Genomic DNA, 114,557 nt, shown 5'->3' on the forward strand with positions numbered 1-114,557 from the left:
CCCGCACCTGCTCCTCGGTGCCGTGGATGTGGCCGCGCAGAGCCGACTCGTACCACTCCCGCTGCTTGGCCGTCATCGTCAGCCCCTCGATCCGCTCCGGCGGCGCGAGCGGCGGGACGACGGCGCGGCCGGCAGATGCGCCATCGGCGGGTTCGGCACCGGCATGTCGTGCTGCAGGATGGCCTGCATCCGCGCCTGGAGCACCGGAGAGGGGTCGAGCCCCAGCTCCGTGCGGAGCACGGTGTGCAGCCGCCGGTACGCGTCGAGCGCCTCGGCCGTTCTCCCCGCCCGGTACAGCGCGATCATCAACTGTTCGGAGAATCGTTCATGCAAGGGGTGGAGGATGGTCATCCGGCACAGTTCGGCCACGGCCATCTGGTATCGCCCGCCCTGGATCTCCAGATTGAACTTCTCCTCCAGCGTCAGCAGACGCACCTCGTCCAGCCGGGTGGCCGCGGAGCGGCACAGCAGCCCGCCCGCGACCCCCTGGAGGGCCGGCCCCCGCCACAGCGCCAATGCCTCGTCCAGCTTGGCCGACGCCGCCGCGTGGTCCACCTGGCCGAGTCGGCGCGCCTCGGAGCACAGCGCCTCGAAACACAACAGGTCGAGTTCGTCCTCGGCGAGGTGCAGCCGGTAACCGGACTGCTCAGTGCCCAGGCGCTCCTTGGCACACCCGGGGCCGTACCAGGAATCGAGAGAGCGGCGCAACCGGGTGGCCACCGCCTGGAGGGCGTTGTCCACCTGCGCCGGTGGCCGTTCCCCCCATATCTCATCAATCAGCTGCTCCTTGCTCACCGTGACGTTGGCGTTGAGTAAGAGCATGACCAGAAGAGTCCGCTGTCGCCCCCCTCGCACATACATCCGTCGGTCGCAGGCCTGCACCTCAAGAGGTCCGAGCAGATTGAACCGCACCGCATCCACCTTCCCCATGGGCGAACGGCTTTGAGCCCCGCCCGGTACAGGACCGGTGGCTCTGCACCCGGAGTCCCCGCCCCCTGCTGCCCCCGGTGTGACTGACGTGATGTGCGGTACGCCAGTTCACTGATTAAAAAATCCGGCCATCCGGTTTGTCAATGAAATATGGACTACCGATGTGGAGGGCCACACAGGGTCAACACCCTTTGTCCACATGCCAGTTGACATGGCCGAAAAACAGGACGGCCGCCATCACCACGGAGTGACGGCGGCCGACCGGGCTTTTCGGTCAGAAGCCGGGCGGTTCGGTGTACGTGCCCCATTCCTCCCGCAACGCGTCGCAGATCTCACCGAGCGTGGCCTCCGCCCGTACCGCGTCCAGCATGGGTTCGATCATGTTGGCGCCGTCGCGCGCGGCGGCCAGCATCGCGTCCAGCGAGGCCCGCACCCGTGCGTCGTCCCGGCGCGCCTTGCGCTCGCCGAGCACGCGCACCTGCTCCCGCTCCACCTCGTGGCTGACCCGCAGGATCTCCAGGTCGCCGGTGACCGAGCCGGTGTGGCAGTTGACGCCGACGACCTTCTTGTCGCCCTTCTCCAGGGCCTGCTGGTAGCGGAAGGCGGACTCGGCGATCTCGCCGGTGAACCAGCCGTCCTCGATGCCGCGCAGGATGCCGGAGGTCATGGGCCCGATGGGGTGCTGCCCGTCGGGGTGCGCGCGCAGGCCCCGCTCCCTGATCTGGTCGAAGATCTTCTCGGCGTCGGCCTCGATGCGGTCGGTGAGCTGCTCGACGTACCAGGAACCGCCCAGCGGGTCGGCGACGTTGGCGACGCCGGTCTCCTCCATCAGCACCTGCTGCGTCCGCAGGGCGATCTCGGCGGCCTGCTCGGACGGCAGGGCCAGGGTCTCGTCGAGGGCGTTGGTGTGCAGCGAGTTGGTGCCGCCGAGGACCGCGGCGAGGGCCTCGACGGCGGTGCGTACGACGTTGTTGTACGGCTGCTGGGCGGTGAGCGAGACACCCGCGGTCTGGGTGTGGAACCGCAGCCACTGCGCCTTGTCGCTCCGCGCGCCGTACACCTCGCGCAGCCAGCGGGCCCAGATGCGGCGCGCGGCGCGGAACTTGGCGATCTCCTCGAAGAAGTCGACGTGCGCGTCGAAGAAGAAGGACAGGCCGGGCGCGAAGACGTCGACGTCCAGGCCTCGGGACAGGCCCAGTTCCACGTACCCGAAGCCGTCGGCGAGCGTGTAGGCGAGCTCCTGGGCGGCCGTCGCGCCCGCCTCGCGGATGTGGTAGCCCGAGACGGAGAGCGGCTTGTACGCGGGGATGCGGGCCGCGCAGTGCTCCATCAGGTCGCCGATCAGGCGCAGATGGGGCTCGGGCTGGAACAGCCACTCCTTCTGGGCGATGTACTCCTTGAAGATGTCCGTCTGGAGGGTGCCGTTGAGGACCCCCGGGTCGACGCCCTGGCGCTCGGCGGCGACGAGGTACATGCAGAAGACGGGGACGGCCGGGCCGGAGATGGTCATCGAGGTCGTGACGTCCCCGAGCGGGATGTCCTTGAAGAGGACCTCCATGTCGGCGGCGGAGTCGATGGCGACACCGCAGTGGCCGACCTCGCCGAGCGAGCGCGGGTCGTCGGAGTCCCGGCCCATGAGGGTGGGCATGTCGAAGGCGACGGACAGGCCGCCGCCGCCGTTGGCCAGGATCATCTTGTAGCGCTCGTTGGTCTGCTCGGCGTTGCCGAAGCCGGCGAACTGGCGGATGGTCCAGGTGCGGCCGCGGTAGCCGGTCGGGTACAGGCCGCGGGTGAAGGGGTACTCACCCGGCCAGCCGATCCGCTCGAAGCCGTCGTAGGTGTCACCGGGCCGGGGCCCGTACACGGGCTCCACGGGGTCGCCGGAGAGCGTGGTGAAGTCGGCGTCGCGCTTGTGGGCGGCGTCGTAGCGGGCCTGCCAGCGTCGGCGGCCTTCCTCGATGGCGTCAGCGTCCATACCTTCGAATTTACTAGGACGTCCTAGTAAATGTCGATGGGTGGCCGCCGTACGCGTGGCGCACGGCGGTCGGGGTCAGGCCTTGGCGGCGACCGGCGAGGCGTCCGCGAGCAGCGGCTCGACGTCGCGGGTGACCTTGCGCTCGACGAAGAACGCGGCGAAGGGGATGGTCCCGGAGAGCAGGATCCACAGCAGCTTGCCGAACGGCCACTTCGCCTTGGACCCCAGGTCGAAGGCGAAGACCAGGTAGATGATGTAGAGGACGCCGTGGGTCTGGGAGACCATGAAGGTCACGTCCTCGCCCGTGTCGAACCCGTACTTGAACACCATGCACGTGCAGAGCACAAGCAGCATGACGGCGGTCACATAGGCCATGACCCGGTAGCGGGTCAGCACGCTCCTCTTCATGGCATTGAGCGTAACGGCACGTTCCGGGCGATCTTCCGGCGGGACCCCCGGGGCTACTTCTCGTCGAAGTCGCCCGCGGCCACCCGCAAGGGCCTGAGCATCGCGAAGATCTCCGCGCACTCCTCGTCGTCGTACACGCCCAGCCCGAAGTCCATCGCCATCAGGTCCGCCGTCGCCGCCTCGACGACCTCGCGGCCCTTGTCGGTGATGGAGGCGAGCGTGCCGCGTCCGTCGTTGGGGTTGGGGCGCTTGGCGACCAGGCCCGACTTCACCAGCCGGTCGACGGTGTTCGTCACCGAGGTCGGGTGGACCATCAGCCGCTCGCCGATCTTGGACATCGGCAGCTCGCCCTCCTTGGAGAAGGTGAGCAGCACCAGCGCCTCGTACCGGGCGAAGGTCAGCCCGTAGGGCTTGACCACCGCGTCGACCTCCGCGAGCAGGATCTGGTGCGCGCGCATGATCGACGTGATGGCGGCCATGGAGGGGACGGGCCCCCAGCGGCGCTGCCAGAGCTCGTCGGCACGGGCGATGGGGTCGAACGGGAGACTGAGCGGCTTGGGCACGTCACCGACCTTACCGACTGGTCACATGCTGGTCAGCCCCGTCTCGCGGATCGGTCCGGGGGTGGTCCGCCGCCGCCGTCGCGCGGTGTCGCACCCCGACTCTCCGTGACCGCTATGTCACGATTGACCGGTCCGCTGTCCGTCCGTAGCTCACAGCCATACGAGGGGGCTGGATGTCCGGCCACAGAGCATTCCGCGTACTCACCGCCCTTCTGCTGGCTGCCGGGCTCGGCGCCGGCGCCGGCTGCGCGCCCGGCGGCGGCACGGGCCCCGCCCCGGGCGAGCAGGGCCCCGCCCAGGAACCCGTGGGCAGGAGCGAGCCCGCGAACGGCTCGCCGTTCTGGGTGGACCCGAACAGCGACGCGGCCCGCCAGGTCACGGCGTACCAGGCGCAGGGCCGCACCGAGGACGCCAAGGTGCTGCGGCGGATCTCCGAGCGCCCGGCCGCCGTGTGGCCGGCCTGGAACAACCACGTGGCGGACATCCACCGGGCCGTGCGGGGCGCCGCGTCCGCCAAGCGCACGGTCGTCCTCGTCGCGTACAACATCCCCCACCGGGACTGCGGCATGTACTCCAAGGGCGGCGCCGAGAGCGCGGAGGCGTACCGCACGTGGATCGGCTCGTTCGCCGAGGCCATCGGGGACGCGCCCGCGATCGTGGTGCTGGAGCCGGACGCCGTGCCGCACCTGGTGGACGGCTGCACGCCCGCGCAGCACCACGACGAGCGCTACCAGCTGCTCGCCGAGGCGGTGGACCGGCTCAAGCGGCAGCCACGCACCAAGGTGTACCTGGACGCGGGCAACCCGGCGTGGCTCAAGGACCCGGGCAAGCTGGTGGAACCGCTCCGGCGGGCCGGTGCCGCCAGGGCCGACGGCTTCTCGCTGAACGTCTCGAACTTCCAGACCACCGAGTCGGTCACCGCGTTCGGCACGGAGCTGTCCGCGCTGCTGGGCGGCGCCCACTTCGTCATCGACACCAGCCGCAACGGCGCGGGCCCGCTCGCGGGCGACGGCGAGGAGGCCTGGTGCAACCCGCCCGGCCGGGCGCTCGGCACGCCGCCGACCGAGGACACGGGCGACGAGCGGCTGGACGCGTACCTGTGGGTGAAGCGGCCCGGCGAGTCGGACGGCACGTGCCGGGGCGGCCCCGCCGCCGGTACGTGGTGGCCGGAGTACGCGCTGGGCCTGGCCCGCCGCGCGAAGGCCTGACCACCCGCCGTACGGGCGTGCGCGCGCCGCCCGTACGGCTCGGTCCCCATACGGCTGACTCCGCCCCCGTACGACCCGGGCCCGTAGGGACGTTCACTCCGCCCCGTACCGCTCAGTCCACCTGGATCCACTTGGCCACCGACGGCCGCCCCTTCCCGTCGACCACGAACAGCATGTACCAGCCCGGCGGGACCAGCGTCTTGTCCAGCGGCGCCTGCACCGTCACCGCGCCCTTGCCCTTCGTCAGCCCGAGCGCGATCGAGCGCTGCTCCACGTCCGTCGTGTGCGTCACCGCGCTCGGCCGCACCAGGCGGGCCTTGGCGATGCGGGCGGCGTCCTTCGTGCGGAAGGTCGCCCGGCCGTTCTGGTCCAGCTCCCGCGGGCCCTCGGCCAGCACCGGCCGGCCGGCCGCGCCCCCGCCGTGCAGGTAGGGCGGCGTGAAGATCTCCACGCGCTGCTCGAAGGTCCCCAGCTTGGTGTTGTCCTTGTCGCTGAACAGCGGGTCGGAGCCGAACGTCGCCACCCGCCCGTCCGGCAGCAGCAGCGCCTCGGAGTGGTAGTTGCGGCCGACGGTCGGTTCGGCCGCCGCGCGGAAGGAGTCCTTCCCCGGCTCGTAGAACTGGGCCTTGAGGATGTCGCTGCCGCTGCGGCCCCGGTACTGCTTGGAGCCGCCGGTGGTGAAGACCGTGTCGTCGGGCAGGAGCACGCTGTTCAGGTAGCGGGTGCCCTGGGGCAGTGAGGGGCCGTTGCGGAAGGCGGGGGTGGCGGCCTTGAGGTCGATGATCGCGGTCCGGCCGGTCGACAGCTCCGACTCGCCGACGCCGCCGCCGCCCAGCACCATCAGTTTCTGGTCCTGCGCGGGCGGCAGGATCAGGGAGGCGGAGGTCTCCAGCTGGTCGGGGTCGGTGATGCCCCTGATCTGCTGGAAGGTGTTCTTCTTCAGGTCCCACAGGCCCGGGACACGGCCCTTCTCGGCGGGCCCGTAGCCGGCGTTGGAGCCGGTGTAGAACAGCTTGCCGCCCTGGGTGAGGAAGAGCGCGGGGTACGTGGGGAAGTAGCGGAAGGGGCCCTTGGTCCACTTCTTCGTCTTCGGGTCGTAGATCTCGTTGTCGCCGGGGACGACGTCACCGACGTCGTTGAGGCCCGAGACGGCGAGCACCTTGCCGTCCTGGAGGGTCACCAGCGTGGGGTACCAGCGGGCGTCCTTCATGGGGGCGACGGGGATGTACTTCTCGGCCTTGGGGTCGAACTCGTACGCCGCCTTGATGCCCTGGAAGTCCTGTTTCTCCGTGGTGAGTTTCTGGGCGATGCCGTAGACGTTCGCGGCGTCCTTGCCCTTGAGGCCGAGGACCTTGTACTGGGCGGCCTCGGTGGTCAGGGCCTTGGGGCCCTCCTTCCGGGCCTCGACGAAGACCCGCGCCTCGGCCGCGGTGACCTTGGTCTCCCAGGGCTTCATACGGCCGCTGCTGAAGTACGAGATCTTGAACTCGCGCTTGGCCTTGGGGACCGTCACGTCGAACTTCGACACGTACTCGACGCCGGACGGCGAGCGGAAGACGGTGCCCTTCTTGAGGGTGATGGCCTTGTCCGGGCTCTCGTTCTTGACCCGCATGCCGCCGCCGGCGCGCTTGACCTCGCCGTCGAGGACCTCGTAGCGGGCGGTGCCGCCGGCCACCAGCAGCCGGCCGTCGGGAAGCTGGGAGTGCCCGGCGCAGAAGAAGTCCTCGGGGGTCGGGATCTTCTTGAAGGTGTTCTTCACCGGGTCCCACAGGATGGTGTCGAAGGTGCCCGCGTCGAACTTCTTCTGGTTGTTGCCGGAGCCCGCGATGAGCAGCACTTTGCCGGTGTGGAGGAGAGCGGCGTGGATGGCGTTGAGCCGGAACTCCTCGGGCACGGCGAGATGCTGCCATGAGCCGTACTTCGCCTTGTAGCCGGGCTGGGAGATCTTGTACGCGTGGTACTTCTCCTCGGCGAACGAGATCGCCGCCGGCGCGTTGAGGCCCGCGAGGATGACCACCGCTCCGCCCCCCAGCAGTGTCTTCTTCAGCTTCTTCGACGGCCGGTAGGCCATGGTTCAGTTCCCTCCTGTCGTCGTGGCGAACGCGGGCTCGGGCTCGTCGCCCCGCTTCGGGTTCGGCGTCGGCTTGGGCTTCGGTGCCGGCGCCGGCTTCGCCTTGCGGGCCGGGGCGAGTGTGGTCTTCAGGGAGCGGACCCGGACGCGCGCCCGGCGCTCCTGGAGCAGGCCCCAGCTCCAGACGCCGATGGGGGCGAGCGCGATGGCGAGGGCGAGCACGGCCCAGGTCCGCATGGCGGCGTGCGTGTGGTCGAGGGGCACGGACGCGATGAGTGAGGCGGCCAGCACGGCCGCCCAGTAGAGGTGGATACGGAAGGTGGGCAGCCGGTCGGGGCTGGCCTCGCCACCCTTGGGGGTGACCACGAACCGGCCGTTGGTGCGCAGCAGCGCCGAGGTCAGGGACTTGAGGTAGATGGGCGCGGAGAGCGCGGACATCGCCATGCCGGCGAGGCCACCGGAGCCTTCCGGTTCGTGGGGCGAGACGTTGTGGCGCCGGTTCCACAGGTAGAGGGCGATCTGGAGGGCGGCCGCGTCGCTGTAGAGCATCAGCCAGACGGAGGACGACACCTGGGTGCCGGACGCCCCGAGCCAGAGGAACAGGACGCAGGAGAGGATGCCGAGGAACCAGTTGACGGCCGTCATCGGGTAGTAGACGAGCATCAGCGTGTAGTTGAGCAGCCGTCCGGGCGGCACGCGGAAGAGCGCCTTCCCGTACTGCTTGAAGAGCGTCTCGTAGGTGCCGCGCGACCAGCGGAGCTGCTGAGTGAAGAAGTCGGTCCAGGAGGCCGGGCCCTCCCCCACCGCCAGGACGTCGGGGGTGTAGACGGACCGCCAGTAGCGGCCGGTGCGGGGGTTCTTGCGCCGGTGGAGTTCGAAGCCGGTGGCCATGTCCTCGGTGATCGAGTCGTACAGCCCGCCGACCTGTTTGACGGCGGAGACGCGTACGACGTTGTTGGTGCCCACGAACATGGGCGCGTGGTAGCGGTTCCCGGCGCGCTGGATGAGCGCGTGGAAGAGGAACTGCTGGGATTCGGCGGCCTTGGTGACGGGTGAGGTGTAGTTGCCGTACACCTGGGGGCCGACGACGAAGGCGACGTCGGGGTCGCGGAAGTAGCCGAGCATCCGTTCCAGGAAGTTGGGCAGCGGTACGTGGTCGGTGTCGACGGAGGCGAAGAAGTCGTAGTCGTCGCCGTGCATGGCGATCCAGGCGTTGTAGTTGCCGTGCTTGGTCTTCGCCTTGTGCACGCCGGTGCGGCGGTTCCAGGCGGGGACGCCGGCCCGGGTGAAGTGGCGTACGCCGAGCTCCGCGCACAGGGCCTTGGCGAGGGGGTCGTCGCCCTCGTCGAGCAGCCACACGTCGAGCTTTCCGTCATGGGTGACGCGTACGGCCGCTTCGAGAGTGGCGCGGACCATGGAGAGCGGCTCTTTGCCCGGTACGTAGGTGGTGAGGAAGGCCACGCGGGTGCCCTTCTCGGGGACGACGGGTACCGGGTCGCGGGCGACCATCGTGGCGTGGGCGATGGAGACCACGTTGATGAGCATGAACAGGCAGATGAGCCCGATGGACCCGAGCATCACGGCGTCGAACCTGATCAGCCACCGGTCGCCGCCCTCGCGGGTGGTCCAGTGGGTGGGCCAGACGAGGTAGACGAGCAGGCTCGCCGACAGCAGCGGGGCGAGGCTCATCAGCAGGACGGCTCGTATTCGGTGCGGTTCCTGGGAGAGCAGACTGCGGTACTGGACCTGGTAGGCCGTCGGGCCCGGTTCCGTCAGGGGACCGGCGAGACGGCTGTAGGTGTCGTAGTCGTAGCCCTCCGGCCGCACGGTGCCTCCAGCTGTCGAGCGGGTCGCTATACCCCCACAAAAAGGGAGATTAGGGAGCGTGTCGACCGGAGACGTCCGAGCGGGCGTTTCTGTGGTGCGCGAGGTTTGGCGGGGTTTCAGCCGACTCCGGTACGGGGTCCGGGCAGCGGAAAACCCCGGCCCGCGCGGACCGGGGTGCGATGAGCCGGGCTCAGGCGGACAGGTGGCGCTCCACCGTGTCGACCTTGGCGGTCAGGCCGTCGGTCACGCCGGGGCGGATGTCGGCCTTGAGGACGAGGGAGACGCGCGGCGCGCGCGCCTCGACGGCGGCGACGGCGCGCTTCACGACGTCCATCACCTCGTCCCACTCGCCCTCGATGGAGGTGAACATGGCGTCGGTACGGTTGGGCAGGCCCGACTCGCGGACCACGCGGACCGCGTCCGCGACGTACTCGCCGACGTCCTCGCCGACGCCGAGTGGGGTGACGGAGAAGGCGACGATCACGCGGGGTTCACCGTGCCCTCGCGGCGGGCGCGGGAGGCGATGACCGCGTCGTCGGCGGCGCGCTTGAGCTTGCGCTCGGCGACGAAGCCGCCGAAGGGCAGGACGGACAGCACGAAGTAGAGGGCGGCGGTCTTCAGGTCCCACTTGGTGCGGCTCCAGGCGTCCAGCCAGAACAGCACGTACAGGATGAAGAGAACACCGTGGATCATGCCCATGACCGGAACCGCGTTGAACTCCGTTGTGCGCTTGAGCACCGAGCAGACGAGCAGCAGCAGGAACGACACGGCCTCCGGGGCGGAGACCAGTCGGAGGCGGTGGAGGGAGGAGGCGGTCTTGATGTCCACGGGGCAGCACCTTCGGCGTTCGGATCGATGTGAATCGACGCACAAGCGGTCCGTTCCATTCTGACAGGCGACTTTGCGCACCCTTTATCAGGGTCCGGATCCTCCCCAGGGCCCTGTCTGCGCCCGGCGGCCACCGGTTACCGTCGTCGCGTGGCAACGTTCCGACTCCAAGGCAGCAAAGTGCTCGCCGTCGACATGACCGGCGACGCCGTCAAAGCGAAGAACGGCTCGATGGTCGCGTACGACGGCCAGATGGCGTTCAAGAAGATGTCCGGCGGCGGTGAGGGCATCCGGGGGATGGTCACCCGCCGCCTCACCGGTGAGCAGATGGAGCTGATGGAGGTGACGGGGCAGGGCACCTGCTACTTCGCCGACCGCGCCTCCGAGATCAACCTCGTCTCCCTGCGCGGCGACACGCTCTACGTCGAGGCCAGCAACCTGCTCTGCACCGACGGCGGCCTGCGCACCGGCACCAGCTTCACCGGCCTGCGCGGCGGAGCGAGTGGGACCGGCCTGTTCACCACCACCGTCGAGGGCACCGGCCAGGCCGCGATCATGTCCGACGGGCCGGCCGTGGTGCTGCGCGTGACGCCGCAGTACCCGCTGTCCGTGGACCCCGGGGCGTACATCGCCCATCAGGGCAGCCTCCGGCAGAACTTCCAGTCCGGTGTGACGTTCCGCACACTCATGGGCGAGGGTGGCGGCGAGGCGTTCCAGATCCGCTTCGAGGGCGACGGGCTCGTGTACGTACAGCCCAGCGAGCGCAACACGATCGGAGGGGACGTCTGATGCCGTTCCGCGAGGTCAACTCGAAGATGGTGGAGGCCACGGTCTTCCCCGGGCAGAAGATGTTCAGCCAGCGTGGCGCGATGCTCGCGTACCGAGGGGACGTCACTTTCACGCCGAACACGGCGGGTGGCCAGGGCGGGGTGATGTCGATGATCGGCCGCCGCGTGGCCGACGAGGCGACACCGCTCATGACCGTGGAGGGCAGCGGCACGGTGATGTTCGGGCACGGCGGCCACCACATCCAGGTCATCCACCTGACCGGCGAGACGCTGTACGTCGAGGCCGACCGCCTGCTCGCCTTCGACGGCACGCTCCAGCAGGGCACGATGTTCATGGGTTCCCAGGGCGGCGTCATGGGCATGGTGCGCGGCCAGGTCACCGGGCAGGGCCTGTTCACCACCACCCTCAAGGGTCACGGCGCGGTGGCGGTCATGGCGCACGGCGGAGTGATCGAACTGCCCATCACACCCCACCGCCCCGTCCATGTCGACCCGCAGGCGTACGTCGCGCACCACGGCGACGTACGCAACAAGCTCTCCACCGCGCTCGGCTGGCGCGACATGGTGGGGCGCGGCTCGGGCGAGGCGTTCCAGCTGGAGCTGAGCGGCAGTGGCGCGGTGTACGTCCAGGCGTCGGAGGAGAAGCTGTGAGCACGCCCGTCATCCACGACCCCACCACCCTCCCCAGCGACGACAACGTCAATCCGTACACCTTCTGCGTGGAGCTGAAGGGCTCCCAGTGGTTCCTGCAGAAGGGCAAGATGATCGCCTACTACGGGCGCATCGAATTCAACGGCATCGGCCACGGCCGCCTGGACCGCCTGGTCCGTACGAGCTTCCACTCGCCCCTGCACGCGAGCGACTGGGTGGTGGCGGAGGGCAGCGGCAAGATGCTGCTCGCGGACCGCGCGTTCGATGTGAACTCGTACGACCTGGACGACGGCAACCTCACCATCCGGGCCGGGAACCTCCTCGCCTACCAGCCTTCCCTCGCCCTGAAGCAGTCGATCGTGCCGGGCTTCCTCACCCTGATCGGCACGGGCAAGTTCGTGGCCGCGTCCAACGGCCCGGTGGTCTTCATGGAGCCGCCGCTCCGCGTCGACCCGCAGGCCCTGGTCGGCTGGGCCGACTGCCCCTCCCCCTGCCACCACTACGACCATGGCTATATGACGGGCGTGATGGGCGGTCTGCGGGCGCTGACGGGGCTCGGCGGGGCGTCGGGCGAGGAGCACCAGTTCGAGTTCTCGGGGGCCGGGACGGTGCTGCTCCAGTCCTCGGAGGCCCTGATGCCCGAACAGGCGACGGGGGCGGTACCGCACGAGGCGGGGGTTCCGGGGACGGGATCCGGCCAAGGTCAGCACGGTTCCGCACCACGCCTTCCCGGTCAGCTGGGGGACCTCCAGCGTCGCTTCGGGCTGTGAGCGGTAGTCTGCGGAGTGTGACGCCCTCGAACGTCTGCACCCGTGACCGGGTACGGGCGGGAGGACCGGGGGGCCGGCGTGCCCGGCGTCACTGACCCTCATTTCGTCCAGAATTCAACTTCTTAGGTAGAATCCATATATGGAGACCGAGACGGCCACCCCCTGGCTGACCGATGCCGAGCAGTGCGCCTGGCGCACCTATCTGGACGTCAACAGGCTGCTGACGTACCAGCTGGAAAAGGACCTCCAGCCGTTCGGCCTGACCAACAACGACTACGAGATCCTGGTCAACCTCTCGGAGGCGCCCGACCGACGCCTGCGGATGAGTGACCTGGCCACGGCGACGCTCCAGTCCAAGAGCCGGCTCTCCCACCAGATCACCCGTATGGAGAACGCGGGCCTGGTACGCCGTGAGAACTGCGAGTCCGACCGGCGCGGGCTGTACGCGGTGCTGACCGAACAGGGCATGGAAACCATGCAGAAGGTCGCCCCGCACCACGTGGAATCGGTGCGCAAGCACTTCATCGACCTGCTGAGCCCGGACGCACTGGCCGGCCTGCGCAAGTCGCTCACGCCCATCGCGGAACAGCTCCGGGGCCTGCGCGGCAAACCGTAGGTCAGTCCGCCACCGGCAGGCGCAGCTCGAACAGCGCCCCGCCGGACGCGGCACGCCGCACCCGGAGCGTGCCGCCGTGGCGGGCCGCGACATCGCGGGCGATGGCGAGGCCGAGACCGGCTCCGCCCTCGTCGCGGCTGCGGGCGTCGTCCAGCCGGACGAACCGCTCGAAGATCCGCTCCCGCTCGGCCTCCGGCACACCGGCCCCGTCGTCCGCGACGGTGAGCACGGCCTGCCGCCCCTCGCGCCGTACGGCCACGGTCACGGCCGACTCCGCGTGCCGCTGGGCGTTGTCCAGCAGGTTGCCCAGCACCCTCGCGAGCTGCCCGCGCGACCCGGCGACCTCGGCGCCGTCCTCGGCGTCCACGGCCACCGCCACCCGGTCGCCGGACCGCTGCCCGACCTCGTCGCGCACCAGCGCGGCGAGGTCGACGCGCGTCCGCCCCGGCCGCTCCCCCGCGTCCAGGCGGGCCAGCAGCAGCAGGTCGGCGGCGAGCCGCTGAAGCCGTACGGTGTCGGCGACCGCCCCTGGCACGTCCAGCAACCCGGGGTGGGCGGCGCCGACCTCCAGCTGGGTGCGCAGGCTGGCGATGGGGCTGCGCAGCTCGTGCGAGGCGTCCGCGACGAACCTCCGCTGCCGCTCCACGGAAGCCTCCAGCGCGGCCAGCGTCTCATTGGTCGTCCGCGCCAGCCGGGCCACCTCGTCGTGCGTCGCCGGCTCCGGGACCCGCCGCGACAGGTCCTCCGACGCCGTGATCGCGGCCATCTCGCGCCGGATGCCCTCGACGGGCTTCAGCGCCCGCCGGGTCACCAGCCACGTCACGCCCGCGACGACCAGCAGCAGCGGCGGCAGGGCGGCGAGCATCGCGTCACGTACGCCCGTGAGCGTGGCGGTGGACAACGGCGCGCCCGCGTAGACGGTGGCCTCGCCGCGCGGCCCCTCCGCCTTGACGGCGGCGAAGCGGTACGTGGCCCGGTCGCCGTCCACGGTGACATCACCGGTCGAGTACGTGACGTCGTCGGACACCTCACCGCCGCCGTCCCCCTCCCCGGCGCCGGCCGCCACGGCCCTCACCGCGGTGCTCCCGGTCCCCTCGATGGCCTCGATGTCCTCGCCGATGGCCACCACCCGCCCCTCCCCGTCCACCACCTGCACCGGGTGCTCCTCGGTGTCGTCGGGCAGGTCCAGCCCGGCGAACGGCGTGCCCTCGGCGATCTGCACGGCGACCGACCGGGCGGAGATGTTCGCCTGGAGCCCGGCCTGGTCGACCAGGTTGCCCCGCAGCACCATGAGCAGCGCGGCCCCGGCCGCCACCAGGGCGAGCGCCACCACAAGGGTGGCCCCGAGCGCCGTACGGGCGCGTACGGACCTCACCGGTCCTCCAGCCGGTACCCGGCGCCGCGCACCGTCGTGATGACCTCGGGCCCCAACTTCCGCCGGAGCGCGCTCACATACACCTCGACGATGTTCGGATCGCCCTCGTAGGCGAAGTCCCAGACGTGCTCCAGGATCTCGGCCTTCGACACCACGTCACCCGCCCGGGTGACGAGCTGCTCCAGCACGGCGAACTCCTTGGCCGTCAGGGTCACCTCCTCCTCCCCCAGCCGCACGCGCCGCGCCGCCGTGTCCACGGTCAGCTCCCCCGCCCGCAGCACGGGCGACGCGGTACGCCCACGCCGCCGCAGCAGCGCCTTGACCCGGGCGACGAGCACGACGTACGAGAAAGGCTTGGTCAGGTAGTCGTCGGCACCCGTATCGAGGCCCTCGGCCTCGTCGTACTCGCCGTCCTTCGCGGTGAGCATCAGGATCGGCACGTCGTGCCCGGCGGCCCGCAGCGCCCCGCACACGCGGTAGCCGTTCATGCCGGGCAGCATGATGTCGAGCACGACCAGGTCATAGGACCCGTCACCCGCGCGATGCAGCCCCTCCAGCCCGTCATGGACCACATCCACGGCGAACCCTTCGGCCCGCAGCCCGGCGGCCAGGGACAGGGCGAGCCGCTTCTCGTCCTCCACGATCAACAGGCGCATGGTCCCAGCGTCCCAAACGAAAGCTGAAGAACGCTTCAGCCCACTTCAGGCTGCGTTCAGCGACGCCGCGCCACCGTGGTTGCCGTACCGAACGAACCCCCTCACGGAGGATTACCCATGAAGCGCAACCTGATCATCGCCACTGTCACCACGGCGGCCCTGCTCACGGGCGGCACGGCGGCGGCGTTCGCGTCGTCGGGGGACGACGAGGCCCCCCAGGCCGTCAAGACCACGACCGTGACGGCCGAGCAGGCGCTGAAGGCGGTCTCGCCGCACGGCACGGTGGTCTCGCTGGACCTGGAGGACAAGGCCTGGGACGTCGAGGTCGTGACGAAGGACGGCAAGATCCAGGAGTGGAACGTCGACGCCAAGACGGCGAAGGCCACCCAGGACACGGACCAGGACGACTCGGACGACTGACGGCCGCACCCGGCGTACGGCTGGGGCGGGGCTCGCCCCCTCCGGGGTTCACGTGACCACCGCCCCGCACCCGGCGTACGGCCGGGGCGGGGCCGTGCAGAGCGCGCCCCTCCGCCTTGTGACCACCGCCCCCACCCGGCGCACGACCAGGGCAGGGCCGTACAAAGCGCACCCCCTCCGGGGTTCACGTGACCACCGCCCCGCACCCGGCGTACGGCCGGGGCGGGGCCGTGCAGGGTCGTCCCCGCAGGGGATGGGGGTCCCCCCTGCTCGAGCGAAGCCGAGAGCTTGGGGGAGGCGAAGCAGGGGCTCCCATCCACGAGACCCAAGGCCGCCGACCCCGAGGAGACGAGCCCGGAGGGGCCCCGCCCCACCCCCACCGGCCCACGCCGCCGCCCACCGGGCCGCGCCCACGAACAAGCGCACCACCCCCACGCGGCACCACCCCCACGCGGCACCGCGCCACGCGGCGACACCGCCCCCGGGCGGCGCCTGCGGCTACTGCCCCGTCCGCGCGGTTACTGCCCCGTCAGCCCCTCCACCAGCGAGTCCGCCGCCGCGTACGGGTCCAGCTCGCCCGCGACGATGCGCTCCGCCAGCGCGTCCAGGCGCCGGTCGCCGTGCAGGTCGCCGATCCGCTCCCGCAACGCGGTCACCGCGATGGTCTCGACCTCGTGCGCGGCCCGCGCGCGGCGGCGTTCCGCGAGGACGCCCCGCTCCTCCATCCACGCGCGGTGCTTCTCCAGCGCCTCGACGACCTCGTCGATGCCTTCTCCCCGCGCCGCCACGGTCTTGACGATCGGCGGCCGCCAGTCGCCCGGCCCGCGCGCCTCCCCCAGCCCCAGCATGTGGTTGAGCTCGCGCGCGGTGGCGTCGGCGCCGTCCCGGTCGGCCTTGTTGACGACGTACACGTCACCGATCTCCAGGATTCCGGCCTTCGCGGCCTGGATCCCGTCACCCATCCCCGGGGCCAGCAGCACCACCGACGTATCGGCCTGGGAGGCGATCTCCACCTCCGACTGCCCCACGCCCACCGTCTCCACCAGCACCACGTCGCACCCCGCGGCATCCAGCACGCGAATCGCCTGCGGGGCGGCCCACGCGAGCCCGCCCAGATGCCCCCGGGTCGCCATCGACCGGATGTAGACCCCCGGGTCCGACGCGTGTTCGGACATCCGGACCCGGTCGCCGAGCAGCGCGCCCCCGCTGAACGGCGAGGACGGGTCGACGGCGAGCACCCCGACCCGCTTCCCGGCCCGCCGGTACGCGGTGACCAGCGCCGACGTCGATGTCGACTTGCCGACACCGGGCGAGCCGGTCAGGCCCACCACGTACGCACCGCCGGCCAGCGGCGCCAGCGCCGCCATCACCTCACGGAGCTGCGGGGACGCCCCCTCCACGAGCGAGATCAGCCGGGCCACGGCGCGCGGCCGGCCCTCCCGTGCCTGGGCGACCAGTGCGGGGACGTCCACCATCACGTACAGAGCTCCTTCAGCCGGTTTACTTGCCGTTGCCCGGCACGCGGACGATCAGCGCGTCGCCCTGGCCGCCGCCACCGCACAGCGCCGCCGCGCCGACGCCGCCGCCGCGCCGCTTCAGCTCCAGCGCGAGGTGGAGGACGACACGGGCGCCGGACATGCCGATCGGGTGCCCGAGCGCGATGGCGCCGCCGTTGACGTTCACCTTTTCCGGGGTCACGCCGAGGTCCTTCATTGACTGGACGGCGACGGCCGCGAACGCCTCGTTGATCTCGATCAGATCAAGATCGGTGACGTCCAGGCCCTCCTTCTTCAGGGCGTGCCGGATCGCGTTGGACGGCTGGGACTGGAGCGAGTTGTCCGGGCCGGCCACGTTCCCGTGGGCGCCGATCTCGGCGATCCACTCCAGCCCGAGCTGCTCGGCCCTGGCCTTGCTCATGACGACGACCGCGGCCGCGCCGTCCGAGATCTGGGAGGACGTGCCGGCCGTGATGGTGCCGTCCTTGGCGAAGGCGGGGCGCAGCTTGCCCAGCGACTCGGCCGTGGTCTCGGGTCGGATGCCCTCGTCCTTGCTGAAGAGGACGGGTTCACCCTTGCGCTGCGGGATCTCCACGGGCGTGATCTCGGCCTCGAAGATGCCGTTCTTCTGCGCGGCGGCGGCCCGCTGGTGGGACAGGGCCGCGATCTCGTCCTGCGCCTCGCGCGGGATGCCGAGGCGGGTGTTGTGCTTCTCCGTGGACTCGCCCATGGCGATGTTCTCGAAGGAGTCGGTGAGGCCGTCGTAGGCCATGGCGTCGATCATCTCGATCGCGCCGTACTTGTAGCCCTCGCGCGACTTGGGCAGCAGGTGCGGGGCGTTGGTCATGGACTCCTGGCCGCCGGCGACGATGACGTCGAACTCGCCCGCGCGGATCAGCTGGTCGGCGAGCGCGATGGCGTCGAGGCCCGACAGGCAGACCTTGTTGATCGTCAGCGCGGGGACGTTCATCGGGATGCCGGCCTTGACGGCGGCCTGGCGGGCGGGGATCTGGCCGGCGCCGGCCTGGAGCACCTGACCCATGATCACGTACTGAACCTGGTCACCGCCGATGCCCGCCCGGTCCAGCGCGGCCTTGATGGCGAAGCCGCCGAGGTCGGCTCCGGAGAAGGACTTCAGCGAGCCGAGCAGCCGGCCCATGGGCGTGCGGGCGCCCGCGACGATGACGGAGGTGGTACCAGTCGTTCCAGACATGAGGCACGGCCCCTTGGGTGAGATGTGAACGAGGGTTTACTGCCAATGTACTGAGCGGTACGGGCCCGGGTCACCGGGCAGTCGGTGTGATCGCGCGCACGTTGCGTAACCACCTCCCGCGCGCTGCACTGGTCCCATGCTGACGCGAATCGACCACATCGGGATCGCCTGTTTCGACCTCGACAAGACTGTTGAGTTCTACCGTGCCACGTACGGCTTCGAGGTCTTCCACTCCGAGGTCAACGAGGAGCAGGGGGTCCGCGAGGCCATGCTCAAGATCAATGAGACGTCGGACGGCGGCGCCTCCTACCTCCAGCTCCTGGAGCCCACCCGCGAGGACTCGGCGGTCGGGAAGTGGCTGGCCAAGAACGGCGAGGGGGTGCACCACATCGCCTTCGGCACGGCGGACGTCGACGGGGACGCCGCCGACATCCGTGGGAAGGGTGTGCGGGTTCTGTACGAAGAGCCGCGCATCGGGTCCATGGGCTCCCGTATCACGTTCCTCCACCCGAAGGACTGTCACGGCGTGCTCACCGAGCTCGTCACCTCGGCGGATCCCGCTCCGGCCGACTCGGCGGAGCACTGACCTCCGGATTCTCGGCCCGGTAGAGTGGGCGGCTCCGGGCCGGGGCCGGATCGGGGCCGTGCCGCGTCCTCGTCTGTGATCTGACACCATTCCCCGGGGGGCCGTTCGCCGGCGAACGGTGCTCGTACAAAGAGAGTTGCGACCAGGGGACGGATGGGACCGCGCAGTGCGGGGCTACGAACGCCAGGAGAGCCACCGGGCTGACGACCACCTTTCGCGGTTCGAAGCCGAGATGGACCGGCTGAAGACCGAGCGGGAGAAGGCCGTCCAGCACGCCGAGGACCTCGGTTACCAGGTCGAGGTGTTGCGCGCCAAGCTCCATGAGGCGCGCCGCACCATCGCCTCGCGTCCGGCGTACGACAGCGCCGACATCGGCTACCAGGCCGAGCAGTTGCTGCGGAACGCCCAGATCCAGGCCGACCAGATGCGCTCGGACGCCGAGCGCGAGCTGCGCGAGGCCCGGGCCCAGACGCAGCGGATACTGCAGGAGCACGCCGAGCACCAGGCGCGCCTCCAGGCGGAGTTGCACGCCGAGGCGGTGCAGCGCCGCCAGCGCCTGGACCAGGAGTTGTCCGAGCGCCGCCAGACGGTCGAGGCGCATGTCAACGAGAACGTGGCCTGGGCGGAGCAGCTGCGCGCCCGTACCGAGGCGCAGGCCCGCCGCCTGATGGACGAGTCCCGCGCCGAGGCCGAGCAGGCGCTCGCCGCCGCCCGCGCGGAGGCCACCCGGCTCGCCGAGGAGGCCCGCCAGCGGCTCCGCTCGGAGACCGAGACGGCCCGCGCGGAGGCCGAGGCGATCCTGCTGCGCGCCCGCAGGGACGCCGAGCGGCTGCTGAACGCCGCGTCGACCCAGGCCCAGGAGGCCACCAGCCACGCCGAGCAGCTGCGCAGCGCCACCACCGCCGAGTCGGAGCAGGCGCGCCAGCAGGCGACCGAGCTGAGCCGGGCCGCCGAGCAGCGGATGGCCGAGGCGGAGGAGCGGCTGCGCGAGGCCCGCGCGGAGGCCGACCGGGTCCTCGCGGAGGCCAAGGAGGCCGCCACCAAGCAGCTCGCCAGCGCCGAATCGGCCAACGAGCAGCGCACCCGTACGGCCAAGTCGGAGATCGCCCGGCTGGTCGCGGAGGCCACCAAGGAGTCCGAGGCGCTCAAGGCGGAGGCCGAGCAGGCGCTCGCCGACGCCCGCGCGGCGGCGGAGCAGCTGCTCGCCGAGGCCACGGAGAAGGCCCGTACGAAGGCGGCCGAGGATTCGGCGGCGCAGCTCGCCAAGGCCGCTCGTACGGCCGAGGAGGTCCTCAGCAAGGCGTCGGAGGACGCGCAGGAGACCACCCGCAAGGCGTCCGAGGAGGCCGAGCGGATCCGCCGCGAGGCGGAGGCGGAGGCCGACCGGCTGCGCGGCGAGGCGCACGACACGGCCGAGCAGCTCAAGGGCGCGGCGAAGGACGACACCAAGGAGTACCGCGCCAAGACCGTCGAGCTCCAGGAGGAGGCGCGCCGGCTGCGCGGCGAGGCGGAGCAGCTGCGGGCGGACGCGATCGCCGAGGGCGAGCGGATCCGTGGCGAGGCGCGGCGCGAGGCCGTCCAGCAGATCGAGGAGGCGGCCAAGACCGCCGAGGAGCTGCTGACCAAGGCGAAGGCGGACGCGGACGAGCTGCGCACGGGTGCGACGGCCGAGAGCGAGCGGGTCCGTACGGAGGCGATCGAGCGGGCGACCTCCCTGCGCAAGCAGGCCGAGGAGACCCTGGAGCGCACCCGCGCGGAGGCCGACCGGCTGCGCGCCGAGGCCGAGGAGCAGGCCGAGTCGGTGAAGGCCGCGGCCGAGCAGGCCGCCGCCGCGCTGCGCGAGGAGGCCGAGCGGGGCGTCGCGGCCCGGCAGGCGGAGGCGGCCGAGGAGCTGGCCCGGCTGCACACCGAGGCCGAGGCGCGGCTCGCCGCGGCCGAGCAGGCGCTCGCCGACGCGCGCGCGCAGAGCGAGCGGATCCGCCGCGAGGCCGCGGAGGAGGCCGAGCGGCTGCGCACGGAGGCCGCCGAGCGGCTGCGCACGCTCCAGGCGCAGGCCGAGCAGGAGGCGGAGCGGCTGCGTACCGAGGCCGCGTCGGACGCGTCGACCACGCGCGCGGAGGCGGAGAGCGCCGCGGTACGGCTCCGCTCGGAGGCCGCCGCCGAGGCGGAGCGCCTGAAGTCGGAGGCGCAGGAAGCGGCCGCCCGGATGCGGGCGGAGGCGCAGACGGCGGCCGAGCGGGTGACGGCGGAGGCCGCCGAGGAGCTGGCCGCCGCCCGCGAGGAGGCCAACCGTCGCCGCCGCGAGGCGGAGGAGACGCTGGGCTCCGCGCGCGCGGAGGCCGACCAGGAGCGGGAGCGGGCGCGCGAGCAGAGCGAGGAACTGCTGGCGTCGGCGCGCAAGCGGGTCGAGGAGGCGCAGACCGAGGCCCAGCGGCTGGTCGAGGAGGCGGACCGGCGGGCCACCGAGATGGTGTCGGCCGCCGAGCAGACCGCGCAGCAGGTGCGGGACGCGGTCGCGGGGCTGCACGAGCAGGCCGAGGAGGAGATCGCCGGGCTGCGGTCGGCCGCCGAGCATGTCGCGGAGCGCACCAGGACCGAGGCGCAGGAGGAGGCGGACCGGGTCCGTTCCGACGCGTACGCGGAGCGGGAGCGGGCCGCGGAGGACGCGGGCCGGGTGCGCGAGCGCGCCAAGGAGGAGGCGGACGCCGCCAAGGCGCTGGCCGAACGGACGGTGGCGGACGCCATCGCCGAGTCGGAGCGGCTGAAGGCGGACACCGCCGAGTACGCCCAGCGGATGCGGACGGAGGCGTCGGACTCGCTCGCCTCGGCGGAGCAGGACGCGGCGCGTACGCGGGCCGAGGCGCGGCAGGACGCCAACCGGATCCGTTCGGAGGCGGCGTCGCAGGCGGACCGGCTGGTCGGCGAGGCGACGAGCGAGGCCGAGCGGATGACGGCCGAGGCGGCCGAGCTGCTGGCCACCGCCGAGCAGGACGCCGCGCGGCTGCGCACCGAGGCCGAGCAGGTCAAGGCGGACGGTGAGGCACAGGCCGAGGCGCTGCGGGCGGCCGCCCGGGCGGACGGCGAGCAGGTCCTGGACGAGGCGCGGCAGGCGGCCGACAAGCGGCGCGCGGACGCGGCGGCGCAGGCGGACCAGCTGATCGGCGAGGCGACGAGCGAGGCCGAGCGGATCGGCTCCGAGACGGCCGAGCGGGTGGAGCGGCTGGTCGCGGAGGCGACGGCGGAGGCGGAGCGGCTGCGCACGGAGGCGGCGAGCGAGGCCGAGCGCGTGCGGGCCGAGGCGAACGCGGAGGCGGAGCGGCTGCGGGCCGAGGCCGCCGAGACGGTCGGCTCCGCGCAGCAGGCGGCGGAGCGCATCCGCGCGGAGGCGGAGCGGCTGCGTACGGAGACGGAGGCGGCCGCCGAGCGGCTGCGTACCGAGGCGCGGGCCGAGGCCGACCGTACCCTCGACGAGGCGCGGGAGGCGGCGGCCAAGCGGCGGGCGGACGCGGCCGAGCAGGCCGACCAGCTCATCGCGAAGGCGCGGGAGGAGGCGCTGCGGGCCACCGCCGAGGCGGAGTCGCAGGCCGACACGATGGTCGGCGCGGCCCGCAAGGAGGCCGAGCGGATCGTCGCCGAGGCGACCGTCGAGGGCAACACCCTGGTGGAGAAGGCCCGCACGGACGCCGACGAGCTGCTGGTGGGGGCGCGCAGTGACGCCAACGCCATAAGGGAGCGTACGGAGGAGCTTCGCCGGCGTACCGAGGCGGAGGTCGAGGAGCTCCACGAGCGGGCCCGCCAGGAGAGCGCCGAGCAGATGAAGACGGCGGGCGAGCGCGTCGACAAGCTGGTGAAGGCCGCGACCGAGCAGCGGGCGGAGGCCGAGGCCAAGGCCAAGGAGCTGCTGGCCGAGGCGAACTCGGAGGCGAGCAAGGTCCGTATCTCGGCGGTGAAGAAGGCGGAGGGGCTGCTCAAGGAGGCCGAGCAGAAGAAGGCCGCGCTGTCCCGCGAGGCGGAGAAGATCAAGGCGGACGCCGAGCGCGAGGCCGAGCAGATGATCTCCGAGGGCAAGCGCGAACTGGAGGTGCTGGTGCGCCGCCGCGAGGACATTCAGGCCGAAATCTCCCGTGTCCAGGACGTGCTGGAGGCGTTGGAATCTTTCGAAGCGCCCACGGGGGGTACCAAGGACGGCGGAGTCAAGGCGGGCGCGGCGGCAGGGGTTACCCGTTCCAGTGGCAAGTCAACCGAGGGCTAAGCCACTCAAAAGGCTGGACATTCTCCAGTTTGAACGGGCATCCGCTCGAAGACACGCCGCATTGACCCCTAGGATTCCCCCTAACACCTCAGCCGGTCTCATTCGACAGGAACCCCATGAGCGACACTTCCTCCCCCTTCGGCTTCGAGCTCGTGCGGCGTGGGTACGACCGCGGTCAGGTGGACGACCGCATTACCAAACTCGTCGCCGACCGAGACAGTGCTCTGGCCCGAATCACCTCTCTGGAAAAGCGCATCGAGGAGCTCCACCTCGAGACGCAGAACGCCCAGGCCCAGGTCAGCGACGCCGAGCCGTCGTACGCCGGCCTCGGCGCCCGCGTCGAGAAGATCCTCCGCCTCGCCGAGGAGGAGGCGAAGGACCTGCGTGAGGAGGCCCGTCGCGCCGCCGAGCAGCACCGTGAGCTCGCCGAGTCGGCGGCCCAGCAGGTGCGCAACGACGCCGAGTCGTTCGCGGCGGAGCGCAAGGCGAAGGCCGAGGACGAGGGCGTCCGGATCGTCGAGAAGGCCCAGAGCGAGGCCAACTCGCTGCGCGCCGAAGCGCAGAAGGACGCGCAGTCCAAGCGTGAGGAGGCGGACGCGCTCTTCGAGGAGACCCGCGCGAAGGCCGCTCAGGCGGCGGCCGACTTCGAGACGAACCTCGCCAAGCGGCGCGAGCAGTCCGAGCGCGACCTGGCCTCGCGTCAGGCCAAGGCCGAGAAGCGCCTCGCCGAGATCGAGCACCGGGCGGAGCAGCTGCGCCTGGAGGCGGAGAAGCTGCGTACGGACGCGGAGCGCCGGGCCCGCCAGACGGTGGAGACCGCGCAGCGCCAGGCCGAGGACATCGTGGCCGACGCGAACGCCAAGGCGGATCGTATCCGCAGCGAATCGGAGCGGGAGCTGGCGGCGCTGACGAACCGTCGCGACTCCATCAACGCCCAGCTGACCAACGTCCGCGAGATGCTGGCCACCCTGACCGGCGCGGCGGTGGCCGCGGCCGGCTCCCCGGCCGACGACGAGCCGACCACCCGCGGCGTCCCGGCGCAGCAGACGCGCTGAACCACTCCGCGGCGGAAGAACAGCCCCCCGTCATTCCGGTGGCGGGGGGCTTTGTGGGCCCGTAGCGTGGACGGGTGATCGAGCTTGAGGGTCTAACGAAACGTTTCGGTACGAAGACGGCGGTCGACCATCTCTCCTTCCAGGTCCGCCCGGGTCAGGTGACGGGCTTCCTCGGGCCCAACGGGGCGGGCAAGTCGACGACCATGCGGATGGTCCTCGGTCTGGACCATCCGACCAGTGGGACGGCCCGCATCGACGGCAAGCACTACGGGGAACTGGACGAGCCGCTCACATACATCGGCGCGCTGCTGGAGGCCGGCGGGCTGCACGGGGGGCGCAGCGCGTACAACAACCTGCTGTGCCTGGCGCAGTCCAATCGCATTCCCGAGCGGCGGGTCGCTGAAGTTCTCGATCTTGTCGGGTTGTCCGCCGTGGCCAGGAAGAAACCGAAGGGTTTCTCGATGGGGATGGGCCAGCGCCTGGGAATCGCCGCCGCGCTGCTGGGTGATCCGCAGATCTTGATGTTCGACGAACCCGTCAATGGTCTGGACCCCGAGGGAATTCACTGGATCCGCAATCTGATGAAGGCCCTTGCCGCGGAGGGCCGGACGATCTTCGTATCCAGCCATCTGATGAGTGAAATGGCCCTGACCGCCGACCACTTGATCGTCATCGGACGGGGGAAGCTTCTCGCGGACACCTCGATGGCGGATTTCATTCACCAGAACTCCCGCAGTTATGTACGGGTGCGTTCACCGCAGCCGGAGCAGCTGCGCGACGCCCTGCACAGCAGCGGCATGACGGTGGCCGAGGAGGGGAACGGCACGCTGGAGATCGACGGGGCTACGACCGAGGAGGTCGGCGAACTGGCGGGCCGGCACGGGATCGTGCTGCACGAGCTGAGCGCCCAACGCGCCTCCCTGGAGGAGGCGTTCATGCGGATGACGGCGGCGGCGGTCGAGTACCACGCCCATGACGCGAACGCCCCTCAGTGGGCCCCGAAGGGGGTGTGACGATGGCATCGGTGCCCGCGGTCCTCCGGTCGGAGTGGACCAAGATCCGTACGGTCTCCTCAACGGTCTGGACCCTCACGAGCGCCCTGGTGGTCACCGTCGCACTGGGCGCGGCGCTGAGCGCGCTGGTGAGGGCGACGTTCGAGGACATGCCGCCGATCGAGCAGGCGACGTTCGACCCGACCGTGGTCAGCTTCTCCGGCATGCTGCTGGGCCAGCTGGCGATGGTGGTGTTCGGGGTGCTGGTGGTGGGCACCGAGTACAGCACCGGCATGATCCGCACGTCACTCGCGGCCGTCCCCCGGCGGGGCACGTTCCTCTTCAGCAAGATCTTCGTCGCGGGCGTGCTGGCGCTCGTCGTCGGCCTGGCGACCAGCTTCCTGTCCTTCTTCCTCGGCCAGGCCCTGCTGGGCGAGCACCGCACGAGCATCGGCGAGGACAACGTCCTGCGCGCGGTGATCGGCGGCGGCCTCTACATGGGTCTGATGGCGGTGTTCTCGATGGGCGTGGCGGCGATGCTGCGCTCGACGGTGCTGTCGCTCGGCATCCTGGTGCCGTTCTTCTTCCTGATCTCCCAGATCCTCTCGGCCGTGCCGAAGGCCAAGGAGGTGGCGGAGTTCTTCCCCGACCAGGCGGGCTCCACGATCATGCAGGTCGTCCCCGGCGCCATGGGCAGCGACCCGCCACCGTACGGCCCCTGGGGCGGCATGGGCATCATGCTCCTCTGGGTCACGGCAGCCCTGCTCGGCGGCTACACGGTCCTGAAGAAGCGCGACGCCTGAGGCACGCGGGTCCTTTTTTACGGCTTGGCCGGAACCGTCAAGGGGTCGATACGCTCTTACCTCTTACGGGGGCCATGGTGATCGCGCCGGGGCCCGACGCGAATGACCTGTCGATGGGGCTGGAGAGAATGATCGAGGCAGTCGGCCTGACGAAGCGCTATGGCGCCAAGACGGCCGTGTACAACCTGTCCTTCCAGGTGAGGCCGGGTACCGTGACCGGCTTCCTGGGGCCCAACGGTTCCGGCAAGTCGACCACGATGCGCATGATCCTCGGGCTGGACCGGCCCACGTCGGGGCATGTGACGATCGGCGGCCACCCCTTCCGGCGGCTGCCGAACGCGCCCCGGCAGGTGGGGGCGCTGCTGGACGCCAAGGCGGTGCACGGGGGACGCAGCGCGCGGAACCATCTGCTGTCGCTGGCCCAGCTCGCCGGCATCCCGGCGCGGCGGGTCGACGAGGTGCTCGGGGTCGTCGGGCTCCAGGACGTGGCGCGGAAGCGGTCCAGCGGGTTCTCGCTGGGCATGGGCCAGCGGCTCGGTATCGCGGCCGCGCTGCTCGGCGATCCGCAGGTGCTCCTCTTCGACGAGCCCGTCAACGGCCTGGACCCGGAGGGCATCCTCTGGGTGCGCAACCTGATGAAGGCCCTGGCCGCCGAGGGGCGTACGGTCTTCGTCTCCTCGCACCTGATGAGCGAGATGGCCCTGACCGCCGAGCACCTGATCGTGATCGGCCGCGGTCAGCTGCTGGCCGACATGAGCGTCAAGGACTTCATCTCGGCCAACTCCGCCGACTTCGCGCGGGTGCGCGCGCCGCAGACCGAGCCGCAGCAGCGGGAGAAACTGATGGTGGCGCTCGCCGAGGCCGGCGGGCAGGTCATGTCCGAGCCGGACGGCGCGCTGCGCGTGACCGGTCTCCCGCTGCCGCGCATCAGCGACCTGGCGCACGACGCGGGCGTACGGCTGTGGGAGCTGTCCCCGCACCAGGCTTCGCTGGAGGAGGCGTACATGCGGCTGACGCAGGGCGCCGTGGACTACCGCTCGACCGACGACCAGCGGGCCGGGCTGATGCAGCAGCCGCCCATGGGGTACGCGCCGCCGCCGGTGGTCATCCCGGAGGTGCCGCAGCAGGGCTGGTACGCCCCGCCGCCGCCCGGACACAACCCCTACGCGGCAGGCCCGGGCACCCAGCCGGCCGGGCCCCCGGCGGCCCCCGCCCCCGCCCCCGCCCCCGCAGACCTGAGCAAGAGCGAGGACGCCCGATGACCACCGCCCCCTACCAGCAGGGCCCACAGCCCCAGTACCAGCAGTACACCTCGCCCATTCCGGCCCGCCGCGCCCACCTCGGCGACGCGCTCGCCTCCGAGTGGACCAAAATCCGGTCCGTGCGGTCCACGATGTGGACGCTCGGCGTCATGATCGTGCTGATGGTCGGCATCGGCCTGCTCGCCGCCGTGGCGGTCTCCGCCTCCGACGCCGACATGCAGGGCGAGTCGGTCCTGGTACTCGGGTTCTACGGCGTGCTGCTCGGCTCGATCTGCGTGGTCACCCTCGGCGTACTGACCATCGCCTCCGAGCACGGCACCGGCATGATCCGTACGACGCTGACGGCCTGCCCCAGCCGTGGCCGGGTCCTCCTCGCCAAGTCCATCGTCTTCTTCCTGCTCACCTTCACCGTCACCACGGTCACCGCCGCGCTCGTCGCCGTCCTCCAGGCCGGCTTGGTCGGCTCCGGCACCACGACGGGTGAGGAGTGGCTGCGCGCCACGGTCGGCGTCGGTCTGTTCATCGCCGTGCTCGGGCTGCTGGCCCTGGCCGTGGGCGCGCTGATCCGGCACTCCGCGGGCGCGATCACGGTGATGATCGGGCTCATGCTGCTGCCGCTGGTGGCGGCCATGTTCATGTTCTCGGAGTCGCTGGTCGACGTACGGCAGGTGCTGCTCGACTACTCGATCCCGAGCCTGCTCGTCGCCTTCTACAGCGACGCCGGGATCACCGACACCGGTCCGGAGGGCTGGACCTCCCTGGGAATCCTGACGGGCGTGACCGCCGTCGCGCTGGCCGGCGCGTTCTACGCGCTGGACAGGCGGGATGTGTAGCACATCACCGGGAGTACGATGATCTGCTCCACCCCACACCCGTACGAGAGTCGAGGACATCCCTACCGATGCACGCCCGTCGGCTGCCCACATGGGCCTGGGTCACCGGTCTGACGGCGGGGGCTCTGGCGACCGTGGCCACTCTGGCCGTCCAGGCCGGTCACGCCGCCCCGGACGGTGGCAGGGGCGCTGCCGCCGGGCCACGCCCCTCCGTGTCACCGTCGTCGCCGTCGCCCGCGGCCGGCCGTTCGGCGGCGGCGCCCGAGGCGGCCGCGGTACCCGCGCGTTCCGGAGAGGGCAGGCGCATCGTCTACTCGCTCGGACAGCGGCGGGTGTGGCTGGTCGGGGAGGACAACGGCGTGCGCCGCTCCTTCACCGTCTGGCCGGGCTCCGTGGCTCCGGCCAAGGGGACGCACCTGGTGTCCTTCCGGCGCGCGGCCGGTACGGGCTCGGACGGCGTGGGCGTCGAGAACGTCGTCTACTTCGCCGTCACCTCGGGTGTGTCCGTGGCGTTCTCCAACGCCGTCGACGGCTCCTCGCCCGCGCCGGTGCCCGGGCTGCGGACCGGCGGCATCCGCATGAGCGCCGCGGACGGCGACGCGGTGTGGGGCTTCGGCACCCAGGGCACGACCGTGTCGGTGGTCGACTGAGGCCTTCGTCAACTCAGTAACGAGGCGCGCTACGGGGCCGCTGCACCCGCGAGGTGCGGCGGTCCTTGGCGTTCCAGCACGCCTTGTGCCAGTGGCGCCGGTCGTCCACGCCCCCGTACTGGGACCAGGCCACCACATGCGGCACCGCCGAGGGGATCTCCTGGTCGCAGCCGGGGCAGCGGTACCGCTTGCCCGCGGCGCTCGCGCCCGCCACATGGCGGACGGACCACTCCTCGCCCTGCCAGAGCTCGGTGCGCTGGAAGCCTCCGTACCGGTCGCCCGGCTCGCCTGCGTACTCGTTCGGCTTCTCGCCGCCACGGGGGCGGTTGCGGCGCGGTGACACGGAACACCTCACTGGGGGCAGGCGGCGAATTTTTCCGGTCCAGCCTACGGGCAGCGACTGTGGGTACTCGCACGGTCGGGAACGGTTACCGGAAAATCGCAACAACTTGCCGCTCGGCCGTTGCCTTTGGCACGTGTCAGACGTTGTTGCCGGTGAGGGGAGCCGCGTCGGCCGGTCAAAGAGAGGCAGAAGGCGATGCGTGTGGGAACTTTTGTACTGGCGGCCCAGTTTCCCGGCCAGGGCCAGGGGGAGACGCTGCACCGCGCGGTGCGGTCGGCGGAGGTGGCCGAGGAGGCGGGGCTGGACTCGGTCTGGCTGGCCGAGCACCACTTCGTACCGTACGGCGTGTGCCCCTCGGCCGTGACGCTCGCCGCGCTGTTGCTCGGCCGGACGCGTCGCATCCGGGTGGGCACGGCCGTGAGCGTGCTGCCGACCGCCCATCCCGTCGCGCTCGCCGAGCAGACGGCGCTGCTGCACCTCACCTCCGGCGGGCGGTTCACCCTCGGTGTGGGGCGGGGCGGGCCGTGGGTGGACCTGGAGGTGTTCGGCTCCGGCCTGGCGGCGTACGAGAAGGGCTTCCCCGAAGCGCTGGACCTGCTGCTGCGCTGGCTGCGTGAGCCGCGCGTCTCGGCGGACGGCCCGCGCTACCGGTTTCGCGAGGTCGCCGTCGTACCGAGGCCCGGTGAGCTCATCGACGGCGATCCGGTGCCCGAGACGATCGTCGCCTGCACCTCCCCGTCGAGCGTGCGGACGGCGGCCGAGCGGGGGCTGCCGATGCTGCTCGGGATGCACTGCGGTGACGAGGAGAAGGCCGGCATGGTGGCGCTGTGGCGCCGGGAGGCGCTCGCCGCCGGCCACACACCGGACGCGGTCGAACGGGCGGCGGCCCGCCATGTGTCGGCGGGCGTGGCGCAGATCGCGGACCGTACGGAGGACGCGGTGGAGACCCTGGTGAAGGCCATGCCGGGCTGGCTGAAGCAGGGCCTGGACGCCCATGTCACGGTCGACGGCCGGCAGCGGGCGATGCGTGACCCGGTCGCGTACACCGAGCTGCTGTGCCGGCTTCATCCGGTCGGCACGGCCCGGGTGGCGGCCGACCGGCTCGCGGCGACCTCGGAGCGGACCGGGATCACGCGCTTCGCCCTGCTCGTCGAGGGATCCGGCGATGTCGCGGCCACGGAGGAGAATGTGCGGCGGCTGGGGACGGATGTCGTTCCCCTGCTGGAATGACGACCAACATGCTGCCGCCCCGGCACCAGTCGCATCTCCCGCGATGCGGAGCGGCAGCACAGGGCATCAGCAGTCGCGCATCTGCGGCGACTGGTTCAACAGCTGGGCTCGTACGGAGGTGAAGCGGGCCAGCCGCTCGTCGACCGAGGAGTCCAGCGGGAACACCGCGACGCGGTGGCAGTTCTGGAACGCCAGACGGACGCCGAAGTGCCGCTGGAGCGCACCCCGGATCGCATCACTGGCCAGCGCGCGCAGCAGCTGCCCGCGCGCCTGCTCGTCCGGCGGGGGCGTCTGGTTGTCGGCGAAAGCGCCACCGTCCACCTTCAGCTGGGCCACCAGTGAGCTGATCATCTCCCATGCGTAGGGCAGGGAGGTCCGGACGCAGTCGACGAAGTCGGCTTCGTCGACCTCGCCTCGCTCGGCCTGTTCCAACAGCGCCGGTGAGACGTCGAGCGACATGGGTTCTCCTCTCGCGACCCCGGACGACCGGGGTCTTACGGGCAGGGAAGGAGGACGCCCCCGGTGACACGCTGCGTGTACGAGCGACAACCTCCCGCTTCCACGGTAAGCGCGCTGTCCGGACCGCACCAGGAGATTGGGTGCACAACCGGCCACGGGAGAACGGGAGTTTAGGACCGAATCGCGCGGAAGCGCGTGCGTCGAGTAGCGTTGCCGACCATGCGTCTCGTCATCGCCCGCTGCTCCGTGGACTACGCGGGCCGGCTCACCGCCCACCTGCCCTCCGCCCCCCGTCTGATCCTGGTCAAGGCAGACGGCAGCGTGTCCATCCACGCAGACGACAGGGCGTACAAACCGCTCAATTGGATGTCCCCGCCGTGCACCCTCAAGGAGGGTGATGACAGCGTCTGGACGGTCGTGAACAAAGCGGGCGAGAAACTGATCATCACGATGCAGGAAATCCTCCACGACTCGTCCCATGAGCTCGGTGTCGACCCCGGTCTCATCAAGGACGGCGTGGAAGCGCACCTCCAGGAGCTGCTCGCCGACCGGATCGAGACACTGGGCGACGGGTACACCCTGATCCGCCGCGAGTACCCGACCGCCATCGGTCCGGTGGACATCCTGTGCCGCGACTCGGACGGGGCGACCGTGGCCGTGGAGATCAAGCGGCGCGGCGAGATCGACGGTGTGGAACAGCTCACCCGGTACCTGGAGCTGCTGAACCGCGACCCCCATCTGGCGCCGGTGAAGGGCATCTTCGCCGCCCAGGAGATCAAGCCACAGGCACGGGTGCTCGCGACGGACCGCGGGATCGGGTGCGTGGTGCTGGACTACAACGCGCTGCGGGGCATCGAGGACGACAAGCTGCGGCTGTTCTGACTCTCGGACACGCGTGTACGGCCCCGGGGGCGCAAACCCCGGGGCCGTACGCGTGTGTCAGGCGGCCGTACCGCTGGGAGTGGGGCCGGTGCCGGTGGCGGACGCGCTCTGGCTGGGTGCCTCGCCACCGGTGGTGGTGGTGCCGTCGCTGGTGGTGCCGCCGCTCGTCGTATCACCCGAGGTGGAGCCGCCGGAGCCGTCGCCCGAGGTGGAGCCGGTGGTCGTCTCACCCGACGTCGATCCGCCGGTCGACGTCTCGCCCGACGTGGAGCCGGTGGTCGTCTCCCCCGAGGTGGAGCCGGTCGTCGTCTCGCCCGAGGTGGAACCGCTGGTCGCGTCGCCCGACGTGGACCCGTCCGACGTGGACCCGCCGGTCGTGCCGCCCGTCGTCGTGCCGCCCGACGTGGGCCCGCTGCTGGTGGGGCTGCCCGAGGTGGGGCCGCTGGTGGTCGGGGAGCCGCCGCCGGACGAGGACGAGCCGCCCGGCGGGGTCGAGCGGGTGCCCGCCGAGCCGGTCGTGCCCGGGTGGGCGGAGGAACCGGGTGCGGCCGGGGTGCCGGGGCCACCCTTGCCGTCCTTGTCGCCATCATCGGGGGAGGGCGTGGCGCCCTGGTCCGGCGCCTGCGTACCCAGACCACCGTCGCCGAAGCCCTCATCGGGCGACCGGTCGGTCGTGACCCGGTCCCTGCCGTCCTTGCCCTCGTCACCGCCCGAGGTCGCGCCCAGGGTCACCACCGTGCCGAGGACGGCCGCGAGGACCGCGCCCGCGCCCGCGGCGACCAGGTTGCGCCGTGCACCGGTCAGGACCGTGCGCCGCGCCAGGGGCTTGACCGCGGGGGTGGGCCTGGCGTCCTGGCGGGGGGTGAACGTTTCCGTCCGGGCGCCGGCGCCCGGCACACCCGGCACACCCGGCACACCCGGCACACCCGGCACACCGGGCACGCCCGACCGGGCCGGCGGAACCACGACGGCCGGTACGCCCCCGGGCGGGGACGCCGGCTCCCCGTACCGCGCCGGGGCCGCCTCCTTGCCGGCCGCCTCCTCGCCGGCCGTCGCCCCCGCGGCCGGCAGCGGCCCGCGCTCGCGGTCCGCGACCAGCGCGAGGGCACGGCGGCCGGCGACGGTGCCGCGCTTGTCAGCGAGCGCGCCGCGCATGGCGATGGACGCCTCCAGTTCGGCGCGGGCCCTGTCGAGGTTGCCCGCGCACAGGGCAAGGACGCCCAACTCGTGGTGGAAGTAGGCCTCTTCGGCCACCTCCCCCGCGTTCCTGGCCGCCTCCGCCCCGCTGCGCAGCACCCGCTCCCAGGCGCCCCAGTGCAGCCCGGCCGCGAACGCGGGCCCCGCGCTGCGGGCCAGCACCACCGCCGCCTCGGCGTACCCCTCGCCCGATTCGGACACCCCCGAGGAGCCCGACGTGCCCGGGGTGCCGGACGTGCCCGAGACCAGCGCCGTCATCGTCGCCAGCACCGCGTCGGCTTCGGCGACCGCCCGCTGGGGTGTGACGGATGGGTGTCCGACCCACCAGGCGTAGTGCTGGGCGGCCGTGTGCGCGCGGTCGGCCGCGCCCTCTCCGTACCCCTCCGCCACCAGCTGCGCCATCACCCCGGCGGCCAGACGGTAGCGCGTACCGACCGGGGTGAGCAGGCCGCAGCGCAGCAGCTCGCCGACCGCGGCGTCCGCGTGCGTGTCGCCCACCATCGCGGGCAGGTGCGCCTGGTTCGGGACCTCGCCGCCGAGCGCCACGGCGAAGCGCAGGGTCTCGCGGGCCGACTCGGAGAGCCGGGAGGCGAGCAGCGGGGCGGGCGCCGCGCCCTCGCCGAGCGTCGGCAGCGGTACGTCGCGGCCTTCGCCGAAGACGCTGCCCTCCTCCTCGTCCCCGTCCCCGCCCGAGGGCGCGCCGCGCAGGTGGTCGCGCTGGCGCAGCAGGGCGCCGGCCTGGACGAAGCGCAGCGGCAGGCCCTCGGACTCGAACCACAGGTCGCCGGCCCAGTTGGCCTCCTCGTCGGTGAGCGGCCGGTCCACGGCGCGCTCCAGCAGCTCCAGCGTGGAGTTGCGGCCGAGCCCGGTGAGGAAGACCTCTTCGAGGGGGGAGTCGGCCGAGGGCGCGGCGACGTCGGGCGTGGCGGCGAGCAGGAACGCGCACTCCGGGGTGGCGTCCAGGAGCTCGTCGAGTGCGGCGCCGCCGAACTCCAGGTCGTCGAGGATGACAACGGCGCCGATGTCGTGGACGGCGTCCAGCAGCCCGGCGCGGTCGGGGCGGTGCGCGGGCGCGCGGTGGACGGTGGCGAACAGCTCGTACAGCAGCTCCGTGGGGGTGCGGTGGTGGCCGGAGAGCCGGACGACGCCATCGGGCGCCAGGTCGGCGCAGTCGCCGGCGACCGCGTCGAGCAGTGCGGTGCGGCCGGAGCCGGCGGGTCCGGTGAGCCGTACGGAGCGGCCGCGGCCGAGCAGCCGTACCAGTCGCTCGCGTTCCTCCCCGCGTTCGAGCAGGGGCAGCCGCGGGGCGGCGGGGCCTGGCGGTACGGGCGGGGTGGCGGCGCGGGCGAGTTCGGCGCGCTCGTCGGGGGTGTGGCGGCCGGGTGGTTCGGGCTGCCTGCCGGGCGGGCAGGGTTCGATCTCGCTGCCGTCTATCGGGTTGATGGTGAGCAGGAGGTCGCCCGACACGAGCTGGGCGGTGCGGGCCGGGCCCGGCGGTGCGCCACCCTGCCCGTGGGCGGGCGTCAGGTCGTCGCGCGAGGTGCGCGCACGGCCGTCGCCGTCGCCGCCGTCCTTGTCGTGGCCGTGATCGTCCGCTGTCCGGTTCATCGGGTCCATGGTCCAAGCTCCCAAAAGCGTGGTGCGCCGAAAACCCTCCCGGCCTTTCCGCACGCCCGCTGCCGCTTCTGGTCCGGTGCCCGCCGGTGGGTCCGATATTCGGCGGGCGACCGAACCCTAGACCTTCGCCCAGTATCAATGAAGAGTCGGGGTGCCACGGCGCCCAAGACGTCATGGTCTTGTGAGGATTGGGCGCCTGGGGCGATTTACCCGGCCCGTACCCTCCGTCAGACCCGGGGCAACGTTTCGGCGGCGAGACCGCCTTCGATGGCGAGGATGCGGTGCAGCCGGGTGGCCACCAGCAGGCGCTGCATCTGGGGCGGCACGCCCCGCAGCACCAGTCGGCGGCCGCAGCGGCCGGCCCGCCGGTGGGCGCCCATGATGACTCCGAGGCCGGTGGCGTCCCAGGAGTCGAGACCGGTCAGGTCGAGTACCAGGTCGCCGGCTCCGTCATCGACGGCCGAGTGCAGAACCGTGCGGGCGTCCGCCGCGCTGCGGACGTCGAGGCGGCCCCCGACGACCAGCTCGGCGTGGTCGCCCCTGATGTGCATATGTGCTCCCCGAGAGTGCTTTGTCGTCACTTCTTTCTATGCAACAACTGACTGCCGTACTGGCAGGGCAGTTGCGCCTTGTAAGCGAACCGATACCGAATTCACCCTGAGGGGTGATGGCGTGGTGGTCGAAACGGCTCGCTGACGCTCCGGCACGGCTTAGTAGGTGTAGAAGCCCTGCCCGCTCTTACGGCCGATGTCACCGGCGTCCACCATGCGGCGCATCAGCTCCGGCGGCGCGAATTTCTCGTCCTGGGACTCGGTGTAGATGTTGCTGGTGGCGTGCAGCAGGATGTCCACGCCCGTGAGGTCCGCGGTCGCCAGCGGGCCCATCGCGTGGCCGAAGCCGAGCTTGCAGGCGATGTCGATGTCCTCGGCCGAGGCGACGCCCGATTCGTACAGCTTCGCCGCTTCGACCACGAGGGCGGAGATGAGGCGGGTGGTGACGAAGCCGGCGACGTCGCGGTTGACGACGATGCAGGTCTTGCCGACGGACTCGGCGAACTCCCGGGCGGTGGCGAGGGTTTCGTCGCTCGTCTTGTAGCCCCGGACCAGCTCGCACAGCTGCATCATCGGTACGGGCGAGAAGAAGTGGGTGCCGACGACGCGCTCCGGGCGCTCGGTCACGGCCGCGATCTTGGTGATCGGGATGGCGGAGGTGTTGGAGGCGAGGACGGCGTCGTCGCGTACGAGCTTGTCGAGCGTACGGAAGATCTCGTGCTTGACGTCCAGCTTCTCGAAGACGGCCTCCACGACGATGTCAGCGTCGGCGGCCGCGTCGAGGTCGGTGGTCGTGGTGATACGGGCCAAGGCGGCCTCGGCGTCGGCGGCTTCGAGCTTGCCCTTGGCGACGAACTTGTCGTACGACGCCTTGATGCCGTCCGTGCCGCGGGTCAGCGCCGCGTCGGTGACGTCACGCAGCACGACCTCCCAGCCCGCCTGGGCCGAGACCTGCGCGATTCCGGAGCCCATGAGTCCGGCCCCGATGACGGCGAGCTTCCTGGCCACGATCCACCCCTTAACACCCGTTTACTTTTCGGCTCTTCGGCGGAGGTTAGCGGGCCGGGGCGACCGTGTGGCGCCGAAGAGATGCGCGTCACGTCTCAGATGACGGACATCACACCGATACGGGCTGTCAGGTGAGCCTCATGGGTGACATACCGCATAGGTGAGCGCCTTGTCGCCGGGGGTTCTCCCCTCTCTCCGGGGAAGGCGAGGGCCTCCCGGGACACCTCGGCGGCGGCCGGGGCCGCCCTTCATTAGGCTGGCCGCATGGTCAATCTGACGCGCATCTACACCCGGACCGGCGACAAGGGCACGACGGCGCTCGGCGACATGAGCCGGACCGCCAAGACCGACCTGCGGATCGCGGCGTACGCCGACGCCAACGAGGCCAACGCGGTCATCGGCACCGCGATCGCGCTGGGCAGGCTCGACGCGGCGGTCGTGAAGGTCCTCGTCCGCGTCCAGAACGACCTGTTCGACGTGGGCGCGGACCTGTCGACTCCGGTGGTCGAGAACCCGAAGTACCCGCCGCTGCGGGTGGAGCAGTCCTACATCGACAAGCTGGAGGCGGACTGCGACCGGTTCCTGGAGGACCTGGAGAAGCTGCGCTCCTTCATCCTCCCGGGCGGCACCCCCGGCGCGGCGCTGCTGCACCAGGCGTGCACGGTCGTCCGCCGGGCCGAGCGCTCCACATGGGCGGCGCTGGAGGTCCACGGCGAGACGATGAACGCTCTGACGGCGACCTACCTCAACCGCCTGTCCGACCTGCTGTTCATCCTGGCCAGGGTCGCGAACAAGGAGGTCGGCGACGTGCTCTGGGTCCCGGGCGGGGAGCGCTGATTACTGCGGGACGCATCGGCGGTCAAAGCCGCCGTCAGCGCCCCGCGCGGGCCGGATCGGGGTCCTTGGTGGGGTCCCTGGGGTCCATGGGTTCGGTGGGTTCCGGAGCTTTCTTCGGCCAGATCGCGTAGCTGAGTGCGATCAGGCCGTGGATGCCGGCCGCGCGCCAGGCCACGTACATCCAGCTCTGGAGTGACCCGGTGCGGTTCGTATCGCCCACGTACAGCATCGCGAGCCACAGCAGGGCCGTGGCGACGGCCGCCGCGACGAGCGTGCCGAGCCAGATGCGGCCCTCGTGGCGGGCACGGGCCATGCCGTAGCGGGGCGGGGCGGGCGGCGGAGGGCCGCCGGCGAGGCGGTGGGCGGCGTGGCCGTCGAGCCACCGCACGGTGCGGTGGCCGTGGCCCACGGTGTAGCCGATGTAGAGCGCCGCGAGGCCGTGCTTCCAGCTCGGGTCGGCGCCGTTCTTCAGGTCCATGGCCGTGGCGACCAGGAGCACGACCTCCAGCAGCGGTTCGCACAGCAGCAGCGCCGCGCCCGTGCGGGGCATCTTCAGCAGGTAGCGGGTGGCCAGTCCGGCCGCCAGCAGTACCCAGAAGCCGACTTCACAGATCACGATGAGCGCGACGATCACGACACCTCTCCCTCCGACACCCCTCCAGACTCCCGGGCGCGGGGCGCCGTTTCGTCGTCGCCGGTGACGAATCACCACTGCATCCTTCGATGTAGTCGGCGCTCCGACCGCGCGAGGAGGTCCGCGCGGGCCGGGCCGTGTTGGATGGACCGGTGAGACTTCCCCGTACGCATCGCGACGACGTGCTGATCGCCGCCGCCGGGCTGGCCTGCGGGCTGCTGCTGTGGTCGCTCGGGCTGTACACGCAGGGGCCGGGCACCGAACTGCCCGCCGGTCCGGTGGTCGTGGCGCCGCTCGCGGTGATGACCGCGCTGGCGGTGGTGCGCCGGACGATGCCGCGTACGGCGCTGCTCGCCGGGACGGTGGCGGTCGTCGCCGACCAGTTCACCCGCGGCAACCTGATCACGGTCGTGATGTTCGCCGACCTCGTGTACGCGGCCGTGGTGTACGGACCTCCCGCCTCCGCCCGCCGGATTCCGGTCACCACCGGGCTGATCACGATCGCGGTGACGCTCGGCTTCCTGGCCTGGTACCGGGAGCCGGAGGCGCTGCTGATCGGCGTGGTGACCGGGCTGATCACGTTCTTCCCGGCGATCACCGGCGCGGTCGTCCGCAACCACCGTGAGGCCGCCGACGCGGCCCGGCTGCGGGCCGGGCAGACCGCGCTGCTGGCCGAGATGGACCGCCGCAACGCGGTGATCGCCGAGCGGTCCCGCATGGCCCGCGAGCTGCACGACCTGGTGGCGGGCCACCTCTCCGCGATCGCCATCCACTCCACCGCCGCGCTGTCGCTGGACGACCCGAAGACGTCCCGGTACGCGCTGGGCGTCATCCGCGAGAACAGCGTGCAGGGCCTGGCCGAGATGCGCCGGCTGATCGGCCTGCTGCGCGACACCAGCGGCCATGACGAGCCGGCCGCCGCCCCGACGCTCGACGGCCTGGAGCCCCTGGTGCGCCAGGCCGGGCTGAACGGCTCCGCCGGCGGCCTGACGTTCCGGCTGGTCGACGACCGCGCGCCGGACACCCGGCTTCCCGCGCCCGTGGAGCTCGCGGCGTACCGCATCGTGCAGGAGTCGCTGACGAACGCGCTCAAGCACGCGGACGCCGGTGAGGTGACCGTCCGCCTGGAGTCGGCCGATCACGCCCTGACCGTCCAGGTGACCAGCCCCTTCGGCGCCCGGCCGGGCCCGCGCGCGCCGGGGTCGGGCGCCGGTCTGGTGGGGATGCGGGAGCGGGTGGCCCTGCTGGGCGGCGAGTTCGAGGCGGGGCCGGACGGCGGCGGGACGGACGGCGGCGGGCCGGACGGCGGCGGGGCGGACGGGCACAGGATGTGGCGGGTACGGGCGGTGCTGCCCGTCGCGGAGGACGACAAGGAGCCGTCGGCATGACACGGGTACGGGTACTCGTCGCCGAGGACCAGGGCGCGGTGCGAGCCGGGCTGGTCCTCATCCTGGGCAGCGCCCCGGGCATCGAGGTCGTCGGGGAGGCCCGGGACGGCGAGGAGGCGGTGCGCCTGGCGCGCGAGCTGCGGCCCGACGTCGTCCTGATGGACGTTCAGATGCCGCGGCTGGACGGCGTCTCGGCGACCCGCCAGGTGGTGGGCGAGGGCATCGCCGACGTCCTCGTACTGACGACGTTCGATCTGGACGAGTACGTCTTCGGGGCGCTGCGCGCCGGGGCCGCCGGGTTCCTGCTGAAGAACACGGAGGCGAAGGACCTGATCGAGGCGGTGCGGACGGTGGCGCGCGGGGAGGGCCTGATCGCCCCGGCGGTGACGCGCCGGCTGATCGCCGAGTTCGCGACCCCGACACGGCGGGTACGGGCGGAGAACGCGCCCGATCGGTCCGTGCTCGACGCTCTGACGCGGCGTGAGCGCGAGGTGCTGTCCTGCCTGGGCGAGGGGCTGTCCAACGCCGAGATCGCGGTACGTCTGGACATGGCCGAGGCGACGGTGAAGACCCATGTGAGCCGGCTGCTGGGGAAGCTGGAGCTGCGCAGCAGGGTGCAAGCGGCGGTGCTCGCGCAGGAGTTGGACGTCTGACCAACTCCCACTCCTATGGTCTGGACCTATTGACGATTGGTCCAGACCTTCCTACGCTCACGGCGCGCACCTTTCACGGACCCCCACCTTGTCCGTCCGCACCTTGAGGAGCACCGTTGAGCACTCAAGCACTACCGCGCAGAACGAGATTCCGGGCCAGGGTCACGGCCGGACTCACCGCCCTGCTGCTCCCGCTGGCCGCCATGGTCGGCCTCGCCTCCCCCGCCCAAGCCGCCACCTCGGCGACCGCCACGTACACCAAGGTCTCCGACTGGGGCTCGGGGTTCGAGGGCAAGTGGACGGTGAAGAACACCGGCACCACCTCCCTCAGCTCATGGACCGTCGAATGGGACTTCCCCTCCGGTACGTCGGTCACCTCCGCCTGGGACGCCACCGTCACGGGCAGCGGCACCCACTGGACCGCCAAGAACGTCGGCTGGAACGGCACCCTCGTCCCCGGCGCCTCCGTCTCCTTCGGGTTCAACGGCACCGGCACCGGCTCCCCCTCCGGCTGCAAGGTCAACGGCGGCTCCTGCGACGGCGGGCCCAGCGTCCCCGGTGACACCCCGCCCTCCGCGCCCGGCACCCCGGCCGCGTCCGCCATCACCGACACCTCGGTGAAGCTGACCTGGACCGCGGCCACCGACGACAAGGGCGTCAAGAACTACGACGTGCTGCGCGACGGCGCCAGGGTCGCCACGGTGACCGGCCTGACGTACACCAACACCGGCCTGACCCCGGGCACCGACTACTCCTACACCGTCCAGGCCCGGGACACCGCCGACCAGACCGGCCCGGTCAGCGGCGCCCGCGCCGTGCGCACCACCGGCGGTGGCACGGACCCGGGCCCCGGCCCCGCCCCCGGCTCCAAGATCAACCTGGGCTACTTCACCAACTGGGGCGTCTACGGCCGCAACTACCACGTCAAGAACCTGGTGACGTCCGGCTCCGCGCAGAAGATCACACACATCAACTACGCCTTCGGCAACGTCCAGAACGGCAAGTGCACCATCGGTGACGCCTTCGCCGACTACGACAAGGCCTACACCGCCGACCAGTCCGTCGACGGCAAGGCCGACACCTGGGACCAGCCGCTGCGCGGCAACTTCAACCAGCTGCGCAAGCTCAAGGCCCAGTTCCCGCACATCAAGGTGCTGTGGTCGTTCGGCGGCTGGACCTGGTCCGGCGGCTTCCCCGAGGCGGTCAAGAACCCGGCCGCCTTCGCCAAGTCCTGCTACGACCTGGTGGAGGACCCGCGCTGGGCCGACGTCTTCGACGGCATCGACCTGGACTGGGAGTACCCCAACGCCTGCGGCCTGTCCTGCGACACCAGCGGCCCGGCCGCGTTCACCACCATGATGCAGGCCATGCGCGCCACGTTCGGTACGAACAACCTCGTCACCGCCGCCGTCACGGCCGACGCCTCCGCCGGCGGCAAGATCGACGCGGCCGACTACGGCGGCGCGTCGAAGTACGTCGACTGGTACAACGTCATGACGTACGACTTCTTCGGCGCCTGGGCGGCCAAGGGCCCCACGGCCCCGCACTCCCCGCTCACCTCCTACCCGGGCATACCCCAGGCGGGCTTCAACTCCGCCGAGGCGATCGCCAAGTTCAAGGCCAAGGGCGTGCCGTCCGCCAAGCTCCTGCTCGGCATCGGCTTCTACGGCCGCGGCTGGACCGGCGTGACCCAGAAGGAGCCGGGCGGTACGGCCACGGGGCCGGCGCAGGGCACGTACGAGCAGGGCATCGAGGACTACAAGGTCCTCAAGACCTCCTGCCCCGCCAACGGCACGGTCGCCGGCACGGCGTACGCGCACTGCGGCACCAACTGGTGGAGCTACGACACCCCGGCCACCGTCACGTCCAAGATGGGCTGGGCGAAGAACCAGGGCCTGGGCGGCGCGTTCTTCTGGGAGTTCAGCGGTGACACCGCCAACGGTGAGCTGGTCGGCGCGATCAGCAGCGGTCTGAAGTGACCGTGACGGCGGGGGCGGTGCGCAGGGTGCCGTCCCCGTCGTACCGTGCCGTATGGCACACCACACGGCACTCGTCGCCCAGGACCGCGACCGCTGCCCGGTAGCCGTTCCCGACGTCCACATCATGGAGCCGCACCGCACGGTGCGGCTCCGCCCGTTTCCGCCACTCCAGCAGCGCGGCCGGCGCTCCGGGCGCGCTCACCGTCAGCAGCGCGGGCTCCACCATCAGCCCGTCCCCGGTCGCCTTGAGCACCGCTTCCTTGCGCGCCCAGTAGCGTGTGAAGCCCAGCGCCCGCCGGCCGGCCGGCAGCCGCTCCAGCTCGGCCCGCTCCACCGCCGCCAGCACGGTCTGCGGAAGGTCGGGCTGCCGGGCGGTCTCCTCGATGTCCACGCCGACCGGCCCGGCCAGCGACAGCGCGACCGCCACCCGGTCCCCCGAGTGCGACAGCGAGAACTCCAGGGATGAGTCCGCGAGCCCCGGCTTGCCGTGCGGCTCCGGCCGGTCACAGTGCCGGCAGACCTGGGTGAAGACCACCTCGCGCGGGCCGGTACCCAGCTGCGCCGCCACCAGCTGCCGCACCAGCGCGTGCGCCGTCAGATACAGCGCGCGATCCCGGTCCCGTACGAAAGCGTCATGGCGTGCCCGCTCACGCGCGTCGAGCAACTCCAGCAGCGACGGTACGCGGACGGCGTCGGCGATCCAGACATGGCACTCCCCCGCCCGCACCCGCGGTATCCCCCGGCTCACGCCACACCGCCCCTCCCCCAGGGCTTCGCCCGGGGACATCCCGTCCAGCGAAAGGCCCATTCTCAGGCCACATCGCCCCTCCCCAGAGCTTCGCCGTGGGGAGAGACGCCTGTTCCTCAGGCCACATTGACTCGCTGGCCAGGAGGCGCCGCCTCCAGCCAGGCGAGGAAGCCGGTGAGCGCGTCCTCGCTCATCGCCAGCTCCACATGGCGCCCATGGTGCAGACAGCCCAGCACCACCGAGTCGGACAGCAGCGCCAGCTCCTCCTCGCCCTCGGGCATCCGGCGGGCCAGCACCTCGATGCCCGAACGCTCCAGGATGCGGCGCGGGCGCGGCGCGTACGAGAAGACGCGGAACCAGGCGATCCGGTCGCCGCTGTAGCGGGCGACCCCGTACACCCAGCCCTTGCCCGAGACATCGCCCTTCTCCGGCACGTTCCAGCGCAGGCTGCAGTCGAAGGTGCCGCCCGAGCGCTGGATCAGCCGCCGGCGCAGTCCGAACACGAAGAGCCCGACCACCACCAGGGCGACGACCACGGCGCTCACAAGCAGAGCGAGGAACATCTCCACCGACCTCCTCGCATCGTCCCGTAACGAAATACAACCTGCACCTGCATCGACCTCAGCCGCGGCCCGGTCCGGATGATTCCGGACCGTGCCGCGGCTGAGGGCACAACTGTCGGCGCGGGCGCTCAGGCCCCGCACGGTCGATCGTGCCGGGCTCGCGTGCCGTGGCACGCGCGTCCTGATCGACCGGACAGGATCTAGCGCACCGCTACCGCACGCAACCGGACTTCGGCGCGCCGCTCGGCGGCGGCGTCCGACTCGGCCTTCGCGCGCTCCAGCGCACGCTCCGCGCGCTGGGGGTCGATCTCGTCCGCCAGCTCGGCGATCTCCGCCAGCAGCGACAGCTTGTTGTCGGCGAACGAGATGAAACCGCCGTGCACGGCGGCCACGACGGTTCCGCCCTCACTCGTACGGATGGTCACCGGGCCCGACTCCAGCACACCCAGCAGCGGCTGGTGGCCGGGCATGACGCCGATGTCGCCGGACGTGGTGCGCGCGATGACCAGGGTGGCCTCGCCGGACCAGACACTCCGGTCCGCGGCGACCAGCTCGACGTGCAGCTCAGCGGCCAAGGGTGGCTCCTCGGGTCACCACCCGGCGGTCGTGCCGGGTGTTGGGTCATAAGTCTAGTAGGGCGCCGGACGCCGAAACGCCGGACCCCCGGGTGAAGCAGGGGGCGTACGAAGGGGGGCGGGACGCACCCGCCCCCCTTCACGAGTCACGGGACTCAGGAGACGCCGAGCTCCTTGGCGTTCTTCTTGAGGTCCTCAAGACCACCGCACATGAAGAAGGCCTGCTCGGGGAAGTGGTCGTACTCACCGTCGCAGATCGCGTTGAACGCGGCGATCGACTCGTCGAGCGGCACGTCCGAACCGTCCACGCCGGTGAACTGCTTGGCGGCGTGGGTGTTCTGGGACAGGAAGCGCTCCACGCGACGGGCACGGTGGACAACGAGCTTGTCCTCCTCGCCCAGCTCGTCGATACCGAGAATCGCGATGATGTCCTGGAGGTCCTTGTACTTCTGCAGGATTCCCTTGACGCGGGTGGCCGCCTCGTAGTGCTCCTGCGTGATGTAGCGCGGGTCCAGGATCCGGGACGTGGAGTCCAGCGGGTCCACGGCCGGGTAGATGCCCTTCTCGGAGATCGGACGGGACAGCACCGTCGTCGCGTCGAGGTGGGCGAAGGTGGTGGCCGGGGCCGGGTCGGTCAGGTCGTCCGCGGGGACGTAGATCGCCTGCATCGAGGTGATCGAGTGACCACGCGTCGAGGTGATGCGCTCCTGCAGCTGACCCATCTCGTCGGCCAGGTTCGGCTGGTAACCCACCGCGGACGGCATACGGCCGAGCAGGGTGGACACCTCGGAGCCGGCCTGGGTGAACCGGAAGATGTTGTCGATGAAGAAGAGCACGTCCTGCTTCTGCACATCGCGGAAGTACTCCGCCATGGTCAGACCGGCCAGGGCGACGCGCAGACGGGTGCCCGGGGGCTCGTCCATCTGGCCGAAGACCAGGGCGGTCTTGTCCAGAACGCCGGACTCCTCCATCTCCGCGATGAGGTCGTTGCCCTCACGGGTGCGCTCGCCGACGCCCGCGAAGACGGAGACGCCCTCGTGGAGGTTGGCGACACGCATGATCATTTCCTGGATCAGCACGGTCTTGCCGACACCGGCACCACCGAACAGACCGATCTTTCCACCCTTGACGTACGGGGTGAGAAGGTCGACGACCTTCAGGCCGGTCTCGAACATCTCGGTCTTGGACTCGAGCTGGTCGAAGGCGGGGGCCTTGCGGTGGATCGGCCAGCGCTCACCGACGTTGGCGTTCTCCTCGGGCAGGTTCAGTACCTCACCGAGGGTGTTGAACACCTTGCCCTTGGTGAAGTCACCGACCGGCACGCTGATGCCGTTGCCCGTGTCGGTCACCGGGGCCTGGCGGACCAGGCCGTCGGTGGGCTGCATCGAGATCGTGCGGACCAGGCCGTCACCCAGGTGCTGGGCGACCTCGAGGGTCAGCGTCTTCTTCTTGCCGTCCTGGGCCGGGTCGGCCACCTCGACGTGCAGCGCGTTGTAGATCTCCGGCATCGCGTCGACGGGGAACTCCACGTCGACGACCGGGCCGATCACCCGGGCGACGCGGCCCGTGGCAACGGCCGTCTCAACAGTGGTCGTCATTACTTGTCACTCCCCGCGGTCGCGTCGGCCAGCGCACTGGCTCCACCGACGATCTCGCTGATTTCCTGGGTGATTTCGGCCTGGCGGGCCGCGTTGGCAAGCCGGGAGAGGCTGTTGATCAGGTCTCCGGCATTGTCGGTCGCCGACTTCATCGCGCGGCGGCGGGCAGCGTGCTCGGAAGCGGCGGCCTGCAGCAGCGCGTTGTAGACCCGGCTCTCGACGTACCGCGGCAGCAGGGCGTCGAGGACGTCCTCGGCCGACGGCTCGAAGTCGAACAGCGGAAGGATCTCGCCCTTCGTACCGGACTCCGCCGCGGCCTCATCGAGGCTGAGCGGAAGCATCCGGTTGGCGACGGGCGTCTGCGTCATCATCGACACGAACTCGGTGAAGACGATGTGCAGCTCGTCCACCCCGCCCTGGGCCGTCTCCGTGGTGACGGCCTCGATGAGCGGTGCGGAGACCCGCTTGGCGTCCGCGTAGCTCGGGCTGTCGGTGAAGCCGGTCCACGACTCCGCGACCTTGCGCTCGCGGAAGCCGTAGTAGGCCACACCCTTGCGGCCGACGATGTACGTGTCGACCTCCTTGCCCTCGCCGCGCAGCCGGTCGGCGAGCTGGTCCGCGGCCTTGATGGCGTTGGACGAGTAACCGCCGGCCAGACCACGGTCGCTCGTGATGAGCAGCACCGCGGCCCGCGTCGGGTTGTCCGTCTCGGTGGTCAGCGGGTGGTTGGTGTTCGACCCGGTGGCCACCGCGGTGACCGCGCGGGTGAGCTCGGTCGCGTACGGCGTGGAGGCCGCCACCTTGCGCTGCGCCTTGACGATGCGCGAGGCGGCGATCATCTCCATCGCCTTGGTGATCTTCTTGGTCGCCGTGACGGATTTGATGCGACGCTTGTAGACCCGGAGCTGCGCTCCCATGAGTCAGGTCCCTTCCGTCGTCACTTCGAGACGTTGGCGGCGGCCGGGGCGTCCTCTGCCAGCAGCTTGCCGTCCGACGTCTCGAACTGCTTCTTGAACGCGGAGATGGCGTCGGCGACGGCCGTGAGGGTGTCGTCGGACATCTTCGCGCCCTCGCGGATCGAGGTCATCAGCCCCTTGTGCTCCCGGTGCAGGAAGTCCAGCAGCTCGCGCTCGAAGCGACGGATGTCCGCGACCGGGACGTCGTCCATCTTGCCCGTGGTGCCGGCCCACACGGAGACGACCTGGTTCTCGGTCGCCATGGGCTGGTACTGGGGCTGCTTGAGCAGCTCGACCATGCGCTTACCGCGCTCCAGGGAGGCCTTCGACGCGGCGTCCAGGTCGGAACCGAAGGCGGCGAACGCCTCCAGCTCGCGGTACTGGGCGAGGTCCACGCGAAGCCGGCCGGAGACCTGGCGCATCGCCTTGTGCTGGGCGGAGCCACCGACACGGGAGACCGAGATACCGACGTTCAGGGCCGGGCGCTGACCGGCGTTGAACAGGTCGGACTCCAGGAAGCACTGGCCGTCGGTGATGGAGATGACGTTGGTCGGGATGAACGCCGAGACGTCGTTGGCCTTCGTCTCGACGATCGGCAGACCGGTCATCGAACCGGCGCCCATCTCGTCGGAGAGCTTGGCGCAGCGCTCCAGCAGACGCGAGTGCAGGTAGAAGACGTCACCCGGGTAGGCCTCACGGCCCGGCGGGCGGCGCAGCAGCAGGGACACGGCACGGTAGGCGTCGGCCTGCTTCGACAGGTCGTCGAAGATGATCAGGACGTGCTTGCCCTGGTACATCCAGTGCTGGCCGATGGCGGAGCCGGTGTAGGGCGCCAGGTACTTGAAGCCGGCCGGGTCGGACGCCGGGGCGGCGACGATGGTCGTGTACTCCAGGGCACCGGCCTCCTCCAGCGCGCCGCGCACGGACGCGATGGTGGAGCCCTTCTGGCCGATGGCGACGTAGATGCAGCGGACCTGCTTCTTCGGGTCGCCCGAGCGCCAGTTGTCGCGCTGGTTGATGATCGTGTCGACGGCCAGGGCGGTCTTGCCGGTCTGACGGTCACCGATGATCAGCTGACGCTGGCCACGGCCGATCGGGGTCATGGCGTCGACGGCCTTGTAACCCGTCTCCATCGGCTCGTGCACCGACTTGCGCTGCATCACCGTGGGGGCCTGCAGTTCGAGGGCACGGCGGCCCTCGGTCGCGATCTCGCCGAGACCGTCGATCGGGGTGCCGAGCGGGTCGACGACCCGGCCCAGGTAGCCCTCGCCGACGGCGACGGACAGCACCTCGCCGGTGCGGGTGACCGGCTGGCCCTCCTCGATGCCGCTGAACTCACCGAGGACAATGGCACCGATCTCGCGCTCCTCGAGGTTGAGGGCGAGGCCGAGGGTGCCGTCCTCGAACTTCAGCAGCTCGTTCGCCATGGTCGAGGGCAGCCCCTCGACCTTCGCGATGCCGTCGCCGGCAAGGCTGACCGTACCGACCTCCTCGCGCGAGGCCGCGTCCGGCTTGTACGACTGGACAAAGTTCTCCAGCGCGTCCCGGATCTCCTCCGGCCGGATCGTGAGCTCCGCCATCTGGGTTCCCTGCTCTCCTTGTTGGGCCCGAAGTTTCTTTGGGGGGTCTGGGGCTGTGCTGCCCTGAGCGGCTGTCGCCGCGGGCCCCCAGAACTTCTGCATCCTGTGCACGGCCCAACCGGGCCGTAGGTAACGCTTGTTGAGTTGGTGGCCTGGTCAGCCGGCCAGCCGCCGGGCCGCCTCTTCGAGACGGTTGGCGATGGTGCCGCTGATGACCTCGTCACCGACCCGCACCGAGATACCGCCGAGGACCGAGGGGTCCACGTCCAGGTTCAGGTGCATCTGCCGGCCGTACAGCTTGGCCAGAACGGCGCCGAGGCGCTGCTTCTGCTGGTCGGACAGCGGCACCGCCGAGGTGACGACCGCGACCATCCGGTCCCGGCGCGCCGCGGCGAGCTTGGACAGGGACTCGAGTCCCGCTTCCAGGCTACGTCCCCGCGGCTGCGTAACAAGACGGACGACCAGCCGCTCGGTGACCGGATTGGCCTTGCCGCCGAGCAGGCTGCGCAGCAGCTCCGCCTTGGCGGGCGCGGTGGCCGCCCGGTCGGTGAGCGCGGCCCGCAGCTCGGTGCTGGACGAGACGATCCGGCCGAACCGGAACAGCTCGTCCTCCACGTCGTCGAGCGCACCGGCCTGCTGCGCCGCGGTGAGGTCGGCGATGTTCGCCAGCTCCTCGGCCGCGTCGACCAGGTCGCGCGAGTACGACCAGCGGGACCGGACCATGCCGGAGACCAGGTCGACGGTCTCGCCGCCCACCTGACCGCTGAGCAGTCGCGTGGCGAGCTCGGCCTTGGCCTCGCCGGCCTGCGCCGGGTCGGTCAGGACCCGACGCAGCGACACCTCGCGGTCGAGCAGCGCGGTAACGGCGGCCAGCTCACCGGCGAGCTTCGCCGCGTCGACCGAGGTGTTGTCGGTCAGCGCGTCGAGACGCTCACGTGCGGCAGCCAGTGCCTCGCGGCTCGCTCCATTCATCGGGTGGCCTCGGCCTTCTCCTCGAGCTCGTCGAGGAAGCGGTCGATGGTGCGGCTCTGGCGGGCGACGTCCTCAAGGGACTCGCCGACCAGCTTGCCGGCCAGGTCGGTGGCGAGCTTGCCCACGTCCTGGCGCAGCGCGGTCGCCGCGGCCTTGCGGTCGGCCTCGATCTGGGCGTGGCCGGCCGCGATGATCTCCTCGCGCTGGCGCTGGCCCTCCGCCTTCATCTCCTGGATGATCGCGGCGCCCTGCTCCTGCGCCTCCTGGCGCAGCCGCGCGGCCTCGTGGCGGGCCTCGGCGAGCTGAGCCTTGTACTGCTCGAGCACACTCTGGGCTTCGATCTGGGCCGACTCGGCCTTCTCGATGCCACCCTCGATCGCCTCGCGGCGCTGCTCCAGAACCTTGTTGATGTTCGGGAGGAGCTTCTTGGCGAGGAAGCCGAAGACGATGGCGAAGGCGATCAGGCCGATGACGAGCTCGTCGAGATGCGGGACGATAGGAGGCTGAGGCTCCTCCGTCGCCGCAAGGAACAGAGCGTTCACATCAGTGCCTTCCGTAAAAGTGTCTGGGCTGTCGGTCCGGCTTACTGGAAGACGAAGCCCATGACGATGCCGATGAGGGCGAGCGCCTCACAGAAGGCGAAACCCATGATCTGGTTGGTACGGATCAGACCGGCCGCCTCGGGCTGACGGGCGAGGGCCTGGGTGCCGTTACCGAAGATGATGCCGACGCCGACGCCGGGGCCGATGGCCGCGAGGCCGTAGCCAACAGCGTTCATGTTGCCGGAGACGGTGTTCTCGGCGGCGAGGGTCTGGAGAACGGACATGCCGGATCTTCCTTCTCTTTCAATGACCCGGTGGGGGTTGGCCACCGGATGACTGGGGGTCTTGAGGGAGTGGGCTGGCTCAGTGGTGCTCGGCGAGCGCGCCCTGTACGTAGCTGCAGGCCAGGAGGACGAAGACGTACGCCTGGACGGCCTGGATGAAGAGCTCGAAGGCGGTCATCGCGACGACCATCACGAAGGAGGCACCGGCGTAGACGAAGCCGAGCCCGTTCATCAGGTACCAGGTGGCCAGCGAGAACATCACGATCAGCATGTGGCCGGCGAACATGTTCGCGAAGAGCCGGACCGCGTGCGTGAAGGGGCGGATGATCAGGTTGGAGAGGAACTCCAGGGCCATGACCATCGGCAGGATGGGGCCCAGGTTCTTGTCGTAGCCGAGGATGTTCTTCCAGCCGCCCACGAAGCCGTGCTTCTTGAACGTCAGGCCGACCCACGTCACATAGACGACCAGGGCGAGACCGGCCGGGAAGGCGATCAGCGACGTGACCGGGAACTGGGCGAGCGGGATGATCGACCAGAGGTTCAGGATCCAGACGAAGAAGAACAGCGACACCATGAAGGGGACGTACTTCTCGCCGTCCTTCTTGCCGATGATCTCGTAGACGATGCCGCGGCGGACGAAGTCGTACCCGGCCTCACCGATCATCTGCACCTTGCCGGGCACCAGCTTCGGCTTGGCGAAAGCGGCCCAGAAGAAGGCGACGATCAGAACCGAACCCAGCAGGGCCAGCAGCATGGGCTTCGTGAACTCGAAGCCGGCCACGGTGGCGATGGGCTCGTACATGAACGTGTGGAGGCCCGGCGCCGGGAAGCCGCATGGGGTGAAGATGTGGCAGCTCGGATCGAAGGCAAGCGTCTGGTCAGCACTCACCGCGGGCTCCTTCAGCGTGGCGCATAGGTACGGCAACCTCGTTGTGTCGGCGCGGCACGCAGCCGCGGTTCGGCACTGGACTGGTCTTACGGATGGGGGGGCGGCGGTTCGGCGTCGAGCCTCGCGCTGGGACAGGCGTCAGCTCGGATGGCCGCGCCCGCAGTGCCGCAGTTGGCACCGGACGATAGCAGCATCGCGAACGCGCGTTTATCCCGGCCCTACTCCTCACGTCGACGGCCCCGTCCTCTCGGGCTTACCGCCCTTGTCGGAGGCGGGATCCACGTAAAGGATCTTGGCCTTCATGTAGGCGCGGGCCTGGGCCGCGACCCAGACGATGGTCGCCGCGAGCAGCGTGAAGGCGAAGGCCTTGAAATCGAACAGCGTGGTGCTCTTGAGCAAGGCCATGATCATGAACAACAGCAAGAGCTGGGCCATGTAGAGCATCAGCCCCATGGCCTGGAAAAGCTGGGGCAGTGACTTCGCCGTCCGCTGGAGCACCACCAGCCCGGCCCCCATGAAGAGGACGACCACCAGCGTGCCGGCGACGGCGCCGATCGCCCCCTTGCCGCCGGCGACCACACCGCTGACCACGGTCGCCAGAGCGCCGGTGGCAAGGGTGGGTACGGCGGCGTACAGCAGGGTGCGTGCGTCGTTGGACGGCATGGCGGCATCTCCGCTTGCTGGTGGGGGCAGTGGTGTCGTCATGGACGAGCGTAAGCCCGGTCCGAGGTGTGTCTCGGGGCCAAACAGCCGTCGCACTACGGCCCTTCGGCTCTGTCGCCGGGTCTCGTGAACGGTATCACAAACTATTTGATGAGGTCTTTACCCTGTGGTGTGCTGACTCTCACACATGAGAGTGACCCTGCCCGTGTGTGCAGGACAGCGGGCCGGTTTGTCTGGTAATGGCCGCGTCCGGGGCGGTCGTCAACCGCGCGTACCGGCCTTCCGCCGGTCGTGGAGCTCCGGGAGGGCGCTGAGCGCGGTCGCCCCGTTGACCCCCGCCGGGACGGGTACGCGCTCCTCCTCTTCGTACGAGGGCGAAGGCTCGGGCGCGCTCTGCGCGAGCGGCTGCGCCCTGCGGCGGCGGTAGCGCGGCGGAACGAACGACTCCGCCCAGCGCGGGGCGCGCGGGGTGAACCGGGGCAGCAGCAGGAGCACCAGCCCGATGGCGCTCAGCGCGACGATCACCAGCACGATCCACATCGACGCCGAGTGCACCGAGTAGGCGAGCGTCCCGAAGGCGATCAGCGCCGACCAGAAGTACATGATCAGCACCGCCCGGCTGTGCGAGTGGCCGATCTCCAGCAGCCGGTGGTGCAGGTGCCCCCGGTCGGCCGCGAACGGCGACTGGCCGTTCCACGTACGGCGCACGATCGCCAGCACCAGGTCCGCCACCGGGATCGCGATGATCGTCAGCGGCAGCAGCAGCGGGATGAAGACGGGCAGCGCGGCGTGCGTGGCCTCACGGGTGGAGCCCTCGAAGATCTTCAGCGCGTCCGGGTCGACCTGACCGGTGATCGAGATCGCCGACGCCGCCAGCACCAGGCCGATCAGCATCGAGCCCGAGTCGCCCATGAAGATCCGCGCGGGGTGCATGTTGTGCGGCATGAAGCCCAGGCACATGCCCATCAGGATGGCGGCGAACAGCGTCGCGGGGGCGGCGGCCTCGATGCCGTAGCTGAACCAGATCCGGTAGGCGTAGAGGAAGAACGCGGCGGAGGCGAGGCACACCATGCCGGCCGCGAGACCGTCGAGGCCGTCGACGAAGTTCACCGCGTTGATGGTGATGACGACCAGGGCCACCGTCAGGAGCGTGCCCTGCCACTGCGTGAGCGCGACCGTGCCGATACCGGGGATCGGCAGCCACAGGATCGTCAGGCCCTGCATGACCATCACGCCCGCGGCGATCATCTGCCCGCCGAGCTTGATCAGGGCGTCGATCTCGAACTTGTCGTCCAGGACGCCGATCAGCCAGATCAGGGCGGCGCCGGAGAGCAGCGCGCGCGGCTCGTTGGACAGCTCGAAGACGCTGTTGAGGTTCGCCAGGTGGTCGGCGACGAGCAGCCCCGCGCACAGCCCGAAGAACATGGCGATGCCGCCGAGCCGCGGCGTCGGTTCTCGGTGTACGTCGCGGGCGCGGATCTCCGGCATCGCTCCGGCCGCGATGGCGAACTTCCGCACCGGACCGGTCAGCAGATAGGTCACCGCGGCCGTGACACAGAGCGTCAGCAGGTAATCACGCACGGGCTGCCCCACAGGAATCGCTGGCCATCTCAGCCCCACACCCTAGCCGTGCTGTCCATGTGGTTGAGGACATCCGGCCACCGCCGACGGTTGCACGGGGCCCGCAGGGCACCCTTCTACCCCCGATACGGGGGAAATCGCTCGGCCAGTTCACGCACCCGGGCGCGGACGCGCGGCGCCTTTTCCGGCTCCGCGCGCAGGGCCGCCGTGAACAGCTCGGCGATCCGCTCCATCTCCGGGCGGCCCATCCCCTGGGTCGTGACGGCGGCCGTGCCGAACCTGATGCCGCGCTCGTCCCCGTACGGCAGGGCGCAGGTGTCCAGGACGATGCCGGCGGCCATCAGGCGGGCCCTGGCGGCACGGCCCTCGACGCCGAGGGGGCCGGGGTCGGCGGTGATGAGGTGGGTGTCGGTGCCGCCCGTGGTGATCGCGAAGCCCTGTTCGGCGAGCGCGTCGGCGAGGGCGCGGGCGTTGGCCACCACCTGATGGGTGTACGCCGTGAACGCCTCGGTCGCCGCCTCGCCGAAGGCGACGGCCTTGGCGGCGATCGTGTGCATCTGGGCGCCGCCCTGCGTGAACGGGAACACCGCCCGGTCGATGCGCTCCGCCAGCTCGGCGCCGCACAGGAGCATGCCGCCGCGCGGTCCGCGCAACACCTTGTGCGTCGTGGCGCAGACGACGTCGGCGTACGGAACGGGATTGGGCGCCGCCCCGCCGGCGACCAGGCCGATCGGGTGCGCGGCGTCCGCGATCAGGCACGCCCCGACCTCGTCGGCGATCTCGCGGAACTGGGCGTAGTCGATGTGCCGGGGGTAGGAGATCGACCCGCAGACGATCGCTTTCGGCCGGTGCTCGTGCGCGAGGACGCGCACCTGCTCGTAGTCGATGAGCCCGGTCTCGGCGTCGACTCCGTACGGGACGAAGTCGAACCAGCGGCCGGAGAAGTTGGCCGGCGACCCGTGCGTCAGGTGCCCCCCGTACGCCAGCCCCATGGCGAGCACCGTGTCGCCGGGCCTCAGCAGCGCCGCGTACGCCGCGAGGACGGCCGACGACCCGGAGTGGGACTGCACGTTCGCGTGATCGGCCCCGAACAGCGCGGTGGCCCGCTGGACGGCGATCCGCTCGGCGGCGTCGACGATCTCGCACCCGCCGTGGTACCGGGCGCCGGGGTAGCCCTCGGCGTACTTGTTGGCGAGCGGCGAACCGAGCGCGGCCAGCACGGCGGGCGAGACGAAGTTCTCGGCGGCGATCAGCTGCAGGCTGTCGGCCTGCCGCCGCGCTTCCCCCGCCAGTACGTCGGCGATCTCGGGATCCTGCCCTCGCAGGACGTCGACATCCGGCCGGTACGGGTTCGTCCCACGCACATCGGCGGCAGCAGCGGTGACCGGCATCAGTGGCTCCAGGCGTCCGGGCGGGCCCCGTCACCCACCAATGTAGGCCCCCACCCGCCTCACCGCCGGGCAGAAACCCCCGTCAGGGCGGTCACCACAGAATCCAGCGCCTGGTGGAGCCCAATCCCCGACGCGCCCCTCGCACCGCTCGGCCCCAGGGGCCTCACAGGCTTCGGGCCGCTGCGCCGGACTCCGTCCAGCGACCGGAATCCACCCTCACCGCCGGGCGGAAACCCCCGTCAAAGCCGTCACCACAGGATCGAGCGCCTGGTGGATCTCGTCGCCGATCGAACGGAAGAAGGTGATGGGCGCGCCGTACGGATCGTTGACCTCGTCGGCTTCCGCGCTGGGGGCCAGCAGCCACCCGCGTAGAGCGGCGGCCGCGCGGACCAGGGCGCGGGCGCGTTCGACCATGCCGTCGCTCAGGGGGTCCGGCAGCGTGGCCGGATCTATCGCCCGTACGAGGCGCGTGAACTCCTTCAGGGTGAAGGTGCGCAGCCCCGCCGAGTGGCCCATCGAGATGACCTGGGCGCGGTGGTCGCGGGTCGCCGTCAGCACCAGGTCGGCCCTGATGACGTGCTCGTCGAGCAGCTCCCGGCCGACGAAGCCGCTCGCGTCCGCGCCGAAGTCGGCGAGGACCGTCTCGGCGTTGGGCTCCATGGGGGCGCCCTCGTGGCCCCAGGTGCCCGCGCTCTCCACGATCAGGCCGCCGCCCAGGGAGTCGCCCAGGCGGTCGCTGAGGGCATGGCGGGTCAGCCGCTCGGTGATCGGCGAGCGGCAGACGTTGCCGGTGCTGACGTGGAGGATGCGGAAGGTGCTCTCCGTGCCTATGCCACGCCCCTCAGGGGCGGTCAACTGGCCACCTCGAGGTCGGGTACGACCTTGCGCAGCTCTTCCGCGTCGATCGCGCCCGCGCGCAGCAGCAGGGGGACCTCGCCCGTGACGTCGACGATCGACGACGGCACGATGCCCGGGGTCGGACCCCCGTCCAGGTACACGGAGACGGAGTCGCCCAGCATCTGCTGCGCGGCGTCGCAATCCTCCGGCGCCGGGTGGCCCGTCAGGTTGGCGGACGAGACGGCCATGGGACCGACCTCGGTGAGCAGCTCGATGGCGACCGGGTGCAGCGGCATGCGGATCGCGACGGTGCCCCGGGTGTCGCCCAGGTCCCACTGGAGCGACGGCTGGTGCTTGGCGACCAGCGTCAGGGCGCCAGGCCAGAAGGCGTCGACCAGCTCCCACGCCTTCTCGGAGAAGTCCGTGACCAGGCCGTGCAGGGTGTTCGGCGAGCCGATCAGGACAGGGGTGGGCATATTGCGGCCACGCCCCTTGGCCTCCAGCAGGTCGGCGACGGCCTCCGGGCTGAAGGCGTCCGCACCGATCCCGTACACGGTGTCGGTGGGCAGCACGACCAACTCGCCACGGCGGACGGCGGACGCGGCCTCACGCAGGCCGGTCGTACGGTCGGTCGCGTCGTTGCAGTCGTATCGCCGTGCCATCAGCGGGCCTCCTTGTACACGTGCTCTGTCATGGCGTCGCCTTGCGCGCGGTCGCGAAGCGCGGGCGGTTGTTCAGGTCGGGGTGGTCGGCGGCGTCCGTCCAGCCGGCCTCCTCGTTGAAGATCCACGGCACCTGGCCGCCCTGCGTGTCGGCGTGCTCGACGACGACGAGGCCGCCGGGGCGCAGCAGCCGGTGCGCGGTGCGTTCGATGCCGCGGATCGTGTCGAGGCCGTCCTCGCCGGAGAAGAGCGCCATCTCCGGGTCGTGGTCGCGGGCCTCGGGCGCGACGTACTCCCACTCGGTGAGGGGGATGTACGGAGGGTTGGAGATGACCAGGTCGACCTGGCCGTCGAGCTCGGGGAGGGCCGTCAGGGCGTCTCCCCGGTGCACGGTGACCCTGGACCCCTCGGCGTTCTTCCGCGTCCACACCAGCGCGTCCTCGGACAGCTCCACGGCGTGCACGCGCGAGCGCGGCACCTCCTGGGCCATGGCGAGCGCGATGGCGCCGGAGCCGGAGCACAGGTCGACGATCAGCGGCTCGACGACGTCCATCGCCCGTACGGCGTCTATGGCCCAGCCGACGACCGACTCGGTCTCGGGGCGGGGCACGAAGACGCCGGGGCCGACCTGGAGCTCCAGGTAGCGGAAGAACGCCCGCCCGGTGATGTGCTGGAGCGGCTCGCGGGCCTCGCGGCGGGCGACGGTCTCCCAGTAGCGGGCGTCGAAGTCCGCGTCCTTGACGGTGTGCAGCTCTCCCCGCTTGACGCCGTGCACGAACGCGGCGAGCTCCTCCGCGTCGAAGCGCGGTGACGGCACGCCGGCGTCGGCCAGCCGCTGGGTGGCCTGGGCCACCTCGGCAAGCAGCAGAGTGCGGGGGCCTGGGGGCCGGCCCCCAGAATGTCGCTGCACGCTGATCCTCCGGGCTGAGCGGGTAGCGGGTATTCGGGTGTTACTGGGCGGCGGCGAGCTTCGCGGCGGAGTCGGCGTCGACACACGCCTGGATCACCGCGTCGAGCTCACCGTCGAGCACCTGGTCCAAGTTGTACGCCTTGAAGCCGACCCGGTGGTCCGAGATCCGGTTTTCCGGGAAGTTGTACGTGCGGATCTTCTCGGACCGGTCGACGGTACGCACCTGGCTGCGGCGCGCGTCGGCGGCGTTCTTCTCAGCCTCCTCCTGGGCGGCGGCCAGCAGCCTGGAGCGCAGGATACGCATGGCCTGCTCCTTGTTCTGGAGCTGGCTCTTCTCGTTCTGGCAGGAGGCGACGATGCCGGTCGGCAGGTGGGTGATGCGTACGGCGGAGTCGGTGGTGTTGACGGACTGGCCGCCGGGCCCGGAGGACCGGTAGACGTCGATGCGCAGGTCGTTGGCGTGGATCTCGACGTCGATCTCCTCCGCCTCGGGCGTCACCAGGACACCGGCCGCGGAGGTGTGGATACGGCCCTGCGACTCGGTGGCCGGCACCCGCTGCACGCGGTGCACGCCGCCCTCGTACTTCAGCCGCGCCCAGACGCCCTGGCCGGGCTCGGTGGCGCCGTTGCCGCCCTTGGTCTTCACCGCGACCTGGACGTCCTTGTAGCCGCCGAGCTCGGACTCGGTGGCGTCGATGATCTCGGTCTTCCAGCCGACGCGCTCGGCGTAGCGCAGGTACATGCGCAGCAGGTCGCCGGCGAACAGGGCCGACTCGTCGCCGCCCGCGCCCGCCTTGATCTCCAGGATGACGTCCTTGTCGTCGCTGGGGTCGCGCGGGACGAGCAGCAGCCGCAGCTTGTCGGTGAGCTCCTCGCGCTCCTTCTCCAGCTCCTTGACCTCGGCGGCGAAGTCGGGGTCGTCGGCGGCGTACTCGCGTGCGGTCTCGATGTCCTCGCCGGTCTGCTTCCAGGCGCGGTACGTGGTGATGATCGGCGTCAGCTCCGCGTAACGCTTGTTGAGCTTGCGCGCGTTGGCCTGATCGGCGTGGACCGAAGGGTCGGCGAGCTTCTTCTCGAGATCGGCGTGCTCGCCGATCAGTTCCTCGACCGCTTCGAACATCGGGGGCTCCTGGTTTCGCGAAATGGCTGCTGTGGAAGACGGCAAAGCGCCGGTCCCGGCCACCCCACACCGGGGCGACCGGAGACCGGCGCAGGGGCTCGCTACTTGGCGGAGCCGGCAGCCTTCTTGCCGAAGCGGGCCTCGAAGCGGGCCACACGGCCACCGGTGTCGAGGATCTTCTGCTTGCCCGTGTAGAACGGGTGGCACTCGGAGCAGACCTCGGCACGGATGTTGCCGCTCTGGATCGTGCTACGGGTGGTGAACGACGCGCCACAGGTGCAGCTGACCTGCGTCTCGACGTACTCGGGGTGGATCTCGCGCTTCAAGGTGTCTCCTAGTTTCGGGAGGGCGCCGGGTCGCACGGGCGGGATGCGCGTGCGTGAACCGGGGCCGACGTACCAGTCTGCCAGGACCGGCCGTATCTCCCAAAACCGGGGTCGGCCCGAATGTATTCCGGACTACTTCACGACCCCGTCGGCATGGCCCTTGGCGGTGTCCCTGGTGGCGGAGGCGGGGATCGGCCGGTCTGCCTTGAGGGCCGTCCAGACCTGCTGGGACTGGGCCTGGAGCGGTACGACGCGGTTGAGGTCGGCCGGATCGTACTGGACGGGAAGCGTGATCATGTGGACGTCGTCGGCGCCGAGCTGCTTCAGGCCGCCGGCGAAGTCGGCGAGCTCCTTGACGGAGTCGAGCTCGGAGTCGGGCCTGATCGCCTTGGTGGCGGTGTTGGCGAGGTCCCACAGCTTCGTGGGGCTGGTGAAGACGCCGACGCTCTTGGCCTGCTCGATGAAGGCCTTCATAAAGGCCTGCTGGAGCTGTATTCGGCCCAGATCGCTGCCGTCGCCGACGCCCTTGCGGGTGCGTACGAGGCCGAGGGCCTGCTCCCCGGTGAGGGTGTGGGTGCCGGCGGCCAGGTCGAGGTGGCTGCTGTTGTCGTTGATCGCCTTGGTGGTGGTGATCCGCACGCCGCCGAGCTGGTCGATGAGCTTCTTGAAGCCGGTGAAGTCGACCTCGATGTAGTGGTCCATGCGGATGCCGGACATCGTCTCGACCGTCTTCACCGCGCAGGCCGGGCCGCCGACCTCGTACGCCGTGTTGAACATGGCCTTGCGCTGGCCGGGGACTCTCGCGCCGGTCTTGTCGGTGCAGTCGGGACGCTCGATGATCGTGTCGCGCGGTACGGAGACGACGCTCGCCTTCTTGTGGCCCTCGTAGACGTGCAGGATCATCGCGGTGTCGGAGCGGGCGGCGCCCTCGTCCCTGCCGTACTCGCCGTTGGCGCCGGAGCGGGAGTCGGAGCCGAGGACCAGGATGTCCAGGGAGCCGTTGTCGACGTTCTGCGGGCGGTCGTCGTCGCGCAGCTGGGCGTTGATGTCGACGGCGTCGATGTTGCCGTTGAGCGCGAAGTAGGCGTACCCGACTCCGCATCCGCCGACCAGGACCAGCCCCGCGGCGGACCACGCGGCGACGGTGACCGTCCTTCGCCCCTTGCCGGGCCGGCGACGGCGGCGTCCGGTGGCCCGTATTCGGCTGGTCTTGCCCTGCTCGGCCATGTTCTCCTCAGTCCTCGCTGGTTCCGCTACCCCCAGCCGTGGTGATCAGGCACGGTCCGCCGGCGGCTGTCCGATGTCTGGTCAGACGGTGGAGCGACCGAAAGGGTTGCACAGGGGCCTGAGGAGCCCCGGCGGCAACGCACTGTGCCCACCGTGCGGGGCACGGTGGGCACAGACCTGCTTCACCTGGGGTTTTCAGTCACTGCGGCGGGCTTGGCGGCCCTGGTACGGGCCGCCGTGGACGTGGCGAAGATCGCACGGCCCGCCGGAGCGGGACACGGCCGTCAGCCGAACAGGTTGTACGCCTGCCAGCCGGAGCCGAAGTCCTTGCGGGCGAGGAAGCCGCCCTTGCCGTTGCCCGGGTACAGCCACAGCTTGCCGGCGGTGTCGCGGGTCATGACGTCGGCGACGCCGTCACTGTTGACGTCACCGGTGGTGATGAGCGCGTTCATCGTGCCGAAGGCCCCGACGAGGACGGGCGCGGCCCACGGCTTGGTGGCGACGCCGGTGCCCTTGTACAGGTAGGTCTTGCCGTCCTTGGCGCGCGCGAAGATGTCGGCCTTGCCGTCGTTGGTGAAGTCACCGTGACCGCGGATCATCGTGAACGAGCCCCACGCGGTGCCCACCGCGACCGGCGCGGCGAAGGCGCCGGTGCCCTTGCCGGGGTAGATGCGCATGGTGCCTGTCGAGTCCACCGCGATCATGTCGGGCAGCTCGTCCCCGGTGACGTCACCGGGGAGCAGGATCGCCTTGTGCTTGCCCCAGGCCTTGGCGACGAGCTTGGGGTCCGCGGTGTCGCTGTACCCCAGGTAGACGTCACCGTTGGGCATACGGAAGAGCAGGTCCTGGTAGTCGTCCCGGTTCAGGTCGCCCTGGACCTGCATCGTGATGCCGGCCCAGTTGCCGTGGTTGAACTTCCGGTACAGCGAGGTGACCCGGGAGACCCATCCGAACAGGGTGTTGTCGGACGCACGACGGGCCAGAAGGTCCGCGGTGTGGTCGTCACCGCTCCAGTTGGTGTCGTCGACACGCGCCTGGATCGGCGCGGAGTACGTGGAGACCTTCGCGTACACGCCGTACTTGCCCGCCGCCGAGCAGTCCGCGTCGCCCCACGAGACGATGCCGACGAGCTTGCCGCCGACGACCAGCGGGCCGCCGGAGTCACCGTTGCAGGTGGTCTCGCTGGTCTCGTCGCTGCCGGTGGGCGCGGCGCCCGCGCAGAGCATGTGGCCCTTGATGAAGCCGTCGGGGTAGGCGGCGGCGCAGTTGGTGTCCGAGACGATGTCCGCGTCGGCGACCTTCAGCGTCTGCGAGGCGCTGTCGGGGTTGGTGGAGCTGGTGCGGCCCCAGCCGTACACCTTGCCGTCCCGGCCGGCCTGGTAGAGCGCCGAGTCGGTGGGCTGCGCGAGCGGCAGCGGCTTGACGGAGACGGGGGAGGCCAGCGTGAGGACGGCCACGTCGGCGTCGAGGGTGTACGGGCTGTACGCCGGGTGGTTCCACTGCCGGTACGCGATGCGCGTCTGGCCACCGTGGTAATCCAAGACGGGCGCGCCATCGGCGTCCTTCTGCCCCGTGTCCGTGGGCAACTGGTCCGTGCCGACGACGACCACGCCGGTCTGGTACCACTTGATGCCCTTGACGCAGTGGGCCGCGGTGGCGACCTTCGTCGGGGCGATCACGGCGCCGCCGCAGAAGTAGCCCGCCCCGGTGCTGTCCTTGAAGTGGAGCTGGGCCATCCACGGCGCTGTGGAGATGGTCGTCTCCTGGCCGCCGATGATGCGGGCGCTCGGCGCACTGCTGGCTTCGGCTCCATCCGGCTGCTTCACCAGGGAGCGCTCACTCTTGGTGTCGGCCTTCATGGCGTCCACGACGCGCTTGCTCAGCTCGCTCTTCGACGGCTCAGCGGGCTTCGGTGGCTGGCTGCTGATCCGCGGGGCCTCGTTGGCCTCGGCGGAGTCGGAACCGGTGACGGCGATGCCCGCTCCCACCAGTGCGACGACTGCGGCCGCGGCCGGCAGCGCGATGGTCATACGGCGCCGGTGCCGGCCGCCGCGCGTGCGTATCTGCACTGAGTAAACCCCTCCGGAAGAATCCATGACGGTGGAGGGCGTGCCTCGCGTACGGCAGCGCGCCGGAAACTCCCCTGGCCTCGGCCGGCGCTGCACGGCGGAAATCCCCCCACGTGAATGCGCTGATGTTACGCCTGTCAATTACCTGTTGACCAGCGGGACGTGAGAAAGGCGTGAAAGCGAGACCGCCCCGTCACCGAAGTGACGGGGCGGTCCGGCCGTGCGTACCTGATACGACGTCAGTCGTTGCCGTTGCCGGCCGACGGGGTCGTCTTCTGGATCTGCAGCAGGAACTCGGCGTTCGACTTCGTCTGCTTCATCTTGTCGAGCAGCAGCTCGATCGCCTGCTGCTGGTCGAGCGCGTGCAGCACCCGGCGCAGCTTCCAGACGATGGCGAGCTCGTCGCTGCCGAGCAGGATCTCCTCCTTGCGGGTGCCGGACGCGTCGACGTCCACCGCGGGGAAGATGCGCTTGTCGGCGAGCTTCCGGTCGAGCTTGAGCTCCATGTTGCCGGTGCCCTTGAACTCCTCGAAGATCACCTCGTCCATGCGCGAGCCGGTGTCGACCAGCGCGGTGGCCAGGATGGTCAGCGAGCCGCCGTCCTCGATGTTGCGCGCGGCACCGAAGAAGCGCTTCGGCGGGTAGAGCGCGGTCGAGTCGACACCACCGGAGAGGATGCGGCCGGAGGCGGGCGCCGCGAGGTTGTACGCGCGGCCCAGGCGGGTGATCGAGTCGAGCAGGACGACCACGTCGTGACCCAGCTCCACCAGGCGCTTGGCGCGCTCGATGGCCAGCTCGGCGACCGTGGTGTGGTCCTCGGCCGGGCGGTCGAAGGTCGAGGAGATGACCTCGCCCTTGACCGACCGCTGCATGTCGGTGACCTCTTCCGGACGCTCGTCGACCAGGACGACCATCAGGTGGCACTCGGGGTTGTTCGTGGTGATCGCGTTGGCGACCGCCTGCATGATCATGGTCTTGCCGGTCTTCGGCGGGGCCACGATCAGGCCTCGCTGGCCCTTGCCGATCGGCGACACCAGGTCGATGATCCGCGTGGTCAGCACACCCGGGTCGGTCTCCAGACGGAGGCGGTCCTGCGGGTAGAGCGGGGTCAGCTTGTTGAACTCGGGGCGGCCACGGCCCGAGTCGGCGGCCATGCCGTTCGCCGAGTCCAGGCGGACCAGCGCGTTGAACTTCTCGCGGCGCTCGCCCTCCTTCGGCTGGCGCACGGCGCCGGTGACGTGGTCACCCTTGCGCAGGCCGTTCTTGCGGACCTGGGCGAGCGAGACGTACACGTCGTTCGGGCCGGGCAGGTAGCCGGAGGTCCGGATGAACGCGTAGTTGTCGAGGATGTCCAGGATGCCCGCGACGGGGATCAGGACGTCGTCCTCGGAGACCTGCGGCTCACCGGTCTGGAAGTCGTCACGGCCACGGCGGCCACGGCGGTCGCGGTAGCGGCCACGGCGGCCGCGACGGCCGCCCGCCTCGTCGTCGTACGCGTCGTCCTGCGGCCCGGCCTGCTGGCTCTGCGGGCCGCCCTGGCGCTGCTGGCGCTGGCCGCCGCCCTGCTGCTCGTCGCCCTTCCCGCGGCCACGGTCGCGGTCGCGGTCGCGGTCACGCTGGCGGTCCCGGCGGTCGCCGCGCTCACCACGGTCGCCGCGGTCGCGCTGGCGGTCCCGGCGGCCGCCCTCGGCGGTGTCCAGGGACGCGTCGGCCTTCGCCTCGGGCTGCCCGTCGGCCTTCGTGTCGGTCTTGACCTCCGTACGCACGTCCGTACGGGCCTCGGTGCGGGTGTCGCCCTCCGGGCTGCCGACCGGCGCGGTGGCGCGGCGACGGCGGCGCTCCCCCACGGGCTGGTCGTCGCTGGCGGGCTGACCGGGGATCTCGATCTGCTGCTGCGCCACGACCTTCTCGGCCGCCGGCGCGGCCTGGTCGGCCTTGTCGGCCTTGTGGACCTTGTCGGTCCCGATGGCCTTGTCGGCGCCTTCGTCGCCCGTACGGGCCTTGGAGGTGGCGCGCCGCTTGGGCTTGGTGTCGGCGGCGCCCACGGCCGCGTCGGCGCTCTTCGGCGCGGCGCCGCCGCCTCCGGCCTGCGCCTCCTTGATGACCTCGATCAGCTGGCTCTTGCGCATACGCGCGGTGCCCCTGATGCCGAGGCCTGACGCGACCTGCTGCAGCTCGGCCAGGACCATGCCCTCGAGGCCGGTGCCGGAGCGGCGGCGCCGTGACGTGGTGCCAGTGGCAGCACCTGCGGCGGGCGCGGCGGTGTCGACACTGTTGTCGGCAGTCACGCCCATCAGATCGGTGGTGTCGCTCACGAAGGGTCCTTCCCTGGAGCGGACGTCGGCCTTCTGGCTCGGCGACCGGTTGTGCTGTCCGACAGCGGTCCTTGATCGGGGATCGTGTCGGGGCGGTGGTCCCGCCGGGTACGGCGGAGAAGAAAAAACGTGCTGGGGTCCGGCCCGAGGCCCCCTGCTCGGCCCGCTCCTGGGAAAAGCGAGGGGTGTCGCGCGCCGGTTCCGGAGCGTGCTCGAAACTGCTCAGGCAGGCTGCTCAGGCAGTGGAGGAGGCTCCCGGAAGAATGGTGGTCCCGGATGGGGACACTCAGCACCGCGCCACAAAGACGTCGGGTGCAGACTTGAGGTTAACACTACCGGCTCCAACAAACATTCCCCCTCTCCAACACCGGCAACCGTGTACCTACGGGGCGAGCGGCAGAACGCTCGCGCCCGAGACGTCGAGGGCGAGCCTGTTGGCCGCCCAGCCCTCGCCCGCCAGTTTCGCGACCTTGTCGGCCGCGCCCTCCTCGGCCAGCGCGAGCACGGTGGGGCCCGCGCCGGAGATGACCGCGGGGATGCCATCGGCACGCAGCCGGTTCACGAGTTCCACGCTCTGCGGCATGGCAGGGGCGCGGTACTCCTGGTGGAGCCGGTCCTCGGTGGCGGCGAGCAACAGCTCGGGGCGCCGGGTCAGGGCCTCGACCAGCAGCGCGGCACGGCCGGCGTTGGCCGCCGCGTCCACGTGGGGGACGGTGCGCGGCAGCAGGCCCCGCGCGGTCTCGGTGAGTACCGGCTTACCCGGCACGAAAACCACCGGAACGATGGAATCGGCGGGGTCCATCCTGATCGCCCGCGCCGCGCCGCCCTCGGTCCAGGCGAGCGTGAAGCCGCCGAGCAGGCAGGCGGCCACGTTGTCGGGGTGTCCCTCGATCTCCGTGGCGAGCTCCAGCAGCGCCGCGTCGTCGAGCTTGGCGTCGCCGCCTATGGTCACCGCGCGGGCGGCGACGATACCGGCACAGATGGCGGCCGAGGAAGAGCCGAGGCCACGGCCGTGCGGGATGCGGTTGGCGCAGACGACCTCCAGGCCGCGCGGCTGTCCGCCGAGCAGGTCGAAGGCCGTGCGCAGGGAGCGTACGAGCAGATGGCTCTCGTCGCGCGGGAGCGTCTCGGCGCCCTCGCCGGCGATGTCGATGTGCAGTCCGGAGTCGGCGACCCGGACGACGACGTCGTCGTACAGCCCCAGCGACAGGCCGAGGGCGTCGAAGCCCGGGCCGAGGTTGGCGCTGGTGGCGGGAACGCGCACCCGGACGGCGGCGGCGCGGAACGCGGGACCGGCCATCGCTCGATGACTCTCCTTGCATCTGACGACGAGGCGTCGCGGTTTTCGAGGTTTCGGGATTCGGGGTTCTTACCAGACGTACGCACGCCCATGGGCCGCATCGGCATCAACGGCAACAGCACCGCGGCATATGCGGCGGGGCGGGTTCGGTACAGCCTATCGAAGGAAGGTTCTGTGGCGACATAGGGCGCACAGGAGGCGCACGATGCGTGTCGCGAGCCTTCCCGTGCTCCTGTGTCCGGTGCCGTGCGGGTTGTGGTTTTCGGCCATTCCCCGCTGGTGTCCCAGACGAATCGCGGCCGAATCCCGGCCGAATCCGGGACGCGTCTCGGACGAATCTGCGACGAGTCTCAGACCAGGCCGAGCCGCTCGGCGGCGGTGGCCGCGTCGACCGGCACGGTGACCGGCTGGGGCGCTCCGGCGACCGCCCAGTCCGGGTCCTTCAGGCCGTTTCCCGTCACGGTGCACACGATCGTCTGCCCCGGGTCCACCCTGCCCTGCTCGGCGGCCTTCAGCAGACCGGCCACGGACGCGGCGGACGCGGGCTCCACGAAGACGCCCTCCTGCGAGGCCAACAGCCGGTAGGCGCGCAGGATCTCACGGTCCGTCACTTCATCGATGAACCCGCCCGACTCGTCCCGCGCGGCGAGCGCGTACGTCCAGGAGGCCGGGTTGCCGATCCGGATGGCGGTGGCGATGGTGGACGGGTCCTTGACGACCTCGCCGCGCACGATGGGCGCCGAGCCGGACGCCTGGAAGCCCCACATGCGCGGCGTACGGGTGGCGATGGCGTCCGCCGCGTACTCCTTGTAGCCCTTCCAGTACGCGGTGATGTTGCCGGCGTTGCCGACGGGCAGGACGTGGATGTCGGGGGCGTCGCCCAGCATGTCCACGATCTCGAACGCGGCGGTCTTCTGGCCCTCGATACGGACCGGATTGACCGAATTGACCAGCGCCACCGGGTAGTTGTCGGACAGCGCCCGGGCCAGGGTGAGGCAGTCGTCGAAGTTTCCGTCCACCTGGAGGATCTTCGCGCCGTGCACGAGGGCCTGGCCCATCTTGCCGAGCGCGATCTTGCCCTGCGGCACGAGGACGGCCGACACCATGCCGGCCCGTACGGCATAGGCGGCGGCCGAGGCGGAGGTGTTGCCGGTGGAGGCGCAGATGACGGCCTGCGCGCCCTCCTCCTTGGCCCGGGTGATGGCCATGGTCATGCCGCGGTCCTTGAAGGAGCCGGTGGGGTTGGCGCCCTCGACCTTCAGGTGGACCTCACAGCCCGTGCGCTCGGAGAGCACCTGCGCGGGCACGAGCGGCGTGCCACCCTCGCGGAGGGTGACGACCGGGGTGGTGTCCGTGACCGGCAGCCGGTCGCGGTACTCCTCGATGATTCCGCGCCACTGGTGAGTCATTGCTGGTTACTCTCCTTCGACCCGCATGATGCTGGCGACACCACGCACGGTGTCGAGTTTGCGCAGCGCTTCGACGGTCCCGGAGAGGGCGGCGTCGGGCGCGCGGTGGGTGACGACGACGAGCGATGCCTCGCCGTCCTTGCCCTGCTGGCGCACCGTATCGATGGATACGCCGTGCTCGGCGAAGACCGTCGCGACCTGGGCGAGGACGCCCGGCTTGTCGGCCACGTCGAGGCTGATGTGGTACCGCGTCACGACGTCGCCCATGGGGCTGACGGGCAGCTGGGTGTACGCGGACTCGCCGGGTCCCGTCGCGTCGTTGAGGCGGTTGCGGCAGACGGCGACCAGGTCGCCGAGGACGGCGGACGCGGTCGGCGAGCCGCCGGCGCCGGGTCCGTAGAACATCAGCTGACCGGCCGCGTCCGCCTCGACGAACACGGCGTTGTAGGCGCCCCGTACGGAAGCCAGGGGATGGCTGAGCGGGATCATCGCGGGGTGCACGCGCGCGGTGACGGACCCGCCGTCGGCGGCGCGCTCGCAGATGGCGAGCAGCTTGATGGTGCAGCCCATGCGCCGGGCGGAGGCGAAGTCGGCGGCGGTGACCTCGGTCATGCCCTCGCGGTACACATCGTCGAGGCGTACGCGGGTGTGGAAGGCGATCCCGGCCAGGATGGCGGCCTTGGCGGCGGCGTCGAAGCCCTCGACGTCGGCGGTCGGGTCGGCCTCCGCGTACCCGAGGGCCGTGGCCTCGTCCAGTGCCTCGGAGTAGCCGGCGCCGGAGGTGTCCATCTTGTCGAGGATGAAATTGGTGGTCCCGTTCACGATCCCCAGGACCCGGTTGACCTTGTCACCGGCGAGGGATTCACGCAGCGGCCGGATCAGCGGGATCGCGCCCGCGACGGCCGCCTCGTAGTAGAGGTCGCGGCCGTGCTCCTCGGCGGCCGCGTAGAGGGCCGCACCGTCCTCCGCGAGGAGCGCCTTGTTCGCCGAGACGACGGAGGCGCCGTGCTCGAAGGCGGTGGTGATGAGCGTACGGGCGGGCTCGATGCCCCCGATGACCTCGACCACGACGTCGATGTCGCCGCGTTTGACGAGGGCGGTCGCGTCGGTGGTGATGAGCTCCTGCGGGATGCCCTCACGCACCTTGGAAGGCCGGCGGACGGCGACACCGGCGAGCTCGACCGGGGCACCGATGCGCGCGGCGAGGTCGTCGGCGTGCGTCGTCATGATGCGCGCCACCTCTGAGCCGACCACTCCACAGCCCAGCAGCGCCACCTTCAGCGGACGCGTACGCATCATCCGACCTCGTTTCTCATACTTCTACGGTGTGGACCAGTCTCACTCACCGGACGGGAGTTTCTCGCTCCCGTCCGGATTATGAGACATCTATTTCATTAACCGACATCAAGACGCAGAAGATCTTCCTCTGTCTCGCGCCGGACGATCACGCGCGCTTCGCCGTCGCGGACCGCGACGACCGGCGGGCGGAGTGCGTGGTTGTAGTTGCTCGCCATGGAGCGGCAGTACGCCCCGGTGGCGGGTACGGCGAGGAGGTCACCCGGCGCCAGGTCGGCCGGCAGGAACGCGTCCTTGACCACGATGTCCCCGCTCTCGCAGTGCTTGCCGACGACGCGGCTGAGCATCGGCTCGGCGTCGCTCGTCCTGGACACCAGGGCGACGGTGTACTCGGCGTCGTACAGGGCGGTGCGGATGTTGTCCGACATGCCGCCGTCGACACTCACATACGTACGCAGCCCCTCGAGCGGCTTGATGGTGCCCACCTCGTAGAGCGTGAAGGCGGTGGGCCCGACGATGGCGCGCCCGGGCTCGACGGAGATGCGCGGCATGCTCAGCCCGGCCGCCTCGCACTCCCGGTGCACGATCTCGGTGAGCGCCTTGGCGATCTCGTACGGTTCGCGCGGGTCGTCGTCGGAGGTGTACGCGATGCCGAGGCCGCCGCCGAGGTCGATCTCGGGCAGCTCCACACCGTGCTCGTCGCGGATCTGCTTGAGCAGGCCGATGACGCGGTGGGCGGCCACCTCGAAGCCGGAGGTGTCGAAGATCTGCGACCCGATGTGGGAGTGGATGCCGATGAGCTCCAGCCCGTCCAGCTTGAGCGCCCGCCGCACGGCCTCGGCGGCCTGCCCCCCGGCGAGCGCGAGCCCGAACTTCTGGTCTTCGTGCGCGGTGGCGATGAACTCGTGGGTGTGGGCCTCGACGCCGACGGTGACGCGGATCTGGACCTTCTGCCGCTTCCCGAGGGACTGGGCGATATGCGCGACGCGGGCGATCTCCTGGAAGGAGTCGAGGACGATGCGCCCGACGCCCGCTTCCACGGCCTGGTGGATCTCCGCCACGGACTTGTTGTTCCCGTGGAAGGCGATCCGGTCGGCGGGCATCCCGGCGTCGAGGGCGGTGATCAGCTCTCCCCCGGAGCACACGTCGAGATTGAGCCCCTCCTCCTTCAGCCACCGCACGACGGCGCGGCTGAGGAAGGCCTTCCCGGCGTAGAACACGTCCGCGTCCTTGCCGAACGCCTCGGCCCAGGCCCGGCAGCGGGCGCGGAAGTCGGCCTCGTCGAGGAAGTAGGCGGGGGTGCCGAACTCCTCGGCGAGCGCGGTGGCGGTCAGACCGCCGATGGTGAGGACGCCGTCCTCGTTCCGGCTGACGGTCCGGGCCCACACCTTCTCGTCGAGGTGGTTGAGGTCGGCGGGTGGGGCGGTGTAGTGGCCCTCGGGCAGGACATCGGCGTGACGGGGCCCGGCGGGGTGTGCGGAACGGCTCATGTCTCTCTCACAAGGTCACAAGTAGTCAGGGGCGCTGATGCCGAGCAGGGCCAGGCCGCCGGCCAGCACCGTCCCGGCGGCCTCGGCGAGGGCGAGCCGGGAGCGGTGGGCGGCCGAGGGTTTCTCGTCCCCGAGGGGCAGCACGGTGTGCTGGAACCCGAGGAACGCGTCGGCGGTGGCCTCCAGATGCCGGGCGACCCGGTCGGGGGCGCGGTGGCGTGCGGCGGCTTCGAGTACGGCGGGGTGGTCGCCGAGGGCGGCGAGGAGACGGAGCGCGTCGGTATCCTCCCCGTAATCCTCTCCATGCTCTTGGTACGCGGGATCCTCTGCCTGCTCTTCGTACGCGGGCGTGATGCCGAGCTGCGCGCCATTGCGCAGCAGGGCCCGCGCGCGGGCGTGTGCGTACCGCACGGTGAACAGGCCGTTGGCCTCGGTCTGGTCGAGCAGCCCGTCCGGCCCGAGCGCCCGGTCGTGAGCGGCCGGCCGCAGGAGCGCCCAGCGGGCGGCGTCACGGCCGAGGCGGTACACGTCGTAGGTGACGGGTGCGGGCGCGACCACCACGGGCAGCGGGCCCGGGGGCATGCCCTCGGCGTCGACGGTCACGCCGAGGGCGGCCCAGCGGGGGTCGACGGCGTCGCAGCCGGTACGCACGGAGGCGCCCTGCGCGGCCTGGAGCCTGGCGACGGTCTGGGCCACGACGGCGGCCCGCACCTCGGTGCGGTGGTGGTACTGGAGGACCTGCCCGGCCAGGGAGCGGCCGTGGCCGTAGCGGTGCCGCCGGCCGAGCACACGGCTGACCATCTGGGCGTGGCTGTCGCGCCGCAGGGTGAAGTTCAGGAACCCGGGCCCGGTGATCTCCACGCGCTCGATCCCGGCAGCCCCGGCGAGCCGCTCCCGCAGAATCTCGGCGACCCGGCGGGCCGGCAGCGCGGCGGGCCCGGCCAGCTGAAGCGCCGCGTTCGTCGCGTAGTCCCCGCTCCCGCCACCCCGAGGCCGCTCGACCTTGACGCCCCCCGGCACGTCTACCTCCCGCAGCGCACCCTCACCGACCGCACGGCGCACGGCGTGCAGCACGGTCAGCGAAAGATCTGCGGGGGTCACGGCACAAGCGTATGGGAGGACGCCTCCATGAGCGGAACCGGTTTCGCAATGCGGGCGGCGGGGGGGGTTGGGGGGGCGGGGGGCTGGGGTCGGATGGCTGGGGCCCGGGGCGGCTGGGGCGCCGGGTGGCTGCCGCGCTGGGGGGGGCTGCCGCGCTGTGGGCCGCCGTGCCGAATTGGCTGGCGCCTGCGGGGGCGGCCGCGCCGGGGACTACCACCCCGCGGACCGCCCGCACCGGGGGACCGCCACCCTGGCGGCTGCGGCGCTGTGGGCCGCCGTGCCGGGGGGCCGCCGCGCCGGTGGGTGCCACCCTGGCGGCTGCGGCGCTGTGGGCCGCCGTGCCGGGGGGGGGGTGCCGCCCCGTGGGCCGCCCGAGCCGTGGGCCGCCCATCTCCAGGGCTAGCGCCCGAGTGGACGAGCGTCCCAAAGGAGCGCCGCGCCGAGGCTGCCGCCCGGGTGGACCGCAAGCCCAGGCGGCCGGCGGTCCGGGGTCAACCCGACGGGGTTCCGGCTCGGCCGGCGCCGCGGGTGTCGTCGAGCGGGGGCGGGCTCTCGCGGTGCATCAACTCCCGCACGAGCCGCACGAGCTCGGCCGGCTCGAAGGGCTTGGCCAGGAACGCGTCGATCCCGGCAGCGAGGCCGCTGTCCACCTCGTACTGCGTGCACGCGCTGACGATCGCCACGGGCAGGTGTCTGGTCCTTGGATCCTCCCGCAACCGCTCGGCGGTCTGGAGCCCGTCGAGGCGGGGCATGACGACATCGAGGGTGACCACGTCGGGGCAGACATGATGAACGACGTCCAGACACTCGGCACCGTCGGCCGCGGTCACGACCTCGAAGCCCTCCAGCTCGAGATTGACCCTGATCAGCTGCCGGATGACCCTGTTGTCGTCCACGACGAGCACCCGGCCGGACACGCCTGACACAACTCGAGAGTAGGTCGCGCCGAGGCCCTGCGTCCGGGTTTTCCCCACTTCCACCCCACACGGGCGACACGACGGGTCCGCGACCCCCGAAATAGCTGTTCACAGCCACCGCCCGGGAGCTGGTAGGGTTCTACCCGTCGCCGCCGAACGCGGCGCACGCCCCCGTAGCTCAGGGGATAGAGCAACGGCCTCCGGAGCCGTGTGCGCAGGTTCGAATCCTGCCGGGGGCACCCAGCATGAGGTGCCCAGAGACCCCGTCACCAGCGGAAACGCTGAGGCCGGGGTCTTCGCGTATGTGCAGGCGGATGCCGCCCGGAGCGGCTGTATGTCGGGGCCTGTGGACGAGGCGTGGACGGGATCTTGAAGCGTTGTCGCAGGTGAGCCACCGAAAATGACGAGGCCCCTGGACAGGATGCCAGGGGCCTCGCACACGGTCAGGTGAGTGTCAGTCGTACTCGCGAAGCAGATCCTCGATGCGCCGGTTGGCGACCTCCTGTCGCCCGTCGAGACATTTCGCGTAGCGGCTGAGCAGGACCTCAACGCTGTTGCCGGCGCGCTCGGCCACCTCTGTGGGGTCGACGCCCGCGTTGAGCCACGTCGACAGTGCCGAGTGCCGAAGGTCGTACGGCCGACTCGCGAGTGGTGAGGCAGCGAGGGCCGGCGGAAGCGCGAAGAACCGAGCCTCCTGCCACACGCGGTAGTAGGTCGAGGACGGGACGACAGCACCCTTCTCTGTGAAGAACAGTCGCCCGTCGTCCGCGGTGCCGAAGGTGGCCAGATGCTCGCGGAGCACGGCGACGAGGTGCGGCGGGATGGGGACTCGCCGAACGTCCTCACTCGGTCGGTTCTTCAACCCGCGGTCGTCATGGGTCTCCCCTGAATCGGTCCACTGCTTGCCGACGGACGGACGGGTGCGGTGGAGCAGCACCGAGCCCCAGCCGAGTTCGGGAAGGTTCAGATCAGTCTCAGCAAGGGCGACCGCCTCGGCCGGCCGGAGACCACCGAAGTACATGGCGGCGAACATGCCCACGAGCCGACGGCCACGAGCACGCTGGTACCCGCCGACGTAAGAGACAGCCGCCAGGAGGTTCCGAGCCTGCTCCGGATTGGCAACCACCCGCGGATCGACCTGGTTGGACACCTTCGGTTTCTGCCAACGAACGGCCGTGATCGGGTTCTCCCGCAGCTCCCCCAGATCGACCGCGTAGTTCGCAGCGTTGACGAGGGTCCGCCGCTTACGCCGCACAGTTTCCGCTGCCGCGGCTGTTCCGTCGAGCTTGAGTTTCAGGGAGTCGAGTACTGCGCGAGCCGTGGCAGGTTCGGCGAGATCAGCAAGCGGTCGAGACGCCTTGGACACCCAATGAAGGACATCCCGCACGCCATCCGGGACTTCGCGGTCGTTCGGCCCCGGCAACACGAAAGCCCAGTTCCGGAGTGCTTTGCGGATTGTCTCGTCAGACGGCCGACCGGGACGCTCGCCGAGAAGCTCCATGGTCACGCTGGTGAGCGATTCGTTGATGCCGTCTCGCGTGTTGGGGGCAGCATGCGGCCACTTCATTGCGAGGTACCTCAGGGCGAACGCGTACCAAGACACGGCCGACTTCGTCTCCTCCATTGATGCCGGAAGACCGGTCCCCGTGTCGAACTCCTCGCCATCGCGCATCGCACGCATGAGCTTGGTGCGGTAGTGGTCGGCGAGCGCCTTCGTGCGGAAAGACTCGGAGAAAACGTTGCCGGCCACTGACCAGCGCACTCCGTAGGACGGAGTCTTTGTGTCCCGCTTACGGACGCTCCAGACCTTTACATCGAGAGATTTCACGCGGCGGTCTCCAGCTGCCGCAGCCAGGTCAGGAAGTCGCTGCGCCACACTCGCAACTCACCATTAGGGAGCTTGAACGCCACGGGCCCCTGCCCGAGCTCGCGCCACCGGTAGAATGTTCGCCGGGAGACTCCCCCCAGCTCGTCAAGGATCTGCGGGACGGTCATCAGCTCGTCTTTCACGTCAGGTTCCTTTCAGGGCTGCGAGTTCTTCGCGGGCGGTTTCGCGGTTGAGCTGGAGATCGCGGGCGATGGTGGCGGCGAGAGCGGACTCGCCAGGGGTGTGGCCGTGGCCGGCGTACTGCCAGTCGGCGAGGAGGAGGACGGTGTCCGGCTCGCGGTCGTCTAGAGCGAGGGCTGCGTGTTCCTGTGCGGCGCGGTAGTCGGCGCGTGCCTGGCGGAGGGCGCCGAGGGTGGTGGAGTAGCGGCGGGACTTGCTGGAGAAGTGGCCGCGGAAGCCGAGCATGTGCGCCCAGGCCCACAGTCGGCGGTCCGGGTAGAGCGGATCAAGGTCGCGGCAGGCGGTGATCAGGCGGCGGGTGTGGTCGGGAACGCCGTGGCGGTCGAGTTCCGCTAGTTCGCCGATGCGGCGGTCCAGGGTGCCGGTGTTCTCGGCGGCCTTGGTGGCGTACTTGGCGACGTACGAGGCAACGGCCTGTTCCGTGATCTCCGAGCCGTCACCGAATGCCCTCACGGCGCGTACGTCGAGCTGTCGGCCCCAGCGGAAGGTCCGGGCCGGTTGGTCGCCGGCGGTCGGGACCGAGACCGAGGTGTAGGAATGGGCCGCGGCTGCGCGGATGGCGGCGGCGAGGAGATCCACGGTGGCCCAGGACGGGGGCGGAGTGTCGGGCCCGTCGGGTCCGTCGAGGCGGACCACGGCGTGGAAGTGCACAGCACCGCGCTTCTGGAACTCGGCGACCTTGCCGTACGACAGCCGGGCGCACTCGCGCAGTTCCCGTTGGGTGAGGCCGGCACGGGCGGCGATCTCGCGGCGGAGCCGGTTGGTGAAGCGCTGCCAGAGTTGTCCGGCGTGGTTGTTGAACAGCACGGCGCCCGCGTAGTCGTACGTCTCCGGGTCGAGGGCGGTCCCCAGCTCCGGGGCGTCTGGGGTGTGGCGGACACCGCAGCGGCAGACGCCTCGGTCGGGCCGGTTGTGTACCGGGCCGAACGAGGGCGCGGTGAGCGTGGCGAAGACGCGGGGGTGGTCGCGGACGGTGGCGGGGATGTCCCGGCGGTCGTCCCCGGCGAGGCCGGCGCGGATCAGGTGGTAGGTGTCACCGGCGTAGGTCCAGGCGCAGGCGGGGCAGCGGGAGGCTCGGCGGTTGCCGCAGGCGACGCGGAGACGCCCGCCCGGCGCGTGCTCGGTGGTGTAGTGGTGCAGGGTTTCGCCGGTGGTCTTGTCCTTGTGGAGGACCCAGCCGCGCAGGTGGACGGGGTCGGCGCAGCCGCCGGTGCGCTTGATCTGGTCTTGCCAGCGGTCGAAGCCGGGGGACCCGGCCACCCGCAGCAGATCGCCGAGGGTGATCGGGTCCAGGCCCGCCGGGGTGGCGGTGCGGGGCACGTGCTTACCTCCCGGCCCGGGCGACGGCGACGGGGGTGGTGTAGCCGGTGCCCCGGCAGGTGGGGCAGGCCACGCGGAGGGTGGCGCGGGTGCCGTCCGGGTGGCGGGTGCCGGTGGTGATGGCGACGGTCGCGAAGCCGTCGCAGTCGCGGCAGATGCGCGCGGTCGGGGCGTGCTGGGGCATCATGGGCGTGCCTTTCGGGTCCGGTGGATCTGGAAGGTGGGAAGGCGCCCGGAGCGGTCGAAACTTGGCGGTAGACGCCGCTCCGGGGGCCGTCAGCGGCGCTTGGCGTCGGCGGTGAGCAGGGAGCGCAGGACGACGGCGCAGACGGCGACCGAGGCGCCGGTGATGGCGACCGCCAGGAGCATCGAGACCAGGACCGCGCCGACGACCAGGACCACGGCGGTGCCGCCGCCGACGAGGGCCAGCACGGTGCCGGGCGTGAGCTGCACGACCGGGCGGGACTGTGCCGGGGCGACGGGGACCGGCGCCGTGGTCGGGGTTCCCGGCGTGATCGTGGTCGGTTCGATGACGGCGGGCGGGGTGACCGTGCCGGTGGGCTGGGGCATGGTCGGGAGCTTGGGCCGGAACATGAACGGTTCTCCTTCGCTGGTTACTTGACCGCAGGTCGATGACGGGGGTCAGCAGGCTGTCGGCGAGGAGGTAGCCGCCGAGGAGGAGCACGGCGACCAGCCACCAGGGCGGGCGGACGAGCTTGACGCCGAGGACTCCGACGACCAGCAGGGCGAGCCAGAGCGGGACATCCATGGCGGCGGCCTCCTAGCGGACCTTGCAGCGGTGGGTGCGGGCGGCGAGCTGGGCGGCGGACTGGCTGGTGTAGTCGGCGGACCAGCCGCAGCCGTCGTTGCTGCACACGGCCGCGTGCTTGGTCTGGCCGTGGCGGTCGCGGTGGGTGCCGATCTGCACCGGGCCGATCCGCATCACGGAGTGGAAGAAGTCGCGGGCAGGCATGATCGGTGATCTCCTCTCAGGTCAGGTGAGCTGGGCGGCGATGGCGTCGGCCATGTGCGGCGGGACGCCGAGGCGAGCGCGAAGGGTGTCGGTGTCGATCCGCGATCCGGTCCGCTGCTCGTGGTCGGCGGCGACCTTGCGGGCGTGGTCGACCAGCGCGGCCGGGACCTGAACGGTCGGCGGCTCGACCGGGGCCGGTTCGGCGACCGGGAGGGCGGGGGTCTCCTCGGGAGGTGTGACGGCCGAGGGTTCCGGGTCCGGCTCGCTCACGGGCTCCGGTTCGCGCTCTACTGCCGGGTCCGGGCCTTGGGCGGCGGGCGCTGGCGGAGCCAGGGTGTGGCCGGGTGCGTGGGCGAGCAGGGTGCCGCCGAGGAAGGCGAGGGCGGGCCAGCCGGCGACGCCGAGGCGGAGCAGGGCGGGCGGGTTCTCCAGGTCGAGGAACCCGGCGGTGGCCACGTTGGCGCCGAGCGAGGCCACCAGGGCGATCAGGAACCAGCACCAGGCCAGCCGGGACGGACCGTCCGTGCGGAGTCGGCGCCAGGCGGCGACCAGAAGCAGGTCGACGCTGATCGGGTAGGCCCATGCCTTCCAGCCGTCCTGTCCGGCAGCGGCGGCAAGGTCGTGCAGGTGGGCGAAGGACAGGGCACCGGCGATCACGGCCTGTACGAGAACGGCGTCCGGGCGAAGGGCGGTGCGCATCGCGGTGTCCTCCTTTCCGGGTCAGTCGGTGGCCTGGCCGGTGCCCCAGCAGGTCAGGCACAGGGCGGTCTGGTGGTCGTCGGTGGCACGGCCCTTGCGGGTGCCGACGCGGACGGTTTCGCGGGTCTCGCCCGTGCCGTCGCAGTCGGGGCACTTCGCGGGCTCAGGCTTCGCCGGGGCCGTCTTGCGGCGGGCGGTGGGCTTCTTGGCGGCGGGCACGGTCACCACCCCTGGCCGGGGTACTCAGGGCCGTCGGTGGGGTCGTAACCCGGCGGGAAGATGCCGGGCGGGGGCTCGGGCAGCGACGCAGCCAGGCACGGGCCGATGGCGTCGATGAAGTCCTGGTCGGCGCCGGCGGTGTGGGCGTACAGAGCCAGGTCGCCGAGCATCAGGACGGTGCGGTGGAAGTCCTCAGAGCGCGGGCACATGGCGAGTGCTCTCCCTTCGTCAGGCAGCGGCCGGGGTCGACTCCACGGCCGGGGCCGGTGCTGGGGCGGGGATGCCGACCAGGGGGCGGAACGGAGCGAGGGCGGGCAGGTCCGGGGTGAGGTCTGCGTGCCGGTTGCAGATGTTCACGGCCTGGCGCAGCGAGGTGTGTGGGGCGCGGATGCGGGCCCAGCCGCCGGACGAGTCGCCGGTGATGGCGATGCCGGGGGCGTCGGTGGGAATCTGGATCGCGGCGAGGACGGCGTCCGGGGCGATGTCGCCGAAGGCCATGTTCGCGCTGGACTCGTCGTTGACGCGGTGCGCGGTCCGGCCGGTGAGCTGGGCGCGCAGCATGGTGATGCCCTTGCCGAGTTCGGAGCCGAAGCGCTGTCCGCAGATCTCCAGGTAGATGCCAGCGGCGCGGCCGAGCTGAGCGAGCCGGGCCAGGGCGGTGATGATCCGGTCGCGGCGTTTCTCCTCGTCCTTGGTCGCGTAGAGGGCGAGTTCGGCGACCTCGTCGACCAGGACCACGATCGGCACCGGACGCAGATCATCGGGCAGGGACCAGATGTCGGCGGCGATCTCCGCATCCGGCACATCGGCGGTGATCCGCTGTTCGGCACGGATGAGCTGGTAGACGTCCTCCATGTGGGACACGAGCGCGTCGAGGAGTTCGGCGGCGGTGTCCTGGTTGTCGGCCAGCGCGGAGAACCGACGGGCCAGCGGGAACAGCTCAACCCCTTGCTTGCAGTCGATGCCGACCAAGGCGACCCGTTGCGGAGCCAGCGCGGCCACCAGGTTGCGCTGGTAGACGGACTTGCCGGACTCCGTGGCGCCGAGGGTGAGCCCGTGGGGCACGGCGCGGTAGTCGCGGTAGTGCACGGCTCCGTCCTCGCGCAGGGCGACCGGGACCCGCATCGGGCGGGTGTCGACCTTGCCCGGCATCTGCACCCGCTTGAGCACGTCGTAGCCGGTCATCCGCAGCTCTACCACGCCGGAACGGACCTCACGGGAGGTGACGCCGTACATGGCGAAGGAGTGCCGCAGCCGGTCACACGAGGCGGCCACGTCGAAGGCGTCCTGGCCCGGGCGGAGCTTGAGCCGCAGGACGAGACCCGTCCGCGTCGGCCGCACGCGCAGAATGCGCGGGGCGCGAGGCCCGGGAACGGCGCTGTTGGTCATCCGGGCCACGGCCAGGCGCCAGCGAGGGGCCGGGACCGTCAGCCCGCAGGCGTCCATCACCGAGCCGTAGCAGACCAGGACCCGCAGCAGAGCGAGGGTGACTCCGAAGGTCAGCCAGTACCAAGCCAGGCGCCGCCACCGCAGGAGACCTGCAGTGGCGACGACCAGCACCAGGGCGGCAGTGAAGCCGGTCATGTCAGGCCGCCTTCGACTGCGAGGCGCCGGCGGCGAGGGAGGTCACCGCGACCGCGCGGAAGGCGATGCCGTGCCGCTTCTGGCCGTTGAACTCGTTCTCCCACGGCCGGGCGATCAGGCCCGTCAGCGCGACCGGCGTACCCATGGCCAGCTCACCCGAGATGCCGGACTCGGGGACGGTCACCGACAGGATCTCGACCTCACCATTGGCCGCGAACATCACGTCGACGGTCGACAGGGCGGACCCGGTCTCGGCGTCCATCGCACGCTCGCCGGTACGGCGGTCCTTCACCTTGGGCTGCGGGGGCTGAGCGACCATCACGGTGGCGGCGGAGGTGTCGACGGGGATCTGACGCATCGTCTGTCTCCTGATCTGACGGGAGTTGAAGCCGCCGTTCGGCGGTGAGATCAGGAGACCGCGAGAGGTAGTGGACGCATCACGGTCTGTATGGACGTTTAGGGACGTCTGAGCTATCGTCAAAACGTCCCTACGGCGTCCCAGGGAAGGGCACGTGATGGCGAACGAGCGTCTGCGCGCGGCGATTTCATCGAAGGGCGAGACCATCCAGTCCGTGGCTCAGCACGTCGGAGTCGACCCCAAGACGGTGGAGCGCTGGATCACCACGGACCGCACGCCCCACCGGGGACACCGCTGGAAGGCGGCCAACTTCCTGGGCGTCGATGAAGTCTACATCTGGCCCGCCGTACAGAAGCAGGCCGAAACCGCCAGCACTTCCGAGCTGATCACGTACTACCCGCATCGAGGAGCGGTGCCGGCGCCCCTGTGGTCATCGCTGATCGAGAAGGCGAAGGACCAGGTCGACATCCTCGTGTACGCGGGGCTGTTTCTCTTCGACAGCCACCCGGACCTTCCGGACCAGCTGGCAGAGAAGGCCAAGGCCGGGGCGCAAATCCGAGTCCTGCTCGGCGACCCGGACTCGGAGATGGTCCACCAGCGCGGCGAAGAGGAAGGGATCGGTGACGATCTGGCCGCACGAGCACGGATCACCCGGCGGTACCTCCAACCGGCGATGACCACGCCCGGTGTCGAGATCAGGCTGCACGACACGATCCTCTACAACTCGATCTACCGGTTCGATGACGACGTACTGGTGAACCCTCACGTACTCGGAGCTCCAGCAGGGCAGAACCCGGTGCTGCACTTCCGCTACCTCCCTGGGGCCCGGACCTTCCGGCACTACATGCGGAGCTTCGACTACGCGTGGGAGCGCGGGCTGCCCGAGTAGGCAGGCGGGCTGCGCCGCCCGCCGGCGGAGCGTGTAAGGCTTGGCTTATGGCCCGAGTCGACTACTTCAACGATCCGAACGCCCCGAAGGCGAACAGCATCGTCCCCTCGGTCACCGCCGTGGCGCTCAACGATGCCGGGGAAGTGTTGCTGATCCACAAGACGGACAACGACCTGTGGGCACTGCCGGGCGGCGGGGTCGACGTGGGCGAGTCAGCCCCTGACGCCGCAGTGCGGGAGACCAAGGAAGAGACCGGCTTCGACGTCGAGGTCACGGGACTGGTCGGCATCTACACCAACCCGGCCCACGTCATGGCCTACGACGACGGTGAGGTACGCCAGCAGTTCTCGATCTGCTTCCGGGCCCGCATCATCGGCGGCGAGCTGCGTACGAGCAGCGAGAGCAAGGAGGTGGCGTTCGTTCACCCCGGTCGGTTGGACGAGCTGAACATCCACCCGTCGATGCGGATGCGGATCGATCGGGGACTCAGCGGCCGGCCCGATCTCTACATCGGCTAACCGCCGAGGCGAGAGCGCGTCCGTTCAACAGCGGCACCCAGATACGGGCGCGCCTTGCTGATCGCGTTGTGCACCTCGCTGCCCGGCTCATACCGCTCCAAGATCTCGTCAATGCGGCGGTCGAAGTCGAAGGACTGGCCAGCGGGGCCGGTCGTCATGTCGGCGTAGATCAGCGCATCCAGCACGGGAGAGTCCTCCCGCTCATACGCTTCCAGCTCAGCAGTCAATCCGCGCTGCTCTGCCTCGTACACGGCGCCGGAGTGATGGGCGACGAGGCACACGAGGCGGGACGGTGCACCGAGCGCCTCCAGGTGGCGGGCACCGTCGAGTGGATGAAACCCGGTCTGCCGCAGCTCCGGGGCGTAGCCGATGTCATGCAGCCAGGCCGCGGCGACGAGGAGATCACGGTCTTCTTCGGACACGGCCGCGGAAGCTTCGCGCGCGCGAGCAGCCACCGCCTGTGTATGCAGCCAGCGGTTCCCGAGCGGAGGCAACAGCGACTCGGCCAGTTCGGCCGCGCCTTGAGGCGTGTCCAGTCCAGAGGGCATAGATCGCACCGTAGCCCAGAGAGGGGCGTAGCCGACACCCCGAGAGCGATCACCCCAGAGCCAGGACGCGGTAAGACTTTCCCTACTTCATCAAGGCCCGCGCACGGCGCGGGCACGCGCCGCCTCTGCGGCGCGCCGGCGACTGCAGGCACGAAGGACGAAGAGACCCGCGGTGGCTGGGGCCGGTCGGCTCCACGGCTTTAGGCAGCCACCTTGGCGCGAGCCTCGAAGATCATGGCCCAACATCGGGCACCAACGGGCAGGTCCACAAGCCTGCCCGATTCGCGGGCCAGCGTTATGGGCCATGATCACTCGCGCCAAGGCAGCTCCAGCCCAAAGCCGCTACGCCGACCTTCCAGCTGCCCTGCGGCTCCGTTGCCGGAAGCTAAGAAACCCCTGATCCAGGGTTTGGATGAAGAACTTTGCCAGTAGAATTATGCAGGTTTCCGGTCGAAACCATCTAGCATCAGACAGGCCTTTAATGTGACGAAACAGGACAAAACGGGAATGTAAGCGCCCGGCTGACCCGCCTATTGGTTTTACCTCTTCAAATAAATTCAGAGTGAGAGTAAGTATGAGCAGCAGCTGTCGCGGAGCTTCGTCGATCGATCGATGCATCGTCGGAGGTGTTTCCTGATGCCGCCTCAGAGTAAGGAAGCCCAGCGCGCGGAACTGCACAAAACCATCTGGCGCATCGCCAACGACCTGCGCGGCAGCGTGGACGGCTGGGACTTCAAGAGCTACGTGCTCGGCATGCTGTTCTACCGCTTCATCAGCGAGAACCTGACCGCCTACCTGAACAAGCTGGAGCGCGAGGCGGGCGACAGCGACTTCGACTACACCGAGCTCAGCGATCGCGACGCCGAGCTCGGCCGCAAGGACACGGTGGAGGAGAAGGGCTTCTACATCCTTCCCAGCGAGCTGTTCGCGAACGTTCGCAAGCAAGCCGCTGGCGACGAGAACCTGAACGAGACGCTGGCTCGGGTGTTCAAGAACATCGAGGGCTCGGCGCTCGGTACCGACAGCGAGGACGCTCTGAAGGGTCTGTTTGACGACCTGGACGTCAACAGTGCCAAGCTCGGTCCCACGGTGGCTAAGCGGAACGAGAAGCTAGTGAAGCTGCTCGACGCTATCGGCGACCTGAACCTGGGTGACTTCAACGACCACGCCATCGACTCGTTCGGCGATGCCTACGAGTACCTGATGACCATGTACGCCTCCAACGCGGGCAAGTCCGGTGGTGAGTTCTTCACGCCGCAGGAGGTCAGCGAGCTGCTGGCGCGTATCACAGTCGTGGGCAAGAAGTCGGTCAACAAGGTGTACGACCCGGCCGTCGGCTCGGGCTCGCTGCTGCTGAAGTTCGCCAAGGTGCTGGGCAAGGACAACGTCCGCCAGGGCTTCTTCGGTCAGGAGATCAACCTGACCACCTACAACCTGGCGCGCATTAACATGTTCTTGCACGACATCAACTACGAGAAGTTCGAGCTGGCGCACGGTGACACGCTCACCGATCCGCAGCACTGGGACGACGAGCCGTTCGAGGCGATCGTCAGCAATCCGCCGTACTCCATCAAGTGGGACGGCGCTGCCAATCCGCTACTGATCAACGACCCGCGTTACTCGCCGGCCGGCGTGCTCGCGCCGAAGAGCAAGGCCGACCTCGCCTTCACCATGCACATGCTGTCGTGGCTGGCTGTCAACGGCACGGCGGCCATCGTCCAGTTCCCCGGCGCGCTCTACCGCGGCGGAGCAGAGCAGAAGATCCGCAAGTACCTGGTGGACAACAACTACGTCGACACGGTCATCGAGCTGCCGCCCGACCTGTTCTTCGGAACCACCATCTCCACCTGCGTCCTCATCCTGAAGAAGTCGAAGAAAGACAACTCTGTCCTGTTCATCGACGCTTCGGCTGAGTTCAAGCGCCTGGGCAACAAGAACAAGCTCCTGCCCGAGCACCAGCAGAAGATCCTTAACGCCTTCACTGCTCGCGAGGATGCCGACCACTTCACCAAGCTCGTCCCGAACGACGACATCGCAACAAACGGCTACAACCTCACCGTGTCGTCGTACGTCGAGGAGGAAGACACCACCGAGGCCATCGACATCATCGAGCTGAACGAGCGAATCGCGGGCATCGTGAAGCGCCAGACGGAGCTGCGCACGCAGATTGATGCGATTGTGGCCGACCTGGAAGCGGGGGGAAATGCGCTTGTCTGACCTCCTCTCAAAGGCTCCAGAGCGCACAGCAAGAAGAGTTGAAGGTTTTCTTGACGACCGTGAGCTGAAGTGGGGAAAGCACAAGAAGATCAAAGTCGGCAAGGTATTCCACAACTTCCATTGCAAGATATGCGACGACCAGCGCACCTTCGAATCTGGTGACGAGCTCTACTGTCTGGGGCTTGACGAACACACGGTTAGTATCGACGCCACACTGAGGTGCACAGCTTGTCAGTCATCGGTGGAAACGTGGTTCCTGGTTGCTAGCACTGAAAACATTTCTGGGTTCGCCCCAGAAGTTCGAATCGAGCGGTATACCGAGAACCTGCGCGACCGTGCCGAGCGCATAGGCGAGGCTCCGGGTCAGTTCGGCGATCTGGTGAGGCGCGCCCAAATAGCGTATGACGCCGAGCTTGGCGCTGGCGCGATGGTCTATCTGCGCTGGATTCTTGAATCGATCACGTACGAGGTCGCCGAGATTGCAGGGATCCCCACCACGGGAAAGAAGAACGGACGAATTCCATTTAGAGACCTCCTCGAGCGAGTGAATGAGGAACGGCGCATCATTCCGCAACGCTTTTCCAGTAACGGCTACAAGTTGTTTGGTGAGCTGAGCGAAATCATCCATGGAAACTCAACCGAAGAGGAAGCGCTGAAGAAGTTCAAGCCATGTCTTCAGCTCGTGCTCGGGGTGGTCGAAGAAGTCAACCGCGACAACGTGTTCGCTAAGGCTATCGATGAGCTCGGATGGGGCGCCGATGACATTGACGAGATTGCAGGTGACGCGTCATGAGTCGGATTGATGAGTTGATCTCTCAGTTTGCTCCGAGTGGAGTCAGGCACGTCGAGCTCCACCAAGTTGCGAGCTACAGCGACACACGGGTGGACGCAAAAGAGCTTGATAAGACGAACTTCGTCGGCGTCGACAACCTCCTTCCTGATAAGGGAGGCAAGACGGATGCGAACTATGAACCGAATACTGACCGCCTCACTGCATACGCGCCTGGCGACGTCCTACTTGGGAACATTCGCCCGTATCTCAAGAAGGTCTGGCTGGCGACGAACGCCGGGGGCTGCAGCGGTGATGTCCTGGCGATTCGAATTCGTGAGGACGAACGCCGCGCCCTAACCCCTGAGTTCCTGTACTACGTTCTATCGTCCGACACCTTCTTTGCATACAACATGCAGCACGCAAAGGGTGCAAAGATGCCGCGCGGAAGTAAGCCGGCGATCTTGAAATACGTAGTCCCGATCCCGCCTGTTGAAGTGCAGCACGAGATTGTTCGTGTACTTGACTCATTTAGGGCACTGGAAGCGGAGCTGGAAGCGGAGTTGGAAGCGGAGCTGGAAGCTCGGCAAGTTCAACATTCGTACTACTGGAACGCGCTCCTGACTCCTCGCACTAGCTGGCGACGAACCACTCTAGGTCAGATTGCGGAAGTCTTCGACGGTCCACATGCGACTCCACGGAAGACTGCGACGGGTCCGTGGTACCTCAGCATCTCGTCACTTGAGAACGGTCGTTTCAATCTGGCGTCATCTGCGCACATTGGCGAAGACCAATATGAAACCTGGGTTCGTAGAGTCGCGCCTAGATTGGGTGACACGATGTTCTCGTACGAGACCAGACTCGGACAAGCGGCATATTGGGATCGAGACGAGCCGGCAGCGCTTGGGCGACGAATGGGGCTTCTGCGCCCAAAAGAGTCCGAGGTTGATCCACGATTCCTGACGCTGGCCTACCTGGGTCCGGAGCTTCAGTCGCTCATTCGAACCAAGACTGTGAGCGGTGGAACCGTTGACCGCATTCCGATTGCAAACATGGCGAGCTGGCCTATTTCCATTCCGTCTATTCCGGAACAACGACGAATCGTAAATGTCCTTGACAGCTTCGATGCCCTCATGAACGACCTGAGCAGCAGCCTCCCCGCCGAGCGGAACGCTCGCCGCACCCAGTACGAGTACTACCGTGACAAGCTGCTGACCTTCGAGAAGGCAGTGGTATGAGCGGGTTGTCATCGAAGCGCTACGAGCCGATCGCCGTCAGTTCCGAGAGCACGGTCGTCGCTGAGTTCATCGCCGACGAAGCCGCCGCGACCTCCCACCAATCCGAGGCTGACCTAGAGCGAGAGTTTATCGGTCTGCTGCAGTCGCAGGCCTACGAGTATCTGCCCATCACGTCGGAAACACAGCTGGTCGCGAACCTGCGCACGCAGCTGGAGGCGCTGAACGGCATTACCTTCAGTGACACCGAGTGGGAGTCGTTCTTCAGCGAGAAGATCGCTGGAGTGCACGAGGGCATCGTGGAGAAGACGGTGCGCATTCAGGAGGACTACATCCAGGTTCTCCGGCGCGACGACGGCACCGCCAAGAACATCTCGCTCATCGACAAGAAGAACGTCCACAACAACTGCCTGCAGGTGATCAACCAGTACGAGATTGGTGCTGGCCAGGGTGGCGTGGCGCATGCCAACCGCTACGACGTGACGGTGTTGGTGAACGGCCTGCCGCTGGTACACATCGAGCTGAAGCGGCGCGGGGTGGACATCCGCGAGGCGTTCAACCAGATTGACCGCTACCAGCGCGACAGCTTCTGGGCGGGCTCGGGGCTGTTCGAGTACGTACAGTTGTTCGTGATCAGCAACGGTACGCTGACGAAGTACTACAGCAACACCACCCGGCGCCAACACCTGTCGGAGCAGGCGTCATCGAAGAAGGCGAATAAGACATCGAACTCGTTCGAGTTCACCTCGTGGTGGGCGGATGCCACCAATCGGCCGATCCAAGACCTGACTAGCTTCACCAAGACGTTCTTCGCCAAGCACTCGCTACTGAACGTGCTGACGAAGTACTGCGTGCTGACGGCCGACCGGATGCTGCTGGTGATGCGGCCGTACCAGATCGTGGCGACCGAGCGGGTCATCCAGAAGGTCGAGATTTCGACCAACTACAAGGAGCTCGGTTCGGTAGCAGCCGGCGGGTATGTGTGGCACACGACTGGCTCGGGCAAGACACTGACCTCGTTCAAGACCGCCCAGCTCGCCTCTCGCCTGGCGGACGTAGATAAAGTGCTGTTCGTGGTCGACCGCAAGGATCTGGACTACCAGACGATGCGCGAGTACGACCGCTTCGAGAAGGGAGCGGCCAACTCTAACACCTCGACGGCGGTGCTGAAGCGGCAGCTGGAAGACCCGGGCGCGCGGATCATCATCACAACGATCCAGAAGCTCAGCACGTTCATCAACGCCAACAAGGATCACGCAATCTACGACGGCCACGTGGTCTTGATCTTCGATGAGTGTCACCGCTCGCAGTTCGGCGACATGCACACGGCCATCACCAGGTCGTTCAAGCGCTACAACATCTTCGGCTTCACCGGCACACCAATCTTCGCCATCAACTCCGGCAGTGGCAGCAATCCGAACCTGCGCACCACGCCGCAGGCCTTTGGCTGCTACCTGCACGGCGATCCGAGGAACTGCCCACCGCAGGATCACCAGATGGCGATCCACACCTACACGATTGTGGATGCCATCAACGACAAGAATGTCTTGCCATTCCGCATCGACTACGTCAACACCATCAAGCTGCCCGAGGGGCTGACGGACAAGCAGGTGTCGGCCATCGACACCGAGCGTGCACTGCTCGACGCCGAGCGGCTGCGGCAGGTGGTGGCCTACACGCTGAAGCACTTCGACCAGAAGACCAAGCGCTCCCACGGCTACGATTACTCGGTGGTGGCCAACGTCGCCGACGTGATCGGCAGCCGCAACAAGGTGGCCGAGCTGAAGCAAGCCAGCCGCGTGAAGGGCTTTAACGCCATCTTCGCCACTGCCTCGATCGACGCTGCCAAGCGCTACTACCTGGAGTTCAAGAAGCAGCAGGCCGCGCTCGTCCCCGACCGCCGGCTGAAGGTCGCCACGATCTTCTCCTACGCCGCGAACGAGGACGTGAGCGACGACTACCTCGACGAAGAGGGCTTCGAGACCAGCTCGCTCGACCAGCCTTCGCGCGACTTCCTCGAAGAGGCGATCAAGGACTACAATGCGTTGTTCGGCACCAGCTACGACACCAGCGCAGATAAGTTCCAGAACTACTACAAGGACTTGTCGCTGCGGCTGAAGAACCGCGAAATCGACCTGGTGATCGTGGTCAACATGTTCCTGACCGGCTTCGACGCCACCACCCTCAACACGCTGTTCGTGGACAAGCGGCTGGTCAACCACGGCCTCCTCCAGGCCTACTCGCGCACCAACCGCATCCTGAACTCGGTGAAGACCTACGGCAACATTGTGTCCTTCCGCGACCTCGAGGAAGAGACCAACGACGCCATCGCCCTGTTCGGCAACAAGGACGCGCGCGGCATCGTACTGCTCAAGCCGTACGCCGAGTACTACGGCGAGTACAGCGAGCGCGCCAACGAGTTGCTGGAGAAGTTCCCGCTGAGTGAGCAGATCGTCGGCGAGGCAGCGCAGAAGGAGTTCATCGCCCTACTCGGCGCCATCCTGCGGCTGCAGAACATCCTGACGTCGTTTGACGACTTCGCGGGCAACGAGATCCTCACCGAACGCCAGATGCAGGACTACCGCAGCATCTACCTGAACTTCTACGCCGATTTCCGCAAGGACAGCGAGGCCGAGAGGGAGGCGATAAACGACGATGTGGTCTTCGAGATCGAGCTGATCAAGCAGGTCGCGATCAACGTCGACTATATCCTCATGCTCGTCGCCAAGTGGCGTGAGGCGCGCGGCAACGGCTCCCACAAGGAGCTGGATGTCCGTATGGACATCCAGCGTTCCGTCGACTCCAGTCCGACGCTGCGCAACAAGAGGGACCTCATCATGGACTTCGTTGACCGCGTGTCGGCCAGCGGTGAGATTGATGAAGAGTGGCGCGCTTATGTGGACGCCCAGCGCACCGCCGAGCTTGACGCGATCATCAGCGACGAACGTCTGAAGCCCGAACAGACGAAGCGCTTCATCGACCAGGCCTTCCGCGACGGCGCCATCCCCGTCGCTGGGACGGCTATCACCAGGATTCTGCCGCCAGCCTCCCGCTTCTCGGCAGCCGGAGGCCACGGCGAGAAGAAGCAGCGCGTTATAGCCCGCTTGATTGAGTTCTTCGAGCGATACTTTGGGCTGAGCGCGGGAGGTGGCGAGTGACCGCTACTTTCTCAGAAGGGTTGCTGCCATGACGTTCGTTAGCGACAACCCGATTGAAAAGCCTGAAGACGACGCGCTTGAGCGCGCCGACCTAGCGAGAACGTTTGCGGATCACATCCTCGACTTCGATGTGAGTCAAGTTTTTTTGACGTAGGAATAGGGCTCACGGCCCTGACTCGACGGCTGCTCAGGCGGTCCTCGACTCGACATGACTGCATTGCGGCTTGGCTCTTTCACGTTCCCGGAACGCTACCTTTAAGGGCACGCTTTCCAGCTGTGGACTATCCGTGGACGAGGATCACCTCACTTGCCTGCAACAGGCCCGCGACCTGCGGGTTCTCTTGCCGGGCAAGGTCCCTCCGGAGCCGTGTGCGCAGGTTCGAGTCCCTGCCGGGGGCACAGAAGCCGGAACAGCGTGAATCGTCCGCTGGCCTGTGGAAGTGCCAGACTTCGAGAGCCGGATCCAGTCGTGACTGGGTCCGGCTCTTTGTCGTTGCCTGCCGCCGCTCCGGGCGGGGAGGGAGGAGCGCGGCGGGCCGACGTGGGGATGCCTCTGGGGGCGGCGCCAGGAAGTCCGCGAGGGTGTCAGCCGATCTGGAGGGAGCGTTTGGAGAGGCCTACCCAGAAGCCGTCGATGACCGTGTGCTGAGCGGTCAGTTCGTCGTGGCCCGCGCCGAGGGTGACGAAGAGCGGGGCGAAGTGTTCCGTGCGGGGGTGGGCGAGGTGGGCGGCGGGGGCCTTGTGCTGGAAGTCCAGGAGGGCGTCCAGGTCTTGGGCTTCGAGGGCGCGGCGGCCCCAGTCGTCGAATTCGGCCATCACCGAGGAGACGTTGTTGCCCAGGTCCATGGCGCGCAGGTTGTGGGTGAAGAAGCCGCTGCCGATGATCAGGACGCCCTCGTCGCGGAGAGGGGCGAGATGGCGGCCGATGTCCATCAGCTTCTGCGGGTCCAGGGTGGGCATGGAGATCTGGAGGACGGGGATGCCGGCGTCCGGGTACATCTCCTTCAGCGGGACGTAGGCGCCGTGGTCCAGGCCGCGGTCGGGGACGTCCTGGACCGGCATGCCGGGGGTGCGCAGCAACGCGCGTACGTTCTCGGCGAGTTGCGGCGCGCCGGGGGACTCGTACGTCACCTGGTAGTAGCGCTCCGGGAAGCCCCAGAAGTCGTAGTGGAGCGGCACGGTCTCGGTGGCGCCGATCGCCAGGGGGGCCTCCTCCCAGTGGGCGGAGACGATCAGGATCGCCGTGGGGCGGGGCAGGGCGGCGGACCAGGCGGCGAGCTCGCCGGGCCAGACGGGGTCGTCGGCCAGCGGCGGTGCGCCGTGCGACAGGTAGAGCGCGGGCATCCGGCCGGTCGGGGTCGGCGGCGGGGGCGGGGGCGTGTGGGTCATGTCGGGGTGCCCTCCGGGGCGGCGGGTGGCGGCGGGGACATATGTTGAACGTTGGACTAGTTAGTTCCACGGTAGCTCCTGGTTTGAATTTGAACAAGGCCGGTACCGTGGGAGCCATGGGTCGACCGGCATGGCTGAACGAGGAAGAGACGCGGGCCTGGCACGCCTTCATGGCTGCCGGAGCGCTCCTGAACCGGCGCCTGGACCAGCAGCTGAAGGAGGGCGCGGGGATCTCGCACCTCCAGTACGAGATCCTCGTCCGGCTCAGCGCCGCCCCCGACCGCGAGCTGCGCATGACCGAGCTCGCCGACGCGCTGTACAACTCCAAGAGCGGTCTGACCTATCAGATCACCCAGCTGGAGAAGGCGGGACTCGTACACCGCCGCTCCTGCGCCAATGACGTGCGCGCGGTGTACGCCTGCCTCACCGACGCCGGACAGCGCGTGCTGGAGCAGGCCGCGCCCGGGCACGTCGCCCTCGTCCGCGAGCTGCTCATCGACGTCCTCACCCCCGACCAGCTCACCGCGGTCGCCGACGGGCTGGGGGCGGCGAGCCGTCGCATGCTCGGTCAGCCCTGACCGACAGAAGGGTCAGGAGGCGCGTTTGCGGGGGGTGGCCTTCTTGGCGGGGGACTTCTTCGCCGTTGTCTTCTTCTCCGCCGCCTTGCCGCCCGCCGCCTTCTTCGCGGTCGACTTGCGGGCCGGGGCCTCGGCGGTCTTCTTGGCGGCCGCAGACTTCGCGGTGGACTTCTTCGCGCCGCCCTGCTTCGGCGCGGCCGGGGCCGCCTTCTTGCGGGCCGGCAGTTCGTGGACCGACGCCTCCGCCTCGCCCTCGCCGCGGGCCTCCCGGGCCGCGCGCACGCTGCTCTCCAGCGCGGCCATCAGGTCGATGACCTGACCGGCCGGCCGCTCCTCCTTCGCCGACGGCACCTCGGCACCCTCCGCCTTGGCGGCGATCATCCGCTCGACCGCCTCGCGGTAGTCGTCGTGGAGGGTGCTGATGTCGACCTCCCCGAGGGTGTCCATCAGGGCGTCCGCCAGGTCGAGTTCGGCATCCCGTACCGTCACCGGCGTATCCGGCGCGACCCCCTCCGGGCGGCGGATCTCGTCCGGCCACAGCAGCCCGTGCATCGCGATCACGTCCTCGACCACCCGCAGCATCCCCAGCCGCTCCCGCCCGCGCAGCGCGAACTTGGCGATGGCCACCCGTTCGCTGCGCTTGAGCGCCTCCCGCAGCAGGGTGTACGGCTTCGCGGCCGGCACACCGTTCGCCGCCAGGTAGTACGCCGCGTCCATCTGGAGCGGGTCGATCTGCGACGCCGGTACGAAGGAGACGATCTCGATCGTCTTGGCGGTGGGCAGCGGCAGCTGGGCGAGGTCCTCGTCGGTGATCGGGATCATGGCGCCGTCGGCCTCTTCGTACGCCTTGCCGATCTCCTCGGACGGCACCTCCTCGCCGTCCAGCTCGCAGACCTTGCGGTAGCGGATGCGGCCGCCGTCCCGGGTGTGGATCTGGCGGAAGGAGATGGACCTGTTCTCGGTGGCGTTCACCAGCTTGATAGGGATGCTGACCAGACCGAACGAGATTGCGCCATTCCATATGGATCGCACCGGTTCATCCCTTTCGTACCGATTCATGGGATTCTCATCGTATGACGCCGATCACGGAGGTGGAGGGGCGGCGCCTGGCGCTCAGCAACCTGGAGAAGGTCATCCATCCCGCCACCGGGACCACCAAGGGCGAGATCCTGCACTACTACGCCACCGTCGCCGACTGCCTCCTGCCCCACCTCAGGGGCCGCCCCCTGTCGTTCCTGCGCTACCCGGACGGCCCGGACGGCCAGCTCTTCTTCACCAAGAACCCGCCTCCCGGAACCCCCTCCTGGGTGAAAACCGTCCCCGTCCCCCGGTCGGACGACACCAACGCCCGCCAGGTGGTCGTCCAGGACCTCCCGTCCCTGATGTGGGCGGCGAACCTGGTCGTGGAGTTCCACACCCCGCAGTGGCTGGCCGACGACCCGGCCGTCGCCGACCGCCTGGTCTTCGACCTCGACCCGGGCCCGCCCGCCACCGTCGTGGAGTGCTGCCACGTCGCGGTCTGGCTGCGGGAGCGGCTCGCGGAGGACGGGCTCGACGCGTACGCCAAGACGTCCGGTGCCAAGGGCCTGCACCTCTACGTCCCGCTGGAGCCGGCGCCCTCTGAGCAGGTCCAGGCGTACGCCAAGCAGCTCGCCGTCGAGGCGGAGGCGGACCTGTCGGCGCTGGTCGTGCACCGGATGACCAAGGCGCTGCGCCCCGGCAAGGTGTTCGTGGACCACAGCCAGAACAACGCCGCCAAGACGACGGCCGCCCCCTACACGCTGCGCGCCCGCCGCGAGCCGGCCGTCTCGGCGCCCGTGACCTGGGAGGAGGTGGAGTCCTGCGGGAGCCCCGCGCAGCTGGCCTTCCTCATGGCGGACATGGCCCCGCGCCTCCAGGATCACGGGGACCTCCTCGCGCCCCTGCTGGACCCGGATCAGGCGGGGCGGCTGCCATGAGGCTGAGACCGCCGCTGAAGGTGGCGCTCGCCGAGACGGTGGACGCGCTGCCGCGTGAGCCGGGCCTGGCGTACGAACCCAAGTTCGACGGCCACCGGATGGTGGTCTTCCGTGAGGGGCGGGGGGACCGGGAGGACCGGGAGGGCGGGGGTGTGGTGCTCCAGGCCCGTTCCGGGCGGATCGTGACGGCCGCGTTCCCCGATCTGGCCGCCGCCGCACGGGAGTTGCCGGACGGGACGGTGCTGGACGGCGAGGTCGTCGTCTGGCGGGACGGCCGGATCGACTTCGCCGCCGTACAGGGCCGGGCCTTCGCCACGCCCGGACGGGCGCCCGCGCTCGCGCGGCGGCTGCCCGCCTCGTACGCCGCCTTCGACGTCCTCGCGGCGGACGGCGCCGACCTGCGGCCCCTGCGGTACACGGCGCGGCGCGAGCGGCTGGTGGAGCTGCTCGCGGGGCTCGGCCCGCCGATCCAGGCCGTGCCCATGACGACCGACCCCGAGGTGGCCGCGGCCTGGTACGAGACGCTGCCCGCGATCGGCGTCGAGGGCCTGGTCGTCAAGCGGCTGGACCAGCCGTACAAGGCGGGCAGGCGCGCGTGGCGCAAGCTGCGGCACACCGACACGTGGGACGCGGTGGTCGTCGGGTTCACCGGCGCCCAGGAGCGCCCGGCCTCGCTGGTCCTGGTGCTGCCGGACGACGACACCCCGGTCGTCTCCAGCCCGCTGCCGGCCGCGCTGCGCGCCCGCGCGGGCGCCGCGCTCCGGGACCTGGCGCCCGGGGAGCCGGGTACGGCGATGGCGGTGGGCATCGGGGAGGTGCCCTACCGCTCCGTGCCGCCGCGGCTGATGGCGGAGGTCGAGACGGGCACGACGCGCCACACGGTGACGACCGTTCTGCGCCTGAAAGACACGAGCTGACGCGGCGAACCGCCGGGCCCGGTCGTGGGCGAACCGCCGGGCCCGCCCTGGCCGGGCACCATGGGGTAACCCCGCGCGCCGTGCTCCATCCTGGGTCCTGTCCCATCGATCAGGTCGGATCGGGGAGCGGCCCGCCGCGGCAGCGGCTGGTGTCACCGCGGGCACGCGAGCCCGGGAAGATCGGCCGGACAGGGCCTAGACCCTGAGCCAGGTGCGGCGGTCGCGGGCCGTCGCGTACAGCGTCTCGACGTCCGCCGGTTTCAGTACACCACCGAGCCGCGCCAGGGTCGGGATCTCGCCGTCCCGCAGCACCCGTACGTCCGCGGGGCCGGACGGCACGTCCAGGCGGCCCGGTTCCGCGACGGCGAGGACCGGGCGCACGGCTGTGGCCAGCGCGTGTGCGGCCCGTTCGGCGTCGCGGCGCGCCCAGCGCAGGTGCGCGAGCGGCTCCGCGCGGCCGGTGGCGACCGACTCGCCGGCGATGCGGACCCGGCGGCCACCGGCCGCGAGGGTGCGTACCGCGAGCACGCCGGCGGGGCCGATCGCCAGGTGGTCGATGCGGGCGGCGCCCGGCAGGGGTACGCAGTGCAGGACCCGCCAGCCCGCGCCGTCGAGCCGGTCCAGGGCGGCGCCGACGCGCTGCTGGGCGGCCAGCTCGGCGAGGCGCGGATCGGTGCGGAAGCGGCGCGCGGGGGTGGCGTCGAGTGCGGCGTGCAGGGCCTCGCCGGGGCGGTTGGGGGCGAGGTCGTCGTCGGGGTGGAGACTGAGGCGGGCCAGGTCGGAGGGGGTGGGCACGGGTGGCGGGCCGACGGTGACCGCGCCGGTGACGTAGGGCGCGAGGGCCGCGACGACCTCGGCCTCGTACGCCTCGGACAGCACGCTGACGTGGCCGCTGTCCCGGTCGTACCAGGCGATGTCCCGGCCGTCCGGGAGACTGACCCAGAGCCGGTCGCGGCCGTGTCGGCGGACCGGTGTGACACGCAGTGCGGACATGCCCCATCACCCCCACGCCCATGGGAACAGCCGTGCCCGGCGACGGCAAGGGAGGGCGGCCGGGCGTGTCCGATTGGCGGGTCATGGCGGTCGGTGGTGTGGTGCACTATTGCCCCCAAGTGCAGTGTTCGCGGGGAGGGACGGCATGTTCACGGGGATCGACGAGGTCGACTGGGCCTCGCTGGGTCATGCCTACGGTCCGGCAGACGACGTGCCCGCGCTGCTGCGCGGGCTGGCCTCATCCGATCCAGCGGAGCGGGAGATCGCGCTGGACGGCATGTACGGCTCGGTGCACCACCAGGGCGATGTGTACGACTCGACGCTGGCCTGCATTCCCTTCCTGCTGGAGCTGGTGGCGACCCCGGAGGTCCAGGACCGCGGCTGCATCATCGAGCTGCTGACCAGCATCGGCGGTATCGACCTGGGCGGCGACGACGAGCTGGACGAACTGGACCCGGACGACGAGGAGTTCGAGGACGCGGCGAACTACGCGATGGCGTCGGCCGCCGTCGCCGCCGGCGCCGATGTGTTCCTGGAGCTGGTCGGTGACGGCGACCGGGAGGTGCGGCTCGCGGCTCCCGGTGCCCTCGCCTCGCTGCACGGGGACCCGGCGCGGGTGCTGGCGCTGCTGCGGGAGCGGCTGACCGTCGAGACGGACACCGAGGTGCGCCTCGCGCTGGTGGAGGCGGTGGGCCGGATCGCGCTGCGGTACGAGTCGCTGCGCGACGAGATCGTGGACTGGCTCGGCTGGCTCATGGGCGCCGCCCAGGACCCGGCGCTGCGGCTGGCGGCGCTCACGCAGCTGGCGCGGTGCGCGCCCGCGCGGCTGCCGGGGGATGTCGTGGCGACGGTGACCGGGCTGCTGGCCCAGCTGCGGGAGGCGCCGGGAAGAGCGCCCGACGTGCACGCGAGGGAGCTGAGGGACCTGATGGACCTCATGGACCTGATGGATCCCGTGGCGCCGCGGCCGCCGTCACCGACGCTGCTGGGGCAGTTGCGGGAGCTGCGGGAGGAGCAGCGGGCCGGGCGCGGCACGGCCTGGACGGACGATCTGCTGCGGACGCTGCACAGCGCTCTGGACGACCGGGTCGAGGACCGGATCGCGCTGGTCACCGCCCAGCTGCGGAGCCCCGACTGGGGGCAGCGGGCGGACGCGGTGTGGATGTGCGGCGGGCTGGTGCGGACGTGGCGGGGCGCGTACGACGAGGTGGTGCGGCTGGTCGGGGCGCAGCTGGCGGACCCCGAGCCGCGGCTGCGGGAGGCCGCCGTGGCGTGGCTGGAGGGCCTGTTCGAGGTGGCCCGCCCCGCCGCGGACGCCCTGGCGGCGACGGTGGCGGCCCACCCGGCCCCGTGGGCCCTGGACGGGGCGGACGGCCGGTGCGGGGACGGGCGCTCCGGCGGCGGGTCCGGGAGCGGCGGGCTTGGGAGCGGCCGCTCCGGGAGCGGGCGGCCCGGGCCGGGCAACGCGCTGCTTGCGCTCACCAGAACCGGTGACGCGCGGGCGGTTCCGGTGCTGGCCCAGGCGCTGGAACAGCCCGAGCTGAATCGCCGGCTCACCTACGCCATCACGCACCTGGGCGAGGACGGTGCCCCGTTGGTGCCCGCGCTGCGGCACCGGCTGGGCGCCCTGCGGCTGGACGACGACCTCAGCGAGGAGGCGGGCCCGCTGCTGCTGGCGCTGGCGCACCTGGGCGCGGCGGAGGCGCTGCCGGAGGTGCTGCGGGTGCTGCGGGGGGCGCCCGCGTTCCGCCGGGAGTGGGTGGTGGAGTCGTCGCTGCGGGCGCTGACCGCGTTCGGGCCGGCGGCGCGCGAGGCGGTGGGCGATCTGCGGGCGCTGCTGGAGGACGGCTCGGTGACGGTGGTGTCGTCGGCGGCGCGTGCCCTGTGGTCGGTGGCCGGCGACGCCGGTGCGGTGCTGCCGAAGCTGCGCGCGCTGCTGCTGGCGCCGGACGCCGGTCACCGGCGGGAGGCGGCGTGGGCGGTCGGGGCGATGGGGCCGGCGGGGGCGGCGGCGGTGCCGGAGCTGCGGGCGTGCCTGGTGGCGCCGAGCGTATGGCTGCGGGTGGACGCGGCGGTCGCGCTGTGCCGGGTGACCGGGGAGGTGCGGGAGGAGGAGGCGCTACCGGTGCTGGTGGCGGCCTGGCGGGAGAACCGGCACACGCGCGTGGAGATCGCCGAGTGCCTCGCCGAGCTGGGACCCGCGCCGGCGGAGGCGGCCGTGCTGCTGCGGGCCGAGCTGGCGCGCTCGCGCCGGCACAACGTGTCGGAGGGCAGCTCGGGGGACCATGACGTCCACCACGACGAGAAGCTGCTCGCGCTGTGCCGGCGGGCGCTGGGCCACTCCGGCGCGTGAGGCACGAGACGTACGCCGTGGCGTAGGAGACCTACGAGACGAACGAGATCTACGAGACCTACGAGACGTACGCATCGACAAAAGGGACTTCCGTACGAATATGGTTTAACGGAAAGACCGACCGTCCGGGAGTACAGGAGCACCGTGAGCCCGTATCGCCCTGCCGCGTGCGCGGCGCTCCTGGTGCCCGGCATGGCGGCGGCCGCGCTGCTGCTGTCGGGCTGTGACGACCCGGGCGGGCTCCGGAGCGCGGGCCCCACCCCGACGGCCGCCGGCCCGGTACGGCTGTGGCCCGACCTGCCGCCCGTGACGTCGCCGCCGTACGACTACGGCGAGATCGACACCGCGCAGGTGCCCGGCGTGAAGGTGCCCGGCGGTGACGTCCACCGGGTGAACCCGGTCGCCGTCGTGCAGGCCGAGGTCGCCGCGCACCCCGACCAGTACAGCGGCCCTGACGGGCTCTACGAGGAGACGGCCCGGCGCATCCGGGAGTGCGAGGACAGGCCCCGGGCGTGCCCGGTGATGACGCCGCACTACCGGGACCTGACCGGGGACGGCAAGGACGAGCTGATCATCGGGATCAGGATGCCGGACCAGCAGACCGGGCTGCGGGTCTACATGCCCGAGAAGGGCGGGCTGACGCGGATCATGTCGACCGTCGACCAGGTCGTCGGCGTACAGCTCGCGGGCAGGGACCTGGTGGTACGGGTGGTCTCGGCGGGCATCCCGGGGTACGAGTACCGCACGGCGTGGTCCTGGGACGACCAGCAGCGCACGATGCTGCCCACCCGGGACGAGATCATCCGCGTCAAGCCGGTGCCGCCGCCGCCCACGGCGTCGCCCTCCCCCGGGCCGGGCGCGTAATGCGGCGCCCCCGCCCGCCCGCGTGGATGGTGAGCCTGACGTGGAAGGCCGCCGTCTTCATCACCGTGATGTGCTGCGCGCTGGCCGCGCTGCTGGGCGCCCTGGTGCATGTGTCGGTGACCCGGCAGACGGTGGACGTGGCCCGCGAGAAGGCGCTGGAGCGGCTCGCGGAGGTGACGCACGCGTACGAGGCGGGCGAGCCGCTGCCGCCGTTCGCGGGCGTCGACCCGGACGGGCTGCCGTCCTCGCTGCGCGACCTGGCCGTGCGCGGCCACCGCGGCACGCTGGTGGCGAAGTTCCAGGACCGGCCCACCATGTGGGCGGCCGGGCCCGCCGACGGGCGGGCGCTGGCCGTGCGGGTGGACTACTCGCTGAGCGCGAGCACCATCAGCGGGCTCGACCAGGCGATCGTCGGCTCCTCGGTGCTGGCGATCGGGGCGACGCTGCTGGTGGGCTCGTTCGCGGTCACCCGGGTGACGCGGCGGCTGCACCTGACGGCGCAGGTGGCCCGGCGGATCAGCGCGGGCGACCTGGACGCGCGCGTCAGCGACCCCCGCACGAAGGACCCCTCGCGGCCGCAGGACGAGGTCGCCACGGTGTCGGCGGCGCTGGACACGATGGCGTCGAGTCTCCAAGGACACGCTGCTGAGCGAGCAGCGCTTCACGGCGGACGTGGCGCACGAGCTGCGTACGCCGCTGACCGGGCTGTCGGCGGCGGCCGAGCTGCTGCCCCCCGGCCGGCCGGCGGAAATGGTGCGGGACCGGGTGAGGGCGATGCGGGCGCTGACCGAGGACCTGCTGGAGATTTCGCGGCTGGACGCCCGTACGGAGAAGGTCGACCTCGATGTGCACGCCCTGGGGCCGCTGGCCGAGCGGGTGGCGCGGGCCTCGGGCATGGACGCGGAGGTGCGGATCGTCCGGGACGCCCGCGTGGAGACGGACAAGCGGCGCCTGGAGCGGGTGCTGGGGAACCTGGTGGCCAACGCCCACAAGCACGGCAGGCCGCCGGTGGTGGTGAGCGTGGACGGGCCGGTGGTGACGGTGCGCGACCACGGGCCGGGGTATCCGGCGTACGTGCTGGAGCACGGGCCGCAGCGGTTCCGCACGGAGAGCGGCAGCAAGGGCCACGGCCTCGGGCTGACCATCGCGGCGGGCCAGGCGGCGGTGATCGGCGCGGAGCTCGTCCTCGCCAACGCCCCGGACGGCGGCGCCGAGGCGCGCCTGACACTGCCCCCGTACCGGGACACGCCGGAGCCCCCGGCCGCCGGCGCGGGCGGGGACGCCCCCGCCCGCTGACTGCCTCGTGCGCCCCGGTGCGGGGCGCGTCCTCGGTGACCGCTGCGCCCTCGGTGACCGCTGCGCCCGTTGTGGGCAGTCGTTCCGCTGGGGTCACCCCTGGACGAAGCCTTGGGCGGGGAACGGGTGGGCACAACGGGACGGGGCGAGCCCATTCCCGGTGCCACTGGAGCGGCGCCCGTAGCGGGGCGCTCGCACCGGTGGCGCGGTGCCGTGCGGCACCTGCCGGTGGGTGGGGGGCGTGGCCCCTCCGGGCTCGTCTCCTCGGGGTCGGCGGCCTTGGACACCGCTGAAGGGAGCCCGCCCGTCGCCGCCAACCCCTGTGGGGACGACCCTGCACGGCCCCGCCCCGGCCGGTGGCCATCTGCGGGCCGCGTCAGGTGCGCCGCACACCTGACATAAGGGACATACGCCTCGGCGCTTGCTACGTTGCGGGGCATGACCGCCACGAGGGCCGACGCCCCGCCGCCGCCCGCGCTGCGGCTGCACAAGCGCCGGGGCGTGGAGCTCTCCCTCCTCGTGTGCGCCGTCCTCATCTCCGTCTACGGCTACATCGACGTCGGCCTCGCCCGCAACGGCGCCGTCCCCCCGGACGCCGCCGCTTACGGCGCCGGGCTCGGGCTCCTCGCGCTGCTCGCCCACCTCGCGGTCCGCCTGCGCGCCCCGTACGCCGATCCGCTCCTCCTGCCCATCGCGGTCCTGCTCAACGGGCTCGGGCTGGTCCTCATCTACCGCCTCGACCTGGAGACCCCCGCCGACCGCGCCGCCCCCGCCCAGCTCATCTGGTCCACCCTGGGCGTCGCGCTCTTCATCGCCGTGATCATCGCGCTCATCGACCACCGCGCCTTGCAGGGCTATGCGTACGTGTCCGTGGCCGCCGCCCTGCTCCTGCTGCTGACGCCGATCTTCTTCCCGGCCGTCAACGGCGCGAAGATCTGGATCCGGGTCGGGGGGTTCTCCTTCCAGCCCGGCGAGTTCGCCAAGATCCTGCTCGCCGTCTTCTTCGCCGCGTACCTCGCCGCCAACCACAACGCCCTCGCGTACACCGGCCGCCGCGTGTGGCGGATGCAGTTCCCGACCGGCCGGGTGCTCGGGCCGGTGGTCGCCGTCTGGCTGCTCAGCGTCGGGGTGCTGGTGCTGGAGCGGGACCTCGGCACCTCGCTGCTGTTCTTCGGCCTCTTCGTGATCCTGCTGTACGTGGCCACCGGGCGCACCGGCTGGGTCGCCGTGGGGCTGCTGCTCGCCGGGGCGGGGGCGTTCGTGGTCGGCGGACTCGAACCGCACGTCAACGGCCGGGTCGAGGACTGGCTGCACCCGTTCGCCTCCATCGAAGCGGGCCAGGGCCCCGGCCAGCTCGCCCAGTCGCTGTTCGCCTTCGCCGCCGGCGGGATGCTGGGCACGGGCCTGGGCCTGGGCGACTCGATCCTGATCGGCTTCGCCGCCAAGTCCGACTTCATCCTCGCCACCGCCGGCGAGGAACTGGGCCTGGCCGGTCTGACGGCCATCTTCCTGCTGTACGCGCTGCTGGTCGCCCGGGGCTTCAGCACCGGCCTCGCCCTGCGGGACCCCTTCGGCCGGCTGCTGGCCACCGGCCTCGCGTCCATCCCGGCGCTCCAGGTCTTCGTCATCGCGGGCGGGGTGATGGGGCTGATCCCGCTGACCGGTATGGCCATGCCGTTCCTCGCCCAGGGCGGTTCGTCGGTCGTCACCAACTGGATCATCGTGGCGCTGCTGATCCGGGTCAGCGACTCCGCCCGCGCCCCCGAACCGAGGGGCGCCGAGCCCGGCGCCATCGTCCCCGTCACGGAGGAGGTCCGGTGATCGCCCGGTGATCCGCACCATGCGGCACGCCGCCGCGCTGTGCCTGCTCCTGCTGGCCGCCCTGCTGGTCAACGCGGCCCGCGTCCAGGTCCTCGACGCCCCGTCACTGGACAAGAACCCCGCCAACCGGCGTACGGTCATGGCCCGTTACGCCGAGCCCCGAGGCGACATCCTGGTCGACGGCCGGCCGGTCACCGGTTCCCGGGACACCGGCCAGCAGCTGCGCCACGAGCGCACGTACACCGAAGGGCCGCTGTACGCACCGGTGACCGGGCACGCCTCGCAGACGTACGGCACCACGCTCCTGGAGAGCACCGAGGACCCCGTCCTGTCCGGCGCGAGCCCGCTGCTCACCCTCTTCCCGTTCTGGCACGACCTCAGCCGCACCCGGGCGCCGGGCGGCGACGTCGTCACCACCATCCGCGAACCGCTCCAGCGCCTCGCGTACGACGGGCTCGCCGGCCGGCGCGGCGCGGTCGCCGCGATCGAGCCGTCCAGCGGCCGCATCCTGGCGCTGGTGAGCAGCCCCTCGTACGACCCCGGGCTGCTGTCCGGCACCGGCAGCGAGGTCACCGGCGCGTGGGCGCGGCTCAACGCGGCGCCGGACAAGCCGATGCTCAACCGGGCCATCCGGCAGACCTACCCGCCCGGCTCCACCTTCAAGATCGTGACGGCGGCGGCCGCGATGGACGCCGGGATCGTCACGGACGTCGACGCCCCGACCGACGCCCCCGAGCCGTATGTGCTGCCGGGCACGCGCACGGTACTGCCCAACGAGGCGACCGGCTGCGACAACGCCTCACTGGCGTACGCGATCCGCTGGTCCTGCAACACCGTGCTGGCCCAGCTGGGTGTGAAGGTGGGGCTCGCCGGGATGCTGGACGCGGTGGCGAGGTTCGGCTTCAACGACGGCTCGCTGCGCATCCCCACGGCGGTGGCCCGGTCCAACTTCGACACGGAGCTGACCGTCGACCGGCTGGCGCTCTCCGCCATCGGCCAGTACGACACGACCGCCACCCCGCTCCAGATGGCGATGGTCGCCGCGGCGGTCGCCAACGGCGGGGAGATCGCCTACCCGCACCTGGTGGAGCGCACGACGACCTCGGACGGCGACCCGGTGACGCAGCATGTGCGCCGCACGTACCAGCACGCGATGCGGCCGCCCACGGCCCTGCGGCTGCAACAGCTGATGGTGGACGTCGTCGAGGGCGGCTCGGGCAGCAACGCGGCGATCCCGGGCGCGAGGATCGGCGGCAAGACCGGCACCGCCCAGCACGGCGTGGGGAACGTCGGCACCCCGTACGCCTGGTTCATCGGCTGGGCGCAGGCGGAGGGCTCGGGGCGGCCGGCGATCGCGGTGGCGGTGGTCGTGGAGGACGCGTCGGCCAAGCGCGAGGACATCAGCGGCGCCGGCAGCGCGGCGCCGATCGCCCGCTCGGTGATGGAGGCGGCGCTGCTGGACGAGGCGCGGGACGAGGCGCGGCATCTCGCTCCCCGGAAGGGGACCGTCCCCTCGATCAGGCCCTGATGAGGGTGCGGCCATGGTCTGCGAACTCGCACAGGTCGGCTCGTGGACTCGCACAGGTGGCCATGGCCGGGCCCGGATTCCCGCCCGGCGCCGCACCCGTTCACCCTCCGGACGAGCCTGCCCCCCGGCGCGCTACCCCGCGGTGAGCGGCTTGCGTATCTCGGCGCGGACCTTCAGGGTCAGCTCGGCGGCCGCGGCCAGGTCGATGTCCTCCGGCTGCTGGCCGACCGAGGCGGCGTCGACCAGTCCGACGCCCACGGCGGTGTTGGCGTCACCCCAGGCGCACATCGGGAAGGTGACCTCGTTGCCCGCCTCCGTGTTGGTGAGGACCTCGCACTCCACCGTGACCTCGGACCCGGGCGGGGTGACGTCCTTCGCGGGTATCTCGATCCTGGCGTTCTCGGCGGTTCCGGCGCCCCGCAGCACGCCCCGTCGCTCGGCGTCCGGGTGCTTGATCTGCCCGTAGAGACCGGAGACGACCAGCGCCTTGAGCTCGCCGTCCGACTCGGCGGTGTACTGCGCGACGGCCGCCCCGTCGGTGCGGACGTCAGCGCTGTGCGTCTCGGTCAGCAGCTTCTCGCCCTCGGTGCCGGACATGTCCTGGGCGAGCGTGTACTCGCCGTCCACCAGGGTCTTGGGGACGGTGAGCTTGTACTCGGCCGCGGGGAAGGACGTGCCGGCGCCTTCCATGACCATCTTGACGCCGTAGCCCAGGCAGCTGAGCAGCACGAGCGACCCGGCGACGATGCCGATGACCAGCCCGGTGCGCTTCTTCCTCGGCGGCTGCGGGCCCATCGGTCCGCCGTACATGGGTCCGGCGTACGGCCCGGGGTACTGCTGCGGGAATCCGGGCTGGGGCGGCGGCCCATAGGGACCGGCACCGGCCTGCTGGCCGTAGGGGCCGGCCTGCTGCCCGTACGGGCCGGGGTACGCGGGCGCCTGGCCCTGCTGGTACGGCCCGGGCGGCGGGCCCTGGTACGGGCCGGGGCCGGGCTGGAAGCCGGGCGGCTGCTGAGGCGGAGGCGGCATGGTCATGCCCGTCAGGCTACGTCACCCGAACGGACCCCCGGTCACGCCCCTTTACCGGTCTCTCTCACCCCTGCGCGGCGCCGCCCTCGGCGATCGCGTCGGTCACCTCCGCGACCCTTTCCGCCTCCTCCGCGGCGAAGCGCTCGCGGTCGAGCCGTTCGGCGATCTCCTCGTCCTGGGTCATCAGCAGGTCCAGGTTGGAGTCACCGAGCTCGAAGACGCCCATGTCCACGTACGCCTTCTGCAACCGTGCGCCCCACAGGCCGATGTCCTTGACGCACGGCACGATCCGGCTGAAGAGCAGCTTGCGGAACAGGTGCAGGAACTGCGACTGCTCCGAGAACTCCTCCGCCTCCTTCTTGGAGATGCCGAAGTTCTCCAGCACCTCCACCCCGCGCAGCCGGTCGCGCATGAGGTAGCAGCCCTCGATGACGAACTCCTCGCGCTCCCGCAGTTCGGCGTCGGTCAGCTGCTTGTAGTAGTCGCGCAGCGCCATACGGCCGAAGGCGACGTGCCGGGCCTCGTCCTGCATCACATACGCCAGGATCTGCTTCGGCAGCGGCTTGTCGGTGGTGTCGCGGATCATGCCGAACGCGGCGAGTGCGAGGCCCTCGATGAGGACCTGCATACCGAGGTAGGGCATGTCCCAGCGGGAGTCGCGGAGGGTGTCGCCCAGCAGGCCCTGCAAATTGTCGTTGATGGGATAGAGCATCCCGATCTTTTCGTGCAGGAAGCGGCCGTAGATCTCGGCGTGCCGGGCCTCGTCCATGGTCTGGGTCGCGGAGTAGAACTTGGCGTCCATGTCGGGGACGGACTCCACGATCCGCGCCGCGCAGATCATCGCGCCCTGCTCACCGTGGAGGAACTGGCTGAACTGCCAGGCCGCGTAGTGCTTGCGCAGCTCGCCCTTGTCCCGGTCGGTCATCTTGGCCCAGTGGCGCGTCCCGTAGAGCGTCATCGCCTCGTCCGGGGTGCCGAGCGGGTTGTACGGGTCGACTTCCAGGTCCCAGTCGATGCGCCGGGCGCCGTCCCACTGCTTGTCCTTGCCCTTCTGGTAGAGGGCGAGCAGCCGGTCGCGGCCGTCGTCGTACTCCCAGCTGAAGCGGGCCGCGCCGGCCGCCGGCACCTGCCAGACCGGGTCTCCCGGTTCCTTGCTGTAGAGGTCGTGCGTCGACACGGACGGCTCCTTCGCCTCTCTTGGGTTCCCGCGTACGGAAGGGGTACTCGGCAGGCTCACACGTTGCTAGACGCCGGGTCAACAAGTCGCGTGCGAGGGATTGACGCGCTTACTGACAGGCAGTCTTATAAGGGATGACCCCCGGTAACCCCAACTGCGCGAGGTGCCCTCCGTCATGACGACCGTGACCGAACGCGACATACGTCTGCTCCGCGACGCGCTCGGCCCTCTCCGGGACCGCGAACAGGTCGCCGAGCGCCTGCTCGAATCGTCCGCGAAGCACTCCTTCGATCCCGACAAGGAACTCGACTGGGACGCCCCCGCCGAGGACGGCAAGTGGTTCTGGCCGCCGGAGCTGGTCTCCCTCTACGACACCCCGCTGTGGCGGAAGATGTCCGAGGAGCAGCGGATGGACCTGGCCCGACACGAGGCCGCCTCGCTCGCCTCGCTCGGCATCTGGTTCGAGATCATTCTGATGCAGTTGCTGGTGCGGCACATCTACGACAAGTCCGTCACCAGCAACCATGTCCGCTACGCCCTGACGGAGATAGCCGACGAGTGCCGCCACTCGATGATGTTCGCGCGGATGATCCGGAAGAACGAGGCACCGGCGTACCCGGTCCCGCGCGTCTACCACAACATGGCCCGCGTCCTGAAGACCGTCTCCACCACCCCCGGCTCGTTCGCGGCCACGCTGCTCGGTGAGGAGATCCTCGACTGGATGCAGCGCCTGACGTTCCCCGACGAGCGCGTCCAGACCCTGGTGCGCGGCGTCACCCGCATCCACGTGGTGGAAGAAGCGCGCCATGTCCGGTACGCACGCGAGGAGTTGCGCCGCCAGATGGTCACCGCCCCGCGCTGGGAGCAGGAGTTGACCCGGATCAGCTGCGGCGAGGCGGCCCGGGTGTTCTCCGTCTGCTTCATCAACCCCCAGGTGTACGAGAACGTCGGCCTCGACCGCCGGGAGGCGGTCGCCCAGGTCAGGGCGAGCGGTCACCGCCGCGAGGTCATGCAGTCGGGCGCCAGGCGGCTGACGGACTTCCTGGACGACATCGGCGTGCTGCGCGGCGTGGGGCGCAGGCTCTGGAAGAGCTCCGGACTCCTGGCCTGAGCGGCGCGTCACGGAGTTACGCTGCGGGCATGACCAGTGCCGCCACGCCCGCGCCCGCGTACCGACGGCTCAGCGTCGAGGAGCGCCGCACCCAGCTCCTCGGCGTCGCCCTCTCGCTCTTCGCGCACCGGGCGCCGGAGGACGTCTCGCTGGACGACGTCGCCGAGGCGGCCGGCGTCTCGCGCCCGCTCGTCTACCGCTACTTCGCGGGCGGCAAGCAGGAGTTGTACGAGGCCGCCCTGCGCTCGGCCGCCGACAAGCTGGAACTGTGCTTCGCCGAACCGGCGGTGGGCCCGCCGACGGAGCGGCTCGCCCGCGTGCTGGACCGGTACCTCGCGTTCGTCGACCAGCACGACGCCGGGTTCAGCGCCCTGCTCCAGGGCGGCAGCGTCGCCGAGACGTCCCGGACGACCGCCATCGTGGACGAGGTGCGGCGCGCCGCCGCCGAACAGGTTTTGTTGCACCTGGGCGTACCCGACCCGGGGCCGAGGCTGCGGATGATGGTGCGCACCTGGATCGCGGCGGTCGAGGCGGCGTCCCTCATCTGGCTGGACGAGGAGAAGCGGCCGCCCGCCGCCGAACTGCGCGGCTGGCTGGTCGACCACCTGCTCGCCCTGCTGACCGCGACCGCCGCCACGGACGAGCAGACCGCCGGGGCGGTGGCGGCGCTGCTGTCGCGGGAGACGGCGCACGGCCCGGTCGGCACGCTGGCCCGCCGGGTGGTCCCCGTCGTGAGCGGGGCCGCGCACCTGCTGTGACACTGGTTCCCGTGCGAAGCGAGAACACCCCCTTCTACGGCGGCCCCCTGGACGGCCAGGTCCTGCCGGTCCTGACCGGTGCCACCGGCCACCCGCCCAAGTGGTACGAGGTCCCCGTCCCGGCCGCCGACGGCGGCCCGCCCACCGTGTACGCCTACCGCCGCGTCCCCGCCGGCCACACCAAGCGGCTCGGCCTCCAGCGGGGCTGGAAGTACGAGTACGCCCCGGAAGGCCGCGAACGGCACGGGGTGAAATGGCCCTGGTCCCGACCGAACCGGGACTCCTAGGGCCGCGTCAGGCACGGGCGGCGACCGATCGGCGGCAGGCGCGCGGGCGGAGCGGCATGTTCGCCTCGACGGGTGACCGCTGTGGGCCGATCCGCCCAGTCATGCGTTAGTCGTATCATCCACGGCCGCATGATGCGGGCGGAGGTGATGACATGTCAGGAAAACTGCTGCGGGCCGTCTGCGCGGTGGCGCTGGCCGCCGCGCTGCCCGTCGCCCCGGCGGCGGCCGCCCCTACGCCCGAACCGGAACCCCGGCCCGAGGCCGGACCGGCGTCCGGGCCAGAGGCCGGGTCCGAGGCCGGGTCCGAGTCCTCGTCCCGATCCGGGCCCGAGTCCTCGCCCGCGAGCGTGTCCCAGATGCTCGGCCGGCTGCGCACGCTCTACCAGCAGGCGGAGGAGGCGACCGAGACGTACAACGCCACCGAGGAGGAGTTGAAGGCGCTCACCGCCGAGACGAGGAAGCTCACCGGCGACCTGGTGAAGACCCGTGACGCCCTGGCGCGCGGCCGGGCCGACGCCGGCCGGCTGGCCCGGGCGCAGTATCAGGGCCGTACCGAGTTCTCCGCCGCCCTCCAACTGCTCCTCGCCCGCGACCCCGACCACGCCCTCGCCCAGAACCACGTGATGCGGCGCGCGGCGCGCGAACAGGCGGCGACCGTGGCCCGGCTGGAGAAGGGCGAGAAGCGGGCGGACCAGCTGGCGACGGCCTCGCGCAAGGCGCTGGACCGGGAGCAGACCCTGGCCGAGCGGCAGAAGGAGGCCCGGGACGCCGTGACGGCGAAGCTCAGGGAGGTCGAGGAGACGCTTGCCTCGCTGTCCACGGAGGAGGTAGAGGAGCTGGCCGACCTGGAGGAGACGCAGACGGCGGACGCCCAGCGCGAACTGCTCGCCACCGGCGAGCTGGCCGGCGCCCGTACCCCCTCCGAGCCCGGCGGGCAGGCCCTTCAGTACGCGGCCGAGCAGATCGGCAAGCCGTACGTCTGGGGCGCCGAGGGCCCGGAGTCCTTCGACTGCTCGGGGCTCACCTCCCGGGCGTGGGAGAAGGCGGGCCGTTCCATCCCCCGTACCAGCCAGGAACAGTGGCGCACGCTGCCCAAGGTGCCGCTGCGCGCCCTGCGCCCCGGTGACCTGGTGGTCTACTTCCCCAAGGCCACCCATGTGGCGATCTACCTGGGCAACGGCCTGGTGATCCAGGCGCCGCGCCCCGGCGCCCGCGTCAAGGTCTCCCCGATCGCCGCGAACCCGCTGCTGGGCGCGGTACGCCCCGACCCGGCGGCCCGGCCACTGCGCTCGTACACCCCGCCGGAGCTGCCCACCGGCGCGGCGGCGGGCTCCGACGAGGGGTACGACGAGGGGTAGGGGTGCGACACGGGACGGCGGGGATCAGGCCGGGGTGACCGACGACAGGTACGCCGCCGCCTTGTCCGGGTCGTAGAAGAAGTTCTCGAAGTCGGACGGGTCGTTGAAGCCGTTCGCGATCCGGTGCGCCACCGGCGGGAGCTGGCCGGCCGCGCCGATCAGGTTCAGCACGTGCTCCGGCGGGACGCCCAGCATGGCGTTGGTCCACTTGGTGACGTGCTGCGCCGTCTCCCAGTAGCGGTCGAACGTCCGCCGCATCCACGCCTCGTCGAACGGCTTGTCGCCGTGCTCGGTGATCGAGGCGAGGTACGACGCCGCGCACTTGGCCGCCGAGTTGGAACCCTGGCCGGTGATCGGGTCGTTGGCGACGACGACGTCCGCGACACCGAGGACCAGGCCGCCGCCGGGCAGCCGACCGATGGGGTTGCGTACGGTCGGGGCGTACCGCCCGGACAGGGTGCCGTTGGCGTCGGTCAGCTCGACCTTGGTGGCCCGCGCGTACTCCCAGGGCGTGAACTTCTCCATCAGCTCCAGCGTCAGCGCCAGGTGCTCGGAGGGGTCCTTGACGCCCTGGAAGACGTCCAGCGGCCCGCCCGGGATGCCCTCCCAGAACAGGATGTCCGCCCGGCCGCTCGTGGTCAGCGTCGGCATCACGAACAGCTCGCCGACGCCCGGCACCAGGTTGCAGCGGACCGCGTCGACGTCCGGGTGCTCGGGGCGCGGGCCGAGCCCGTGCACATAGGCGACGGCCAGCGCGCGCTGCGGCTCGCTGTACGGGGAGCGGGAGGCGTCCCGGCCGAACATCGACACCAGTTCGCCCTTGCCCGCCGACACCAGCACGAGGTCGTAGGTACGGGCGAAGTAGTCCAGGTCGGAGACGGCCGCGCCATGGATGACGAGCTGGCCGCCGCGCTGCGCGAAGACCTCCATCCAGCCGGCCATCTTCACGCGCTGGTCGACGGACTGGGCGTACCCGTCGAGCGTGCCGAGCCAGTCGACGGCGCGGGAAGCGTCGGGCGCGGCGACGGAGACGCCCAGACCCTCGATGCGCGGAGCCTGGGACTCCCAGAAGTTGATGCCGAGGTCCCGCTCGTGCTGGAGCGCCGTGTGGAACATGCACTGCGTGGACATCACCCGGCCGGCCCGGATCTCGTCCGCCGTGCGGTTGGACATCAGGGTGACCTCGTACCCCTGCGACTGGAGGCCGAGGGCGAGCTGGAGTCCGGACTGCCCGGCTCCGACGATGAGAATCTTCCGCATCGAGGGTCTCTTTTCCTTACTCAGGGGTGGTTTCGAGGGCGCGGGCGACGAGCGCCAGCAGCGACTCGACCACCGTGATGCGCCGGCGGGCATCCATGATCACGATCGGTACGTCCGGCGGCACCGTGAGGGCCTCGCGGACGTCCTCCGGCTCGAACAGCTCGGTGCCCTCGAAGTGGTTGACCGCCACGACGTACGGCAGTCCGCAGCTCTCGAAGTAGTCGAGCGCCGGGAAGCAGTCGGTCAGCCGCCGTGTGTCGGCCATGACGACCGCGCCGATCGCGCCGCGCACCAGGTCGTCCCACATGAACCAGAAACGCTGCTGTCCCGGCGTACCGAAGAGGTACAGCACCAGGTCGTCGTCGAGCGTGATCCGGCCGAAGTCCATGGCGACGGTCGTGGTGAGCTTCTCGGGCGTCGCGGTGAGGTCGTCGGTCCCCTCACTGGCCTGCGTCATCAGCGCTTCGGTCTGGAGCGGCGTGATCTCCGAGACGGACCCGACGAAGGTCGTCTTGCCCACGCCGAAGCCGCCCGCGACGACGACCTTCGTCGCGATCGGGGCGCGGGTGTGGTCGAGCTGCCAGGACTGGACCTGTTCGTCCTCCTGGGGCCTTGGCCCGGGCGTGGGCTCGTCCACGGGTATCTCAGAGACGGCGGAGACCACTCAGCACCCTTTCGAGCAGTGCGCGATCGGGCTGGCCGGTGCCGTGACCGGTGCCGTACACGCGGATCTTCCCCTGGTCGGCCAGGTCGCTGAGCAGCACCCGGACGACACCCAGCGGCATCTTCAGCAGCGCCGAGATCTCGGCCACCGTACGCATCCGGCGGCAGATCTCGACGATGGCCCGCATCTCCGGCATGACGCGGGAGGCGAGGCCGGCTCCATTGGCCAGCTCCTTGCGCTCCTCGGGAGCTTCGAGCGCGGCCACGAACGTCTCGACGAGCAGGACGTGGCCGAAGCGGGTGCGGCCGCCGGTCAGCGAGTAGGGGCGGACGCGGGCGGGCCGCCGCCCGTCGCCGCGGACCGGCAGCCTGCCGGCGGCGGATGCGGAGGTCATTGGGCACTCTCCATCGACTTGCGCAGCTCGCTGCGGAGTTCGGGTGTGAGTACGTGTCCGGCGCGGCCCACGAAGAGCGCCATGTGGTACGCGATGACGCTCATGTCGCAGTCGGGCGTGGCGTGGACGCCCAGGAGCGAGCCGTCGCTGATCGACATCACGAAGACGCTGCCCTCGTCCATGGCGACCATGGTCTGCTTCACCCCACCGCCGTCCATCAGCTTGGCGGCGCCGACGGTGAGGCTGCCGATGCCGGAGACGATGGTGGCCAGGTCGGCGCTGGAGCCGCGCGGGCCGTCGGACCGGCCCGGACCCACGGGGGCCTTGTTGTGGGCCGGGTCGGAGGAGAGCAGCATCAGGCCGTCCGACGAGACGACGGCCACGGAACGGACTCCCGGCACCTCCTCGACGAGGTTGCCGAGAAGCCAGTGCAGGTTCTTGGCCTCACTGCTCAGTCCGAACGCGCCTGTTCCGTCTCCGGTGCCTGTGCTGGTGCTCGGGCTGGTGCCTGTGCCACTGCCGGTGCCTGTGCTGGTGCCGGTCGTCGCGGTCAACTGCGTGCCTCCTCGACTGTGTCCCCCGTTTCTTCGGTACGTACCGCTTCCACCTGCTGTGTGGTCTCGGCGATCTCCGCCTCGGCGTCCCGGCGCCCGTCCTTGGCGCCCTGGTGGAACCCGCCGAGCCGGCGCCGCAGCGCCTCGGCGTCGACGCCGCCCTTGCGCTCGGCGGGCGGCGCGGACGGCTGGACGATCTTAGGGGTCCGCTTGGGCAGCCCCTTGTCGGTGACGCGCTCCCATTTGGGCTCCCGGGCCCGCTCCTGGCCGCCGTCCCCCTGGTCGTCGGCGCGCTCGTGCGCCGCCTCGTCGGCGTCGGGCGTGGCGTCGGCGTCGGGGACGTCCGGCGTGTCGTCCGGGCCGGGGACGTCCGGCGTGGGGTCCGGCGTGCCGTCCGCGTCGGGGGCGGGGGCGTCGTCCCGGGCGGGGGCGTCGGGCGTGGCCCCCGCCTCGGGGACCTCCGGCGTGACGTCCACGCCGGGGGCGTCGTCCTGGGCGGGGGCGTCCGCTTCGTCGTGCCCGTCCCGGGCCTCGCCGTCCGGGGCCTCGGCGTCCCGGGCCTCGGCGTCCTCCGCCTCGGTGGCGCGGATGGTCGCCTCCGCGGCGGCGACCAGCGGGTCGGCACCGACCGGTTGCCGGAGCCTGCGGACGCCGGGCAGGGCGTTGGAGTTGGCCTCGGCCACCGAGCCGGGGAGATTGAGCGCAGGCGCCGTGCCCGCGACGGTGACCGACGGGGGCAGCTCGGCCGGCGGGGCGTCCGGGAGCAGCGCGGCCGGGAGGACGACGACCGCCGTCACGCCGCCCTGCTTCTGATCGCGCAGCTGGACCCGTACCCCGTGCCGCGCCGCGAGCAGCGCGGTCACGCGGATGCCGAGGCCCTCGCCGTCCTGGTCGGCGTCCGGCTCGGGCTCGGGGTCCGAGAGGCGGGCGTTCAGCTCCGCGAGCCGCCCCTCCGTCATCCCGATGCCCTCGTCCTCCACGGAGAGCATCACCTCGCCGCTCTCCAGCAGCCAGCCGGAGAGCCGGACCTTGGCGTCCGGCGGCGAGAAGGACGTGGCGTTCTCCAGCAGCTCGGCGAGCAGGTGGCTCAGGTCGTCCGCGGCGAAACCGGCGACGTACGCGTGCGGCGGCAGCGAGTGGATGGTGACCCGCTCGTACCGCTCGATCTCGCTGACCGCGGCGCGCAGCACGTCCACCAGCGGCACCGGGCCCTGGTGGGCGTGGTTGTGCTCGTGCCCGGCGAGCACCAGCAGGTTCTCGCTGTGCCGCCGCATGACCGTGGCCATGTGGTCGAGCTTGAACAGGGTGGCCAGCCGCTCCGGGTCCTGCTCCCGCTCCTCCAGCTTCTCGATGACGGCGAGCTGCCGTTCGACGAGTCCGAGCGTACGGAGGGAGAGGTTGACGAACGTGTGGTGGACGCTGTGCCGCAGCCGCTGGAGTTCGGCGGTGACCCGCTCGGTCCGCTCGCGCAGTTCGGCGCGCTGACCGGCCAGCTCGGCGGCCAGGGCCTCACGGGCGGCGACCGCGTCGGTGCGTTCGGCCTCCAGCTTTCCGGCGCGGGCCCCGAGGTCGAGCAGCTTGCCGTGCAGGGTGTTGAGCGACCGTACGACCTGGGCGAACTCGTCGTTGCGGCCGGTGTACCTGACCGGCTCCTCGGTCTGCGGATCGGCGGCGAGCCGCGCGGCTCCGATGCGCAGCACGGCGAGCGGCTGGGTGAGGGTGCGGGCCACGGCGGTGGACACGCCGATGGCGATGAGCAGGCAGCCGCCGAGGAGCGCGATGCGCAGCTCCAGCGCGGTGACGTCGTCGTCGCGCAGCCGCTCCATGCGCCGGACCTCACCGGTGGCGAGCGCGGACTCGACGCCACGCATCTGCTCGATGCGGGCGGTGAGGGCGGCCCGGAGCTTCTCCTCGTCGGTCTTGCGTTCGCCCTCGGACAGCTCGGGCCGGTCGGTGAGGCGGGCGAGGTAGGTTTCGGCGCTCTTGACCTCGGGCCCGGTGACCGTGGCGGCGAGGGAGTCGCGGGCGGCGGGCGGGGCTGCCTGGTCGAAGTCGGCGAGGGCGGCCTGTTCGCGGACGCGGGCCTGCTGGGCGGCGGCGCTGAGCGCGCCGCGCGTACGGTCGGCCTCGTCGCCCGCCGGGTCGTCCGGCTCGACGTACTGGCCGGTGACCGGGTCGTAGACCAGGCCGGTGTTCTTCTGGCCGGGTACGGCGAGCGCGCCGAGCAGCAGGCCGCGGGTGGCGGACGCCTGTCCCACGGCCTGGCCGAGCTCGGCGAGGGCCCGGGTGCCGGAGCCGGCCTCGGCGGCGCGGGCGGGGGTCTTGTCGGCGAGCTCGGCGGCGAGGGCCTGGAGCCTGGAGATGACGTCGGTGTACGCCCGGTAGGCCTCCATGGCGGTGCCCTTGCCGGTGAGGGCGGCGCGCCGGATGGCGGGCAGGCCGGCGAGGTCGCGGCGGAGGTCGGTGGGGGCTTCGGCGCGGATCTCGTCGATCTGCCGGTCGACGCGGGCGCTGTGGGCGGCGTCGACGGCGTGCTCGTCGTCCTTCTCGTCGCGGCCCGCGGCGATGTACGCGGTGACCTCGTCGCGTTCGTCCGCGAGGGAGTGGGCGAGGGTGACCGCCTGCCGGTTGAGTTCGGCGAGGGTGACCATCCGCTGGGAGTCGGTGAGGTCGCCGGACGCGGTGAGGACGGCGGGGGCTCCGGCCCCTATGACGGTGATTCCGACGAGTGCGACGCCGGCGACCAGCCGGCTGCGTACCCGTACGCCGCGGCCGCCCGGTGCCTGGGGATGGCCGGGAGTGTCACTGCGCTTCTGCACCGGTGCTCACATTCTTGAACTCGTCCGCCCATGAAGCAGAGGTGACGACTCATCACACAGGCGCGAGCGCCCCCACCCCTGGTACGGCTTCCGACCATTCCAGCGCTTTTGTTGAAGGGGGCACACGTCCGCCACTCCGCCACCCGAACGAGTGAACAACACTCCTGAGTTGGCGAACAACTCGCCCGGGCACCTGCCGCGGGCCCCTGCACGGGGGCGGGTTGAAAGATCCGCGCGGGCTTTGGCAGGATGCCCGCCCGCACCTTCCCGGAGTGCCGCATTCCGGACCCTGCGCCCATTCTGACCTGCTGGTACAGGCCAACTCGCGTCGCCGGGCGGTCATGTGAAGATCTCATGCAGACTGGGTCCATGCACACCGAGATCTCCTCCGCCCCCGGCGCGCCGGAACGCCCCAACGAGGACTGGGCCTGCGTGGCGGTTCCGGCGTCCGGCCAGGGCGGCACGGCGGTGGTGCTGGACGGGGTCACTCCCCCGCCGGCCGGTGACGGCTGTGTTCATTCGGTGCACTGGTTCACGGCCCGCCTCGGGAGCGCTCTGACCGAACTGTCCGTTTCCCGGCCGGAACTGACCCTGCGGGAGGTGCTCGCGGCGGCGATTCTGCGCACCGCGGACGCCCACCGCGACACCTGTGACCTTTCTCACGTACGTACACCGCAGGCGACGGTGGTTCTGGCGCGCTGGGACGCCGAGGCCGTCGAGCACCTGGTGCTGTCCGACTCGGTGCTGCTGCTCCAGTCACCGGAGGGCGCGGTACGGGCGGTGGTGGACGACCGGCTGGAGCGGCTGCCGCCCGGTTCGCTGGCGAGCGCGGCGGTCTGTGACGCGACGGTACGCAACCGGGAGGGCGGTTTCTTCACGGCCGCGGCCGACCCCTCGGTCGCCGCCCGCGCGGTCACGGGCCGCACGCCACGGGCCGAGGTGCGGGCGCTGTCGGCGCTGACGGACGGCGCGACGCGCTGGACGGAGGTGTTCGGGGCGGGCGACTGGGCGGACTGCCTGGCGGTCCTGCGCAAGGAGGGCCCGCGCGGCCTGATCCGCCGGGTCAGGGAGCTGGAGGCCTCCCCCGCGTTCGTCTGCCCGGGCAAGCGGCACGACGACGCGACGGCGGTGTACGTCGAGCTCTAGGTCGTGTCCTCGCCGCTCGCGTTGAGCTGGTGCAGCAGGCGGGCCAGTTCGGCGACCTCCGCGCGGTCCCAGCCGGCGAGCTTGCGTACGTAGCGGGCGCGGCGGGCGTCGCGTACGCGGCGGAAGCGGGTGCGGCCCTCGTCGGTGAGGCGTACGAGCGAGGCGCGGCCGTCCGCCGGGTCGGGGTCCCGGGCGACGAGCCCGAGGTCTTCCAGGGCGCGCAGCTGGCGGCTCATGGTGGCCTTGCCGACGCCGAAGTACGCGGCGAGCGCGGTGGCGCGCTGGGTGCCGGCCTCCTCCAGCCGGACGAGGAGCCCGTAGGCGGCCGGTTCCAGTTCCGGGTGGACCTCCCGGGCCATTTCGCCGGACGAGGCGCGGGCGCGACGCAGGAAGACCGCCAGTTCGCGCTCCAGGGCCAGGAACTCGTGGTCCACCCCACCGTGGTCCTGGGGCCCGGATTGACTCCTCGTACCGCTTCCGTGCACGTCAGCACCCTTCGCCCGCTCTCCCGACTCCCGTTCAGTATCGGACACGGGTGGACCTCACCCGGCACGGGCCGGGTGAGGTCCCCCTCGATGAGCGGTGTCCCCGGTCAGCCGCAGCGGCCCGCCGGACGGGTGCGGGTGACGAGGTTCGTCCAGCCCGTGGTGCCGTCGAGCCAGACCACCTGGGTGCCGGCGAGCGCCGCCGGTGAGAGTTGTTCGCCGCGGTTGCACGAGACGCGCTGCTTACGGGAGCCGTCGGTGGTCAGCTGCCAGTTCTTGGGCAGGGTCTCGTTGCGGTACGCCGTGTCCGGCAGGACCGCGTTGACCGTGACCGCCGACTCCGAGACCGTCAGGTCGGAGGCGATCAGTGCGCCCGGCTTGCCCTCGGCGCTGATGTCGTACGCGCCGGTGCCGTCGAGGTTCGCGCGGCGGATGCCCATCTGGCCGTCGTCGGCGATGTTCTCGTCGGTGAGCCAGAAGACGTGGCTGCCGTTGACGGCCGTCTGGCCGAGGGTCTGCGGCTCGTCCAGCTGTTCGGCCAGGGTCTTCTTCCCGGTCTTCAGGTCGAGGATCTCCACGCCGAGCCGGTAGTCCTGGCCGTCCGGGTACAGCTTGGCGTACGCGATCCTGCCGTGGGCGATGGACGGAAGGCCGGTGAGGACGTCGTCGCCGCCGCCGTCCACGTACGTGGGCTCACGGTCGCCCGGGCGCAGGTGCACGACATGGCGGGTGAACAGGCCCAGCGTCTCGAAGACCGTCACCCCGTTCTCGACGCGCAGGCCCGAGACGTCCGAGGTGGTGGAGGTGTACAGCCGCTTGATCGGACCGCCCGCGACGGGCCGGGAGAGGATGTCCACGCTCGCCGGGCCGTACGCCGCCCAGACGACGGTCCTGCCGTCCGTCGCCGGGTGGACGTGGTAGCGGCCGTCGTTGGGG

107 protein-coding genes, 1 tRNA gene and 2 pseudogenes (1 of these 110 running past the window's edge) are annotated in these 114,557 nt (G+C 70.5%); 40 read left to right on the forward strand and 70 right to left on the reverse strand.

The genetic code is table 11. The annotated features are described in order from the left end of the window. The 5 genes and pseudogenes from QWM81_RS10330 to QWM81_RS10350 form a co-directional block, all read right to left on the reverse strand. Positions 1-118, reverse strand: a pseudogene (locus QWM81_RS10330) (LLM class flavin-dependent oxidoreductase); the annotation flags it as partial. Continuing rightward, on the reverse strand, positions 79-930 hold the full coding sequence (locus QWM81_RS10335) for an AfsR/SARP family transcriptional regulator (RefSeq protein WP_353938289.1): 852 nt from the start codon (positions 928-930) through the stop codon (positions 79-81). The gene QWM81_RS10335 and the pseudogene QWM81_RS10330, both read right to left, overlap by 40 nt. Before the next feature lie 274 nt (positions 931-1,204). Further along, positions 1,205-2,905: a coenzyme B12-dependent isobutyryl-CoA mutase large subunit gene (icmA, locus tag QWM81_RS10340; protein ID WP_290111489.1), complete on the reverse strand. Its 1,701-nt coding sequence runs from the start codon at positions 2,903-2,905 to the stop codon at positions 1,205-1,207. A 75-nt stretch (positions 2,906-2,980) separates the two neighbouring features. Continuing rightward, positions 2,981-3,313, reverse strand: coding sequence for a DUF3817 domain-containing protein (locus QWM81_RS10345; protein WP_290111490.1), 333 nt, complete (start codon positions 3,311-3,313; stop codon positions 2,981-2,983). Positions 3,314-3,366: 53 nt separating this feature from the next. Further along, positions 3,367-3,876 (reverse strand): MarR family winged helix-turn-helix transcriptional regulator, encoded by a 510-nt coding sequence (locus tag QWM81_RS10350; protein ID WP_290111491.1) that lies wholly within the window; start codon positions 3,874-3,876, stop codon positions 3,367-3,369. A 173-nt stretch (positions 3,877-4,049) separates the two neighbouring features. On the opposite strand from QWM81_RS10350, the gene QWM81_RS10355 reads away from it, so the two are divergent. Further along, positions 4,050-5,084 (forward strand): glycoside hydrolase family 6 protein, encoded by a 1,035-nt coding sequence (locus QWM81_RS10355; protein WP_290111492.1) that lies wholly within the window; start codon positions 4,050-4,052, stop codon positions 5,082-5,084. A gap of 112 nt (positions 5,085-5,196) precedes the next feature. Here QWM81_RS10355 and glxA read toward each other — a convergent pair whose 3' ends face one another. The 4 genes from glxA to QWM81_RS10375 form a co-directional block, all read right to left on the reverse strand. Then, positions 5,197-7,155 carry a radical copper oxidase GlxA gene (gene glxA / locus QWM81_RS10360; RefSeq protein WP_290111493.1) on the reverse strand — a complete coding sequence of 653 codons (1,959 nt, stop codon included), beginning with the start codon at positions 7,153-7,155 and terminating at the stop codon, positions 5,197-5,199. Between the two features lie 3 nt (positions 7,156-7,158). Next, the gene (locus tag QWM81_RS10365) at positions 7,159-8,982 is read right to left on the reverse strand and encodes a glycosyltransferase family 2 protein (protein ID WP_290111494.1); all 1,824 of its coding nucleotides are present in this window, start codon (positions 8,980-8,982) and stop codon (positions 7,159-7,161) included. Between the two features lie 190 nt (positions 8,983-9,172). After that, on the reverse strand, positions 9,173-9,466 hold the full coding sequence (locus QWM81_RS10370; protein ID WP_290111495.1) for an MTH1187 family thiamine-binding protein: 294 nt from the start codon (positions 9,464-9,466) through the stop codon (positions 9,173-9,175). Further along, the gene (locus tag QWM81_RS10375) at positions 9,463-9,810 is read right to left on the reverse strand and encodes a DUF3817 domain-containing protein (protein ID WP_290111496.1); all 348 of its coding nucleotides are present in this window, start codon (positions 9,808-9,810) and stop codon (positions 9,463-9,465) included. The genes QWM81_RS10370 and QWM81_RS10375 overlap by 4 nt, the downstream gene beginning before the upstream one ends. A gap of 150 nt (positions 9,811-9,960) precedes the next feature. Here QWM81_RS10375 and QWM81_RS10380 point away from each other — a divergent pair, with 150 nt between their 5' ends. The 4 genes from QWM81_RS10380 (at position 9,961) to QWM81_RS10395 (ending at position 12,635) form a co-directional block, all read left to right on the forward strand. Further along, positions 9,961-10,599 (forward strand): AIM24 family protein, encoded by a 639-nt coding sequence (locus QWM81_RS10380; RefSeq protein ID WP_290111497.1) that lies wholly within the window; start codon positions 9,961-9,963, stop codon positions 10,597-10,599. Then, entirely contained in the window at positions 10,599-11,249 is a 651-nt protein-coding gene (locus tag QWM81_RS10385; RefSeq protein WP_290111498.1) for an AIM24 family protein, read from the forward strand. The genes QWM81_RS10380 and QWM81_RS10385 overlap by 1 nt, the downstream gene beginning before the upstream one ends. Beyond that, entirely contained in the window at positions 11,246-12,019 is a 774-nt protein-coding gene (locus tag QWM81_RS10390; RefSeq protein ID WP_290111499.1) for an AIM24 family protein, read from the forward strand. The genes QWM81_RS10385 and QWM81_RS10390 overlap by 4 nt, the downstream gene beginning before the upstream one ends. A 139-nt stretch (positions 12,020-12,158) precedes the next feature. After that, complete coding sequence (locus tag QWM81_RS10395; RefSeq protein ID WP_290111500.1) at positions 12,159-12,635, forward strand: MarR family winged helix-turn-helix transcriptional regulator; 477 nt, start codon at positions 12,159-12,161, stop codon at positions 12,633-12,635. Position 12,636: 1 nt separating this feature from the next. On the opposite strand, the gene QWM81_RS10400 is transcribed toward QWM81_RS10395, so the two are convergent. Continuing rightward, on the reverse strand, positions 12,637-14,010 hold the full coding sequence (locus QWM81_RS10400) for a sensor histidine kinase (protein WP_290111501.1): 1,374 nt from the start codon (positions 14,008-14,010) through the stop codon (positions 12,637-12,639). Then, a complete protein-coding gene (locus QWM81_RS10405) occupies positions 14,007-14,666 on the reverse strand; it encodes a response regulator transcription factor (protein ID WP_290111502.1) in 660 nt (219 codons plus the stop codon). The genes QWM81_RS10400 and QWM81_RS10405 overlap by 4 nt, the downstream gene beginning before the upstream one ends. Before the next feature lie 117 nt (positions 14,667-14,783). On the opposite strand from QWM81_RS10405, the gene QWM81_RS10410 reads away from it, so the two are divergent. Next, entirely contained in the window at positions 14,784-15,086 is a 303-nt protein-coding gene (locus tag QWM81_RS10410) for a PepSY domain-containing protein (RefSeq protein ID WP_290111503.1), read from the forward strand. A gap of 518 nt (positions 15,087-15,604) precedes the next feature. Here QWM81_RS10410 and meaB read toward each other — a convergent pair. Both meaB and QWM81_RS10420 read right to left on the reverse strand, forming a co-directional pair. Beyond that, complete coding sequence (gene meaB, locus QWM81_RS10415; protein ID WP_290111504.1) at positions 15,605-16,561, reverse strand: methylmalonyl Co-A mutase-associated GTPase MeaB; 957 nt, start codon at positions 16,559-16,561, stop codon at positions 15,605-15,607. A 25-nt stretch (positions 16,562-16,586) separates the two neighbouring features. Further along, the gene (locus QWM81_RS10420) at positions 16,587-17,795 is read right to left on the reverse strand and encodes an acetyl-CoA C-acetyltransferase (RefSeq protein ID WP_290111505.1); all 1,209 of its coding nucleotides are present in this window, start codon (positions 17,793-17,795) and stop codon (positions 16,587-16,589) included. Between the two features lie 136 nt (positions 17,796-17,931). Between QWM81_RS10420 and mce the strand changes: the two genes are divergently transcribed. The 8 genes from mce (at position 17,932) to QWM81_RS10460 (ending at position 28,228) form a co-directional block, all read left to right on the forward strand. Next, positions 17,932-18,381, forward strand: coding sequence for a methylmalonyl-CoA epimerase (gene mce / locus QWM81_RS10425; protein ID WP_290111506.1), 450 nt, complete (start codon positions 17,932-17,934; stop codon positions 18,379-18,381). 166 nt (positions 18,382-18,547) lie between these two features. Continuing rightward, complete coding sequence (gene scy, locus QWM81_RS10430) at positions 18,548-22,633, forward strand: polarized growth protein Scy (RefSeq protein WP_290111507.1); 4,086 nt, start codon at positions 18,548-18,550, stop codon at positions 22,631-22,633. A 116-nt stretch (positions 22,634-22,749) separates the two neighbouring features. Continuing rightward, entirely contained in the window at positions 22,750-23,688 is a 939-nt protein-coding gene (locus QWM81_RS10435; RefSeq protein ID WP_290111508.1) for a coiled-coil domain-containing protein, read from the forward strand. A 74-nt stretch (positions 23,689-23,762) separates the two neighbouring features. Next, positions 23,763-24,701, forward strand: a complete 939-nt coding sequence (locus QWM81_RS10440) for an ABC transporter ATP-binding protein (protein WP_290111509.1) — start codon at positions 23,763-23,765, stop codon at positions 24,699-24,701. Positions 24,702-24,703: 2 nt separating this feature from the next. Further along, positions 24,704-25,483 (forward strand): ABC transporter permease, encoded by a 780-nt coding sequence (locus tag QWM81_RS10445; protein ID WP_290111510.1) that lies wholly within the window; start codon positions 24,704-24,706, stop codon positions 25,481-25,483. 128 nt (positions 25,484-25,611) lie between these two features. Then, positions 25,612-26,745, forward strand: coding sequence for an ABC transporter ATP-binding protein (locus tag QWM81_RS10450; RefSeq protein WP_290111603.1), 1,134 nt, complete (start codon positions 25,612-25,614; stop codon positions 26,743-26,745). Continuing rightward, the gene (locus tag QWM81_RS10455) at positions 26,742-27,578 is read left to right on the forward strand and encodes an ABC transporter permease (protein ID WP_290111511.1); all 837 of its coding nucleotides are present in this window, start codon (positions 26,742-26,744) and stop codon (positions 27,576-27,578) included. The genes QWM81_RS10450 and QWM81_RS10455 overlap by 4 nt, the downstream gene beginning before the upstream one ends. A 68-nt stretch (positions 27,579-27,646) precedes the next feature. Then, positions 27,647-28,228, forward strand: a complete 582-nt coding sequence (locus QWM81_RS10460; protein WP_290111512.1) for a hypothetical protein — start codon at positions 27,647-27,649, stop codon at positions 28,226-28,228. Between the two features lie 13 nt (positions 28,229-28,241). Here QWM81_RS10460 and QWM81_RS10465 read toward each other — a convergent pair whose 3' ends face one another. Beyond that, a complete protein-coding gene (locus tag QWM81_RS10465) occupies positions 28,242-28,571 on the reverse strand; it encodes an Rv1322 family protein (RefSeq protein WP_290111513.1) in 330 nt (109 codons plus the stop codon). Positions 28,572-28,766: 195 nt separating this feature from the next. Between QWM81_RS10465 and QWM81_RS10470 the strand changes: the two genes are divergently transcribed. Next, entirely contained in the window at positions 28,767-29,801 is a 1,035-nt protein-coding gene (locus QWM81_RS10470) for an LLM class flavin-dependent oxidoreductase (RefSeq protein ID WP_290111514.1), read from the forward strand. A 66-nt stretch (positions 29,802-29,867) separates the two neighbouring features. Here the strand turns inward: QWM81_RS10470 and QWM81_RS10475 are convergent, their stop codons facing one another. Continuing rightward, on the reverse strand, positions 29,868-30,260 hold the full coding sequence (locus QWM81_RS10475) for an SCO5389 family protein (RefSeq protein WP_290111515.1): 393 nt from the start codon (positions 30,258-30,260) through the stop codon (positions 29,868-29,870). A gap of 219 nt (positions 30,261-30,479) precedes the next feature. On the opposite strand from QWM81_RS10475, the gene nucS reads away from it, so the two are divergent. Then, on the forward strand, positions 30,480-31,142 hold the full coding sequence (nucS, locus tag QWM81_RS10480) for an endonuclease NucS (RefSeq protein WP_290111516.1): 663 nt from the start codon (positions 30,480-30,482) through the stop codon (positions 31,140-31,142). 57 nt (positions 31,143-31,199) lie between these two features. Here the strand turns inward: nucS and QWM81_RS10485 are convergent, their stop codons facing one another. The 3 genes from QWM81_RS10485 to QWM81_RS10495 form a co-directional block, all read right to left on the reverse strand. Further along, positions 31,200-33,956, reverse strand: coding sequence for an ATP-binding protein (locus QWM81_RS10485; protein WP_290111517.1), 2,757 nt, complete (start codon positions 33,954-33,956; stop codon positions 31,200-31,202). 227 nt (positions 33,957-34,183) lie between these two features. Then, positions 34,184-34,507 (reverse strand): STAS domain-containing protein, encoded by a 324-nt coding sequence (locus QWM81_RS10490; protein ID WP_290111518.1) that lies wholly within the window; start codon positions 34,505-34,507, stop codon positions 34,184-34,186. A 159-nt stretch (positions 34,508-34,666) separates the two neighbouring features. After that, entirely contained in the window at positions 34,667-35,515 is an 849-nt protein-coding gene (locus QWM81_RS10495) for a 3-hydroxyacyl-CoA dehydrogenase family protein (protein WP_290111519.1), read from the reverse strand. A 264-nt stretch (positions 35,516-35,779) separates the two neighbouring features. Here QWM81_RS10495 and QWM81_RS10500 point away from each other — a divergent pair, with 264 nt between their 5' ends. After that, the gene (locus QWM81_RS10500; RefSeq protein ID WP_290111520.1) at positions 35,780-36,352 is read left to right on the forward strand and encodes a cob(I)yrinic acid a,c-diamide adenosyltransferase; all 573 of its coding nucleotides are present in this window, start codon (positions 35,780-35,782) and stop codon (positions 36,350-36,352) included. Positions 36,353-36,386: 34 nt separating this feature from the next. On the opposite strand, the gene QWM81_RS10505 is transcribed toward QWM81_RS10500, so the two are convergent. Continuing rightward, complete coding sequence (locus tag QWM81_RS10505; protein WP_290111521.1) at positions 36,387-36,986, reverse strand: hypothetical protein; 600 nt, start codon at positions 36,984-36,986, stop codon at positions 36,387-36,389. A gap of 152 nt (positions 36,987-37,138) precedes the next feature. Here QWM81_RS10505 and QWM81_RS10510 point away from each other — a divergent pair, with 152 nt between their 5' ends. The 3 genes from QWM81_RS10510 (at position 37,139) to QWM81_RS10520 (ending at position 41,006) form a co-directional block, all read left to right on the forward strand. Next, the gene (locus QWM81_RS10510; protein WP_290111522.1) at positions 37,139-38,374 is read left to right on the forward strand and encodes a sensor histidine kinase; all 1,236 of its coding nucleotides are present in this window, start codon (positions 37,139-37,141) and stop codon (positions 38,372-38,374) included. Beyond that, complete coding sequence (locus QWM81_RS10515; RefSeq protein WP_290111523.1) at positions 38,371-39,027, forward strand: response regulator; 657 nt, start codon at positions 38,371-38,373, stop codon at positions 39,025-39,027. Before QWM81_RS10510 ends, QWM81_RS10515 begins: the two co-directional genes overlap by 4 nt. Before the next feature lie 116 nt (positions 39,028-39,143). Continuing rightward, positions 39,144-41,006: a glycosyl hydrolase family 18 protein gene (locus QWM81_RS10520; RefSeq protein ID WP_493660867.1), complete on the forward strand. Its 1,863-nt coding sequence runs from the start codon at positions 39,144-39,146 to the stop codon at positions 41,004-41,006. On the opposite strand, the gene QWM81_RS10525 is transcribed toward QWM81_RS10520, so the two are convergent. The 27 genes from QWM81_RS10525 to QWM81_RS10655 form a co-directional block, all read right to left on the reverse strand. Continuing rightward, complete coding sequence (locus QWM81_RS10525) at positions 40,987-41,754, reverse strand: 4'-phosphopantetheinyl transferase family protein (RefSeq protein WP_290111524.1); 768 nt, start codon at positions 41,752-41,754, stop codon at positions 40,987-40,989. The two genes, QWM81_RS10520 and QWM81_RS10525, sit on opposite strands and share 20 nt — an antisense overlap. A 116-nt stretch (positions 41,755-41,870) precedes the next feature. Continuing rightward, positions 41,871-42,317, reverse strand: coding sequence for a DUF2550 domain-containing protein (locus QWM81_RS10530; RefSeq protein ID WP_290111525.1), 447 nt, complete (start codon positions 42,315-42,317; stop codon positions 41,871-41,873). A gap of 200 nt (positions 42,318-42,517) precedes the next feature. Then, on the reverse strand, positions 42,518-42,892 hold the full coding sequence (locus QWM81_RS10535) for a F0F1 ATP synthase subunit epsilon (RefSeq protein WP_290111526.1): 375 nt from the start codon (positions 42,890-42,892) through the stop codon (positions 42,518-42,520). 155 nt (positions 42,893-43,047) lie between these two features. Continuing rightward, the gene (atpD, locus tag QWM81_RS10540) at positions 43,048-44,490 is read right to left on the reverse strand and encodes a F0F1 ATP synthase subunit beta (protein ID WP_290111527.1); all 1,443 of its coding nucleotides are present in this window, start codon (positions 44,488-44,490) and stop codon (positions 43,048-43,050) included. Next, a complete protein-coding gene (locus QWM81_RS10545) occupies positions 44,490-45,407 on the reverse strand; it encodes a F0F1 ATP synthase subunit gamma (protein ID WP_290111528.1) in 918 nt (305 codons plus the stop codon). The genes atpD and QWM81_RS10545 overlap by 1 nt, the downstream gene beginning before the upstream one ends. Before the next feature lie 20 nt (positions 45,408-45,427). Further along, complete coding sequence (gene atpA, locus QWM81_RS10550) at positions 45,428-47,026, reverse strand: F0F1 ATP synthase subunit alpha (RefSeq protein ID WP_290111529.1); 1,599 nt, start codon at positions 47,024-47,026, stop codon at positions 45,428-45,430. A 156-nt stretch (positions 47,027-47,182) separates the two neighbouring features. Then, positions 47,183-47,998, reverse strand: coding sequence for a F0F1 ATP synthase subunit delta (locus QWM81_RS10555; protein ID WP_290111530.1), 816 nt, complete (start codon positions 47,996-47,998; stop codon positions 47,183-47,185). Beyond that, positions 47,995-48,540, reverse strand: coding sequence for a F0F1 ATP synthase subunit B (locus QWM81_RS10560; protein WP_290111531.1), 546 nt, complete (start codon positions 48,538-48,540; stop codon positions 47,995-47,997). Before QWM81_RS10560 ends, QWM81_RS10555 begins: the two co-directional genes overlap by 4 nt. Before the next feature lie 41 nt (positions 48,541-48,581). Continuing rightward, entirely contained in the window at positions 48,582-48,824 is a 243-nt protein-coding gene (atpE, locus tag QWM81_RS10565) for an ATP synthase F0 subunit C (RefSeq protein WP_290111532.1), read from the reverse strand. 79 nt (positions 48,825-48,903) lie between these two features. Continuing rightward, the gene (gene atpB, locus QWM81_RS10570; protein WP_290111533.1) at positions 48,904-49,713 is read right to left on the reverse strand and encodes a F0F1 ATP synthase subunit A; all 810 of its coding nucleotides are present in this window, start codon (positions 49,711-49,713) and stop codon (positions 48,904-48,906) included. Between the two features lie 225 nt (positions 49,714-49,938). Next, positions 49,939-50,376, reverse strand: a complete 438-nt coding sequence (locus QWM81_RS10575) for a Cg1360 family ATP-synthase-associated protein (RefSeq protein ID WP_290111534.1) — start codon at positions 50,374-50,376, stop codon at positions 49,939-49,941. Between the two features lie 261 nt (positions 50,377-50,637). Beyond that, complete coding sequence (locus QWM81_RS10580; RefSeq protein WP_290111535.1) at positions 50,638-51,957, reverse strand: MraY family glycosyltransferase; 1,320 nt, start codon at positions 51,955-51,957, stop codon at positions 50,638-50,640. Between the two features lie 116 nt (positions 51,958-52,073). After that, positions 52,074-53,348, reverse strand: a complete 1,275-nt coding sequence (gene glyA / locus QWM81_RS10585; RefSeq protein WP_290111536.1) for a serine hydroxymethyltransferase — start codon at positions 53,346-53,348, stop codon at positions 52,074-52,076. A gap of 216 nt (positions 53,349-53,564) precedes the next feature. After that, positions 53,565-54,203, reverse strand: a complete 639-nt coding sequence (locus QWM81_RS10590; RefSeq protein WP_290111537.1) for an arsenate reductase/protein-tyrosine-phosphatase family protein — start codon at positions 54,201-54,203, stop codon at positions 53,565-53,567. Further along, the gene (locus QWM81_RS10595) at positions 54,200-54,847 is read right to left on the reverse strand and encodes an L-threonylcarbamoyladenylate synthase (RefSeq protein WP_290111538.1); all 648 of its coding nucleotides are present in this window, start codon (positions 54,845-54,847) and stop codon (positions 54,200-54,202) included. Before QWM81_RS10595 ends, QWM81_RS10590 begins: the two co-directional genes overlap by 4 nt. 28 nt (positions 54,848-54,875) lie before the next feature. Next, on the reverse strand, positions 54,876-55,757 hold the full coding sequence (gene prmC / locus QWM81_RS10600) for a peptide chain release factor N(5)-glutamine methyltransferase (RefSeq protein WP_290111539.1): 882 nt from the start codon (positions 55,755-55,757) through the stop codon (positions 54,876-54,878). A gap of 40 nt (positions 55,758-55,797) precedes the next feature. Then, positions 55,798-56,877, reverse strand: coding sequence for a peptide chain release factor 1 (gene prfA, locus QWM81_RS10605; RefSeq protein ID WP_290111540.1), 1,080 nt, complete (start codon positions 56,875-56,877; stop codon positions 55,798-55,800). Between the two features lie 101 nt (positions 56,878-56,978). Beyond that, on the reverse strand, positions 56,979-57,203 hold the full coding sequence (gene rpmE / locus QWM81_RS10610; protein WP_290111541.1) for a 50S ribosomal protein L31: 225 nt from the start codon (positions 57,201-57,203) through the stop codon (positions 56,979-56,981). Positions 57,204-57,335: 132 nt separating this feature from the next. Beyond that, entirely contained in the window at positions 57,336-58,430 is a 1,095-nt protein-coding gene (locus tag QWM81_RS10615; RefSeq protein WP_290111542.1) for an LCP family protein, read from the reverse strand. 284 nt (positions 58,431-58,714) lie between these two features. Continuing rightward, on the reverse strand, positions 58,715-60,460 hold the full coding sequence (locus tag QWM81_RS10620) for a trypsin-like serine protease (RefSeq protein WP_290111605.1): 1,746 nt from the start codon (positions 60,458-60,460) through the stop codon (positions 58,715-58,717). Between the two features lie 278 nt (positions 60,461-60,738). Beyond that, the gene (rho, locus tag QWM81_RS10625) at positions 60,739-62,814 is read right to left on the reverse strand and encodes a transcription termination factor Rho (RefSeq protein ID WP_290111543.1); all 2,076 of its coding nucleotides are present in this window, start codon (positions 62,812-62,814) and stop codon (positions 60,739-60,741) included. Between the two features lie 382 nt (positions 62,815-63,196). Further along, complete coding sequence (gene thrB, locus QWM81_RS10630; protein ID WP_290111544.1) at positions 63,197-64,114, reverse strand: homoserine kinase; 918 nt, start codon at positions 64,112-64,114, stop codon at positions 63,197-63,199. 350 nt (positions 64,115-64,464) lie between these two features. Further along, the gene (gene thrC / locus QWM81_RS10635; protein ID WP_290111545.1) at positions 64,465-65,523 is read right to left on the reverse strand and encodes a threonine synthase; all 1,059 of its coding nucleotides are present in this window, start codon (positions 65,521-65,523) and stop codon (positions 64,465-64,467) included. Positions 65,524-65,529: 6 nt separating this feature from the next. After that, a complete protein-coding gene (locus QWM81_RS10640) occupies positions 65,530-66,819 on the reverse strand; it encodes a homoserine dehydrogenase (RefSeq protein WP_290111607.1) in 1,290 nt (429 codons plus the stop codon). A gap of 98 nt (positions 66,820-66,917) precedes the next feature. After that, positions 66,918-68,309, reverse strand: coding sequence for a diaminopimelate decarboxylase (gene lysA, locus QWM81_RS10645; protein ID WP_290111546.1), 1,392 nt, complete (start codon positions 68,307-68,309; stop codon positions 66,918-66,920). Positions 68,310-68,324: 15 nt separating this feature from the next. After that, on the reverse strand, positions 68,325-69,410 hold the full coding sequence (gene nrtL / locus QWM81_RS10650) for an ArgS-related anticodon-binding protein NrtL (RefSeq protein WP_290111547.1): 1,086 nt from the start codon (positions 69,408-69,410) through the stop codon (positions 68,325-68,327). Positions 69,411-69,901: 491 nt separating this feature from the next. Beyond that, positions 69,902-70,390, reverse strand: coding sequence for a response regulator (locus QWM81_RS10655; protein WP_290111548.1), 489 nt, complete (start codon positions 70,388-70,390; stop codon positions 69,902-69,904). 104 nt (positions 70,391-70,494) lie between these two features. On the opposite strand from QWM81_RS10655, the gene QWM81_RS10660 reads away from it, so the two are divergent. Then, positions 70,495-70,566, forward strand: a tRNA-Arg gene (locus tag QWM81_RS10660). Positions 70,567-70,781: 215 nt separating this feature from the next. Here QWM81_RS10660 and QWM81_RS10665 read toward each other — a convergent pair. From QWM81_RS10665 to QWM81_RS10715, 11 genes are all read right to left on the reverse strand, one after another. Next, complete coding sequence (locus tag QWM81_RS10665) at positions 70,782-72,155, reverse strand: tyrosine-type recombinase/integrase (RefSeq protein ID WP_290111549.1); 1,374 nt, start codon at positions 72,153-72,155, stop codon at positions 70,782-70,784. Continuing rightward, positions 72,152-72,322 carry a helix-turn-helix transcriptional regulator gene (locus tag QWM81_RS10670; protein WP_290111609.1) on the reverse strand — a complete coding sequence of 57 codons (171 nt, stop codon included), beginning with the start codon at positions 72,320-72,322 and terminating at the stop codon, positions 72,152-72,154. Before QWM81_RS10670 ends, QWM81_RS10665 begins: the two co-directional genes overlap by 4 nt. A gap of 16 nt (positions 72,323-72,338) precedes the next feature. Next, positions 72,339-73,715, reverse strand: a complete 1,377-nt coding sequence (repSA, locus tag QWM81_RS10675; RefSeq protein ID WP_290111550.1) for a replication initiator protein RepSA — start codon at positions 73,713-73,715, stop codon at positions 72,339-72,341. 4 nt (positions 73,716-73,719) lie between these two features. Then, entirely contained in the window at positions 73,720-73,899 is a 180-nt protein-coding gene (locus QWM81_RS10680) for a hypothetical protein (protein WP_290111611.1), read from the reverse strand. A gap of 92 nt (positions 73,900-73,991) precedes the next feature. Next, positions 73,992-74,309, reverse strand: a complete 318-nt coding sequence (locus QWM81_RS10685; protein WP_290111551.1) for a SpdD-like protein — start codon at positions 74,307-74,309, stop codon at positions 73,992-73,994. A gap of 187 nt (positions 74,310-74,496) precedes the next feature. After that, positions 74,497-74,688: a mobile element transfer protein gene (locus QWM81_RS10690; RefSeq protein WP_189414978.1), complete on the reverse strand. Its 192-nt coding sequence runs from the start codon at positions 74,686-74,688 to the stop codon at positions 74,497-74,499. Positions 74,689-74,709: 21 nt separating this feature from the next. Then, entirely contained in the window at positions 74,710-75,387 is a 678-nt protein-coding gene (locus tag QWM81_RS10695; RefSeq protein WP_290111552.1) for a DUF2637 domain-containing protein, read from the reverse strand. 21 nt (positions 75,388-75,408) lie between these two features. Beyond that, a complete protein-coding gene (locus QWM81_RS10700) occupies positions 75,409-75,606 on the reverse strand; it encodes a hypothetical protein (RefSeq protein ID WP_290111553.1) in 198 nt (65 codons plus the stop codon). A 2-nt stretch (positions 75,607-75,608) separates the two neighbouring features. Next, positions 75,609-75,815 (reverse strand): hypothetical protein, encoded by a 207-nt coding sequence (locus QWM81_RS10705; RefSeq protein ID WP_290111554.1) that lies wholly within the window; start codon positions 75,813-75,815, stop codon positions 75,609-75,611. Positions 75,816-75,834: 19 nt separating this feature from the next. Further along, positions 75,835-77,190, reverse strand: a complete 1,356-nt coding sequence (locus QWM81_RS10710) for an FtsK/SpoIIIE domain-containing protein (protein ID WP_290111555.1) — start codon at positions 77,188-77,190, stop codon at positions 75,835-75,837. A 1-nt stretch (position 77,191) separates the two neighbouring features. Continuing rightward, positions 77,192-77,548, reverse strand: coding sequence for an SCO3933 family regulatory protein (locus QWM81_RS10715; protein WP_290111556.1), 357 nt, complete (start codon positions 77,546-77,548; stop codon positions 77,192-77,194). Positions 77,549-77,705: 157 nt separating this feature from the next. Here QWM81_RS10715 and QWM81_RS10720 point away from each other — a divergent pair, with 157 nt between their 5' ends. Together QWM81_RS10720 and QWM81_RS10725 are read left to right on the forward strand one after the other, a co-directional pair. Further along, complete coding sequence (locus QWM81_RS10720) at positions 77,706-78,437, forward strand: XRE family transcriptional regulator (RefSeq protein ID WP_290111557.1); 732 nt, start codon at positions 77,706-77,708, stop codon at positions 78,435-78,437. A 47-nt stretch (positions 78,438-78,484) separates the two neighbouring features. After that, positions 78,485-78,955: an NUDIX hydrolase gene (locus tag QWM81_RS10725; protein ID WP_290111558.1), complete on the forward strand. Its 471-nt coding sequence runs from the start codon at positions 78,485-78,487 to the stop codon at positions 78,953-78,955. Here QWM81_RS10725 and QWM81_RS10730 read toward each other — a convergent pair. Continuing rightward, positions 78,952-79,503: an HD domain-containing protein gene (locus QWM81_RS10730; RefSeq protein WP_290111559.1), complete on the reverse strand. Its 552-nt coding sequence runs from the start codon at positions 79,501-79,503 to the stop codon at positions 78,952-78,954. The two genes, QWM81_RS10725 and QWM81_RS10730, sit on opposite strands and share 4 nt — an antisense overlap. 636 nt (positions 79,504-80,139) lie before the next feature. Here QWM81_RS10730 and QWM81_RS10735 point away from each other — a divergent pair. From QWM81_RS10735 to QWM81_RS10750, 4 genes are read left to right on the forward strand one after another with little or no spacing between them, the layout of a single operon-like run. Then, positions 80,140-81,720 (forward strand): type I restriction-modification system subunit M, encoded by a 1,581-nt coding sequence (locus QWM81_RS10735; protein ID WP_290111560.1) that lies wholly within the window; start codon positions 80,140-80,142, stop codon positions 81,718-81,720. Further along, positions 81,713-82,513: a hypothetical protein gene (locus QWM81_RS10740; RefSeq protein WP_290111561.1), complete on the forward strand. Its 801-nt coding sequence runs from the start codon at positions 81,713-81,715 to the stop codon at positions 82,511-82,513. Before QWM81_RS10735 ends, QWM81_RS10740 begins: the two co-directional genes overlap by 8 nt. Then, positions 82,510-83,727 carry a restriction endonuclease subunit S gene (locus QWM81_RS10745; protein ID WP_290111562.1) on the forward strand — a complete coding sequence of 406 codons (1,218 nt, stop codon included), beginning with the start codon at positions 82,510-82,512 and terminating at the stop codon, positions 83,725-83,727. Before QWM81_RS10740 ends, QWM81_RS10745 begins: the two co-directional genes overlap by 4 nt. Next, the gene (locus tag QWM81_RS10750; protein WP_290111563.1) at positions 83,724-86,882 is read left to right on the forward strand and encodes a type I restriction endonuclease subunit R; all 3,159 of its coding nucleotides are present in this window, start codon (positions 83,724-83,726) and stop codon (positions 86,880-86,882) included. The genes QWM81_RS10745 and QWM81_RS10750 overlap by 4 nt, the downstream gene beginning before the upstream one ends. 585 nt (positions 86,883-87,467) lie before the next feature. On the opposite strand, the gene QWM81_RS10755 is transcribed toward QWM81_RS10750, so the two are convergent. Beyond that, complete coding sequence (locus tag QWM81_RS10755) at positions 87,468-88,271, reverse strand: dioxygenase family protein (RefSeq protein ID WP_290111564.1); 804 nt, start codon at positions 88,269-88,271, stop codon at positions 87,468-87,470. Between the two features lie 116 nt (positions 88,272-88,387). Here QWM81_RS10755 and QWM81_RS10760 point away from each other — a divergent pair, with 116 nt between their 5' ends. Continuing rightward, the gene (locus QWM81_RS10760) at positions 88,388-88,849 is read left to right on the forward strand and encodes a MarR family winged helix-turn-helix transcriptional regulator (RefSeq protein WP_290111565.1); all 462 of its coding nucleotides are present in this window, start codon (positions 88,388-88,390) and stop codon (positions 88,847-88,849) included. A gap of 12 nt (positions 88,850-88,861) precedes the next feature. On the opposite strand, the gene ku is transcribed toward QWM81_RS10760, so the two are convergent. Continuing rightward, entirely contained in the window at positions 88,862-89,881 is a 1,020-nt protein-coding gene (ku, locus tag QWM81_RS10765; protein WP_290111566.1) for a non-homologous end joining protein Ku, read from the reverse strand. 41 nt (positions 89,882-89,922) lie between these two features. On the opposite strand from ku, the gene ligD reads away from it, so the two are divergent. Both ligD and QWM81_RS10775 read left to right on the forward strand, forming a co-directional pair. Then, entirely contained in the window at positions 89,923-90,807 is an 885-nt protein-coding gene (gene ligD / locus QWM81_RS10770) for a non-homologous end-joining DNA ligase (RefSeq protein WP_290111568.1), read from the forward strand. Further along, complete coding sequence (locus QWM81_RS10775; RefSeq protein WP_290111570.1) at positions 90,804-91,724, forward strand: ATP-dependent DNA ligase; 921 nt, start codon at positions 90,804-90,806, stop codon at positions 91,722-91,724. The genes ligD and QWM81_RS10775 overlap by 4 nt, the downstream gene beginning before the upstream one ends. Before the next feature lie 195 nt (positions 91,725-91,919). Here QWM81_RS10775 and QWM81_RS10780 read toward each other — a convergent pair whose 3' ends face one another. Next, entirely contained in the window at positions 91,920-92,717 is a 798-nt protein-coding gene (locus tag QWM81_RS10780) for a nuclease-related domain-containing protein (RefSeq protein ID WP_290111572.1), read from the reverse strand. Positions 92,718-92,862: 145 nt separating this feature from the next. On the opposite strand from QWM81_RS10780, the gene QWM81_RS10785 reads away from it, so the two are divergent. The 5 genes and pseudogenes from QWM81_RS10785 to QWM81_RS10805 all read left to right on the forward strand — a co-directional run bounded on the left by QWM81_RS10785 (position 92,863) and on the right by QWM81_RS10805 (position 100,579). Next, on the forward strand, positions 92,863-95,070 hold the full coding sequence (locus QWM81_RS10785; RefSeq protein ID WP_290111574.1) for a HEAT repeat domain-containing protein: 2,208 nt from the start codon (positions 92,863-92,865) through the stop codon (positions 95,068-95,070). A 144-nt stretch (positions 95,071-95,214) separates the two neighbouring features. Continuing rightward, the gene (locus QWM81_RS10790; RefSeq protein WP_435372351.1) at positions 95,215-95,934 is read left to right on the forward strand and encodes a hypothetical protein; all 720 of its coding nucleotides are present in this window, start codon (positions 95,215-95,217) and stop codon (positions 95,932-95,934) included. Continuing rightward, positions 95,934-97,230 (forward strand): annotated as a pseudogene (locus QWM81_RS10795) (ATP-binding protein). The gene QWM81_RS10790 and the pseudogene QWM81_RS10795 overlap by 1 nt, the downstream one beginning before the upstream one ends. A 438-nt stretch (positions 97,231-97,668) precedes the next feature. Next, positions 97,669-99,051, forward strand: a complete 1,383-nt coding sequence (locus QWM81_RS10800) for an FtsW/RodA/SpoVE family cell cycle protein (protein ID WP_290111575.1) — start codon at positions 97,669-97,671, stop codon at positions 99,049-99,051. Positions 99,052-99,058: 7 nt separating this feature from the next. After that, complete coding sequence (locus tag QWM81_RS10805) at positions 99,059-100,579, forward strand: penicillin-binding transpeptidase domain-containing protein (RefSeq protein WP_290111576.1); 1,521 nt, start codon at positions 99,059-99,061, stop codon at positions 100,577-100,579. A 132-nt stretch (positions 100,580-100,711) separates the two neighbouring features. On the opposite strand, the gene QWM81_RS10810 is transcribed toward QWM81_RS10805, so the two are convergent. Continuing rightward, a complete protein-coding gene (locus QWM81_RS10810; protein WP_290111577.1) occupies positions 100,712-101,614 on the reverse strand; it encodes a hypothetical protein in 903 nt (300 codons plus the stop codon). A 58-nt stretch (positions 101,615-101,672) separates the two neighbouring features. Beyond that, positions 101,673-102,785 carry a ferritin-like domain-containing protein gene (locus tag QWM81_RS10815; RefSeq protein ID WP_290111578.1) on the reverse strand — a complete coding sequence of 371 codons (1,113 nt, stop codon included), beginning with the start codon at positions 102,783-102,785 and terminating at the stop codon, positions 101,673-101,675. A gap of 175 nt (positions 102,786-102,960) precedes the next feature. Between QWM81_RS10815 and QWM81_RS10820 the strand changes: the two genes are divergently transcribed. From QWM81_RS10820 to QWM81_RS10835, 4 genes are all read left to right on the forward strand, one after another. After that, positions 102,961-103,896: an AurF N-oxygenase family protein gene (locus tag QWM81_RS10820; protein WP_290111579.1), complete on the forward strand. Its 936-nt coding sequence runs from the start codon at positions 102,961-102,963 to the stop codon at positions 103,894-103,896. Between the two features lie 29 nt (positions 103,897-103,925). Beyond that, a complete protein-coding gene (locus QWM81_RS10825) occupies positions 103,926-104,654 on the forward strand; it encodes a TetR/AcrR family transcriptional regulator (protein WP_290111580.1) in 729 nt (242 codons plus the stop codon). 11 nt (positions 104,655-104,665) lie between these two features. Then, positions 104,666-104,941: a DUF8847 domain-containing protein gene (locus tag QWM81_RS10830; RefSeq protein WP_290111582.1), complete on the forward strand. Its 276-nt coding sequence runs from the start codon at positions 104,666-104,668 to the stop codon at positions 104,939-104,941. Positions 104,942-105,093: 152 nt separating this feature from the next. After that, positions 105,094-106,299, forward strand: a complete 1,206-nt coding sequence (locus QWM81_RS10835) for a C40 family peptidase (RefSeq protein WP_290111583.1) — start codon at positions 105,094-105,096, stop codon at positions 106,297-106,299. Between the two features lie 24 nt (positions 106,300-106,323). Here QWM81_RS10835 and QWM81_RS10840 read toward each other — a convergent pair whose 3' ends face one another. The 5 genes from QWM81_RS10840 to QWM81_RS10860 form a co-directional block, all read right to left on the reverse strand. Further along, a complete protein-coding gene (locus QWM81_RS10840) occupies positions 106,324-107,559 on the reverse strand; it encodes a styrene monooxygenase/indole monooxygenase family protein (RefSeq protein WP_290111585.1) in 1,236 nt (411 codons plus the stop codon). A 16-nt stretch (positions 107,560-107,575) separates the two neighbouring features. Then, the gene (locus tag QWM81_RS10845) at positions 107,576-108,223 is read right to left on the reverse strand and encodes a GTP-binding protein (RefSeq protein ID WP_290111586.1); all 648 of its coding nucleotides are present in this window, start codon (positions 108,221-108,223) and stop codon (positions 107,576-107,578) included. Beyond that, positions 108,204-108,617, reverse strand: coding sequence for a DUF742 domain-containing protein (locus QWM81_RS10850; protein WP_290111587.1), 414 nt, complete (start codon positions 108,615-108,617; stop codon positions 108,204-108,206). The genes QWM81_RS10845 and QWM81_RS10850 overlap by 20 nt, the downstream gene beginning before the upstream one ends. Continuing rightward, a complete protein-coding gene (locus QWM81_RS10855) occupies positions 108,614-109,072 on the reverse strand; it encodes a roadblock/LC7 domain-containing protein (protein ID WP_290111613.1) in 459 nt (152 codons plus the stop codon). The genes QWM81_RS10850 and QWM81_RS10855 overlap by 4 nt, the downstream gene beginning before the upstream one ends. A 95-nt stretch (positions 109,073-109,167) precedes the next feature. Beyond that, positions 109,168-111,990, reverse strand: coding sequence for a sensor histidine kinase (locus tag QWM81_RS10860; RefSeq protein ID WP_290111588.1), 2,823 nt, complete (start codon positions 111,988-111,990; stop codon positions 109,168-109,170). Between the two features lie 369 nt (positions 111,991-112,359). Here QWM81_RS10860 and QWM81_RS10865 point away from each other — a divergent pair, with 369 nt between their 5' ends. Next, positions 112,360-113,136 carry a hypothetical protein gene (locus tag QWM81_RS10865; RefSeq protein ID WP_290111589.1) on the forward strand — a complete coding sequence of 259 codons (777 nt, stop codon included), beginning with the start codon at positions 112,360-112,362 and terminating at the stop codon, positions 113,134-113,136. Here the strand turns inward: QWM81_RS10865 and QWM81_RS10870 are convergent. After that, positions 113,133-113,621: a MarR family winged helix-turn-helix transcriptional regulator gene (locus tag QWM81_RS10870; RefSeq protein ID WP_290111614.1), complete on the reverse strand. Its 489-nt coding sequence runs from the start codon at positions 113,619-113,621 to the stop codon at positions 113,133-113,135. The two genes, QWM81_RS10865 and QWM81_RS10870, sit on opposite strands and share 4 nt — an antisense overlap. Before the next feature lie 107 nt (positions 113,622-113,728). Continuing rightward, positions 113,729-114,557: the end of a M4 family metallopeptidase gene (locus QWM81_RS10875; protein ID WP_290111590.1), read on the reverse strand. 2,039 nt of this gene lie beyond the right edge of the window; the window shows 829 of its 2,868 coding nt (coding positions 2,040-2,868); its start codon lies off the right edge, out of view; the stop codon is at positions 113,729-113,731.

This window comes from Streptomyces ficellus (assembly GCF_030406405.1).
Taxonomy (GTDB): Bacteria; Actinomycetota; Actinomycetes; order Streptomycetales; family Streptomycetaceae; genus Streptomyces; species Streptomyces ficellus_B.

Coding starts and splice junctions, on each gene's coding strand:
- QWM81_RS10785 (WP_290111574.1), top strand. CDS start 92,863: ATGTTCACGGGGATCGACGAGGTCGACTGGGCCTCGCTGGGTCATGCC.
- QWM81_RS10545 (WP_290111528.1), bottom strand. CDS start 45,407: ATGGGAGCGCAGCTCCGGGTCTACAAGCGTCGCATCAAATCCGTCACG.
- atpE (WP_290111532.1), bottom strand. CDS start 48,824: ATGTCCGTTCTCCAGACCCTCGCCGCCGAGAACACCGTCTCCGGCAAC.
- QWM81_RS10670 (WP_290111609.1), bottom strand. CDS start 72,322: ATGACCGTCCCGCAGATCCTTGACGAGCTGGGGGGAGTCTCCCGGCGA.
- QWM81_RS10460 (WP_290111512.1), top strand. CDS start 27,647: ATGCACGCCCGTCGGCTGCCCACATGGGCCTGGGTCACCGGTCTGACG.
- QWM81_RS10720 (WP_290111557.1), top strand. CDS start 77,706: ATGGCGAACGAGCGTCTGCGCGCGGCGATTTCATCGAAGGGCGAGACC.
- QWM81_RS10725 (WP_290111558.1), top strand. CDS start 78,485: ATGGCCCGAGTCGACTACTTCAACGATCCGAACGCCCCGAAGGCGAAC.
- QWM81_RS10410 (WP_290111503.1), top strand. CDS start 14,784: ATGAAGCGCAACCTGATCATCGCCACTGTCACCACGGCGGCCCTGCTC.
- QWM81_RS10695 (WP_290111552.1), bottom strand. CDS start 75,387: ATGCGCACCGCCCTTCGCCCGGACGCCGTTCTCGTACAGGCCGTGATC.
- QWM81_RS10850 (WP_290111587.1), bottom strand. CDS start 108,617: ATGACCTCCGCATCCGCCGCCGGCAGGCTGCCGGTCCGCGGCGACGGG.
- QWM81_RS10810 (WP_290111577.1), bottom strand. CDS start 101,614: ATGACCATGCCGCCTCCGCCTCAGCAGCCGCCCGGCTTCCAGCCCGGC.
- QWM81_RS10345 (WP_290111490.1), bottom strand. CDS start 3,313: ATGAAGAGGAGCGTGCTGACCCGCTACCGGGTCATGGCCTATGTGACC.
- QWM81_RS10420 (WP_290111505.1), bottom strand. CDS start 17,795: ATGTCTGGAACGACTGGTACCACCTCCGTCATCGTCGCGGGCGCCCGC.
- QWM81_RS10680 (WP_290111611.1), bottom strand. CDS start 73,899: ATGCCCCAGCACGCCCCGACCGCGCGCATCTGCCGCGACTGCGACGGC.
- prfA (WP_290111540.1), bottom strand. CDS start 56,877: ATGTTCGAAGCGGTCGAGGAACTGATCGGCGAGCACGCCGATCTCGAG.
- QWM81_RS10475 (WP_290111515.1), bottom strand. CDS start 30,260: ATGTCGCTCGACGTCTCACCGGCGCTGTTGGAACAGGCCGAGCGAGGC.
- QWM81_RS10780 (WP_290111572.1), bottom strand. CDS start 92,717: ATGTCCGCACTGCGTGTCACACCGGTCCGCCGACACGGCCGCGACCGG.
- QWM81_RS10835 (WP_290111583.1), top strand. CDS start 105,094: ATGTCAGGAAAACTGCTGCGGGCCGTCTGCGCGGTGGCGCTGGCCGCC.
- QWM81_RS10755 (WP_290111564.1), bottom strand. CDS start 88,271: ATGACCCACACGCCCCCGCCCCCGCCGCCGACCCCGACCGGCCGGATG.
- QWM81_RS10760 (WP_290111565.1), top strand. CDS start 88,388: ATGGGTCGACCGGCATGGCTGAACGAGGAAGAGACGCGGGCCTGGCAC.
- nucS (WP_290111516.1), top strand. CDS start 30,480: ATGCGTCTCGTCATCGCCCGCTGCTCCGTGGACTACGCGGGCCGGCTC.
- QWM81_RS10450 (WP_290111603.1), top strand. CDS start 25,612: ATGATCGAGGCAGTCGGCCTGACGAAGCGCTATGGCGCCAAGACGGCC.
- QWM81_RS10705 (WP_290111554.1), bottom strand. CDS start 75,815: ATGTGCCCGCGCTCTGAGGACTTCCACCGCACCGTCCTGATGCTCGGC.
- QWM81_RS10615 (WP_290111542.1), bottom strand. CDS start 58,430: ATGGCCGAGCAGGGCAAGACCAGCCGAATACGGGCCACCGGACGCCGC.
- QWM81_RS10355 (WP_290111492.1), top strand. CDS start 4,050: ATGTCCGGCCACAGAGCATTCCGCGTACTCACCGCCCTTCTGCTGGCT.
- QWM81_RS10685 (WP_290111551.1), bottom strand. CDS start 74,309: ATGTTCCGGCCCAAGCTCCCGACCATGCCCCAGCCCACCGGCACGGTC.
- QWM81_RS10840 (WP_290111585.1), bottom strand. CDS start 107,559: ATGCGGAAGATTCTCATCGTCGGAGCCGGGCAGTCCGGACTCCAGCTC.
- lysA (WP_290111546.1), bottom strand. CDS start 68,309: ATGAGCCGTTCCGCACACCCCGCCGGGCCCCGTCACGCCGATGTCCTG.
- QWM81_RS10640 (WP_290111607.1), bottom strand. CDS start 66,819: ATGCGTACGCGTCCGCTGAAGGTGGCGCTGCTGGGCTGTGGAGTGGTC.
- QWM81_RS10745 (WP_290111562.1), top strand. CDS start 82,510: ATGAGTCGGATTGATGAGTTGATCTCTCAGTTTGCTCCGAGTGGAGTC.
- thrC (WP_290111545.1), bottom strand. CDS start 65,523: ATGACTCACCAGTGGCGCGGAATCATCGAGGAGTACCGCGACCGGCTG.
- thrB (WP_290111544.1), bottom strand. CDS start 64,114: ATGGCCGGTCCCGCGTTCCGCGCCGCCGCCGTCCGGGTGCGCGTTCCC.
- QWM81_RS10775 (WP_290111570.1), top strand. CDS start 90,804: ATGAGGCTGAGACCGCCGCTGAAGGTGGCGCTCGCCGAGACGGTGGAC.
- QWM81_RS10595 (WP_290111538.1), bottom strand. CDS start 54,847: ATGGCACGGCGATACGACTGCAACGACGCGACCGACCGTACGACCGGC.
- QWM81_RS10385 (WP_290111498.1), top strand. CDS start 10,599: ATGCCGTTCCGCGAGGTCAACTCGAAGATGGTGGAGGCCACGGTCTTC.
- QWM81_RS10490 (WP_290111518.1), bottom strand. CDS start 34,507: ATGCACATCAGGGGCGACCACGCCGAGCTGGTCGTCGGGGGCCGCCTC.
- QWM81_RS10445 (WP_290111510.1), top strand. CDS start 24,704: ATGGCATCGGTGCCCGCGGTCCTCCGGTCGGAGTGGACCAAGATCCGT.
- mce (WP_290111506.1), top strand. CDS start 17,932: ATGCTGACGCGAATCGACCACATCGGGATCGCCTGTTTCGACCTCGAC.
- QWM81_RS10515 (WP_290111523.1), top strand. CDS start 38,371: ATGACACGGGTACGGGTACTCGTCGCCGAGGACCAGGGCGCGGTGCGA.
- QWM81_RS10750 (WP_290111563.1), top strand. CDS start 83,724: ATGAGCGGGTTGTCATCGAAGCGCTACGAGCCGATCGCCGTCAGTTCC.
- QWM81_RS10575 (WP_290111534.1), bottom strand. CDS start 50,376: ATGCCGTCCAACGACGCACGCACCCTGCTGTACGCCGCCGTACCCACC.
- QWM81_RS10690 (WP_189414978.1), bottom strand. CDS start 74,688: ATGCCTGCCCGCGACTTCTTCCACTCCGTGATGCGGATCGGCCCGGTG.
- QWM81_RS10710 (WP_290111555.1), bottom strand. CDS start 77,190: ATGACCGGCTTCACTGCCGCCCTGGTGCTGGTCGTCGCCACTGCAGGT.
- glyA (WP_290111536.1), bottom strand. CDS start 53,348: ATGCCGGTCACCGCTGCTGCCGCCGATGTGCGTGGGACGAACCCGTAC.
- icmA (WP_290111489.1), bottom strand. CDS start 2,905: ATGGACGCTGACGCCATCGAGGAAGGCCGCCGACGCTGGCAGGCCCGC.
- QWM81_RS10825 (WP_290111580.1), top strand. CDS start 103,926: ATGACCAGTGCCGCCACGCCCGCGCCCGCGTACCGACGGCTCAGCGTC.
- atpD (WP_290111527.1), bottom strand. CDS start 44,490: ATGACGACCACTGTTGAGACGGCCGTTGCCACGGGCCGCGTCGCCCGG.
- glxA (WP_290111493.1), bottom strand. CDS start 7,155: ATGGCCTACCGGCCGTCGAAGAAGCTGAAGAAGACACTGCTGGGGGGC.
- meaB (WP_290111504.1), bottom strand. CDS start 16,561: ATGGTGGACGTCCCCGCACTGGTCGCCCAGGCACGGGAGGGCCGGCCG.
- QWM81_RS10455 (WP_290111511.1), top strand. CDS start 26,742: ATGACCACCGCCCCCTACCAGCAGGGCCCACAGCCCCAGTACCAGCAG.
- QWM81_RS10620 (WP_290111605.1), bottom strand. CDS start 60,460: ATGACCATCGCGCTGCCGGCCGCGGCCGCAGTCGTCGCACTGGTGGGA.
- QWM81_RS10730 (WP_290111559.1), bottom strand. CDS start 79,503: ATGCCCTCTGGACTGGACACGCCTCAAGGCGCGGCCGAACTGGCCGAG.
- QWM81_RS10435 (WP_290111508.1), top strand. CDS start 22,750: ATGAGCGACACTTCCTCCCCCTTCGGCTTCGAGCTCGTGCGGCGTGGG.
- QWM81_RS10735 (WP_290111560.1), top strand. CDS start 80,140: ATGCCGCCTCAGAGTAAGGAAGCCCAGCGCGCGGAACTGCACAAAACC.
- QWM81_RS10395 (WP_290111500.1), top strand. CDS start 12,159: ATGGAGACCGAGACGGCCACCCCCTGGCTGACCGATGCCGAGCAGTGC.
- QWM81_RS10800 (WP_290111575.1), top strand. CDS start 97,669: ATGACCGCCACGAGGGCCGACGCCCCGCCGCCGCCCGCGCTGCGGCTG.
- QWM81_RS10470 (WP_290111514.1), top strand. CDS start 28,767: ATGCGTGTGGGAACTTTTGTACTGGCGGCCCAGTTTCCCGGCCAGGGC.
- QWM81_RS10500 (WP_290111520.1), top strand. CDS start 35,780: ATGGTCAATCTGACGCGCATCTACACCCGGACCGGCGACAAGGGCACG.
- QWM81_RS10865 (WP_290111589.1), top strand. CDS start 112,360: ATGCACACCGAGATCTCCTCCGCCCCCGGCGCGCCGGAACGCCCCAAC.
- QWM81_RS10820 (WP_290111579.1), top strand. CDS start 102,961: ATGACGACCGTGACCGAACGCGACATACGTCTGCTCCGCGACGCGCTC.
- QWM81_RS10530 (WP_290111525.1), bottom strand. CDS start 42,317: ATGTTCCTCGCTCTGCTTGTGAGCGCCGTGGTCGTCGCCCTGGTGGTG.
- atpA (WP_290111529.1), bottom strand. CDS start 47,026: ATGGCGGAGCTCACGATCCGGCCGGAGGAGATCCGGGACGCGCTGGAG.
- QWM81_RS10335 (WP_353938289.1), bottom strand. CDS start 930: ATGGGGAAGGTGGATGCGGTGCGGTTCAATCTGCTCGGACCTCTTGAG.
- QWM81_RS10485 (WP_290111517.1), bottom strand. CDS start 33,956: ATGGACCCGATGAACCGGACAGCGGACGATCACGGCCACGACAAGGAC.
- QWM81_RS10405 (WP_290111502.1), bottom strand. CDS start 14,666: ATGCGCCTGTTGATCGTGGAGGACGAGAAGCGGCTCGCCCTGTCCCTG.
- QWM81_RS10715 (WP_290111556.1), bottom strand. CDS start 77,548: ATGCGTCAGATCCCCGTCGACACCTCCGCCGCCACCGTGATGGTCGCT.
- QWM81_RS10555 (WP_290111530.1), bottom strand. CDS start 47,998: ATGAATGGAGCGAGCCGCGAGGCACTGGCTGCCGCACGTGAGCGTCTC.
- ligD (WP_290111568.1), top strand. CDS start 89,923: ATGACGCCGATCACGGAGGTGGAGGGGCGGCGCCTGGCGCTCAGCAAC.